Consider the following 115343-nt stretch of genomic DNA (forward strand, 5'->3'; position numbering starts at 1 on the left):
GCATCGCCTTCGAACGCCTGCTTCGCCGCGGGCTTCTGTCCCCGCACCTTCTCGACGATCAGGGCGGCAAAGCGCTCGACGTTCTTCATGAACGTCTCGTGCGACGCCGCTCCACGCGCGATCTCGTTCAGCCGCCGCTCCCACTGCCCGGTCATCTCCGGCGACGTCAGCAGCTCGACGCCTGCGCCGCGGATCAGCTCGACCGCCGTGCGGCCCTTCGGCGTAATCGCGATGCGCTTGCCCTGCATCACCACGTAGCCGACCTGCTTCAGCCGCTCGATGACCGATGCGCGCGTGGCCGGCGTACCGAGCCCGGAATCCTTCATCGCGTCGCGCAGCTCCTCGTCCTCGATCTGCTTGCCCGCGCTTTCCATCGCCTTCAGCAGCGTGCCTTCGGTGTACGCCTTCGGCGGCTGGGTCTCCTTCTCCTTCGCCGCGCTGTCCTTGCACAGCACATCCTGCGCCGGATCGAGCGCGAACGGAGCGTCGGTCTCCTCCTCGGCGACGGCATCCTCTTCCTGCTCACGGTCGGCTTTGGCCTTGCCCCGGGACGGCTTGTCCTTTTCCTTTTTCTGGTCGGCATAAATGACCTTCCAGCCCAGGGACAGCAGCTGCTTGACCGTGCTCTTGAACCGTTCGCCCTCAGCCCACGTCACGATCGTATGAAGCTTGTACATCGCCGCGGGATAAAAATGCGACAAAAACCGCCGTACGATCAAGTCGTACAGCTTTTGTTCGTCGGGCGCGAGCCCGTTTGGCATTTTGTGCGTCGGCAGAATCGCATGGTGATCTTCCACCTTCGCCGGATTGCAGACCGCTTTGTTGTTTTTGTGCACCAGCTTTTTGTCCGCCTGCTGGACAAGCGGCGCATAGCCCGTCTTGCCGAGCTGGTCGAGCGCCCGGTGCATCTCGGGAATGTTTTGCTCCGTCACATAGTTGGAGTTCGTCCGCGGGTAGCTGATCGCCTTATGCTTCTCGTAGAGCGCCTGGGCGAGATCGAGCGTTTTTTTGGCGGAAAATCCGAATTTCGCATTCGCTTCGCGCTGCAGTAAGGTCAGATCGTAGAGCTTGAACGGATACTCCTTCGTATCCTTCACGTCGTAGCTCTCGATCCGGCCGGTCTTCCCTTTGACCTTGGCAGCGAGCGCCGCCGCTTTCTCGCCGTCGGTCAGCTTGTCCCCCTGCCACAGCCCGCGGTATTTGGTCTCCCCTTGCGTAAACCATGCTTCGACTTCGTAGTACTTGCTCGACGTAAACGCCTCGATCTCCTTCTGCCGGTCGTACAGAAGCGCCAGCACCGGCGTCTGCACCCGCCCGACGGACAGCAGCTCGCGGTGCTTCGTCGTAAACGCGCGCGAGCCGTTCATCCCAATCAGCCAATCCGCCTCGCTCCGCGCCCGGGCCGCCCTCGTCAGCGGCTCGAATTCCGCGCCCTCGCGCAGCTCGGCGAAGCCTTTGCGGATCGTCTCCGGCGTCAGGTCGGAGATCCACAGCCGCTTGACCGGCTGGGACAGCTTCAGGTGCCGCTGGATGAGGGAAAAAATATGCTGCCCCTCCCGCCCGGCGTCGCAAGCGTTAATCAGCAGCGTGCTCCGTTTGGCCAGCTCGGCGATGACCTTAAGCTGGTCCTTCGTCTTCGGATTGGGCACCAGCTTGAACCGCTCCGGAATGATCGGCAAATCGTTGAAGTTCCATTTTTTGTATTTTTCATCATAGGCATCCGGTTCGGCGAGGCCGATCAGGTGCCCGATGGCCCAGGTGATAATATACTGTTCGCCTTCAATATGCGTGCGTTGATTTTTCGCCTTCGGCTCGATGGCGGCCGCAATATTGCGCCCCATGTCCGGCTTCTCGGCGATAACAAGCGTCTTCATCCGTCAACTTTCCTCTCCTATGCCGATGAAACTTGCAGCGTAAGGCACCGGCATTTGCAAGCCGTATTTCGAAAACGTGCTTCATCATATTATACCATAACCCCCTTCCCGTCGACCCGTTCCTTGGAAAAACACGCAAAAAAACGGCAGGCCGGTTGACCTGACCGACCTGCAGAGGCGCTAATCCTAAACAGTGATCAGCAGCTCTTTGATCCCGTAGGCGAACGAGCTTTCAAGCGGCTTTAAAGTAAAACCCGCGCTTAACCGGAAGTCGGGATACCGCCGGATCCATGCCTTTAAGGCGATCTCCGCTTCCATGCGCGCCAGCGGTGCCCCGAGACAAAAATGGATGCCCCGGCCAAAGGCCATGTGCGGATTCGGCTTGCGCGGCACCACGAACCGCTCCGAATCCTGAAAATGCTTTTCATCGCGATTGGCCGCGCCCATCCAGGCGATGACGTATTCCCCTGCGCGCAGCTTTTTCCCTCCCAGGGTGACGTCTTCCTTTACATAACGGAAAACCGATTGAACCGGCGAACGGAAGCGCAGCACTTCTTCAATGGCCGCAGGCACCAATTCGTCCGGCTGATTTTTGATTTGCCGGTACACCTCCGGGTATTCCAAAAACGTGTAGATCGCATTGGTAATCAAGTTGGTCGTAGTTTCGTTTCCGGCAATGAGCAGCAGTATGCAAAACCCGACGATTTCCTCCTCCGTCAAGCTCTCTCCGTTCACGCTGGCCTCAAGCAGCACGGAAATGATGTCGTCTGCGGGCTCCTGTTTTTTCAGCTCGATGATTTCCTTGAAATAAGCGTAAAGCTCCCCGACCACCTGCTGCTGCTTCCGGTGCTGCTCGTTGATGGCTTCTTCGCTGTTGTTGGCCGGCCCGGCAACGGCCTGGTCCGACCAATCCTTAAATTTCCGCTTGTCTTTCGCAGGAACTCCAAGCATGGCGGCGATCACCAGAACCGGAAGCGGGTAAGATAGTTGCTCGACAAGGTCGATTTCCCGTTCTCCTCCGGCAGCATCCAACAATTCGTCGGTAATTGCCTGAATCCGCGGTTCCCAATCCTTCATCGCCTTGGGAGTAAAAGCTCTGTTGACAATGTCGCGCATCTGCGTGTGCTTCGGCGGGTCAAGATTGAGAAGGCTGTTCTCGAACAGCGACTTCCCGTCGCGAAAAATACGGGACGAAAAGATCTCCTTCCGATCCAATACCGTTTTCACTTCCTCGTAGCTGAAAACATCCCACGTACGGCGCTCCTCATCCCAACGGACGGGGGACTCTTCTCTCATTTTGCGATACCATCGGAACGGGTTGAAACGCTCCTCCGGGGTGCTGAGCTCGCGGACTTGACCAAAATCGATAATCGCGGACTTTTCCATAAATACGCCTCCTCAAATGAACTTTGTGTTGATTAATGATCACACTGTCTATTATAGTGTTAATTGGAGACGATACCATGGACAGTCCGGCGGAAAATGTCTACTAAACAGCCCGAAATCAGCCTATATTTGACAACTTTTACACAATATATCGAGCGAAAGGATGGAAGGAAGTGTCCGAGAATACGAACGATCCCCGAATTGTCCGGACGATGCACATGCTGCGGGAGGCGCTGCTTGAGCTGATGGAGGAGCAAGGCTTCGAACGAATCACGGTGAAGGATATCACGTCAAAAGCGGGGCTGAACCGGGGTACCTTTTATTTGCATTATGCCGATAAATACGATCTTCTGGAGAAAACCACCGAAGACATGATGCAGGGGCTCCGACAGATCGCCCAAACGTTCGATCCGCTGGATCTGGTCCTGCACGAGTCCCCGGATACCCCCTTTCCGTTCACGGTCCGGCTGTTCGAATATTTCGGCAAGCATGTACGCTTTTTCAGCGTGATGCTGGGGCCGAAGGGGGACCCGGCCTTTTCATCGAAATTCCAAGAGTTCATGCGGGTTCATTTATTGGACAAGTTCAACGAATTTCACCACAGCGAAGACCATGTGCCGGTGCCGTGGGATTATTTGACGGCCTATTTAATCTCCGCGCATCTGGGCATCGTTCAATATTGGCTTGAACAGGGCTGTAAACATACGCCATGGGACATAGCCTTGATGTTCACGCGCATGACCCAACTCAGCCCTATACAATCCGCAGGCTTGAAAAAGTAAAAAGACAGCCCGCTTCAGGCTGTCTCTTCCCGTTTATTCTTTCGGATGAATCATTTCCTCCGGACGCACGATCGCCACGAATTGCTCCTCCGTCAAATAGCCGCTCCGGATCGCCGCTTCCTTGAGCGTTAGTCCTTCCTTGTGCGCCGATTTGGCGATTGCTGCCGCTTTCTCGTAGCCGATATGCGGGTTCAGCGCCGTAACCAGCATCAGCGATTCGTCCAAGTACCGCTGAATGACCTCGCGGTTCGGCTCGATGCCGACGGCGCAGTGCTCGTTGAACGAATCCATCGCGTCCGCGAGCAGACGGACGGACTGCAGGTAGTTGTGAATAATGACCGGCTTAAATACGTTCAATTCGAAATTTCCTTGACTGGCCGCAAAGCCGATCACCGCATCGTTGCCCATCACCTGGCAGGCGACCATCGTCATCGCTTCGCTCTGGGTCGGGTTCACCTTGCCCGGCATAATCGAGCTGCCCGGTTCGTTCTCCGGGATGCGCAGCTCGCCGATGCCGCAGCGCGGGCCGCTCGCCAGCCACCGGACATCGTTGGCGATCTTCATCAGATCGGCGGCTAGCGCTTTGATTGCGCCGTGGCTATATACGATTTGATCGTGGCTGGTCAGTCCGTGAAATTTATTCTCGGCCGAGACGAAGGTTTCTCCCGTATAGCGGGAAATTTCCTCGGCAACCGTCTCGCCGAATTTCGGATGGGCGTTCAATCCCGTTCCGACGGCCGTGCCGCCGATCGCCAGCTCCCGCATCGGCTCCAAGCTTTCGCGGATCATTCGCTCCGTTTTCTCCAGCATGGCCCACCAGCCGCTGATTTCCTGCCCGAGCGTCAGCGGTGTCGCATCCTGCAGATGCGTACGACCGATTTTGACGATATCCGCAAATTCCTTGGCTTTATTGCCGAGCGTTTCCTTGAGCCGTTGAAGGGAGGGCAGCAGCTGCTGCCGCACCGCCAGCACACCGGCGATATGCATCGCGGTCGGGAACGTATCGTTCGAGCTTTGCGAGCGGTTCACGTCGTCGTTCGGGTGAATCCGCAGCCCGTTTCCCTTCGCTTCGAGCAACTGCGACGCCCTTCTCGCGATAACTTCGTTCGCATTCATGTTGGACTGCGTGCCGCTGCCGGTCTGCCATACGACGAGCGGAAAATGGTCGTCCCATTGTCCGCTGCTGACTTCATCGGCCGCTTGGGCGATCGCTTCCGCCTTTTCCGGCTCCAGCTTGCCCAGCTTCAGGTTCGCTGCGGCAGCCCCCTTCTTCAGCAGCGCGAACGCCCGGACGATTTCCAGCGGCATCCGCTCCGTGCCGATCTTGAAATTCTCCTTGCTCCGCTGGGTTTGAGCGCCCCATAATTTGTCCGCAGGCACTTGAATTTCGCCCATCGTGTCTCTTTCGGTTCGGAATTCCATCGTTAGCACCCTCCTTGATATAAGTACATCTTAAGATTACCCATCTTGGAAAAAATTAAAAAGCCTTGGGCGCTCGCCGGATCGACCGGCAGCTTCCGCATATCGGGCCGCAGGCCGTGGAAAAAGATTGATTTTTTTGCGGCCTTTTGATTAAATCAACTTAACATACATAATAGTATACTATATTTCCAAAGAAAGGTCGAATCCGTCTTATGAATCCACGGTATGCCCCTTTGTTCGAACCGCTCGCGCTGCGAAGCGGCATCACGCTTGACAACCGGATCGTCGTAGCGCCGATGACCCACTATACGTCCCGTCCGGACGGAACCTTGACGGACGAGGAGCTGCATTTTATCGCCCGGCGTTCCAAAGGCGCCGGCATGGTCGTTACGGCCTGCGCCTACATCGCCCCGGGAGGAAAAGGCGTCGCCGGGGAGCCCGCGGCCGACCGCGACGAAATGATACCGGAGCTGAGACGGTGGGCCCGGGTTATTCAAGCGCAAGGCACGAAAGCGGTGCTGCAGCTTCATCATAGCGGGCGAAACGCGGCCCCCGGACTCGTTCCGAACAGCGACGTCGTCGGTCCGAGCGCGGTAAAGGATGAAGCCGGAGGGTTCGTCCTCCCCCGGGCTCTGACGCCGTATGAGATCGAGGAGCTGATCCGGCAGTTCGGAGACGCCGCGCGCCGCGCCGTTATCGCCGGATTCGACGGCGTCGAGATCCATGGCGCTTTCGGCTTGCTGCTCCAGCAGTTTTATTCGCCGCACGGGAACCGCCGCCAGGATCGATGGGGCGGGAGCGTCGAGAAGCGATTGACCTTTCCTCTCGCAGTCATCGACGAGGTGAAAAAAGCCGTGGCCACCCATGCTGATCGACCGTTCATCGTCGGGTACCGCTTTACTCCCGAGGAAGCGACAACGCCGGGGCTTACGATGGCCGACGCGCTGCGCTTGGCCGATGCGCTGGCGGAGCGGGAGCTGGATTACCTTCATGTGCTGACGAACGATTACCGCTCCCGGCCGCGCCGCGGGGCTGACAGTACCCGTACCCGCCTTGAGCTGATCAAGGAAGTTGTCGGAAGCCGTGCGCCGGTCATCGGCGGCGGCTCGATCTACACGGCGGATGAAGCGTTGGAAGCGTATGAAACCGGCGTAGACCTCATTTCGCTCGCCCGCGGGCTGGTGATCGATCCCGACTGGATCGAGAAGATCAAGCAAGGCCGCGAAACGGATATCGAAACGATGCTCCGGGCTGACGCGCAACAGCGTCTCGTGATCCCGGATCCGCTCTGGCAGATGATTTGGGGGGATCCCGGGTGGTTTCCGGGCACTTCTTGAAGAAGCTCTTGCAAAAAGCGGCAATCGGATGTTTAAAATCCCTTATTTGGTATAATCCGCCTTTTTCGTGTACACACTAACCTACGTTTCTCCTTTTAACGATTCGAATCGGAAGAGGTCTTTCTTATGTCAACGAAATGGGCTTGGTTTATGCTCGGTTCGTTTGCCGGGTCGCTTGCGGCCGTCGTTCTTTCCGGCATGCTCGCCCTACTGTGCTCGAGGAGCATCATCAAGTGGATCGTCGGGCGTTTTACGAAACGGCTGATGTCCAATCCTTACGAGTCCAATATCTGGGAAGTGGTCACGGCGATGACCCGGATCAGTCCCATTACTGTCGTTGAAAACAGCATCCGCGCCGCTTCCGGCGCTGTGATCGAGCGCCCGTTCGGAAGCCCGCGCAAGTTCCTCCATTTTGAGGGACTCGTGTTCTCTCCCGCACAATTATCCGTGCTTCCGACACAAGAAGACGTGGAAATCGATATGACAACCGTGATTGGCCCCAAGGCAAAAAAGCCGTTGGTGCTCGATATCCCGATCCTCGCCGCAGGAATGGGCTATGGCGTAGGCTTGAACGAAAAGGTAAAAATCGCCATCGCCAAAGGAACAGCCAACGTCGGAACAAGCACGAATACGGGCGAAGGCGGCTTTCTGCCTGAGGAGCGGCAAAACGCAAAATATTTGATCATTCAGTACAACTCCGGCCACTGGTCCAAATCGCCGGAAATTTTAAAGCAAGCCGATGCGATTGAAATCCGCTTCGGTCAGGGGGCGCTTGCCGGCACCGCAAGCGTTCTGCAAGCCGCAGATCTGGAGGGACGAGCCAGCGAGATTATGCAAGTGCAGGGCGAGGACATCACCGTCATTCCGAGCCGGCATAAAGATATTTCGAGCCCTGCGGAGCTGAAGCAAGTGGTGGAACGCCTCCGTCAGTTGACCGGCGGTGTTCCGATCGGCGTCAAAATTTGCGCGAGCGCGGTGATGGAGCAAGATCTGGAAATCGCGATTCAGGCCGGCGTCGACTTTATCAGCCTCGACGGCGGTCAAGCGGGGACGAAAGGCGGCGCGCCGATTCTGGAGGACGATTTCGGGCTGCCGACGATCTACGCCTTATCACGCGCAGTTCGTTACCTTCGCAAACGGGGCGCAAAGGATTCGATCAGCCTGCTGACCGGAGGCGCGTATTCGCAGCCTGGCGAATGCCTCAAAGCGATCGCCTTGGGAGCTACCGGCGTGTATATGGGCACCTCGCTGCTTTGGGCCATGACGCATGATCAAGTCAAGAAAGCGATGCCTTGGGAGCCTCCGACACAGCTTGCCTGGTATACCGGTTCTTTAAAGGAACGGTTTAACGAAGAAGAAGCCGCTGTTTATTTGGAAAACTTTTTAAACTCTTGCACGGACGAAATGAAACTTGCGATCAGCGCGCTCGGCAAACGCGCTTTGCGGGAAGTCAATTCCGACGATATGGTTGCCCTCGATGCGTGGACCAGTCATGTGACCAAAGTAAGATTGGCCTATGAGCCTTGGGACAAGCCGGGAACGAATCCCCATGGATGACGAGCTGCAGAAAGGGAGGTTCGAGTTGAATACGACGCAGCCCGCTTTTCGATGGACGATGAAGCAGACCTGGGAGCATTTCTTATTCGCCCATTGGCCCGTTCCGGTCGATGCGATCCGTTCCTTTGTGCCTGAGGCGCTGGGTATCGACACTTGGGATGGAAAGGCGTGGATCGGCATCCTCCCCTTCCGCATCGGCGGAATACGGTTAAAATACATGCCTTCCCTGCCCTGGATGCGCTCGTTTCCGGAGATTAACGTCCGTACGTATGTCCGGTCGGGCGGGGAATCCGCCATCTTTTTTTTGTCCATGGACGCTTCCCATCCCCTGCTTGTTCCTATCGCCAAGCAGTGGTACCGGCTTCCGTACCATCAAGCGAAGATGCGCTTCCGCGCGGACGGCCGCAGCATTGCGGTTCAAAGCCGGCGGCTGTCGGCCTCCCGGCCGGAAGAAGCCTTCCGCGCCGTATACCGCCCTGTCTCCACCCCGTTCGCCGCCCGGCAAGGAACGCTCGAATATTGGCTGATGGAGCGCTATATCTACTATTGCCGATGCGGACGCAGCGGCGGACTGTACCGGGGACAGGTCGTTCACGCCCCATGGGAGCTGCAAATGGCCGAAGCGGATTTCCGTTGCGGGACATTGACGCGCGGATTCGGATTGGACCTGGGGACCCCCGCTCTGCTCCATTACTCCCGGGGAACCCGCGCCCTTATCGGTCCATGCCGCAAGGCGCGGGAATAAACGGCGGCTCCGCCGTTATTTTATTTCGAATCTACGGACCGTAACCTGCCGTTACGGCTTTTTCTTGCTGCGAACCATATCGACGACAAGCAGCACCAGGGGAAAGATCAGCCCGGCGGTCGGACCGTACAACGTCCACGTTCGTTCATCCCACTGCAGCTGATAAGCGGAATTCGGATAAACCACCAGAGACATCACCACCATGATCAGCCCCAGTGGCAGCGCAAGCACACGCTCGGAGCGTACGCTAAACAATTGCGCGGCTCCCTTCAGCATCGCATAGAAGTAGATCGACGTCTTATAATAAAGCCCGATAATCCAGATGGTTGCTACGATAACCTCGATTCGCGTAATAAAATTGGCAACATTGATACGTTTGGCCAACGCATAGCTGGGGTAAAATTGCCGGGCTGTCGGTCCGGCCCCCAGCACGCCAACGCATGCCGCCGTAATGATCAACAGCAACGAGCCGCCGATGAGATTTCCGATCAGCAGCGCCTTCGCGGCTTTTGTTCCTCCCCGGACGGAAGAAGGGTAAATCATTAAATAAAAGACAACGGGAATCGACGTATAGCTGATATACAATAAAATGGCCTTGATGAACGGCTTGATTCCAAAATCGATAACCGGCAGGAAATGCTCGATTTGTATTTTGGGGGAAACGAACACAATGAGAACGAAAAAAAGCACGATTACGACCGGAAAAAGCACTTCCACCGCACGCGCAAGCGTATTCATTCCGAGCAGCAGTCCCATGACGACAATGCCGCTAAACATGATATTGATCGTATATTCCGGCGTATCGGGCATAATTTGCGTCGTAATAAAATTGCCCATGTAATAAACCAAGGTTGTCGCTCCGCCCATAAAAGCGGTTAAAATCCAATAGAGCGAAAAGGCTGTGCCTAACCATCTTCCAAGCAGCTGGTTGCTGATCTCGACAAAGGTCATGTCGGGGTAACGGCGAGCTAAGTTTAAGAATAAAAGAATAATCGGTACTCCTGTCACCATGCCAGCCAGGGTGGAAATCCACGCTCCTTGTTTCGTATATCCGGCGGCACCTGACGGGATGAACAAAATGGAGCTGCCGATCGAGAAAAGAATGACCATCATCAGAAATTGCCTGACGGTTATTTTTTTATCGTTGTCCATCTGACTCCCCCCTTTGTCGAATCAACGGTTTCGGATTCTCTTTTTGACGGCCCCAATCCCAAGCAGAAGCAAGGGGATGATCAATCCAGAGGTTCCGACATACAATGGCCATATCTTCGTATCCCATTCGTGCCGGTAAGCGGCGCTCGGATATAAAATGCGGGAGAGGGCAATGGCAATCACTCCTAACGGCAGCACCAGAGCGCGATTGTCGGGCATTTTGAACAATTGTGCCAATCCTCTCATCCCCGCGTAAAAATAAACGACCAGCTTAAAATAGAGCGCTATCAGCCATAAGGCCGCCATCAGCACTTCAATGCGCGTGAAAAAATTGGCGATATTGATTTTTTTGGCCAGCGTATAGCTGGGATAAGCCTGCCGGGCTGTTCCTTCCGCTCCAAGTACCGCTATGCAAACGACGGTGATGATCAGCAGAAACAGGCCGCCGATCAGAGTACCGAGCAGCAAAGCTTTCGAGGCCCTTTTCCCTTCCCTCACGCAAGAGGGATATATCATCAGGAAAAACACCGTAGGAAAAGCAGAGAAGGCGAAATAAGAGATGTTGGCCTTGATGTGCGGCTTGAGCCCCATTTCAAATACGGGCTGCAAATTATCCGTATCCATATTCGGCGACACGGTTAAGATCATGATGACAAAAAGCGCCGTGATGATTGGAAAAAGCGCTTCCGCGGCCTGGGCTATCGTTCGCAGTCCCAGCCGCAATCCGATGACGGCCGACAGCACGTAAAGAATATTGGCGGCGTATACAGGGGTATCGGGCATAATTTGCCGGCTCACGAACGTTCCAGCGAAGTCGACTAACGATACGGCGCCAATTACAAACGTGTTGACGATCAAAAAGATCGACACTGCCGTGCCCAACCACTTGCCAAGCAGCATTTGGCTTAGTTCCACTATGCTTAGCCCGGGATAACGATTCCCCACGGCGATATACAGATAAACCAGGAGAAGGTTTAGTCCGATTCCCGTAACGATGGAAATCCATGCATCTTGTTTGGTTGCTGCCGCAGTGACTGTAGGCACGAACAAGACAGAGCTTCCAATCGTAAAATAAATGACAAGCAGCCTAAATTGTCTTGTGCTGATTCGCTCATCCATGCCCGATCACCCGCTAATCCGACGATTCCAACAGCCCGAATACATAATCGCTGACCGGCTTGTAGAAATACGCGATCCATTCCAAGGGATTCGGGATTTCCAACCGCATGCTTTTGGCAATACTTAGCCCGAGGCCCAAGGTCAACAGGATGGAAAATACCCATAAATCCTTCTTTCTTTTGTTCTTCAGCAGATAGGGCACTTCCATCCAAACGATAACCGCTCCGAAAGCAAGAATGCCTGCAATCGCCAGCATGACCTACTGCTCCTTCTTCTTCTGGATATCGTTAATAAACGAATTGGACTGTGTTCCCGTCCGTCTGACTTTTACCTGGACGGAAATGGCGACGGGCATCGTTACGAACTCTTTCTTCCAATGCTTGCTCAGCTTTTTCCAAGCTTTCGGATTGGCGCGATGAATCGCGTTGCCAAATCCGAAAATGTCCGAGCCGTAGGTTTTCTGCGCTTTGCGGACCACCTGTTTCAAGGAGGCCTGCAATTTCTCCGCTAATTTTTTTTCCAGCGCTTGCAACGACTCCGGCTTATCTAAATTGATGGCGCAGTTCACTTCCGATACATCGGCCTCTATGAAAAGGTCCACCCTGCCCTGAGGCTTTCCTTTCACGACGTTGGCCTTGAGTTTGCTGTGGATCCGATTCACGCGCAGGTCTAAGGTGTCTTTCTTCGGGCAGGCAACCCTTTCCACCGCCCCCCGGATTTTCCCGGTAATATAGTTGTAGCTCCTGCTTTCGGATTCGTTCAACCAGCCGATCAGCTTGTCGTCTTTGAATACGCCAATGGATGTCATCTTGAAATGCGCATAGTCGGCGCTTTTTTGAACGTTTTTGATTTCCTCCGCCTGCCTCTTATCCCCTAAAATCTCGACACCCGACAGCACGGCCATTTTCCCCGCACTGGTTAAGTCGGCCAGCAGTTCGTCCAAAAACACGTTGGCCGTTTCCCCGGTTAATCTCCGGTTCCACTCCAGCGATTTAAACAGCTTGGTGGCCTGTGCTTTTTCAAGTCTCGTGACAACGCTCAAGATGTCTTCCGCGCGTTGACCTTTGGCAAGCAGGATGTAAAAGTCGGCGCGGAGCTCGCTGTCTCTTGAAAAGAAGTCCAGAATGTCTTGCACCCCTTCGCGGGCCACCTGCTCGCTAATCACCAGGACCCGCAGATGCGATAAGTAAAAGTATCTCGGGGAGGTTTTGACCATCTTCCGTATCGCTTCGACCATGGTAGGAGCCGTCGATTGAAGGATAGACGTCGAGACTCCTCCCCCCGTCCCCTGCTTCGACGCGACGGCTTCGGGAATGACGACTTGCGCGGACAGCAAATATTCGCCATCCTGCTTATCGATGCTAATGCCGACGACAATGGAAATGTCATTCAGCTCCCGCCGGCTCCAGCAGCCGGTGAGCATCGCTCCCATGATCAAACAACACAGGATCGATAATGCGATTCGCTGCAAGTACGTCCTCCCCCTACCTTTGAGTCTGATCTCCCCGGTTATGCTTGGTCTCATTGGCCGGAGCGGCTTCGTCCGAAAGGCGATGCTGATTCTGAGGATGGTAAGCATCGGGACGCGTATACATTTGCCACCAAGGAACCCGCACAATCGCATCCTTTTGATCGGATAGCCTGAACGGGGCTACGGGCGACAAGTACGGTACGCCGAAGGAGCTTAAGTGGCTCAAATGCAGAACCAGCACGACAAGTCCGACAATGATGCCGAAAATCCCGAAGGAGGCGCCCAGCCCCATAAACACAAAGCGAAGAACTCTCACCGAAATACCTAGTTCGAAGCTCGGAAATATAAAACCGGCAATTGCCGTAATCGATACGATAATGACCATCGCCGGAGAAACGAGGCCCGCGTCGACCGCGGCTTGTCCCAGCACCAGGGCGCCTACGATCGAGATCGAGGTTCCCACCGCTCTGGGCATGCGAATTCCGGCTTCGCGCAAAAGCTCGAACGTTACCTCCATCATCAGCGCTTCGATCAGAGCCGGGAAAGGAATCCCTTCCCGCTGTCCGGCAAGACTGATCAGAAGCGTCGTCGGAATCATCTCTTGATGAAAAGTGGTAATCGCGATATAGAGCGAGGGCGCCAGCAAGGAGATCATAAGCGCGATATATCGCAAAATGCGAATCAGCCCGTAATCGGACCGATGATAATAGTCTTCGGCCGCCTGCATAAACTGTGTAAACACCGCAGGCACAATCAGAACAAAGGGCGTTCCGTCTATCAGGATCGCTACGCGCCCCTCAAGCAAGGCAGCGGCGACCACATCCGGCCGCTCGGAATTGTTAACGGTTGGAAAAACGGAATATTTGCTATCCTGAAGGAATTCCTCGATATAGTTGCTCTCCAGGATGCCGTCGATATCAATTTGCCCGAGACGGTCGCGGACGCGCCGGAGAATTTCGTCATTTACAATGCCGTGAATATACATGAGGCAGACGTCCGTTTGTGTCACGCGTCCAACTTGCCTGGATTCCACCCTTACGTTCGGGCTTTTAATTTTCCGGCGGATCATGGCGATGTTCGTATGGACGGATTCGGTAAATCCTTCCTGCGGCCCGCGGACGACGGTTTGCGCTATGGGCTCGGAAACGCTTCGGTATTCCCCTCCGCTTGTGTTAACCGACAACGCTTGTCTGCACCTGTCAATCAAGAGGAGCGTGTGTCCCGTAAGCAAGGAGGAATATAAAGACTGGAGCCGGCTTTCGACGCGGATATCCCCGACGGTAACAGGCATATGCCGCAAAATCCAATCCATATTGCCCATCCCCTGATGGGAATCGGCCAACTCGTGCTTATCGGCATCAGAAAGAAACGAGTCAATGAAACGGAATACGGATTGGGAATCCACAAGACCTCCGATGTAGACAAATGCGCATTGGACCGCAGCACTCGGTCCGGCACAAATGATCCTGACAATAAGATCGGAGCTGTTCCCAAACTGGCTTTTGATCGCTTCCAGGTTATTCTGCAGCGCGCTATCCAACGGTTTCCCGCCGTCCGATGGATTGTTGCTTCTGTCCGACGGGTTGTTGCCGCCTTCCTGCTGACTGTTTTGCTGTGAGGCCGGCGAGCGGTTCATGCTTTTGTTGCTGCGGGTAAAATGCTGCATGGTTCCTCGACCTCAATCTTACGTTAATGCCACTAGTATTCATCGTTCGCAGTTACTTTATTCCATATCATGCGCATGATTGGACGTTCCTCCAAAATGTGGTTTACGGTAAATCTTCAACAACCCGCTTGAATATAAATGAAACGAACGGTGGGGACTTTGAACAAAGGAGTGGAGCCGCTGCATGAGATCGATAAGCTCGCTTACGGGTCGGATTGTGCTCCCCGGAAGTGCGGATTACGATGACGCCAGAATGAGCTACAATGCCCGGTTCTCGAAGTATCCGGCTGCCATCGTCTTTTGCGGGCATGTCCGCGATGTGGTGAATGCCGTCCGCTGGGCGCGGGAGAACGGCTATCCGCTCCGCGTACGCAGCGGGCGGCACTGCTACGAGGATTTCACCCTCGCAGACGGCGGAATCGTCATCGATGTCAGCCCGATGAACGGCGTACGGTTCGATCCGGTGAATCGGACCGCCGCCGTTCAAACCGGTGTCCGGCTGCTTCCGCTGTATGAGGCATTGTGGCGGCACGGCGTCACCATTCCGGGCGGAACTTGCCCGACCGTCGGAATTGCCGGGCTGACGCTGGGCGGCGGATACGGATTTCTCTCCCGCCTGCTCGGACTTTCCTGCGATCAACTGCTGGAGGTCGAAACGGTACTTGCCAGCGGCCAGGTGATCCGGGCCAACGACCGCGAGCATGCGGATTTGCTATGGGCTTCCCGCGGCGGCGGCGGCGGAAATTTCGGCATCGCCACTTCGTTTACGTTTCGGGTGCACCCGATATCATGCGTTGCCATCTACCGGATTGTCTGGCCTTGGCGGGATCTGCCGCTGCTGCTGAACGTATGGCAGCATTGGGCGCCCTCGGTCGACGAACGGCTGACGCCTTCACTCGTCCTGTCGGCCGGCTTCGGAGGCTATTGCACCTCCTCCGGTCTGTTTGTCGGACCCGAATGGCAGCTTCGCGAGCTGCTGGCCCCGCTGCTTGCGGCAGGAATGCCCGTCGAAACGGAGATCACGACCGTGCCTTATCTCGAGGCTTTGTACCGGTTCGGAGGGTTGAAGAAGGAAAGTGCGCAGTGGCAAATGACTCCCGAGCACCGGCACCGGTTCAAAAACAGCGGCGCCTTAGTGTACCGCCCTTTGCCGCCTCGGGCGATATCGACGATTGCCGCATTCCTTGATGCGGCCCCGAGTCCGATCTGCATGATCATCTTCGAGAGCCTTGGCGGCCGTCTGGGACGGATTCCTGCCCATGCCACCGCTTTCGTTCATCGCCAAGCAAGCTTCCATATGCAGTATATCACCCAGTGGACCGATCCGGCGGCGGACGAAGCCCATCTCCGCTGGGCCGAGAGCATTCGGAAGGCTTTGCTCCCTTATACGTTCGGCCAGTATGTCAATTACCCGAACGTCTTCGACGCCGATTGGGCGCAGGCGTATTACGGCTCCAATCTTAGCGCGCTGCGCCGGATCAAGCGGAAATACGATCCGGATAACGTGTTCCGGTTCGCACAAAGCATTCCGCCGCTGTAAGTCCTCCTTGTCATCCATGAGAACCCGCTGAACCGACCGGACCCCCCACAGGTTGACCTCTTGTGAAAAAAGCGTTTAAACGCTTGCAACGCCAAGCTCCGTTATGCTATAGTATTACTCCTGTCCATTTTTGGGAATTCATAACACGAACGGAGGTACGGACCCATGGAATCTAGTCTGCAAAGCGCTTACTTGGAGGAGAAAGAACGGCTGGAGCAAACGATTCAAGAAATGGAAAGGCATCTGGAAGCACTTCAGGCTATACCGCCCTATACGGGACACGACATGACGGAGCAGGTGCTGGAGTCGATCCGCGAAAACAAGCGGCGCAGCTTGGCGCACGCGCTGCCCGAGCCTTACTTCGGCAGACTGGATTTTCATGAAACGGGAAAGCCCGGTCCGGCCCCGCTCTATATAGGTAAATCCGGCGTGGAAAAGGCGGACTCTCCCGAGCTGATGGTTGTCGATTGGCGTGCTCCGGTAGCGAGCCTTTTTTATTCGTTCACGGGAGGCAGCGAAGCGGTCAGCTACGATTCGCCCGATGGCGTCGTGCAAGGGCTCGTCTACTTGAAGCGCAACCTTGTGATCCGCAAGCAGATTCTGCAGCGCGTGGTCGATACGTTCGACCGCGCATCGGACGCGATGGCGGTTACGGACGAGTTCCTGCTGTACCGGCTCGGCGAGAATAAAGACAATAAGCTGCGCGACATCGTCTCGACGATCCAAGCTGAGCAGGATGCGATCATTCGTGCCGGCAAAAACCATGCGCTCGTCATTCAAGGCGTCGCGGGAAGCGGGAAAACGACCGTGGCCCTGCATCGGCTTGCTTACCTGCTCTATCAATACCGGGATCAAGTCAAAGCGGAAAAAATGATCATTTTCGCGCCCTCCCGCATGTTTCTCGATTATATTTCCGGCGTTCTGCCGGAGCTCGGCGTCGGGCATATCCAGCAAACCACGTTCTCCGACTGGGCGCTGGAGCTGCTGGATCACGAGGTCAAGCTGGCCGACCCGGCACAAGCGCTGCGGCATTGGTTCGCCGTCGGCGCGGCGCGCCCGGTCATGGACGATACGGCCCCCGGCCGGTTTAAGGGCGCGCTCCGCTTTATGCAGTGGCTGGACGGGCTGTTGAACGCATACGAGCTGCAGGCGGTGCCGCAGACGGACTTTGTTCCGTGGGACGGCGCCAAGCTCCCGTACCGCACCATCCGCGACTGGTACGCGGTGGAATACAAGCACGAGCCGCTGATGAAGCGCCGCGAGCGGGTGCTGGCCCGAATCAAGCGATGGCTGGAGATGGAGCTCGATAAAGTATGGGAGGTCCACCTGAAGAAGGATTACAAGAAGCGAGGCTCCGCCCGGCTTCGCGATTATGGCAAGCAATGGACGGCCTATTCGCCTTTCGGCTTCTACAAGGAGCTGTTCCGCACGGCGGAGTCCGGCGCCCTGCCCTTCGTTTCCGAGGCGGATGAGCGGTTCATTCCCGAAGAGGTGCGGCAAGCCACGCTCACGGCAGCCAAGAAAAAGCTGGTGCAGCCGGAGGACCTCGCCCCGCTGCTCTTTATTCGCCAGCGCTTCGAAGGCATCCATGGCGATCTGCGCTTCGACCATACCGTTATCGACGAAGCGCAGGACTTCTCGCCATTCCAGGTGGCGCTGCTGGCACTGCACACAAAGAACGGTTCGTTCTCGATTCTCGGCGATTTGTCGCAAGGCATTCACGCCTACCAAGGCGTTCGGGATTGGCAAGAGCTGTTGTCGCTGTTCCCGGAAGAGAACCGCGCCTACTATACGCTGAACCGCAGCTACCGATCGACGATGGAAATTATTTACTTCGCGAACGAAGTGCTGAAGCGCGGACTTGCCGAGCCGCCGGCACTGGCCGTGCCGGTATTCCGCAGCGGCGAGCCGGTCGAGCTCGCGCAAGCGGACGGCCCGGCGCTGGCGCAGCGCCTCGCCGGAGCCGTGCAGGAACACCGGCAGCGCGAGGGCGCAGGCACGCTAGCCGTCCTCGCCCGCACGGAGGAGCGGTGCCGCGAGCTGCACGCGCAGCTGCTCGCCGCCGGATGCGACGGCGTGAACCTGATCGTCCCGGGCCAGCAGCAGTACGAGGGCGGCGTCTCCGTCGTTCCGGTGTACATGGCCAAAGGACTCGAGTTCGATTCCGTCCTGCTCGTGGACGTCGATCCGGTCCATTACGCGCAGACGCCGCAGGACGCGAAGCTGCTTTATGTCGGCTGCACCCGGGCTCTGCACGAGCTGAAGCTGTATTATTCGGGCGATCCTTCCCCGTTGATCGCCGGCGTTCAAGGCGATTTTGTGAAGGCGGCGCAGTAAAGCGAAAGGCCGGGGCGGAAGTCCGGCCTTTTTTACTTTTATTCGGTACTAACCTTGCGTCGTTTCGGAGCGCTCCGCCTGCCCCTTCTTGCCAGACTGCCGGATAAGCGGGACAAGCACCGCCAAGCCGGCCAAAAACAGCAGGGCCGCCATTTCATAAACGGCCACCAGCGATGTCGCCTGCTTGATCGCCCCTGCCAGGCTCATCGTGACAACCATGGAACCGCTCAGCAGCGGAGTGAGCAGTCCGTTCACCCGACCGATGAACGTCTCGTCCGCATTTTGCATGACTAACGTATTCGTTCCAATAAATATGCACGGCTGAACAAGCGCGATCAGGAAGGAAGCGCTTACTGTAAGCCAAAGCTGTGCGGACCATCCGGCCGCCGCGGTACCGACCGCGCTGACGAGCATCCCTAAGCTTAGCAGCTTTTGCGGAGCGGCTTTTCCCGCAAAACCGACTATAAGAAGACTGCTTATCACTTCTCCGAGCCCGTAAGCGGTCATCGTCCACCTTAATTGCTCCTCCGGCAGCCCAAGTCTTTCGGTAATAAGGAAAATGCCAAGCGGCTGAATCAACCCGACGGCAAGCCCGACCGCCAAATAGCATGCCCCTAATCGCCTGAGCACCGGATTCGATACGACATAACGGAACCCGTCGGCGATCTCCTGATACAGCCCCGTCTGTCTTTTTGCAGCCTCTTCCATGCCGTCCGGCGGCAAGCATGCAAGCACAACTGCCGAAAAAATAAAGGCGGCGCCGGTGATCCCTAGAGCGGTCTCCATCCCGAAGCTTTGATAGGCGAATGTTCCGATCGCCGGTCCGAGAACCATAAATAACGACATGACCGTTTGCAGTATGGACATGCCGGTCTGCATTTGTTCGGCAGGCACATGCTTCGCAAACAGCTTCATGCCGGACGGCTGCGCAAACTGCGACACGATTGCGGACATCAGGGTGGCAAAGAACACCGCCTTCCACGTGCTGAGAACCAAGGCAAGCAGCACGACAATGATCGAGAGCGCACTCAAAAGCTCGCACAGAACGAGGGTCCGCTTGGGACGCCACCGGTCAGCGAAGGCTCCGCCGATCAGCGAGAATACGAAGATCGGCCCGAACTCGGCAACCGAAATCAGCGAGACGGCGAACGGGTCCCCTCCCGATTGCTTCATGACAAATAATAAAACCGACAGATTGCGTACCCAGATGCCGAGCTGCGAGAACGCCATCGACAGCATAATGGCCTGTACGACCCGGTTGCGAAACAGCGATGATCCGGTAATATATCCTCATCCTTTCTTTAATAATAATGGCCGGGCTCCGCTTCCGGACTTCGTAACGGAAACCTGAATTTCGGTCCGTAATCCGGTGCCCGGTGTGTGTAATCTCCTTTGAATACGCGCGTATTTCGATTACACAATTAGCTTAATCCCTCCTGCTGCAGGAGAGTCAAGACACCGTACCGCAAAAAAATTTGTTAGCAGTCCATACAACGGAAAAAGGACGTCGTTCTCCACCGATAACGGAACTCAGATGTCTCCTCCCTGTTTAGCGAAAAAGAACCATTAAAAAAAGCCGCGCTCGGCGGCTTTCGGACTTGCTAATTCTTTTATAGAACCGGATCCGGCTACTTGTTTTCGAGCAGCTCCCGCAGCTCCGGTACAACATTCGGCGGGTGTCCCCCAGTCAAGGCGGCAACGAGATTGCGCGCGGCAAGCATCGCCATATCGAGCCTCGTCTTCGCTGTGGCCGAGCCGATATGCGGCAGCGTGACCACGTTCGGCATATGCAGCAGCGGATTGTCCGGGCCCGGCGGCTCCGGATCGAACACGTCAAGTCCCGCGCCCCGGATGAGTCCGGCTTGCAGGGCATGGATCAGTGCGGGCTCGTCCACCGTCTTCCCGCGGGAAGCGTTGATGAAGAACGCCGTCGGCTTCATCCTTTCGAAGTGCTCCTGGCGGATCATCCGTTCCGTCTCCGGTGTCAGCGGCGTCATCATTACGACGAAGTCCGACTCCCGCAGCAGCTCGTCCAAGCTGCAGTAGCGGGCGGCGAACCGTTCCTCCGTCTCCGGCTTCCGGCTGCGGTTATGATAAAGCAGGCTCATGCCGAAGCCGTCCACCGCGCGCTTGGCAATCGCTTCGCCGATCCGGCCCATCCCGATGATGCCGAGCGTCTGATGGTGCACGTCCATGCCGAAGAAATATTCGTCGGTCAGCCCTTTGCCCCGCTGCCAGCGGCCCTGCTTCACGAACGCATCCAGCTCGGGGATACGCCGTGCGGCGGACAGCATAAGCGAAAGCACCAGGTCCGCGACCGTCTCGTCCAGCACATGCGGCGTATGCGTCCCGATAACCCGGCGGGCCTTCATCGCTTCCAGATCGAAGTGATTGTACCCGACTGAAATGCTGCTTACCGCCCGCAGCTTAGGGGCATGGTCCAGCAGCTCCCGATTGATCGGACCTCCGGTCGTCAGCAGCCCTTCCACGTCGTGAAGCTCCGCAAGAAGCCCTTGCCTGGAAGGGACGCCTTGACCGTCCCACATCCGGCACTCGCAGTGCTCCTCCAGATAGGCGAACACCTGCTCGGGGATCGCTTTGGAAATGTAAATTTTCGGTTTGCTCATCGAATCGGCTCCTCTCCGAACTTACGCCTGCGCGGCCGCTTGAACCGACTGCTCCTGTGGCGCAAGCACTTCGTTCAAGCTGCCTGAACGGTACCCTTTCAAGTCCAGCGTCACGTAAGCGTAGCCGATCTCCTTCAGCTTCGCATGAACCGTCTCGGCGACGGCCAGCACGTCGGCCAGCTCCGATGCCGGCACCTCGATCCGCGCCAGCGTATCGTGCTGACGCACGCGCACCTGACGGAAACCGAGCTGAATCAGGAAATCTTCCGCCCGGTCGATCATGGACAGCTTCTCCGCCGTGATCGCTTCCCCGTACGGAATGCGCGAAGACAGACAAGCGAACGACGGCTTATCCCACGTGGCCAGCCCGAATTTGCGGGACAGATGGCGGATTTCCGATTTCTTGATGCCCGCTTCCAGCAGCGGCGCGCGAACGCCCCGTTCATGAGCGGCCTGCAGCCCGGGACGGTGCTCCCCGAGGTCGTCGGCGATGGCGCCGAACACGACATGCTCGTAGCCTCGCGCATGGGCGATCGGAATCAAATGATCGAACAGCGAGTTCTTGCAAAAATAGCACCGGTTCGTCGGATTTTCCGCATAGCCCGGAATATCGAGCTCGCTCGTGTGAATGACTTCATGCGGTGCGCCCAAGCTCCCGGCAAGCGCGATCGCCTCCAGCTTTTCCCGTTCGGGATACGTCTCCGAATCGGCCGTAATGGCAAGCACCCGGTCCTTGCCCATAAATTCAAGCGCCGCCTTGAGCAGAAATGCGCTGTCCACCCCGCCGGAGAACGCGACGACGACTTTGTTCATCGACTGCAAAATTTCCCCCAGCTTGGCGTATTTTTGATCTATAACTTGCTCTATGGTTGCCATAGGCCCAGCCTCCCTTTTGCGCAAGCCGCGGCTCAGTCGATCTGGTTGCACACGTTTGCAATCTTCGGTTATACCGTTTCATACCAGTTTATTATAGACCGTTTTCTTCTTCGGAAAAAGGGTGTATTTTTCGAAGCCCCGGCTTCTCCCCGCATGAACGGCAAAAACAGCCTGTCCCGCTACAGAACAGACTGCCCGACTCGCCGCTTTATTCGCTTAACAGCTTTTGAATATCTCCCTCGATGGCCGCAGGCTCCGTGCGCGCGGGGTACTGCTTGACAACCTTGCCTTGACGGTTGACCAGAAACTTCACGAAGTTCCATTCGATATCCCCGGTCCGGTAAGGCTCGGGCACGTGCGAGACCAAATATTGATAAAGCGGATGCGCGTGCTCGCCCTTGACATCGATTTTGGCAAACAGCGGGAACGTCACGTTATAGCGCGTTTCGCAGAACTGTGCGATCTCGGCCTCCGTCCCGGGCTCCTGGCCGGCAAATTGGTTGCACGGAAAGCCGAGCACGACCAGCCCTTGATCCTTATAGGTCTCGTATAGCTTCTGAAGTCCTTCGTAGTGAGGCGTCAAGCCGCAGGCGCTCGCCGTGTTGACGATCAGCAGCACGCTGCCCCGATAGTCCGACAGCGGCTTGTCCGCGCCTTGAATCGTGCTCGCCGAAAAATCGTAAACCGACATGTTCATCTCTCCTTTTTTCCATAAATGCCCTTGATCTTTATTGTAGCATGAAGCGGTTTGGAATGAAAAATCCATCCGAGCATTAGTAAAAGCGGGCTGCGGTCTGCTACAATATGAAAATGGATGTCGCAGGAAAACATAACGATCGAGGGAGGGAGCGTCTCCGTCCTATTTTCATTCAAGCCTGTTGGCTTCAACGTCCGGACGGGATGCGACGATGGATATGAACGAGCTGGAATCGATACGCCATAAACTGGAGCAAGCGATCGGGCATTTGGAAGCCCAGTTTCTCGAACGCGAAGAATTGATCCGGGTGCTGCTGCTCGGCCTGATGGCCGGCGAGAACGCCCTGCTGATCGGCCCGCCGGGCACCGCCAAATCGCAGCTTGCCCGCGCCCTCTCCCAATTGTTCGGAAGCGGCCGCTGGTTCGACTATTTGCTGACGCGCTTCACGACGCCGGACGAGATGTTCGGACCGGTATCGCTGCAGCGGCTCAAAGCCGATCAATACGTTCGGCAGACGGACGGCTATTTGCCTGCGGCGGATTTTGCTTTTCTCGACGAAATCTTCAAGGCGAACAGCGCCATCTTGAACGCGCTTTTATCCATCCTGAACGAACGGGTGTTTTTCAACGGACAGGAGAAGCAAAGCGTGCCGCTGCTGTTTCTGATCGCCGCCTCCAACGAGCTTCCGGAGGAAAACGAACAGCTCGCCGCGCTGTATGACCGCTTCCTGATCCGTTACGAGGTCGGGTACTTGAAGCAAATGTCGAGCTACGAGAAAATGTTCCAGCTTCCGGGCGAGCCGCTGCCCGCCCTGCTCTCGCTGCGGGATATCGAGACCGTGCGGCAGGCAAGCGCGGCTGTCGTCATTCCCGAAACGCTGATCTATATGCTTTACCAGCTCAAAACCGAGCTGGAAGCGAAGGAATTCGCCTTGTCCGACCGCCGCTGGCGCAAAATCGGGCAGGTGTGGAAAACGTCGGCTGCGCTGAACGGCCGCCGCGAGGTCAACGTGTGGGATACCGTCTATACCCCGCATATGCTGTGGGATCTGCCGGAGGATTACGGCACGCTGCATGAGATGTTTCAGAAGGTGTTTCAGGAGGCGCTCAAGCAGGAAACGGAAAAGGAGCTGCCCCTCCGCCGCTACGACCGGATCGCCAAGCACTGGCTCGAAGAAGAAGACGCGCTTCATGCGTTTCAGTTCAAAAAAGAAGTCGGCGGCCGGCTGAGCAAGGAAGAACAGGACAAGGCGAGAGCCAATCTGGAGGAATGCCGGCTGGAGCTGGAGGAGAAGGCTCGCGAGCTGCAAAGCAAGCTGCTCCAGTGGCTGCAGCGGGAAAAAGACTTGCCCGGTTACATCCGCAACCGCAATTTCCTGCTTCTGCAAACGGCGGAGTATGCGGTGAAATATACGCACCTGCGCATTCAGGGCGAGCGCATTTTGCAATCGATGCAGGGGCTGTACCGGACGCTGTTCGACCGCGAAATCCCGGGCGTTCAATACGACTACACACTCTAGAAGCCCGATGAATGAACATCCCGCATCCCAAGCGGATTATTCACCGGACTTCCTCGGCAGCGAGGTGATTCGGCATGATCATCCGGTCGGCAAAAATCGACCGCTACGTGTTTGACGGGTACGTCCACTCCTCCCGCACCGCGCAGGAGTGGATTCGCGAGGCTAAAGCGCAGACGCCGTGGTTTTCGGTAGAGCTGTTTGCCGATTTTTTCATGTGCTTCTATTTGGCCCGCCCCGAGATCGACCGCAGCCAGGAGGCGCCGCCGTTCCACCGCTGGCTCGTGGCGGAGCTGCAGAAGCAGTTCTTCTACCGCTCGATCCATCCGCGGACGACGGGCGAGGTTAACGTTTCGTTCAAAACGGCGCTGAAGGCGCTCATGTGGCTGACGCAAACGTTCGAGGACGAAGTGAAGCGGCGCAAGCAGGAGGAGCGGCAGCTTCGGACGATCGGCCTAAGCGAGAGCCGTCAAGGGCAAGGCGAGGACCAATCGCAGGTGCAAGAACGCTTGAACGAGAAACAGCTTGAGCAGCTCAAGCTCGTCGGCTACACGCTGCAGCGCGGCAAGCGCAGCGTCGAGGAGAAGCAGGCGGCGCTGGACAGCCGGCCGCTCGTGGAAGCGGAGATCGGCGCGCTGAAGGAACGCATCCGTTCGCTCCAGGAAGAGATGCGGACCGACTTCGTCCGGCGCGACAAGCTTCGGCAGAAGCTCCAGAAGGCCGAAGCCGAGCTTGCAGAGCGCGAGAAGCGGATCGAGCGGCTGGAGCGCCGCGACCGGGAGACGATGCGGGAGCTGGAAGCTCAGCTCGGCGGCTGGCTCAACCGGGCGCTGCAGGAATCGCTCGGCCGCGAAGACAGCGAAAGCTTGAGCCTGTTCGAGCTGCTGCAGGCGAGCCAGCGGATCGCCAACCGGCGCTGGGGCAGCGATCTCGGACGGCTGCACCGGCAGCAGTTCGCCAATTATCTGCAATGGGTCGAGAAGCTGAAGCGTCACCCCGAGCTGATCGCCTTCCTGCAGGAAATCGGCCGGAACGTGCAGCATTTGAAGGCGCAGCGCCGCAAGCTCCGGTCGCCGCGCATCCCGGAAAGCTACGACGACCTTCGGCAGTCCGGCGATATTACGCATATGCTGCCAAGCGAAGCGAGTCTGCTGGCCGACGAAGACTACGAAGCGTATTTTATGGTCAAGTGGCTGGAGCGCAAGCTGCTCACCTACAACGTCACGGGCTGGACCCGCGAGCCCCTGAAAGGGCCGGTCGTCTGCATGCTCGACACGTCCCATTCGATGCGCGGCAGCAAGCTGCGGCTCGCCCAGCTGTTCGTCGCCACGTTCGCCGCGTTCAGCCTGCTGGAGAAGCGCGACTTCCGGCTGCTGCTGTTCGGCGCCCGCGGCGAGCTGGTCGAGCATCCGCTCTACTGGCGCAAGCCCGACTGGCCGGCGTTCTACGCCTTGTCGCAGCTCGCCTTCGGCGGCGGCACTCACTTCGACGCCCCGCTGCGGCGCGGCATCGAGCTCGTGTCCGCCGAGCCGCGCTACCATGACGCCGATTTCGTCATGGTCACCGACGGCGTCGGCGCAGTGTCCCCGCCCGTACGCGAGGCGCTGGCCGAGCTCGGGCGCTCAAAGCAGGTGCGCCTGCACTCGCTGATCGTCGGCACGGCTCGCCAGCATCTCGCCCAGCGCTACGAGATTTTGGGCGTATCGCATCAAGTGCGCTTCGCCGCCACGTGGGAAGCGCAGCAAAGCGAAGAGCTGCTGCTGGACGTATTTAGCGCAAAAGGGTAGAGGGAAATTCCCCCTACCCCTTTATTCAAGTATGCGGTCCTTAACGAGCCGTTTCGGTAGCCTGCTTCGCCTTGCTTTGATCGATGGCGATATCTCCCTTCCAGCTCCCCTTTGTTTTGCCGATGCGGTCGATATCTACATTGAGCTTAATCGTTTGAGGCAATGAAGCGCCGCTCGTCACGAAGGCGATCACCCCTTCCGGCTTATCCTTGTCCGCAATGCCCGTATTGATTTCTTGGCCCGCAGCGTCGGTCAGGCGAAACGCCAAATGGTCTTTCCGTCCCGTACCGATAAAGCTCAGCCGGCTGAAGCCTTCCAACCCGGGCTCCTGGTAGGTCGGATTCTCCACCTGCTTGCCGTCTTTCTTCCCGTCGGAAATGATCTGCAGTCCGGTCGTATCGAATTCCCAAGGAACGAGCATGCCGTCCTGCTTCTCGATCCGGTAATGAATCAGAACCTTGGTTTCCTCGACATACACTTCTTTAAAATGTATCGTGATGCCTTGATCCGTTATTTTGTGGTCAACCGGCACCGACAGCCCTTCGGATACCGCGCGCTTTACCCCGCTGCCGACCAATCCGTTGATGTCCGCCTGATCCTTGGCAAAATAAGAGCTGCTGAGCGAATAAGCACCTGTCGGGATCAGTACGGCTGCCGCGATGCTGAGAGCGATGATCGTTTTTTTCATGTTTTTGTTCTCCTTTTTCTCATGAAATTGGTTGAAGGATTGCCTTACCCGCCGGTCGACTTCCTCCGGAACTTGCGTCTTGTCGAATTGCTCCGTCAGCGATTGTTTAATTTCGTCCGAGATTGACATGTTCGGAACAAGCCTCCTTGTTTGCTTGAGTATCCAACCATTGGCGCAGCTGCTTCAAGGCCAGATGATTTCTGGATTTGACCGTGCCGAGCGGAATTTGCAGCAGCTCCGCCACCTGCTCGTGCGAAAAATCATAATAAAACCGGTATATAATCACGATGCGCAGCTTGAAGGGCAGTTGATTGATCAGGCGCTGCATTTCTCTTTGCGATTCGTTCTCCAGCAGCGGTTCCTCCGGCCTTTCCACATGCGGCTCCACGCTCAAACGGTTTTTTTTCTCAAGCAAACGGAATCTTCTCCAAAGCTGCCGCCGCCATCTGTGGATTTGCCGTATGACGATCCCGTTTAACCAGAACAAAAAAGGACGCGTACGATCATAGCCCGGCAAGGCCCGCCACAGCTGATAATAAATCTCGCTCACAATGTCGTTGACATCGGCCGGATGAGTCACCAACGCGGCTACGGTCGCGTACACTTTATTCTTGGTCATGCCGTAAATCACTTCAAAAGCGTCCGGATCCCCGTCGATCAGCCGGTCGAGCCAGACGTTCAGTTGTTCGTTATCCATTGGAGGCCTCCCGAAATTGTATACACCATGTATTGGCTCCGTCGCTCCATAAGGTTCACTAGAAAAGAAGAAAAAATAGTTTCGCGTGAAAAAGTTTATTATACCGCAAATAACCGGCATCCGTTGCCCGGGTTAAGTTTGGGGATGGCAGCGTGGTCGGAAGTGCTTTTCCGTTTGAGTGGTTGAGGAGGCGAGCGAGGTTCGAAATGAACGACGTGGAGGAGAAAAAGACGTCGAGAACGCAAGTTCGCCTGCAACTCCGTAGTCCCTGGACAACGTACGGAGCACAGGCGAAAAGTTTGTTAAAACCTGGAAGTTCGACGGATTAAAAATCCAAATTGGCCAGCTCATAAATCGCTCTGGCATAAATGACGGTCGCTTGGAGCAGCTCGTCGATCTCGATATATTCGTCCGTCTGATGGGCGACGTTTTCTTTTCCCGGAAACAACGCGCCGAATGCGACGCCGTTATCCAAGAAGCTGGCATACGTGCCCCCGCCGGTCGTAAGCAATTCGGGCTCCAGCAAGGTTTCCTCCCGGTAGATGGCCTGAAGCGCTGCGATCATCGGATGTTCCTTGGCGACATGATGCGGCTTTTTCAGAATCGGCGGCTCCATCGCAAAACGGTATTTCCCGACCTTGTCGCGAATGGTCTCGACGTGCCGCAGCTCATCCGCCACAAGCGGAAACCTGATATTGAGGTAAGCAAACGAAGGCTCCGTACATTCCAAAGCCTCATACCGCATAATCCCCACATTCACCGTCAAAGGTCCCATAATTTCGTCTTCGCAAGCGATCCCGATGCGCCGCCCCGCAGGATCGTCATAAAAATAGTCGTCCAGACAGCCGATAAAATGCCGCGCATCGGGCTGAAAATCGTAATCCCTCAAAAAATGAACGAGCTTGAGCCCGGCGTTTACGCCTAATTGCGGCTCCATGCCGTGCGCCGCCTTCCCTTGCAAACTCAAGACGAGCGTCCCATCTTGAAGGGCCGCCGTGCCTTTCAGGTGATTTCCGCTGCAATAATCGTTGAATTGCCCCGCTATGGCCTTGAGGACCGAAAGCTCCCCGGTCACCGCCGCTTCCGCCGATGCGGGAACCATATTCGCCGCGCTCCCGGAATGAAAGAAAATTAATGCCATTTCCCCTTGTCCCGTCCCCACTTGCTCGCCGGCATCGCCGCTCTTTTGCAGGACGATCCTCGTATTGATTTGCCCCTTTTCCGCATGAATGATCGGAAATTCCGCATCCGGCGCGAACCCGGCCACCGGCATCTTCTCGATGCTGCGGTAATGCTCCATGCAGCTCATCGTATGCTCCTCGTCCGTGCCGAAGATGATCCGCACCCGATGCTTCATCGGAAGGCCGAGCTCCTTGACGATTTTCATCGCATAAAACGCAGCCATCGTCGGCCCTTTATCGTCGATCGCTCCGCGTGCGTACAATTTTCCGTCGCGGACCTCCGGTTCAAAGGGCGGAGACGTCCACGGCCCGGGTGCCGGGACAACGTCCAGATGACACAGCACGCCGATATAATCCGCGCTCTCGGACGGGCCGTATTCCGCATAGCCTGCATAGCCGTCCAAGTTGTGCGTGCGCCACTGTTCCCGCTCGGCAAGTCCCAGCATAAACGCCAACGCCCGGGCGATCTCCCGCCCCATCGGCTTGCCCGCTTCGCTGGTGCCTGCATCTTTGACGCTCGGGATTTTGAGCAGCCCGGCCAGATCGCCCAGCAGCGCTTCTTTCCTTGCCAGAACTTCCCCGGTCCAGTTGATTGATTTCACCCTTCTCTTTTCCCCTTTCATGGTCATGCGGCTTGCAAACCATTCATCGCGCAGCTCGCCCTATCACACCTTGCGGCGGCTGAATTCGCGGGGCTCTTTCGTCCAACAGCCAGCAGGCGGCTTGCTGGGTTTCCGTGACCGCCGTCGTTCTCGGCGGCAAAGCCCGGCATACTTCCATGACATAAGGACACCGGGCGGCAAAACCACAGCCGGCCGGCATATGGATCAGGTCCGGCGGCGTCCCGGGTATGCTCAGCAGCGCCTCCGTATGCTCATGGATTTTTGGCATGGAGGAAAGAAGGCCCCAAGTATACGGATGCTTCGGGGCAAAAAAGATTTCGTCCACCGTTCCGGTCTCGACAATTTGCCCGGCATACATGACGGCCACCCGGCGAGCGATGTTGGCAACGACTCCCAAATCATGCGTAATCAAAATGATGGACGTCCCCTTTTCCCGCTGCATTTCCTTCAATAAGTCCAGAATTTGCGCTTGAATCGTAACGTCCAGCGCCGTGGTCGGCTCATCCGCGATCAGCACCTTCGGGTTGCAGGCGAGCGCAATGGCGATCACCACACGCTGCCGCATGCCTCCGGAAAATTGGTGCGGGTACTGCTTCATCCGTACTTGCGGGTTGGGTACCCCGACCTGCTCCAGCAGCTCCAGCGCGATCTCCGCCGCTTCCGGCTTGCCTAACTTCCGGTGCTGCATTAAGCCTTCCATGAGCTGAGTTCCTATCGTCATCGTCGGGTTAAGAGACGTCATCGGGTCTTGGAAGATCATCGAAATTTCGGCCCCGCGAATCTCCCGCATTTGCTTATCCGAACGTTCCATCAAGTCTTCGCCCGCCAACAGAAGCTTCCCGTTCTTGATCTTCCCGAACGGAAGCGGCAGCAGCCGCATGATGCCTTTGGACGTGACCGACTTCCCCGAGCCCGATTCCCCGACGATGGCCAAGGTCTCCCCTTTTGCCAGCTCGAAGCTGACCCCGCGGACGGCTTGGATTTCCCCCTTGTAGCTTTGGAACGAAATTTCCAGGTCCTTGACTTCCAGAATTTTCTCCATCCTCGTATCGCTCCTTGTTCTCTCGTTCACAGCTCCATGTTGCTTCAAGCTATTTGCGCATTCTAGGGTCCAGAGCATCCCGCAATCCGTCGGCCAACATGTTAAAGGCCACCATAATCGCAATTATGATCAAAGCCGGAAACAACAGCAAATAGTAGTTTGTGTTCAGCGATTGATACCCCGTATTGATCAACACGCCTAGCGAAGCCATGGGCTCCTGCAGCCCCAGACCGATAAAGCTGAGGAACGCTTCCGTAAAAATCGCCGAAGGAATCGTAAACATCGTATGGATCACAATGACGCCGACCGTGTTCGGGACCAGATGCGTCAAGATCAGGCGCGAGTTGCTTGCCCCCAGCGTACGGGCGGCCAGCACGAATTCCTGCTCTTTTAGCTTCAAAATTTGCGCCCGAACCAATCGCGCCATGTTGACCCAGCCGGTAATGACCATCGCCACAATGATCGTAAACATGCCCGGCTTCATCGCCATCATCAGCAGAATGACGACAATGAGGCTTGGCACGCTGACCAAAATCTCAATGATCCGCTGCATGATCGTATCCGTTCTGCCGCCGAGCAGCGCCGAGACGGCCCCGTAGGCGACGCCGATGCACAGATCTAGTGCCGCCGCCAGCAGGGCGATAAACAGCGAGATGCGCGTGCCCTGCCAAATTCAGACCCACTGGTCGCGTCCGAATTTATCCGTGCCGAGCCAATGATCGGCGTTCGGCCCTTGATAAACGGCGCTGTAATTCGTATCGAAATACGTATAATGGCTCATCCAAGGACCGACCACCGCCAAGAGGCCGAGGAGAAGCAGCAGGTACAGGCTGACGACCGCCCCGCGATTTTGGCGCAGCCGCCGCCAGCTTTCCCGAAACGCGTTTAAGGGAGGGCCGGATACGCTCTCGCTTTCGTGTGGATCGACGGCGGCCGGGACGAACAAGCGGTCCAGCTCCCGCGATTCGTAGTTCAGCATGGTCACTTCTCCCCTCCTGCCAGACGGATTCTCGGGTCAATGACCCGGTACAGCAGATCGACGATCAGCACTATCAGCACAAAAAACGCGCTGTAAAATATCGTCACGCCCATAATCGTGGTGTAATCGTTCATTTTAATCGCATCGACAAACAAGCTGCCGATCCCCGGCACGCTAAATATGCTTTCAATGACCAGCGAGCCGGTCAGAATGTTCACGGTGATGGGACCCAGAATCGTAATGACGGGAATGAGCGCATTGCGGATCGCGTGCTTCCATACGATGGCGAACGGGCTGAGCCCTTTGGCTTTTGCCAGCACGATATAGTCCTGCTGCAGTACCTCCAGCATTTCATTGCGGACAAACCGGGCAATCAGTGCGATGACGATCAGTGATAGGGCAATGGAGGGCATGACGGAGCTGGAATAGCTTTTCCAGAAAGCAACCGGCAGCAGCCCCCACTTCATCCCGACATAATACTGCAGCAATGCGGCAAAGACGAAGTTGGGAATCGACACGCCGATCACCGCGAGGAACATCGTGACCGCATCCCACAGCGTATTATGGCGGAGCGCTGCGGCCACTCCGAGGATCAAACCGAGCGCGGCGCCGAGCACAATCGCCTGGACGCCGATGAGCGCGGACGGAACAAGACGATTCAAGATAATGTCCAGCACCGGCCGGCCCTTATAAAAAAAGGAAGTGCCCAAGTCGGCCCGCGCCAGACTCCCCATATAATGCAAATACTGCTTCCATACCGGTTGATCCAGGCTGTATTTGGCATAGATTTCCGCTTTCGCCGCAGCCGGCAGCAAAGCCAATTTTTCCTCGTCAAACGGCGATCCCGGGAGCTGCTTCATGAGAAAAAACGTCAGCGTCGCAATGATCCACAGCGTGAGCAAAATGTACACAGCCCGAAGGGCGATATATTTTTTCATTTCCGCACCTCTTTGTACCGTTCTTCAGACCATCCCGCGACGTCGGCAATACAGGAAGGGAGAGAAAGAACCCGCTTCCTCTCCCTTCCCTCATGAATTATTTTTTGGCCGCATATTTGAAATCCCACGATGCGCCATAGGGGTGATAAACAAGTCCCTCGATATTTTGTTTCCGGAGGAAGGCGTGGCCTTTATAAAATAACGGCGCAACCACGGCGTCCTCGACGACCAGCATTTTTTCCGCCTGCAGCAGCATGTCCACGCGCTTCGCTTCGTCGGCTTCCTTCTTGGCTTCCGCAATCAGGCGGTCGTACTTCGGATTATTGTAGTTCCCGCGATAAGGCGTGTGGTTGATCCAGAGATCCAGATACGTCATGGCATCGTCGTAATCGGCTCCCCATGCGGTGACGGCCATCTGGTAATTGCCGTCGTCCATCAGCTTGTTGCGGGCTTTCTTCGGCATCGACTCGATCTCGATCTCGGCGCCGAGATTTTTCTTGAATTCGCTTTGCAGGAACGTGCCGACATCTTTATTCACTGTGTCATCCAAGACGAGCAGCTTGATTTTCGGCGCATGGCCGAGCTCCTTCACCCCTTGAGCCCACAGCTCCTTGGCCTTGGCGGCGTCCGGCGCAAGCACCTTTCCCTGCATGTCGCGGAATGATTTGCCGCCCGCTCCGTTCATGAGATCGGGGATCAATCCCACGGCTCCCTTCGACCCGTTATTCAAAAGCTGCTCCAGCACCCTGCTGTCGTAAGCCCGTTGAAGCGCTTTCCGGATGTTCGGATTGGATATATCGCCCGCTTTCAAATTAAATTGCAGGTAGGTCGTCGCAAATTCGATGTCGGAACCGAATTCGGGACTCGTTTTGTTGGCGCTCACATCGGCGGACGACAGATTCACCCGGTCCAGCTCCCCGGCCTTATACAAGTTCAGAGCGGTGCTCATTTCTTTCACCACTTTAATATTGACTTGATCCAGCTTTACCGAGCCGTTGTCCCAGTAGTTCGGGTTTTTCTCCAGTACCGCGCCGCTGGCCGGATCGAATTGGGTGAGCACGAAAGGCCCGTTGTACAGCATATTTTCCGGTTTCAGCGCGAAGTCTTTTCCTTTGTCCTTCACGAATGTTTCGTTCAGCGGGTAATACGGAATAAAGGAGACCAAGCGGAGGAAAAAGGGCGTCGGATTTTTCAGCTTGACCATGAGCGTCTTGTCATCCTTCGCCACAATGCCGGAAACATCGGCCGCTTTGCCCTCGGCGTACTCCGCGCCGCCCTCAATATAATCCGTCAAAATAAAGGCGTACCCGCTAAGCGACGTTTCCGGCTTCATCGAACCGAGCCACGCAAATTTAAAATCCGCCGCCGTCACCGGGCTGCCGTTGCTCCATTTCACGCCGTCGCGCAGCGTAAAGGTGTACGTTAATCCGTCTTTGGAAATATCCACCCCTTTGGCCATCGCCGGCCACGGTTCGTTTTTCTGGTCCAAGCGATACAAGCCTTCGTTGACATTATTCAGGATGGCGAAGGAAACGTTGTCGGATGCGGAAAACTGATTTAAATCCGTAATCTCCGTTTCCACGGATAAGGTGATTGCGTTCCCGCCGGACGCTTGCTCCCCATCCTTCGGGGAGGTTTGGCCGCTTGGCGATTCCGCGCCTTGGGGGGCTTCGCCGGTAAAGTTGCAGCCGGACAAAATGACGCTGAACATTAACCATAAGCTGACGAAACAAAATGCCCATTTTTTCATGCAAAACGCCTCCGGATCGTTAAGGATTTAATAATTTTTCCTGATTGCGCTTTCAAATTTAAATTGCCGTAAACCTGCCCCTTCTCTTTATTTTCTCCACTGTCATTAATAAAGAGCTAGAAATAACGTGTATTTCAATAATCAAATCACATAAAATAAACAGTAAGCGATTACATTTTGTCGATTTATTACCGTCGTGTTAGTAATGAAAATATTACCATCGATTCCACCTTAAAGTCAATCGTTTTTCATGGTTCTGGACCGGCCTCATAAAAAAAAGCCGACGGCGGTTCGTGACCGCGTCAGCCCTGGCTCCTGCTTCTCTCTTCCCTTTTTGTCCAAATTATCGTTCTACGAATCACCCTGCGCCAAGCCCGTTCGCTTACGCATAAATCCCTTCGCGCTCTTCCTCCGCCGCTTTCCGCTTGAGCCGTTCCATCAGCGATTCCAGAGGCTCCGGGGCCAGCAGCTCCACCGGCGAAATCCCGCGGTCGAACTGCAAATCGCCCTCCAGCACGACGACATACCGGTCGCCGAGCTTGGCGATATGCAGCCGGTCGCCGAAATCGGCCAGCAAGGCGCGGACGGACATGTGGCCGAGCTTCAGCTTCATTTCGAGGTCGGGCTTTTGCTCGACCATGACGGACGTCGCTTCCATCACCTGCGTCTGATCCCATTTCTCCTGCAGCTCGCGCTGTTCGCTGCACGCCCACAGCTCCATCGCCTCAAGCTCCCGCTCTTTGGCCTCCGGCTGATCTTCGAATACCTCCTCGACATACTGCTGCACGAAGCCGAACACCTGCTCGTTCATCAGCTCGGGCACGGATTTTTCATATTCGACGTATTTCAAAAAATCCTCGAAATACCGTGCATGCGACGACTGGTGGATTTTCAGCTCCCATAGTTCCGTCATCCCCGGCTCCGGCATATAAGGGTACATGATCGACTTCATATTTTTGGCGTTGATCGCCATCTCGACTTTATTGAGCAGACTCCGCTCGTCCGTAATGCGCGCGATTTTTTGCTCGAAGTCGCATTTAAACACGAACAAGAACGGCTCGTCGGAATATTGACTGAGCCTTGCGCGCACGATAAACATGGCCCCGCCGCGAATCGCGCTGGCATCCATGTAGGTTGTGACAAGCTCGTCCGCATGGCCCTTGAAATGCTCAAGCGTCTCGGCGGCGCGCAATCTGGCGAACAAGTTGTAATTCGGGTTGCTGTCCAGGTCGTATCCGGGCTCGACCGCAAAACGCCCGATTTTGGTCGGCACCTGGTCGGCTTTGGCATGCCGCTCGGCTTTGCGCTTCGCCGTCTTGGCGAACTCGCCGTCCAGAAACCCGCTGAGCTCGCACGCCGCGTAGTCGTCACCGTCCATGGTAACATAGTGCTTGCTGCGTTTGCCCGGCGTTCCGTCTTCCCCGTCCACTTGAATGACAAAAAACGAAATATAGTCCACGTCAAATCTCATCTTGAGCGTCCCTTCTGTCGTATCTGGATCAAGCCGTAAAAAGGCCGAATTTTAGTATACTACAAGGGCGTCCCCCGTCATAGAGGCAAAAAGTTCGAACCTGCCTCTTCCCGCTTTACTACACCCTTGTCCCTGCACCGGCCGAGCGCGCTTGTTAAGATAATATTCAGCATGATTTAGGACTTTCTTCAGAAATTCCTTCGGGTTTTCTTTACCCCGAAGATCTACTATGATAAAAGGAATGCAGTGATGAGGAGAGGTAGAGATGAACCTGTTGCATGTCGTCCAGCAGTTATTTGAGCAGTACGGCTATTTCGTACTCCTGATCGGTCTGCCTTTGGATTTTATTGCGCTCCCGATTCCTCCCGGGAACAGCACCTTGGCCTATACCGGTTATTTATCCTTTAAAGGCGTTCTCGCCTGGCTCCCTGCCTTTGCTGCGGCGCTGACGGGAGCGTTCATCGGCGTGACCGTTACGTATTGGATCGGACACAAGCTCGGCATGCCGCTGATCGAGCGGTATGGCAAATGGCTGTCCTTGAAGCCGTCCCTGGTGGAGAAGACGCGCCGTTATTACGACAAGTACGGGGACAAGCTCCTGCTTATCGCCTTTTTCGTTCCCGGCGTCCGGCAGTTCCTCGGGTATTTTATCGGCATCATCCGCATCCCTTATCGCAAGGTGGTCATCTATGCGTATGCCGGCGCCGCACTGTGGGTTGCTTCGTTTTTTGCGGTAGGGTATGTCTTCGGAGAGCAGTGGGAGCGTATGTTTATGCTGATCGAACGAAATTTGAAGGTGTTCTTTATCGTCTTGGGCTGCGCTGTGGCAGGCTTTCTGCTGTTTCGGTGGTTTAGGCGCGCCCGATAAACCGGGAATGAAAAAAGAATCGACGGTACCAATGACCGCCGATTCGCCGATGCTTACCGGATCGCGCCGCAGCCGATGCGGCCGCCCGCATTGCCGGCAGGATCCGTCTTAAAATCGTCCGCCTTCTCGTGAATGACGAACGCCGTACCGCCCGGCTTGCGCAGCGAATTGGGCTGTCCCGGCTCCAGCGTCAGCTGTTTGGCAACAAAGTCCGCCTTAACCTTGCCTTGTTGATCCGCTTCAAGATTCGGCAGGTCGCCCGTATGAGGTCCTTCCGGATTGTTCAAGCCGTGCTTCCGGGCCTCGGGATTGAAATGCGCTCCGGCCGAAGCAAAGTCCGGCGCCTCGCATTTACCGGTCTCATGCACGTGAAAGCCGTGCGGCCCCGGCGGTAAGGAAGCCGCTTCCAGTTCGATCCGAACGCCGCCTTCCGGGCCGGCCGGCGTCAGCTTGGCCGTTCCGATCGCCGTTCCCTGCTTGCTTATAATATCCACCTGAACGGCTTCCTTCGCTTCCTTCGTCATCACCGCAGCACTGTCTTCCGTCTGCTCAGGCTCATGCCGGTGCTGCGGCTTCTCGGTCTGTCCGAACCAGGCCCGCAGGTCGTTTTGACAGCCGTTCAGCACAAGCAGCGACACAGCGAAAATCGCCGCGGTTTTCCATCGCGTTCCCAAAATTGCTCCCTCCTTTACGTTCCACAAGCTACATTAGACCATTGTTTACCAAAACCGGAGGCCATAAACGTCCGGAACAAGACCCTCTCCCGGGAGCAGCTTGACAGGAACGAAATAGTACTGTATAGTTCTAACCATGAACAACAACAAAACCACTACTCCGCCGTCAAACCGCGAGCATGTCATTGAAACGGCCGCCGGGCTGTTTCTTATGCGCGGCTACTCGTACACGAGTATGGACGACGTTATGCGGGAGAGCCAAGTATCCAAGTCAAATATTTATTACCATTTCAAAAGCAAGGAGGAACTGCTTCTCGCCGTCGTGAATTATTGGGCCGAGTCCTACGAGCGCTCTTTATTCGCCCTGCTCAGCCGGAGCGAACTGCCCGTGGAAGAGCGGATCATGACGTTCTTGGACGGTTTAACCGAAGGCATGGCCCGGCGGAACGGCCATGGCGGCTGCCCCTTCGTGACGCTCTATCTGCAATGCCCGGAAAATGCGATGCCGGTAAGGGAGCGGATTGCGCAATTTTTTACCGAGCTGCAGCCTATGCTTGTCAAGCTGTTCCGCCAAGGCGCCGCCAAAGGGGAATTCCGCAAGCAGCTCGATCCCGGGCAGGCCGCTTCGCTGTTTATCGCTTGTCTGGAAGGCTCGCTCGTACTGGCCGAGACGACAAAGGATTTGTCGATCATGACAAAAACGGTACGCAGCTTTTGCCAAATGCTTCACTAGCTCGCTAGCGGAAGCATCTTTTTTTGCCATCAGTTAGAACTGTATAGTACTAATCGTTAGATCATTAGGAGGAACAACTATGTCGAATTTCTTGATTACGGGCAGCACCGGATTTATCGGCAAGCAAGTGTTGAAGCAGTTGGCTCAGGGGGAGGAGCGGCTTCTGCTGTTGGTCCGTTCTCCGGAAAAAGCGGCGGCAGTCTTCAGCAAGCAAGGATTCGGCGGCAGCGAGGCGGCGAGGCGGATTCATTTCTTGAATGGCGATCTGTCCGAGCCGAACCTCGGGATGAAGCCTGCCGATTACGAGCGGGCGCTGCAGGCCGATGTCATCCTTCATGCGGGAGGCCCGATGAGCATTACGCTCGATAACGCCGAAGCGCAGCGCACGTTTCTCGAAGGCTCCCGTCATCTTGCGGAGTTGGCGGAGCGGATTCATAAAGCGCGCGGACTCCGCCATTTCATCCATGTCGTCGGCTACATGAGCCCGTTTCACGACGGGAACGTCGATCCGGAAGCGGACGTATTCCGCATGGATCATTTTATGAAAGACGAAGGCCCTTATGAACGTATGAAGTTTTTGGCCGATTTATTCATCCGCCAGCAGGCGCTGCGGCACGGTTATCCGCTGTCGGTCGTCAACCCGAGCACGGTCGTCGGGGCGAGCCCTACGGGCGCCACGGAGCAAACCGGCGGACTCGGCATCCTGGTCCATGCGGTTAGAAAGCGATTGATGCCGGTCGTGCCGGGCGGCGCTTCCCATTGGGTCCCGCTCGTGGCCAACGACGCTCTGGCCGGACTGCTCGTCCATTTGGCCCGTGAAGCCAATCCGGACGGCGGCACCTATAATGTGCTGGGACGAAAGGAAACCGGCCCGAATATGAAGGAGCTGCTCGCTCTCATTTCCCGCGAGCTTGCCGTCCCCGCTCCCCGGGGAGCGCTGCCGGTCTCTCTGCTCCACAGCGTCATGCGGACCGGGCTCGGCCGTCTGACTGGCATTCCCGCCGAATCGATGGCGTTCATCACGGAGCGGTCGTTCGATACGAAAGCGACGGAGGCGCTTATCGAACGGGTGGGAGCGAAGCCGCTGGAGGTTACGGGGCTGCTGCCGATGGTCGTGGCCGATCTGGACCACCGGCTTACGCATCCGGGCGCGGCGGACCCTGAGCATTGGACTCGCGAACGCAAAGGAGACCTTGCCGCGCTTGTGCGGGAAGGTCTGGGCGAGCCATGGGTGATCGTGCACGGGCTGCTGAGCGGCGCCGACGACTTCGTACCGCTCGCCGAGCACCTTCATGCCAGCACCGGAAACCCGGTGTGGCTGCTCGACCTGCCGGGCTTCGGCCGTTCGCCCTTGCTGCGGGAGGACCGCCACAGTCTGGAAAGCTACGTAAAAGCGGTAAGCGATGCGATTGCAGACTCCCCCGTTCCGGTCCGGCTGGTCGGGCACTCCTTCGGCGCGCGAATTGCCGCCGAAACGGCCAAGGAGGCCGCAGGGGCGAAGATCGAAACACTGACGCTGCTTCAGCCCGTTCTGCACCGCCCGAAGGCCAGAGCATGGCGCCGCGCGCTCAGCGGTCCCCGCGGAACAGCCTCGGCCCTGCTTCGGCTCCTGCCGGCCCAGGCACTGCGGAACGCGATGCTGCGGGAAGGTGTTTTTGCGGCTCCGGAGGAAATTCCGGACGGCTACGTCGAAACGATCGTCCGCAGCTTGACTTCCCCGCGCATCGCCGCGGCGAATGCGGATATGCTGCATACGCTGTACCGGAAGCTGTCTGCGGAGCCGTGGACGCCTGCCCTTTCGACCTTGCCCGATACGACGGTCGTTTGGGGGACCAAGGATCGCACCTATGCTTTGCCCGAAGCGTACCGGGACCGATCAGGCACGCAGCTCGTTCCGTACGGCCATCAGTTTCCGGTTTCGCACCCGGCCGTTACTGCGAAACTACTGGCGGAGCAGGCCTGAGCGGGACGGCGGGCGGTTGCAAAGCGCGCATCCCGCCAAAAATTCTAGAAGCCTTCCCGCTTCGCGGCGAGAAACGGGTTGCGCCATTCCATCAGCATCGCGTAATTCAAGGATTCTTCATCTTCCAAATAATCGGAAACCAACTTCACGGGCGTTCGGCCGCACCGCAGCAGAAACGTCAGCACCGGATCTTTCCGCTCCCCTTCCAGTACGCTGCACACGTAGTCTTCGGCGGTCATTTCGTCGGCTACCCGGTGATACCCGGGCAGCCGGCCGCCGCCGAGCAGCCGCTCCAGCTTCAGCTCGACGACCACCTCGTACATGGAAAGCATCATCCATTTGCCGAGGCCGAGCTTCCGGTAAGCCGGACGCGCGCATATGTCCACGATATACAGCGTGTTGCCGGCCGGGTTATGGTTGCGGATATACCCTCTGTCAGTAATCTCCTCCCACGTATGATCGGCATGCGCGGGATCGAAATCGACCCGCAGCCCCGTCACAGACGCTGCCAGCTCGCCGCCGATCTCCACGCAGAGCGCGCCCTGGGGAAACCGTTCGATGTGATTCCTGAGCTGCTCCTCGTTCCACCACAGCTCCGAAGGAAACGGCGGCGGGAAGCTTTCCTGCTGAATCCGAATCAAGCCGTCGAAGTCCCGTTCGGTATAAGAGCGAATCGTCGCCTTAACGGGACGGTCTCCGTCGAATACGTACATGTCTTTCCGGTACGAGCCCACAGCCGTTCCTCCCTTATTTCCAATCCGGATACAGATCGGTGCGCCGGTCTCTCCAGGTCGTAACGGAGCCCTTTTCCCGCACCTCGTACAGCAGCGCAAGGTCCAAATCTCCGGTAATGATCATATCGTCGTTGATCTCTCCTGCCGTCATCAAGCCGCCCGGCGGGAACGGCACATCGTTCGGCGTAATGATCGCAGCCTGCCCGAAATTGCCCCGCATAAAATCAACCGTCGGCAAAGAACCGACCGTACCGGTCGCTACGACATAAATTTGATTCTCGATCGTTCGGGCATGGCACGTATACCGTACCCGGTGGAAAGCGTGCCGATCATCCGTGCACGACGGGCAGAAAATAACGTCCGCTCCGCGCGCCCGGGCCATCCGGACAATCTCCGGAAACTCCATATCATAGCAAATGAGGATGGCGATCCGTCCTTTATCCGTGTCGAACACCTGCAGCGAATCGCCTGCCGCCATATTCCATCCTTTTACTTCCCACGGGGTAATATGCAGCTTGCGCTGTTCGGCCACCCGCCCGTCCGGATAGAACAAAAACGCCGTATTGTACAACCGGCCGTTTTCTTCAATGATGTGCGTTCCTCCGATCAGATGCATGCCCGTTTCGCGGGCCAAGCCTTGGAACAGCTCCTTATACTGCCGCGTAAATTGCGGCAGCTCGCCGATCTTGAGCGCTTCGCCGCTCCCGTCCCCCCGGCCTATGGACATAAGCTGGGTCGTGAACAGCTCCGGAAACAGCACGAAGTCCGATTCAAACTCCTCCGCCGTCCTCACATAACTCGTCACCTGGGCGGCAAATTGATCAAAGCTGCCGATCGTATGCAAATGGTATTGTACCGCCGAAACTCTTAGCTTCATCTAAGTCATCCTCCCGTTCCCTGTTTCGTCCGGTTCGCTGGTCCCCTCCGGCAATCGTTCCTCCGACTGCTCTTCAATCGGATCGAAAAATAAAATATGCGGCTTTTTCAAGCACCAGGTCGTCATGCACCGCAGGTTCTCCACGTTCACCGTCTTGAGCGGCTCCACCTGCAAAGCATGATGCTTTTCCGCCGTACGCCCCAGAAGCCCGGAATCGGCCAGAAACCGCTCGCTGCCGTCCGGCAGCACATACCGGCCGCCGCCAAGCGGACGCAGGCGGTCCTCCAGACCTTCGCCCGAAGCGAGACGCGCGAACAAAAGGCCTCCCGGCTTCAGCACCCTCCAAAGCTCCGATACCATCTGCTGAAAATGCGTTTCGCTTTCGGCAAAATGAAGCACCGCACAAGAGATAACGACGTCAAACGTATCGTTGGCGAAGCTCATTTTCTCCACCGGCTCCATGCGGAAGCGCTCCTCCCGCGGAATACCGTCCCTATCCGGCGCAAGCTCGCGAGCCAAAGCGCGGACCGCTTCCACCGCTTCGGCCGACCGGTCCACGGCCCACAGGTCATAGCCTTCCCGCAGAAAGTGGACCAGATTGCGCCCATTCCCGCAGCCTGCATCGAGCACCCGCATCCCGGGAGCAATTCTCCCTTTCAACAACTGGTCGAACAAATAAATATCGATATTTCCGAACTGCTCCCGCACGTTCATGCTTTGCGCTTCACTCGCTTCCAAATGGTGGCGTTTGTCCGCTCATTATATCACAATCTCACACCGGACTGCATCCGGTAGTGCGGATGGACGATCCGCTACGGCATATTCCGGTAAACAAAAGGAACCGGAACGTTACCGTTCCGGCCCAAGAAAAAAACGAATTAACCGGCGATTTTGTCCGCAACATACTGCACATCCGTGCCGTCGATCATGCCGTCATTGTTCAAATCGTACAGACTGTCGTACCCCGGCTGTCCGACACGCGTGCCGCTGTGCTGCGAGATCAGCACGAGATCGCTCAGTCCGATCCGGCCGTCCTGATCGAAGTCTACCGAACCAACCCGTACGGTCAGGGTGACGGGCCTGGGTAGCGTCCGAATCTCCCCTCGGCTGTTGGCAAGCTGCGAATCCGGCTGCAGCGTGAAGGTGCCGCTGCCCTGCTGGAGCACGGTGAACCGCAAGACAGCAAGACTTACGTTCCCGCTCCGCCCCGGCGTTTGCCCGAGTAAAGAACCGCTCACGTGTACCCGGTCCGGCACAGGCGCGCTGTAGCCTCTCACGGCGGTGGTTCCCTCTGTGCCGAATTCCGGGTGCAGCGAAGCTTGCAGCAGCTTGAATTTGGCCGGATCGTACTCTAGCTTCGCCAGAAAAGCGTACACGTCCTCCGCCCCATCCGCCCGCATTTGCAGTTCAAGCACGGAGCCGACGTTCAAGAAGCCCGGCCGGGCCTGCAAACGAACAGCCTCCTTCGTTCCTTGAGCCGCATTCGTTTTCACCGTTGTCGCCGGATTATTTTGGCTGACGTTGCCTGCCGCATCCACAGCTTCGACGGTAAACGTATACGTCGTATCCGGCTGCAACCCCGCTACGTCATAGGAATAGACGCTGCCGTAAACCGAGCCCGCGACGCTGCCGTCCCGGTAAATGCGGTATCCCGTCGCCCCTTGCGCCAGCGTCCAATTCAAGGTCAGCGACGACGACGTCACGTTCGACGCGCTTAGCGTGCTGCCCTCGGGCCAGACCGGCCCGCTCGGCGCAGCCGCTACGGTGAAGCTGGTTTTCAAGATGGCCAGGTTTCCAATTTTATCCCATGCCCGGATATCCAAATCATGCTTTCCGATAGACAAGCCGTGTGCCGGTGCCGATACCGTCACAACCTTTTCTCCTTCGTACGATTTGCTAAACAGCGATACGCTGGCGTCAAGCACCACGTTGATTCGCTCAATCCCTCTTCCTTTATCGCTAGCGACGAACGATATAACAGGATCCGGGGTATTTACCACCGCATTTTTTGCCGGCTGCAGGCTGCTAATCGCCGGCCCATCATTATCTCTGAACTCGGTCCTGACGGTAAGCTGCGGCCCGTTATCCGTCTCGGGCCCGCCCTCGTTGTATGCTTCCACCCTGTAGGTATAGAGAGTGTTCTCATCAAGACGCTCGGCATAATATGGACGATTGCCCGGCGTTCGTCCCCAACTCCTCCCGTTACGGTATATGGCATAATATTGGGCGTTCTCGGCCGGCGTCCAAGTCAATGTGTATGCGCCACCTACGTGTTCCTTGAGCTCCAGCCGACTGCCGGCCGGCCAAACCGGAACAGGGACGGAAGCCTTGTCATTAGTCGATTTCAATGAATTTGACGATTCGAGTTCTTCCGCCGATACGAGGGAAGCGAAAGCAATAAAAAAGATTACTAACAGTGCGCCGATCGACAGCCTTTTCATAAAATCCACCTCTCAAGTATTGGATTTTCCGCCCGAACCAAGAAGTGCATTTCAAGTTGTGCTAGCAGTTCGATTATTGAAATCAACCAAGGCATACCGGTAGCCGCCAAAAGTTTCATCCCGCCACTTTGTCCGCAACATACTGCACATCTGTGCTGTCGATGACTCCATCATTGTTCAAATCGTACAAGCTGTCATACCCCGGCTGACCTACACGCGCTCCGCTCCGCTTCGAGATGAGCACGAGATCGCTGAGCCCGATCCGGCCGTCCTGATCAAAATCTGCCGATCCGACCCGTACGGTCAAGGTGACGGGCCCGGGCAGCGTCCGAATCGCCCCTTGGCTGTTTGCAAGCTGCGAATCCGGCTGCAGCGTGAAGGTGCCGCTGCCCTGCTGAAGCACGGTGAACCGCAAGGCCGCAAGACCTATGTCTCCGCTCCGTCCCGGCGTTTGTCCGAGTAAAGATCCGCTCACGTGTACCCGGTCCGGCGCAGGCACGCTATAGCCTCTCACGGCGGTGGTTCCCTCCGTGCCGAATTCCGGGTGCAGCGAAGCCTGCAGCAGCTTGAATTTGGCGGGATCGTACTGCAGCTTCGCCAGAAAAGCGTATACGTCCTCCGCCCCATCCGCTCGCATTTGCAGTTCAAGCACGGAGCCGACGTTCAAGAAGCCCGGCCGGGCCTGCAAACGAACAGCCTCCGCCGTTCCTTGAGCCGCTTTCGTTTTCACCGTTGTCGCCGGGTTATTCTGACTGACATGGCCTGCCGCATCCACAGCTTCGACGGAAAATGAATACGTCGTATCCGGCTGCAGCCCCACTACGTTATAGGAATAGACGCTGCCGTAAACCGTTCCCGCGACACTGCCGTCCCGGTAAATCCGGTACCCCGTCGCTCCTTGCGCCAGGGTCCAGTTCAAGGTCAGCGACGAGGACGTCACGTTCGACGCGGTTAGCGTGGTGCCCTCAGGCCACACCGGCCCGCCAGGCGCAGCCGCTACGGTGAACTTAGTGATCGATACCTCTCTGTTATCCGCGTCATCCTTCGCAACAATGATCAATTTGTACTTGCCCGGCGTTAACCCGTTTGCTGGCGCAGTCACCATACCCGTCGCTTCGTCGTAGGTGTGTTCCAGCCAATCTTGAACTAATTTTTCATTTTCTATAATCACCGAGATGTCCTTCACTTTGCCTTGACTGTCGGTAATCTTAGCTGAAATGACGGGATTAGCGGTGGTTATGACCTCGTTGTCCCCCGGATCATGTTCGCTTACAACCGGCGGCGTTCGATCCTCGATCGGAGTTCTCACGGTAAGTGTAGGGCCGTTGTTCGTCTCTTTCATATCCTTGTTGAGGGCCTCCACTTTAAAGGTATACTCTGTGTCGTCCTCCAACTTATAATGAAAAAACGAGTATAAAGTCTGACTCCCCTTATTTTGGGAGATCTTTTCGTTGTTCGCATATATCGCGTAGTATTCCGCACCGACTGCCGGCGTCCAAGATAACTGGTAGTTGTCTTTGTAGAGCCGCTTGAACTCCAGGCGACTGCCTTCGGGCCAATAGGCCAACGGAATTTCCGGAGCCGGACCTTCTTTTAACGAAGTCTCACTTAGGATACCGGAGCCGTTTACCGCGAATACCTCATATTTATATTTCTGACCGGGGGACAGCAGCGTATCGGTGAAGCTTTCGGTGTCACTGTATGACCTCACAGGCGTCAGCAATTCTCCATTACGATACAGCAGGTAATAAACTCCCGCCCGAGGCCACGTCAATTTAACTTTGCCTTCCCCGTCAGGTGTAACTTTCAGAACGCTATAAGCAGGCCACACAGGAGCATCCGCTGGAGCCTCGAAGGGCGCCTCCGCCAAAGGAACATAATTCACCTGTACATCGCTGCCCAGTTTAAGCTTCGAAGCGACCTCCTGCTCGTCGGTCGTTCCCCAATAATTGTTTTGAAGAGGTATACTGTCCCAGCCATTATAACTGTTAATTACGCCGTTCAACCCGTTGCGCAGAATATTGCTTTCAGTCACGGGAATCGGTCCATCAAAGCCAACTGCGTTATCGGATAGTTCTCCACGCTTGAAACGGACCGTATTTTCTTGATCCCCTGTCGTACTGAGCAGGCCGATTTGATTGCCGCTGACTTTGGTATCATATAGATATATCGAAATCGTTCCGAACATGCCGTTAAAAACGCGGTCGACATAAGCGCCGTACGCATTCCCTGTAACCGTAGAATCGTATATGGCTCCCGAGCCTTTAAGTCCATACGAATGATTTCCTTCGATTCGGCTTTTGGCGACTAAATTATCCATATCCTTCCGCGCCTCGGAGTCCCCGAGGTCCGTCACCCCTCCTCCGTTGTTGCGGATGAGGCTGTCGTAGACAAATACCCGGCTGCCTCGAATCGCCGTGCCGTTATTTTCAAATACCGAAGAAGCTATGTTGAAGACCTTGATATCTCCGTAGAGTGCAGTTTGATTGTTTGCGAACCTGACATGATCGATAATCACCGGGTTCTTGTTCACGATGGGGTAGGTTCCGGCATCAATAGCCGAAGTGGCGCCGGTAAATTCGGCATGCTTGATTCTGACGGTATTCATATCGATATATTCCAAATCCAGGCCCTTCCAGCTTGGAACGGACTGCGCGGTTTCCGGGCCGAATAAGACCGGTTCGCTTTGCGTACCGTTCACGAGCAAGTTTCCACCTACCCGGAGTCCCGTTTCGTTACGGAACTTAATGACAACGCCCGGTTCGATCGATAGTGTAATATTTTGGTATATGTCAACAGTTGTTGTCACGATGTAGGGACTGCCGGCTTTGGTCCATACCGTATCTTGAGTGATATCGCTTGATATTTGCGTGCCGGTCCCGGATGAAGCTTGAGGCGGCTGCAGTTCTTCCGCCGATCCGGGGGAAGCAAAAGCAATAAATGCGAGGAATAACAAGAACAACGCGATGATCGATAGCTTTTTCATGAAGATCCTCCTCTTGGTATTGGATTTTCCGCCTGAACCAAGATGTGCGAATCAAGCTAACTCTGGCACCAGTAAACGATAAAAGTCCCCCGCCCCCCTTCACTTCACTGTTTCCTCAAATAATATCATCCATTTCTTCCAGAAATAAATAGAAATTAGCTAAAGAATTCTAAATATTTCAACAAAAGCCTCCGTAAAAAATAAGAGCACTCCGCCCCCGGCGAAAATGCTCTTCGTTATACGCAATCTATGTCGCAGTGAGACCGCTCGCCGACCTACCCGTGCTCCAGCCAGCTCAGCTCCTCCCGCGTTAAGCGGATGTCCGCCCCTTGCCGGCACGACTCCAGCTCCTCCGACGTCTGCGCCCCGATCAATGCGCAGGCGGGGAACGGCTGGTTCAGCACATAAGCAAGCGCGATCTGAATCGGGCTGGCGCCTTTTTGCTTGCCCAGCATCTCCGCCCGCCGCAGCCGGGCCCAGTTGTCGTCGCTGTAGAACACCCGTACCAAATCGGCGTTATCCGTCACCTCGGGCGAATAGCGTCCGGTGAAAAAGCCCCGGGCCTGCGACGACCAGGACAGCAGCGGGAACCGGTTCCGCTCGTGCCATGCGCAATCGTCGGCGTAAGCCGTTACGCAGCCGGCCCAGAACGGCTCTTTCGCTTTGGCCAGACTTAAATTCGGGCTGCTGAACGAGAACCCGGTTAAGCCGTTCGCCGCCGCATAGTCGTTCGCCTCCTGCAGCCGCTGCACGGACCAGTTGGAGGCGCCGATCGCCTTGATGCGGCCTGCCGCGATATGCCCGTTTAAGGCCTCGATGATCACGCCGACCGGTACCGACGGATCGTCCCGGTGCAGCGCGTACAAATCGACATAATCGGTGCCGAGCCGCTCCAGGCTTTCGCTCAAATCGCTCGCGATCGCTTCGGGCGTCACACGCGGACCGCTGCTGTCGTGATGAGCCCCTTTGGTCAGGAGTACGACATCGGACCGGTTCCCCCGGTCCTTCATCCATTGGCCGATCGTACGCTCGCTGTTCCCGCCGCCGTAGACATGAGCGGTATCGATCGTATTGCCTCCAATCCCAAAGAACGCGTCGAGCACGCCGCTGACCTTGTCGTAGATGTCCATGCTGAAATAATCCGAGCCTTGAATCAGGCACGATACCGGTTTTTCCAAGCCTTCGATGCGAATCGTTCTCACGTCTCGTTCCTCCCCAGAATTATAAATTCAGCTCTACGCGGCGGCGTTCCCGGGCCGATGTGAGACAAGCGTCGACGGCACGCATGTTGTTCACCGCGTCCGACGGTCCGAACGGCATCGGCTCGCCGTGCAGGACGTTCCGGCCGAACGCATCGGCTTGAAGCGTATATTGGTTCACGTAAGGAACCTCTACTTCGCGCTTTTCCCCTCCGGCAACAACATAAAAATGATCCTGCTCGTTTTCATGGACAACGTACGCGGACGGGACCTCGATCCGGCCCTCCGTTCCGAGGATCTCCAGCGTATTGCGTCCGGCCGCCCACATCCCGCAATCGAAGGTAAGTGCAACGCCCCCGGTAAATTCGAGCAGTCCCGAAGCCATCATATCGACGTGATCGTGCTCCGGCGAGAAGAAAGCATGCACCGCCGCCGCTTCCGGCTCCCGCTCCAGAATGAACCGCGCCGCGCTGATCGGATATACGCCGACGTCGTAGATCGATCCGCCGCCCATCCACTGCTTGAAGCGCACGTTATCCGCATCCTTCGCATTGTTGAAGGTGAAGGCGCCGTGAATGGCGCGGATCTCGCCGATCTCCCCGCTCCGGATCACCGCTTTTATTGCCGCATAGCGCGGATGATAGCGGTACATGAACGCTTCGGCGAACGCCACGCCCGCCCGGCGGCAAGCTTCCGCCATCTCTTCGGCTTCTGCCGCATCGATCGCGGCCGGCTTCTCGCACAGCACGTGCTTGCCCGCCTCCGCGGCACGGATCGTCCATTCCTTGTGCAGGTGGTTCGGCAGCGGAATATAAACGGCATCAATCTCGGAGTCGGCGAGCAGCTCCTCATAGCTTCCGTATGCTTTTGGGATATTCAGCCGTTCCGCCGTTTCCCTCGCTTTGTCCAGCCCACGGCTGGCAATAGCCGCTACGGTGCCGGTAACCGATTGTTGAATCCCCGGGATGACCGAGCGTACGGCGATACCCGCGCAGCCGATGACTCCCCAACGAACCTTGCTTTCCCTCATTCCCTCATCGCTCCTTCAGCTTTGTATGGATGAATATGCTAAGATATTGTCATTATATTGAACCTGGAATAAAATGAAAATAACATCTTATTGCATTCGAATAAAACAATATTGTCATCCGAAAGGAGAAGTAGAAATGCGGCGCCAAAGCTTTCTGCCGACGCTGACCGAGCACGAATATTTGCTGCTGCCCGAATCGGTCGGCTGGTACAAGGACCCTGAGCATGAGGTGATGCGCAAAGCGGGGGCTCTCAACAATTTCAGCATCCATCTGATCGTGGACGGCAAAGGCTACCTGGAAACCGACGGACAGCGGCATACGCTGCACCGGGGAGACGCCTTTCTCTACTTCCCTTTGCAATCGCAAAGGTATTACAGCAGCCAGGACGAACCTTGGGAAGTGCGTTGGGTGCATTTTTACGGAAAAACGCTGAAGGAGTTTTTGCTGGAACGGGGCATCGGGCCGAAGCCCTTGTGGAAAATACCTCAGTGGAAGCCGCTCGAACAGGCTTTGGCGGATTTGCTGGAGGAGTTGGAGCAGAACGGATTTTGGCAGCTGACCCGCATCTCGACGCTGACTTACGCGATCCTGGCGGAATTCGTTACGCAAGCGGTTCCTTGGTCTGAAGCCCGAAGCCCCGAGGCCGACAACCGGATCTCGGAGCTCTTGCCCGACATGCAGCGCGATGCCTGCCTGCCGTTCGATTTGCAGTATTGGGCAGACCGGGCCGGCGTCAGCAGCTATTATTTTTGCCGCCTGTTCAAGAAAGCGACTCATCTGACACCGATGACCTTTATTACGCTGTGCCGGCTGCAGAACAGCAAGCAGTGGCTGCTGGAGCAGCCGCAGCTGACGGTGAAGGAAATCGCCGAGCGTGCCGGCTATCCGAGCGTCAGCTACTATAACAAGCGGTTTCTGGAGCAGGAAGGCATGACGCCGACCGAGTACCGGCAGCTTTATTTGCGCCGTTAGCTCCGGCGTCCAGCGATTAGCTCCCCGGCTGATAGCTTTCGCTCCGGTTGCGTCCCTCTTGCTTGGCCCGGTACAGCGCCTTGTCCGCCATCCCGACCAATTCGAGCGGCGAGAGCCCCGCATACGGAATGGACGAAGCGGCGCCGACGCTGACCGTGACATACTCGGAAACCGACGATCCGATATGCCGGATACGAAGCGTTTCCACTTCCCGGCGGATGCTCTCCGCCACGCTCGCGGCCTGCAGCCTTCCGCATGCCGTCAGGACGACCACAAACTCCTCGCCGCCATAGCGGGCAGCGAGTCCGTCCATGCTGCCGACGACCCGCTGCAGAGCGCCTGCAACCTGTTTCAGACAAGCGTCTCCGCCTTGATGACCGTAGGTATCGTTATACGCTTTGAAGCAATCGATATCGAGCATAATAACGGATAGCGAATGCGAATACATCGCCGCTTTCGCCCATGCCGCATCGAGAAATTCGTCGAACGCCCGCCGGTTGGCCACCCCCGTCAGCCCGTCGCGGCGCGACAGCTGCTCCAGCATGCGGTTGGCCTGCATCATGGTCTCTTCAGCCCGCTTCGACTCCGTCCTGTCGACGATCATCGCCAAATAGCCAAGCAATCGGTCCTCCTGCTCCCTAACTTCACTGAGCATCAAGTGTATGTGAAACCGGTCTCCGTCACGCCGGACGAAGGTCCACTCCTGTTCATGGCCCTTTCCTTCGGACAAGCCCGCCACGAACACCTCCAGATCTTTTACCGGTCGTCCTAGCTGACGCTGAAGCTCTTCTTTTCTCAGCGCAAACTCCGCCGGGTCCACCATCGTTCCGGGAATCTGCCGTCCGATGGCTTCGTCGGCGCGAATTCCGAACATTCGTTCCGCCCCCGGATTGAACACTTTAGCGATGCCTGCCGGGTCCGTGAAAATAATCGCAACCCCTGTCGCCGAGCGGAAAATCGCCTCCTGCAGCGTATACGACCGCCGGTAGTTGGCTTCGCTTTCCTCCAATTGATAGACGAGACGGTTGGCATCGGACAAATAGCGAATCAGGTACGCGACGAACAGACCGCCGGACAAAATAATAGCGACAAAATAAAGATTCACCTTCCAGCTCTGCCATCCCAGCAGAAAAAACAAGCTTGAGGTGATGATCCCGATGCCCGCCGCGATGGAAAGCAGCCATTTTTTCCAATAATCCGTCACACGCGCGGCAATGATGCCGCTGATCAAGCCCAGAAGCATAGCGGTCGTGGCCGCCGTTAGCGAGGATTGGTTCACTCCGAACATCGCAATCCGGCCGGCGGCGATGATCAAGCCCGTCACCGCCGAAGCGTAAATTCCACCGAAATGCGCTGCCGCGATAATGGCGATCTGCCGAAAATCAAGAATGGTCGACCCGTCGATCCTGACGCTGAAGAACATCAGCAAAATGCCGAACAGCCCGTGCACCCCTCCGATAACGAGACGCAGTTTTACAGGCATCAACGGCTTCCGTTCGTAGTTGCGCAGGAGGCGGCTTGACAAAAACATAAATGCAGTTAATAATGCCAAATTAGCGGTAAATAATTGGAACATGGACCGCACCCCCTCTATCTCTCTGTGCTGTCGATCATATCAGACACGTATTAAAAAAGTGTTAGGACTTTCGTACTATTGTGTTAAATAAACGTACCGCGTGGAAAGGAGTCTGGCATGAAATCACTCGTATTGGCGGAAAAGCCGAGCGTCGCCAAGGAAATTGCGCGCGTCCTGGGCTGCCAGCAGAAACATAAGCATTATATGGAAGGTCCCGGTTATGTGGTGACTTGGGCATTGGGGCATTTGGTCACACTGGCCGAACCCGAGGAATACGATCCAAAATACAAAAACTGGAATTTGGACGATTTGCCTTTGCTGCCCTCACGGATGAAGCTGAAAATCATCCGCGAAACGACGCCGCAATTTAAGGCGATCGCGCAGCTTGCGAAGCGCGGCGATCTGGAGCAGCTCATCATTGCAACCGACGCCGGACGCGAGGGCGAGCTCGTGGCCCGCTGGATTATGGAAATGATTCATTGGAAAAAGCCGTTCAAGCGGCTCTGGATTTCTTCGCAAACGGACAAAGCGATCAGGGACGGCTTCGCCTCGCTGAAGCCGGGGCAAGCGTACGACCCCCTTTACCGTTCCGCCGTTTGCCGGGCGGAAGCGGATTGGCTGATCGGTCTTAACATTACGCGCGCCTTGACCTGCAAGCATAACGCCCAGCTGGCGGCCGGTCGCGTGCAGACGCCGACGCTTGCGGCGATGATGGACCGCGAGCGCGAGATCAAATCGTTTCAAGCAAAGGATTACTGGATGCTGCGGGCCCAGTTCGGCTCGTTTCAGGCCGTATGGCGGAGCCAGTCGCATCCGGACGGACGCCTGTTCGATAAAGCCGCGGCCGACGCGCTGCTCGAACGCTTGAATAAGGTGCGCTCGGCCAAGGTTGCGCAGCTTAAAGTCACGGAGAAGAGCGAGCCCCATCCGCTCGCCTACGACTTGACCGAGCTGCAGCGCGATGCCAACAAGCGGCTCGGCTTTACTGCGAAGCAAACGTCGAACGTGCTCCAACGGCTGTATGAGCAGCACAAGCTCGTCACGTATCCGCGCACCGATTCGCGGTACTTGTCCTCGGACATGGTCTCCACGCTTCCCGACCGGCTCAAGGCCTTGAACGTCCAGCCTTACGCGGCTTGGATCAAGCCGCTGCTTGCGAAGCCGCTCCCGGTGTCCAAGCGCGTCGTCGACGACAGCAAAGTGTCGGATCACCATGCAATCATTCCGACAGACGAACGCCCGCAACTGCACAATCTGACGGCCGACGAGCGCAAGCTGTACGACCTGATCGTGCGCCGTTTCATCGCGTTGTTCTCTCCGGCGTTCCGCTATGACGAGACGTCGGTGACGCTGGAGGTCGGAGGAGAGTCTTTCCACGCCAAAGGGCGTATCGTCAAAGATGCAGGCTGGAGAGCGCTGTATGAAGCGGGCGCATCGACCGGCACAGACGAGGACGACGATGCGGCCGAAGACGAACCGGCGTCCCGGCAAACGCTGCCCCCGCTTCAGCCCGGGATGGAGCTGAAGGAGTTCCGGATCAGCCAGCACAAGCAGACGACCAAGCCGCCGGGCCGCTACACGGAAGCGGCGCTGCTAGCGGTCATGGAAAAGCATAACCTCGGCACGCCGGCAACCCGCGCCGATATTATCGAGAAGCTGCTGCAAACCGATACGATCGAGCGCCGCATGAATACGCTCCAGCCGACCGGCAAAGGCGCCCAGTTGATCGAGCTCGTCGTGCCCGAGCTTCGCACCCCGGAGCTGACAGCCGCTTGGGAGCAGGAGCTGGAGCGCATCTCCAAAGGCAAAGGCGACGCCGGCAAGTTCATGGAAAGCATCCGCAAGCAAACCGAGGCCATTGTCCGGGAGGTCAAGACGAGCGAAGCCGAATACAAGCCGCACAACCTGACCCATTCCCGCTGCCCGGAGTGCGGCAAGCCGCTGCAGGAGATCAAGAGCAAGCGGGGCAAACTGCTCGTTTGCAGCGACCGGGAATGCGCGTATAAACGGGCCGCGGAGCCAATGCTTTCTAACAAGCGCTGTCCGCAGTGTCACAATCGGATGGAGATCCATACCGGCAAAGCGGGCAAATACGCGCAGTGCCGGCCATGCAACGTGATCGAAATGCTCGGCGAATCGGGCGGCGGACGCGCGGCGAAGCGTCAGCAAGCCCAGCTTGCCAAGCAATACAGCGATAACGTTTCGCTCGGGTCCAGCCTGGAAGAAGCGCTGAAGGCCGCGATGGCGAAGCACAAAAAAGATTGAAGCCGCAATTGGCTTCAATCTTTTTTTAGCTCATTTGTTCCACCGTCGGCCGGACTTCCCGTTCATAATACGTCCGCAGCTGCTCTTTTTCCTGCTCCGTGAACTGGTACTCGCAGTCTCTTCCTTCGTCCTGCGGGACGATCTCGACAATGTCGCCCCTGCGCGTACAGACGATGAGCGCTCCCAGTTCAACGATTCCGTCCGGCACCTTGCTGCCCTCCGCCAACTCCAGACTTACCTCCACATCGATCCACTGCTCGCCGCGCGCCTCTACCCGGGAACGAAACCGCTCGAACCGCAGCTCGCGGATGTCCGGATTGCCGTATTCGATCATCTCCCGTTCACCCCTTCTTGCCGGACCGCACCAGATTTTCCAGCGCATGATCGATCACCGAATATTTATAACGAAATCCAAGATCGGTGACGACTTTCGGAAATACTTGCTGACCCTTCAGCAGAAGCTCGGACATTTCGCCGAACAACGCTTTCAGCACGAACGCCGGAACCGGTAACCAATATGGCCGGCGAAGCGCCTTGGCCAGGCTGCGTCCGAACTGGTCGTTCGTCACCGGAATCGGCGCCGTCGCATTAACCGGCCCCTCGATCTCTTCGTGCTCGATGCAGAATTCAATCATCCGGCACAGGTCTTCGATATGAATCCACGACATGATTTGACGGCCGCTGCCGACCCGTCCGCCGATACCGAGCTTAAACGGCAAGCTCATTTTCGGGAAGGCGCCTCCGTCGTTGCCGAGCACAAGTCCGATCCGCAGCAGAACGACGCGCGTATCCGGGATATGCTCCGCTGCCATCTCCCATTGGTCGACAACGCCGGACAAAAAATCTTCCACGCGCAGCTCGCTTTCCTCCGTGAACGACTCGGTCTCCGACGTGCCGTAGATCGCCATGCCGGACGCATTCACCAGCACAGGCTTTTTCTCCAGCTGTTCGATAAGGGCTTGGACGCGATGAACCGCATCCAGACGCGACTCCAGGATCCGCTTCTTGGCCTCCTCCGTCCAGCGCTGGTTGATCGTTTCCCCGGCCAAATTGACGATTGCGTCGACACCCTCCAGCGGCTTAATATTATTTTCCAGTTCGTCCCAAGTCATATGACGGATCAACGGATGATCCGAACGTCGCTTTTTCCGTGAAATGAGGATTACCGTATCTTTTCTTTGTAAAAACAATTGGGTCAAATGTTTGCCGACAAAGCCGGTTCCCCCTGCAATAGCGACCTTCATGAATGCTCCTCCGCTTACAAATGATATCTTTTTGACATTCATTATATCGGAAATCGCTTCGCGAAGCCATGCTGCGCCGAAAATCTTTACTTCCCTTGCCGCAGCCGGTGCGGCAAGCGCTGGCAGCAAGCTTCTTCTAATGGCGGATACTGGGATTTATGGTTGCTTCCACACCTGCGAAAAAGTACAATAATATGAAACAAAGCAGTTTATCGGAGGGCATTCCATTGGCTTGGAACGTAAATGAAAAGTCGCTTGAGCCGATCGGCGAAAACGGCTTCACGATTCTTTACCGCGGCGAAGAGCTTCCTTCCGGCGAGAAAAGGCTCGTGAAAGTATTAAAAGACGAATATTCCCAGCCTTCGCAACCCGACTGGCTGCATCAAGAATATAAAATTGGCAAAACCATTCCATTGGAAGACATCCTCGTTCCGTGCGGGATGTCCTCGGTCGGCGGCGCTTCCGCGCTTGTCATGGAGTACACGGACGGTCACCCTCTTTCTTCCCTGCTGACTCCGCAGCCTATGGAGCTCGGCCTTTTTTTACAGTGGGCCATCGCGACGTCGGAACTGATCCGAAAGCTGCACCACTTGAAATTCGTCCACCTGGCGCTTTCGGCGTCTGCATTTTTTGTCGAATCCGATAGAAAAAAGATGAAACTTACCGATTTATATCGCGTAATGCCGGTAGCCGCGCTGCCGGACACCACCGCGGAACCGACTGTTTACGAAGCGGAAAGGCTGCTTTACTCGGCGCCGGAGCAGACCGGACGGATGAACCGGCGAACGGATACCCGGACGGATCTGTATGCGCTAGGCGTTTTGTTTTACCGGATGCTCACCGGAGTCTATCCGTTCGACAGCGAGGATACCTGCGAGCTTGTGCATCAGCATATGGCGAAGCAGCCCGTCCCGCCCGGCGAGCGGTCGTATAAGGTGCCGCAGCCCGTTTCCGGCATTGTCATGAGATGTTTGGCGAAGCAGCCTGAAGACCGGTATCAGAGCGCATTTGCGCTGCGGCGGGATTTGGAAAGCTGCTTGAAGCAGCTTCAGACGGAAGGCTGCATCGATGAATCGGCCGTGGGCGGCGCAGCCTTGTCGGACCAGTTCCACATCTCCGATGCGATCTACGGCCGCGAAGCGGAGCTCCAGCAGCTTCAGGGCGCTTACCGGCGAGCCCAGCTCGGCAGCCTCGAAATCGTGCTCGTCTCCGGCTTGTCCGGGATCGGCAAGTCGTATTTGATCCATGAATTTCAAAAGTCGGTGCAGAGCGGCGGAGGCTTGTTTGTTTCCGGCAAGTTCGACCAATTCAAGCGCGATACGCCGTACCATGCTGTCCGGCAAGCGGGACGGCAGCTGCTGCAGCATTTGCTCGCGCTTCCCGAGGAACGGTTCCAGGGGCTGAAACAGCGGATTCTGGAGGCCGTCGTACCTAACGGACAAATCCTGGTCGAGATGAATCCCGATATCGAGCGGATTCTCGGCAAGCAGCCCCCGCTTTCCAAGCTTCCGCCTGCCGAAACGCATAACCGGTTTATTTTAACCTTGCAAAAATTTTTGTCCGTCTTTATGTCCAAAGCGCAGCCCCTGGTTATCTTCCTGGACGATCTGCAGTGGGCGGACCCCTCTTCCATCCAAATCATCGAGGACATGGTGTTGGGCTCGGGGCTGCAGTACGGATTGTTCGTGGGAGCCTATAGAGACCGGGAATTTATCGAGCATCCCCCACTGGAGGCGTTCCTGGACAAAATGGAGCGCAGCAAAGTGCCGAATAGGATGAGGATCCGGCTCGAACCGCTCGGGGAAGAGCACGTCGAACGCATGCTGGAGGATTCGCTCCGGCCGGTCCGCCAGCCGGTGCATGAATTGGCGAGCCTGATCATGGATAAGACAAAAGGGAATCCTTTTTTTTCCAAGCATTTTTTCCGGACGCTGTACGATCATCAGCTGCTGCGTTTTAATTACGAAGCCTGCTGCTGGGAATGGGACTCCGGCAAAATCGGCGAGCTGCATATTACCGATAACGTCGTGGATTTCATGATTAACCAAATCCGCCGTCTCACCGTGCCTCTGCAGCAAGTATTGATGCACGCCGCCTGCGTCGGTCATCATTTTTATACCGAGACGCTGGCCCATGTGCTGGAGCGGCCTCCGGATACGATCGTCCCCCTGCTGCAAGAAGCGGTTAACGAAGGACTTCTGCTGCAGGCCGGTCTTGCGCGGCAAGCCCCGCCGGAAAAGCTCTCCTTCAAATTCATGCACGACCGGGTCTATCAAGCAGTCTACTCGCTTGTCCCGAAGGAGCGAAAAAAAGAGATCCATCTTCATATCGGAAGGCTGCTGCAAAAGCATTATCAAGGGGAAGCGCAGGAAGAGCGGTTGTTCGAAATGACGAACCAGCTCAATCTCGGCTCGGAACTTATGACGCTCCCCGAGGAAAAGGAGCAATTGGCGCAATTGAATTCGGCGGCGTGCCGAAAAGCGAAGACCAGCTCCGCTTACGACATCGCGCTGCGTTATGCGGCCCAAGGCATCGCATTGCTGGGGGAAGACGGCTGGAGGCGCCAGTACGAGCTGACCTTTTCCCTGCGGCTAGATCAAGCCGGGCTGGAGTACTTGTGCGGTCAGTTCGAAGAAGCGAAGCGTTCATTTCAGACGGTGCTGAAGCATGCGCGTTCGAAGCTGGAAAAAGCGGAAGCCTATAACCTGATGATGGTGCTTTTTACCAACATGGGCGAGCATGAAGAAGCGTTAAGGATCGGCTTGGAAGGATTGAAGCTGTTCGATCTCCCGATCATGCGTAATCCCGGCAAGCTGAGTATCGGCCGGGCGCTGGTGAAGACGCATTTGCTCGTTGGAACCCGGCATCCTCAAGAGCTGCTTGATCTGCCGGTCATGACGGACCCGAACCATAAAGCAGTCATGCGGCTCATGGTGAATTTGACGCCTCCGGCCTATTTTTTAAATTCGGAATTATACGTTTATCTTATGCTCCAAATGTTCAACTACTCGCTTGTCCATGGACATTCGGAAGGCTCGGCCCTCGCGTGCTCGACGTACGGGATCATTCTAAGCTCGCTGCTCGGACGACTGAAGGCCGGCATGGAATACGGTCGGCTTGGGGCTAAGCTTAGTGATACGTTTAACGATTTGTCCATGAAATGCAAAGTATACTTTGCCTACGGCTCCTTTGCGAGCAACGCTAAGGAGCATATCGAAGCAAATGTCCAATATTTGCGCCGGGCTTATCAATTCGGAATAGAATCGGGGGATTTCGTATACGCAGGCTATTCGATCGCGTTCAGCTTTTTTCTCCGGCTGTTTAAAGGCGATCCATTGCCGGACATTCTGAAGGAAACGGACCAGTATCATACGTTCATCCATCAAGCGAAAGACCGGGATACAATCTGGATTTATATCGTGCTTCAGCGGTACATGATGTTTTTGCAGGAAGATATTACGCCTGCCCCGGACGTCGAAGGCGGCTGCACACCCTTCATGGACGCGAACGAAACGAAGCAAATCATAGCTTCGACCAATCAGGCTATCGCCCATACGTATTACGTGCTTCAAGCGCAAACGTATTTGCTGCTGGACCGTCCGGACGAAGCCAAGGCCATTTGCGAGACTGCGGAAGCCGGAATCAAGTCGGTTTTCGGTCTGCCGCACGTGCACCAGCATCACTTTCATTATGCGTTGGCGCTTGCCGGTCTGTACGCCAAGGCGACGGCCAAGGAGCGGAAAGCCTACAAAGCCCGCATCCGCAAAAGCATCCGGTTTCTGGAACGATGGTCGGCATTCTCGCCGGACAATTTTCTGGCGATGAAGCTGTTGGTCGAGGCCGAATGGCATCGGATTTCCGGTAACCCGGTGCTGGCTGTGGAAAAATACGACGAAGCGATTCATCACGCCTCCAAATACGGCTTCGTGCCGATTGAAGCGATGGCCGGTGAATATGCCGCGAAGCATTACATGGAGGCCGGCAACCTCAAGGTGGCCCGCTCTTATTTAATGGAAGCCAGAAGCTTGTACGCAAGGTGGGGCGCCAACCGGAAAGTATCCGCTCTGGGCAACCGTTATCCGTCCTTACTCAGCCGGGTGCAAGCCGGCGAATCGACGATCGACCTCTCCTCCATGATGAAGGCGTCTCAAGCCATCTCGAACGAAGCCGTGTTTCAACACATGCTCGAAAGCATCATGACGATCCTGCTGGAGAACGCCGGTGCGGACAAAGGGCTCCTTGTGCTTGAACGGAACGGCCGGCTGTTCGTCGAAGCGGAAAAGGCGCTCCGCGTCCCGTTCGAGGCGCTCCATTCGGCCTCTTTGGACGATTGCCGCAGCGCGGCCGTCACGGTGATTCAATATGCGGCCCGGACCGGTGAAACGGTGCTTTTGCCCAATGCGGCAGCCTCGGACATCTTCGCCCGGGACGCTTACATTTTGGCGCAGCGGCCCAAAGCGATTCTTTGCGTGCCTATCCTTAAGCAATGCAAGCTGATCGGCGCGCTTTATTTGGAGAACAGCCTCGCCAGCCATGTATTTCAAGAGGATCGTCTCGACACGCTTAAGCTGCTTGCCGCGGAAGTCGCGGTGCTGATCGAGAATTCCAAGCTGTACGATCATCTGGAGTACAAGGATTACAAGCTGCAGCTCATGGAAGAGCGGGAGAAAAACATCCGTCTGCAGCTTGACGAGAAGGAACGATGGGTACAGTCGGCGGAAGCGACGATGCTGAATATACGCAAGGCCCAGCACGAGCTGATCAACAACGTGCAGACCGTTCATGCACTGCTGATGATGAACAAGTTCGATATGGCGAAAGAATATATCTCCGTCTGGTGCAAAGAGCTCGTACAGCAATCGGTCATCGGTTCGGTTGAATTTCCGGTGCTCGGCGTCGTTCTGAACAACCTGTCGCTCATCTGCATCTCGGAGAAAATCGACCTGCAGGTCGCCGGCAAGCTTGACTGCACGTTCGAAGAGTTGACGCTGCCCATCAGCTATTTTTCCAGCATCATGCACAATCTGTTGAAGAATGCCGTGGAAGCCATTCCGGCAGACGACTTGCTGCGCACCGTCCGCCTGAAGATTGAAGAATCCGAAGACCGTTACACGGTTTCCGTATTTAATTCCGGCTCCTATGTCAAGGAAGAGGAGCGGCTAAAAATATTCGAGAAAGGCTTCTCCACCAAATCCGACGTCACGAATTCCGGTCTCGGACTGCATATCGTGCAAAATTATCTGCAGCATTACGGCGGATGCGTCGAGTGCCATTCCGATCCGGGATCGGGAACAACGTTTACCGTGCACTTGCGCAAAAAAGGACCGGCAACGGGCCAAGCCGCGGGCGCTGCGGCTGCCGGATTGAATTAGCGCCCTCGGCGGTTTCTTGAACGTCCTCCCAGGCGCACAAAAGCCCGCCTGTCTCCAGCGATGAATTTCATCCACTGAAGACGGCGGGCTTTCGGCGGTATCCATTGTCAGACCGCCGGGCTGTGCTTGAGCGACGATTCGGCGAAACAGCGCTCGATGAACCGAAGCGCCTCCGGCAAATGCCCTCCGAAATAGTCCCAAGTATGATCCCCTTCGAATTCCATATACTCGTGCGGGTAACCAATCTGCTCCAGCAGCGCCTGATAGGCGGAGTTGAGCGGGAATAACGAGTCCGAGGTGCCGCAGTTGAAATGCAGCGCGGGCCGGGCTTCTTCCTTCACCCTCCGTGCAGCCAGCACGTGCAAATCCAGCTCTTGCGCATAAGGCCCGTGTACAGGTCCGATCATCCGGCACACATCCGTGCGAAGGAACGCTTCGGTCATGAGGCTGACCGACATGAGCGCGCCCGCGATACTGGCCGCCGCCCCGAAGAGGTGCGGATTGCGCAGCGCCAGCACGAACGAGCCGTAGCCGCCCATGGACAAGCCGCAGAGAGCTCTGTGGGAAGGAGCTGCCATCGTGCGGAACTCGCGGTCGACCGCAGGAATAAGATCGTAAAGGAAGTAATCCTCGAAGCGTCCCGAGCCGTCAAACCAGTTGACGTAAAAGGTGCCGTGACCGTAGCCTCCGTCGCTGACCATCACGACGATGCTCTCGCGAAGGTCTCCGGAAGCCATGAGCCGTTCGATCGTTTGCTCGGCGTTACCTTTCACGCTCCAGCTCGTTTCGTTCCCGTATAGCCCGTGAAGCAAATAAATAACCGGGTAGCGGGTGTCCTCAGACTCGTTATAGCTCGGGGGAAGATAGACGTAGCATAGCTTGCGCGCAAACAACGCGCCGGAAAAAAACGCAAATGGCGTCACTCCCATTGCGGCCATTCCCCTTTCCTTAGTCTCAGCTGACTGGCCTTAGTTCAAAACGGCAGTCATATGCTCTTCGGTAATCGCCCAATGCGACGTATTCCAGACCGTTTCTTTGTTCTTGATATATAAAATTTGCGGCGAAGCGTGCTTCACTCCCGTATCCTCGGCAATTTGGTTGGACACCGGACGGGACTCGATAACCTTGACCAAAATATATTTCACATCCGGGTTCGGCGTTTTTCCGAGATAGGCCTCGTATTCCTGCAGCGCATTGAAGCTGACCGGACATGCCGTGCTGTGCTTAAGCACAACGATCGGTTGTTCCGTCGTCGCCGCTAAAAGCTGTTCCCATTCTTCATTCGTTGTAATTTCTTTCCACTGTGCCATGTCGCTTCCTCCGTCTCCTGAATCAATTGGTTTTGTCAAAAAAATAATGGTCGGCTTCCACCCGGTCCCCGAGCTGCAGGATGCCGTAGGAATACCGGGGCTGCCGGCGCTTGTCGGTCGGCGATCCGGGATTGAACAGCAGCATGCCTCCGCGCTCTTCCTTGAACGGGATATGCGAGTGGCCGAACAGCACGATGTCCGCCGTCCCCTTTCCTTCCGCGTCGCGGAAAGATTCGTAAGCCGTATCGGGCGTAGAACGACCGCCGTGTCCGTGCACCATCCCGATGCGGTACCCGCCAAGCTCCAAAATCTTGCGCCGGCCGAAGCGTCTTACGATGTCCATGCCGTCGTTGTTGCCGGCGATCCCGTCAACGGGAGCCAGCGCTTCAAACAGATCGCACACGGCCTCATCCACCCAATCCCCCGCGTGCAGAATCAGATCGACTCCCTGCAAGCCTCGAACGAGCGGTTCCGGCAGCGTTCTGGCCCGGCTGAACATATGAGTATCGGATACGATTCCGATGCGCATGGCAGCTCCCGCCCTCCATTTACATTGATTTCTTCATTTTACCATACATCCAAGGAAAAGAAAAAAGCACCGCAAGGGTGCTCTCCCGTATCGAACCCAAAAACCCGTGAACAATAAAAGTCCACGGGTCGTTCGAACGGTCCGTCGGGTTAAGCTTGCGGAGTACCCGCCAAGTCAAGCGCTTGAGACGAAATGTTTTCTTTGAACTTGGACATGCAGTTGCACAAAAAGTCTTTGCGGCAAATCGGGCAAGGCTCCTTAAGCAGCCGGTTAATATGGGTTGGCGTGACGTTGCCTGCCGGGTCACGTTCGTAAATAAGACGGCAAACCGTCCGATCCTTCAGTTGTGCTACGATTTCGAACAATCCGTTTTTCGGATTGTGACTGACGATTTTGGCATCGATGACCTGTGGTTGGTACGCCATCTACAGCACCTCTTTCAACGATATAGTGAGCGGCAAAAAATAATCGTATTATCAATCATATCGTTTTTTAACGGTCGCCGTCAAGCAGATTCCCGAGACCGCCCAAAATGCTGCCTTCCTCCTTGCGCCCGCCGGTCCGCGCCGCGCTCATCACCCGGTCCGCCAACCGGCTGAACGGCAGCGATTGAATCCATACCCGGCCCGGTCCCCGCAGCGTGGCGAAGAAGAGCCCTTCGCCGCCGAAGATCGCCGTCTTGATGCCTTTGACGAATTCGATGTCGTAATCTACATCCTGCGTCATCGCAACCAGACATCCGGTATCCACGCGGATCATTTCGCCCGGACCCAGCACTTTCTCATGAATCGCTCCGCCCGCGTGAACGAACGCCAGACCGTCGCCTTCAATCTTCTGCATAATGAAGCCCTCGCCCCCGAAAAATCCGGCGCCCAGCTTGCGCTGAAACTCGATGCCGACCGAAACGCCCTTCGCGGCGCACAGAAACGCATCCTTTTGGCAGATCAGCTTGCCGTTCAGCTCCATCAGATCCATCGGCAAAATGCGGCCGGGATAAGGAGATGCAAAGCTGACGCATTCCTTGCCCGAGCCCCGGTTCGTAAACGCGGTCATGAACAAGCTCTCGCCCGTGAGCAGCCGCTTGCCAGCGCCGAACAGCTTTCCGACGAAGCCTTTGTTCTGCTCGCTCCCGTCGCCGAAAATCGTTTCCATCTGGATATTCTGGTCCATCATCATCATTGATCCGGCTTCGGCAAAAACGGTTTCTCCCGGGTCCAGCTCGACCTCGACAAACTGCATTTCCGAACCGACAATCCGGTAATCAACTTCATGTGCATTCATGGACTATCTCTCCTTTAGAGGGGTTATACCCGTTGTCAAAATGATGGACTGCTGAAATCCGGCGGGCAGGAGCCGCTGCGCAGGCGTTTCGTCCTTCCGTCCTGCTTGTCCCGATCCGTGACCCGCGGGATACGCCGACGCTCATGCGTATGCCTTCCGGTACGGCCGTGTACTCTATGAACCGTATGGGATGTTATACGCACATCCGGACGCTGCGGTTTCGCGGCCTCAGGCCTTGTCCGTCCCGTACTCGATACGCAGGTGCGAAGCGGCTTCCTTGGCCTGCTGGCGGGCAGCTTCCACCGTCTCCGCCGAGCTCAAAGCAACAGCCATGCGCCGGCCCGGCTTCGTCTCCGGCTTGCCGAACACGCGAACTTGGGAATTCGGGACCGCCAGCGCCTGTTCAAGCCCGCCTATGCGAAAATCCGACGTTTCCCGGTCCGCCTTCAGCGTGTAAGAGGCCGCAGGTGTCAGCAGCCGCACATTCGGGATCGGGAACCCAAGGATCGCCCGCACGTGCAAGGCAAATTCGGACAAATCCTGCGAGGCCATCGTCACCATTCCCGTATCGTGCGGACGAGGGCTCACCTCGCTGAAGTAGACCTTGTCCGGCGCAAGGAACAATTCCACCCCGTAAATGCCGGCGCCGCCAAGCGCTTCGGTGATCGCTCCCGCCACCCGCTGCGCCTCTGCGATTTGAGCGTCGCTCATCGCATGCGGCTGCCACGATTCGATGTAATCGCCGTCCTTTTGAATATGGCCGATCGGGGCGCAATACGTCGTTCCGGAGACGGATCGGACAGTAAGCAAGGTAATTTCCGAATCGAATCGGATGAATTCTTCCACGATGACGCGGGTCTTTTTGGCCCGGCCGCCTTCCATGGCGTAGTTCCAGCAAGCTTCCGCGTCTTCCGGCGTGCGGCAAACGCTCTGCCCTTTGCCCGATGAGCTCATAATCGGCTTGATGACGCACGGCGTCCCGATCGTCGCGACAGCCTCTTGCAGCTCCTCCAGGCTGTCGGCGAACGCGTACTTCGCCGTCGGTAAACCAAGCGTTTCCGCGGCCAGCCTGCGGATGCCTTCCCGGTCCATCGTCAGCCTCGCTGCGGTTGCCGTAGGCACGACACGGTAGCCTTCGCTTTCCAGCTCCACCAAGGTTGGCGTCGCAATCGCTTCGATCTCGGGCACGATAAGATCGGGGCGTTCGTTCTCAATGACTTGGCGCAGCTCCCCGCCGTCCAGCATGTTGACGACATAGGATCGGTGCGCTACCTGCATAGCGGGCGCATTGGCGTAACGGTCGACCGCGATCGTTTCCACGCCAAGACGCTGGGCTTCAAGAATGACCTCCTTGCCCAGCTCGCCTGCTCCCAGCAGCATCATTTTTTTCGCGTTCGTCGATAACGGTGCACCGTACATGGAAGGTTCCCCCTGAATGATGGTATGATTTTCATGAAAGTCCTATCGCTGTTATACTTTACTTTATTCGAATTTTCAACTCTAATCTGCGACGAAAAACGACAAAATTCGTTCGAAGCCAAGAAAAGCCCCGCAGCGTCTGGGACGAACGGAGCTGCTGCCAAAGCAAGCAAAAACGAAACAAAAAACTTACTTTTGTCAAGTAACTTATGCTAAAATGAACATTAAGAAGAGGTGAAAACGATGGCAGAACATCCGCATCATTTATGTCCCAAATTCGAAGCCGCCTTTGAAATTTTAGGCAAGCGCTGGACCGGTCTGATTATCCGGGCATTATTGGGAGGTCCGTGCCGCTTTAAAGATATCTCCGAGATGATTCCCGGAATGAGCGACCGCATGCTTGCCGAACGCTTCAAAGAGCTGGAGGCCGCCGGATTAATCAGCAGGCACGTCTACCCCGAGACGCCGGTCCGGATCGAATACGAATTGACAAGTAAGGGAAAAGCACTGGAACCAGTTATGAATGCCGTTCAAAAGTGGGGAGAAACGTGGGTCGAATGACCCCGTTTCTTGTCATGCCCTCCCATGCTACAATGGAAGAGGCGTTAATCGTGGTGGACAAGCTCGGTCGTCCAGGTGACCGGGGAATAGAACATACGGTGCCCGCACTGCGGGCATTTGATTTTCATGTCCAGCTCGTTCAAGCCGTTCATAAATAACGCAAGCGAAAAGGACGATTCATAGTCGACCGTCCGAAGCCATCTCGTTATGGGACATCACTGCAGCTCGAAGCATTGCAGCAAGCACGAACTTTGTAAGCGCTGCTCATGGAAAGGCGCATCCTTCCAAAAAAGTAACTATCCTTCTTTGGCATGGCCTCCTGTCGACGATTTTATACGGCGGTTTGCCTGGCCGACTGCGGCGGGCGCATGGCAAGCAAAATGAGCTCGTCGAGCTCCATGCTTTTATGTACGACTTCCGGATCGGTCAACAAGCAGCCTTGGCCGGTAACCAAAGCGTTCAACTCTTCGATACAGTTGCGAATTCGGCGTTCCAACTGTGCATGGATCAGCATCGGTATACCTCCTTGGCTTTGTTCGTGTAAACGAACGGCCGTCCGTTTCCGTGCCGGTTTCTTCGCTTCTTCAGGCTCTCTATGTCTTTGATTATGAAGGACTTTCATTAAAAAAGTAGCAGCCGCATATTTGATTTTTATTAGGTTTCTTAACATTTATCTAATACTTCATTTCGTCGAGGTGGCACGTCATGTCTAGAGTATTGCTGGTTGAGGATGATCAAAGTATTGCGGATATGATATCCATTTACTTGAGCGAAGAAAATTATACCGTGTATTGCGCAGCCGACGGCAAGCAGGGCAAAGAATTGTTCAGCCAGCATGAGCCGGATGTCGTTATTCTTGATTTGATGCTTCCCGATACGAACGGCATCGAGCTGTGCAAGCACTTTCGCACCGTCTCCAACGTACCGATCATGATCGTTTCCGCCAAAAGCGAGGTATCCGAACGCGTCAACGCGCTGATGATCGGTGCCGACGATTATTTGTGCAAGCCGTTCAGCATGCGGGAGCTGGCCGCGCGCACGAGTGCGCTTCTGCGCCGCTCCGCCTTAAACCAAACGTTCAAACCTGCGGCCGCGGACCCTGTGCCGACGGAAACGAAGGACATCGTCCTCGACTTGGAAAAGCGGGGCATCTACTTGCACGGTCAAGCGGTGGAAACGACCTATTCCGAATTTGAAATCATGAAAAATTTCTGGCTCCATCCGGGCAAAGTATTTTCAAGAGAAGAGCTGCTGAACAAAATTCGCGGCATTGATTCCTTCGTGACCGAACGTTCGGTAGACGTACACATTACCAATCTTCGCAAAAAAATCGAGGCGGATCCCAAAGAGCCCAAATATATCAAAACCGTATGGGGCGTCGGATATAAATTCGAAATGCCAACGAGGGCCAATTAACCAGGACCAACGGCTGAGCCGTCCTGAAACTTAGCATTTTGATCGACAAAAAAATCCGGCCGGGCACGCAACCTTGTCAAGCGTTGCGACCGGCCGGATTTTGCATCCGGCGAAACCGTTATTTGCGCGTATTGGCATCGTCCGGAAATACGTGCTGAGTCAAAGTGTTGAACTCGTTCACATAATTGCTCATGGTGCCGCGCTCCTGCTCTTCCTTCGCATAGAAGCGGACACGCTGGACGAAATTCGGGTTGGCCGATACGTATACCTGCTGAATATTGGTTGGCGCCATCGACATGACGAGCTTGCGGATTTCATCGGCCTTTCCGGTCGACAGCCCCCCGTTTTCCGTCCACGAATACCGGCTCGGCCCTTTATCCGTTCCTCCGAATATCCCGACCCCGCCTTTAGACGTCACCTGATACCCCAGCATGTCCGGCGACGCCTCGGCTTCGGGGCTATGCCCGTCCAAAACGACTGCCACATAGCCGTTCACTTCCGTCAGCAGCACTTGGGCCTCACGGACACCGGAGACGCCCTTCACCCGCTCGGCGATCTGCGGTGCGAATGCCATCGTTCCCGCCGAGTGCCGGTTCGTCATGTCGAGCTGCTTTCGTCCGCTGTATTCTATCCCTTGCCGGCTCTGCTGCTCGTCTACCCAACGCTGCTTCACTCCAAGCGACCCGTCTTCGTTATTGCGGGAATCGCGGTCATACAGGGCTTGCTGCCGGTAATCCTCCAGCCCGCCGCCGGGCCGGCTGGCCTGCGGCCTGTTCCCGCCGCACGCGCTTTGCAGCAGCAAGCAGCCGGCTGCAGCGAGCAGAAGCAGCCCCTTTCGGTTTATCGCGGTGTTCATCATCCTGTCGTGTCCCTCCTGTAGACCTGCCCTCGTAAGGCTCACGCTTAGGATGAATCACCCGCCGGAAAATATGCGCAGCGCTACTTCTTTTCGCTATTGTCCGGATTTAGCCGCTCCAGCAGCTCGCGGACTTTTTGTTCCGATACGTCTCCCGCTTGCTTGAAGCGCGCAAGCTGCTCCGCGATGTCGCGGCCGATCGCTTCGTGCTCGGCTTCTGCCGCCGCATAGCCAGGGTCGAACCATACATACTCGCCTTCAGGGCCGTTGCGCAGAAACGGCTTGCCCCAGTGGGCCGGATAATCGTAAGGCGCTTCTCCGAATAAAAAACCGAGCACCTCGTCGCTTTCCAGCGGCATCAAATGGTGGAACGATTCTTCCTGCGCGGCCTCCGGTCCCGCCGGGATCGCGGCTAAATTCCGGTGCAAGTAGGCGTAATGCAGGTAGTGCTCTCCCGTCGCCTTGTCTTTGGCGATCTCATACAGTTCAAGCGCATCTTCTTTCAACACGCGCACGGAGTCGAGCCGCTCCCCGATTTCTTCGCCCGGGATACGCTTCCGGCTGCTCCAGGACGCCTTCGGATCGTTTGCTTCCGACATTATGCTCTTAGCCTCCTCAGCTTTCTTTGAGCGGCCGTTCCTCGTCAAGCCGCAGCGTACGCCGCGGCAGCCGCCATTTGTACAGCACCGACAGCATCCGCAATATAACGATAATCGCAAATAGACCGAGCAGCGGCCACGAACCCTGGAACCAGCCGATCCCGATCAGAAATCCCGCCAGCATCCCCCAGACCGCATATATTTCGTCACGCAATACAAGCGGCTTCCGTCCGGCCAGCACATCGCGGATGATCCCGCCGCCGATCCCGGTCATCATCGCAGCGACGATGACCGCGCTCAGCGGAGCATGCATCTGTACCGCATACAGCGCGCCTTGAATGGAGAATGCCGACAAGCCGACAGCGTCGAACAAAGATTCCCACGTCTTCCAACGGCGAATCCAGATGACCGGAACGATAAAAACAAGAAACGCCGCTATAAGCGCCGTTTTCAGATAAAGTCCCTGCGTCCATAACGTGTTGACCGGAATGCCGATCAGCAAGTTCCGGACGACTCCGCCGCCGAACGCCGTCACAAAGGCCAGCACAAAAACGCCCAGAATATCGTACTCTTCTTCCATGGCAACGACCGCGCCGGAAATAGCGAACGCGATCGTGCCGATGATGCTGAATAATTGCAAATTCATCTGAAGCAGTTCATCCATAAGGGTTAATCCAAGCTCCAATCCAGCGTAACGAGTTGACCCGTACGGGACGACTCATAGATCGCTTCCAGCACTAAACTGTTCGTCAGCCCTGACATCGCAGACGTAAGCGGCTCGCGGTGGTCGCGGATACAATCGAGGAAATGGCGGCTCATCCGCTGACGAGGCCCTTCATCATTCGAATCCACCGTCAGCTCCACGTCGGCGGTCCGGTCGAACAGCTCGGTATGCAGCGTTCCGCTTCCTGCTCGCAGGGAAGCGCCTCCCTCGGAGCCCATCAGGTAAATATAAGGCCCATTATCGATAAAATCGGTATTGGCAGCCCAGCTTACATCAAGCGACAGCGTGCTGCCGTTATCCAGCTTGATAAGCGCGGTCGCCAGATCCTCCACGTCATAAAAGCCGTTCCAGTCCGGCTTGCCCCAAGTGCCGATGCCGCGCTTCTTCGGTCCGAATTCGGCATACGTCGTCCCGAAGACCGAGACCGGCTTCGGACTGCCCATCAAGTGCAGCGACAAATCCAGCATATGCACGCCGATATCGATCAGCGGTCCGCCGCCGGATTTATGCATTTGCGTAAACCAAGTGCCCCAGCCCGGAATTCCTTTACGGCGCAGCCAGCCGGTTTTTACGTTATAGATGCTGCCGAGCGCGCCCTTGTCGATTTGTTCCTTTACCTGCATATTAAGCGATTCCCAACGCATCTGATGCGACATCATCAGCACTTTGCCCGACTTCAGGTGCGCCTTGACGATTTCTTTGGCGGAAGCCGCATTGACAGCCATCGGCTTCTCGAGCAAAACGTGCTTGCCGGCTTGAAGCGCTTCGATGGCAATGGGGGCATGAGCATCGTTCGGGACGGCGACAATCACCGCATCCAGGCACGGGTCCTGCAGCAATTCCTGATAGGTTGCGTAAACGTTCGGAATGTTGTATTCCTTCGCCCGTGCGATCGCCATAGGCTGGTAGACGTCCGTTACGGCCGTGACGGCGGCATCCGCGATTTGTATAAATTCCTGAATATGTACGTTGCCGATGTTGCCGGCGCCGATGACGCCGATTTGTATTTTGTCGTTTGCGCTCATGCGTTAGGCTCCTTCGCTGACGGTTTTCTATGTTCTCAAACAGTTCCACTATACCACAAACTTCGTTCAAGGTGTAACGCAAAAAGCGGCGTCCTTCCGGTTTTTACGCCTGTGGCAGCCGCTTTTCGGGCAGCTTACAGAATGCCCATATCTTTTGCTTTTTGAGCCGCTTCCTTGCTGCTTTTCCCGCCCAATTTCTTCAAAATGTTCCCAACGTGCACTTTTATCGTCCGGATGGAGACAACGAATTTATCGGCGATTTGCGTTTGGGTGTGCCCTTTTTCGATCAGGTCGAGCACTTGAATTTCGGTCGGTGTCAGCAAATTTTTCAGCTCTCTCACCCGCACCTCATGCTCAAGCTGCTTCAACCGGCGGAATTCTTCCCGCATCTGTGCGGCGACGCTCGGGTGGATGGAACTCCGGTTGGCGTACGCACTGCGGATCGTCTGCGGAATCTCCGTGAAGTTGGACTTCACCATATAATCGACGGCGCCGGCCTTGAACGCTTCGAAAATGATTTCTTTTTCCTCCATCGAAGAAAGCATCACGACGCGGGCCCCGCTGCACTTGACGATCTCCGCCGCGGCCCATAGCCCCTCCGGACTGTCCGACATCATGACGTCCATCAGAACGACATCCGCTTCCGTCCTCTCCAGCAGCTCGACAGCCGCTTCGCCGGAAGAGGCTTGACCCACCACCTCGATATCCGGTTCCTTCTGCAAATAGCTGTGCAGGCCGCGCAGCCAGTCCGGATCGTCCTCGACGATGACGACGCGAATCGCAGGGTGCTCCATTTAAATTAACTCCCTTCCCGCCGGAAGACGCTTTTGCTTCGGAAACTGCATGAAAACGCTCGTTCCCTGGCCCGGCTTGCTGTGAATGTTCATGGTCCCTTTATGCTTTTGAACTATAGTATAACAATAAGACAGTCCCAAGCCGAAATTCATTTTTTTACCGCTTTTGGTCGTGTAGAACGGATCGAAGACGCGCTTGAGCTGCGACTTATCCATTCCTGCGCCCGTGTCCTTGACTTCCGCAACGACCTTGCGCTTCGTTTCGGTCAAGCGCACGGTCAGGACGCCTCCGTCTGGCATCGCTTCGATGGCATTCGTCAGCACGTTGGTCCACACCTCCGCCAGCTGCGCCCGGTCGGCGGCAATCCGCTCCTCCGTCAAATACTGCTCGCGAACCTCGACCTTATTCAGCTCCGGAGCCAGCGTACGAATGCACTCCCTCATCAGCTCGCGCGGGTCCAACTCCTCCAGATGAAGCTTTATCTCCTGGGTTTGCCCTTGAATGCGGTAGATCATATCGTAAATATGCTGCGAAGCGGCCAAAATGACTTCCATATCCTGCACCACTTGAGCCGGGTCCGTTTGTCCGGCCGCCGCTTCAGATTTGATTTTATCGCCGAACAGCCGGATTTTGCCGACATCGTTCTTGATTGCATGGTTCAGAATCGATGTTCCGGACGTAATCGCGCGCAGCGTATAATCGAGCTTCTGGTTCCGTATCGAGATTTGCAAACCCATGAACCCGTAGCGGAAGCTCGATCCGACAATAATCGCCAGGGTGAGTGCGATGAGCCATGTATTATAGCGCCACCATTCGTATAAGCCAAAAAAGGTGGGCAGCAAATAAAGCGTAAACAAAGCGAATACCAGTGTCGGCGCAGCCGCGGCCGTTGTCAGCATCCGGCTGCGCCGGAGAAACGAATTTTTCTCCTTCAGAAGCGCCATAAGCAGCAAGCCGGCCCCTGCCACAATATACGGCGCCGCCCAAGGAGTGACAAAGTAATACGGGATCGGCTCGCCGGGTTTCGGCTCGAGTACGAAGGAACAAGCAGGCAGTACCAGCAGCGCCCACGGAATCCATCGTTTCCACGGCCACACCGGATAATCCGGGTAGTAAACGATCGCGAACATCAAAAACGTATAAGGCAAGCCGTAGTAGCACATCAGCGAACTGGCGAGCTCGGCTTTGGCAAGCAGCACCGCAACAGGCATCGTCAACAGGCCGCGGTCAAACAAGTAAGGCACGAGATCGTCCGCGATCACCGCCGACAGTCCGCCGCAGCCGCCTGTAAAAGCGATGCTGCTGATCCATTGTGTCGTCGCCCGCTTCGGATCGGTGACGATCAGCAGCAGTCCGATCGTCCATAGGCCGATAAACACAAACAGCATGACAACCCGATCCCTTCCGTCTTAAGCGTACTCTCCTTCGAGCCGGTCCAGTTCTTCGAGACACCGCTCGGCCCAGCGAACCGTCCGCAGCAGCTGCTCGCGCTCCTGCGCCAAGGCCTGCCGCAGCGATTCGCGGTATTCCGGCACCGTCCCTTGGTACGGCCGGACCGTGTTCGGCGGCATAAGCGCTATCTCCTGATAGGCCAGCGCGCGCCGCTGATGGAAAAACGGCACATCCGGGTCCATCGGATTGTGCAAATCCCCTTGCGTCGGGTGTTTCACGACCGCGGCAATCTTGACGGCGACTTTACCGGAAGGCGACAGCTCGACCACCTCGCCGATGTAATCGCCTGTTTTGTAGGAAGCCCGGACCATCGTTCCGGGAGTTAACACGGATTCCAGCATCGTATAGATACGACTCCCTTCCTTGTTAGAGGTCAGAATGGGTTCTTGCCCCATTCGTAGTAACGTTCATCCAGCGGTGCAGCTCCTGCACATCGTCGAAGCGGTATTTTTTGTCCGTCGTCCCCCGCTGCCATCGCACCAGACACGGCACGCTTTCGATTTTCCAATTTCGCGCAAGCTGCGGTGAGAAATTAATATTGCAGCGGCCAATGACCGTCCGCGGATTCAAAGCCGCGACGACTTCCAACATCCTCTCCCCAACCTTACATGTCCCGCACAAAGGAGTATAAAAGAAAACGTACCGCGGTTCCGGAGAAGCCTTTTCTTCGTCCGTTTTCTCGGGGTGTTGGAGAGATTCCCGTTCGGCGGCTTCGGTCGGAGCGGCGGGCCATGCGAGCAGTTCTTTTTCGGACCATTCCTCCAGCGTCATGGATGCAATCTCTCCCGTCTCGTAATTGCTTGTTGCTTCCAATGGGACCTATCCAGTAGAATGGAACTATCCAGGGTATAGGGCAGGTGTTAAACGATGTCGGACACAACGAACCAAAATTCGAATGAGCAACCGCAATCCGCCGGCGAGCCTAAAAAAGTAAGCTTGGCAGATGCGATTAAAAACAAGCTCGCACAAAAAAAGCAAGCCCAGCACGACGCTAAAGCCAACGGCCAACTGCGTGCCGGAAACGCGTCCGTGATGAAAAGCCAAAACAACAAAAAGCCGAACAACCAACGCCGGCGTACCGGCGGAAGCTGACCGGCCGCGATTGGAAAAGAAGGATGAGCACAGCCTTTTCAGGCCTGCGGCTCATCCTTTTTTAAATTATTCGGAACAGTTGGCTCTGACAAACTCGGTATGGCCATTAAGCGTAGAGCAGATCGCGCTGCTTCTTAATCTCGTCGTTCTCCAAGTATTCGTCATAGGTGATGACCTTGTCGATCAGGCCGTTCGGCGTAATTTCGATAATCCGGTTTGCCACGGTTTGCACGAATTGATGGTCATGGGATACGAATAAAATCGTACCGTCGAAATCCATCAGTCCGTTGTTCAACGCCGTGATCGATTCCAGATCCAAGTGGTTGGTCGGCTCATCCAGAATGAGCACGTTGGCGCCGCTCATCATCATTTTGGACAGCATGCAGCGCACTTTTTCGCCCCCGGACAGCACGCTTGCTTTCTTAAGCGCTTCTTCGCCGGAGAACAGCATGCGGCCAAGGAAGCCGCGGATATAAGACTCGTCTTGATCCTTGGAATATTGGCGCAACCAGTCCACCAGGTTGATGTCCGTATCGAAATAAGCCGAGTTGTCTTTCGGGAAGTACGCCTGCGTTGTCGTCACGCCCCAGCTGTACTCGCCGGCATCGGCTTCAAGCTCGCCCATCAGCACTTGGAACAACGTCGATTTGGCGATCCCGTTCGGTCCGACGAAGGCAATTTTGTCGCCTTTGTTCACCGTAAAGCTGATATTGTTCAAAATCAACTGGCCGTCGATCGATTTGCTGATCCGGTCCACTTGAAGCAATTGCTTGCCTGCTTCCCGTTCCGGAGTAAATTTGATAAACGGGTACTTCCGGGTCGAAGGCTTGATATCCTCGAGCGTCAGCTTCTCCAGCAGCTTCTTACGCGAAGTCGCCTGCTTCGACTTGGAAGCATTCGCGCTAAAACGCTGAATGAACGTTTCGAGCTCTTTGCGCTTCTCCTCGACCTTCTTGTTGGCCTCGCGCTGCAGCTTCAAAGCGAGCTGGCTGGACTCGTACCAGAAGTCGTAGTTACCGACGTACAGCTGGATTTTGCCGAAGTCGATATCCGCAATGTGCGTGCACACCTGGTTCAGGAAGTGACGGTCATGGGATACGACAATGACGGTGCCTTCATATTTGGCAAGGAAATTTTCCAGCCAGTTGATCGATTCGATATTCAAATGGTTCGTAGGCTCGTCAAGCAGCAAAATGTTCGGGTTGCCGAACAGCGCCTGTGCCAGCAAGACGCGGACTTTTTGATTGCCGTCGAGCTCTTTCATTTTGAGATCGTGCAGCTCCTTGGAAATGCCAAGTCCGATCAACAGCTCCGCCGCATCCGATTCCGCCTGCCAGCCGTCCAGCTCTTGGAATTCGCCTTCCAGCTCGGCCGCACGCATGCCGTCCTCTTCGGAGAAATCCGGCTTTGCATACAAAGCGTCTTTTTCTTCCATGATTTGGAACAAACGCGCGTGTCCCATCATGACCGTTTTGAGCACGTCCACTTCGTCATATTCGAAATGATTCTGCTTCAGAACCGCCATACGCTCGCCCGGGGTGATGCTGACTTCGCCTTTATTCGGCTCCATTTCGCCGGACAAAATTTTCAGGAATGTCGATTTGCCCGCGCCGTTCGCGCCGATCAAACCGTAGCAGTTGCCGGGGGTAAACTTAATGTTTACATCCTCGAACAATGCGCGTTTACCGTATCTTAAGGTGACTCCTGTTACCGTAATCATCTGTTTAAAACCTACTTTCGCGATAGAATAAAGCGATCAGCCCATGTAAATCCGCTTCCGAACGTATATTATAGCATAAATTGGCGCGTCTTCCCACTGGATGTTATTTTTCGTGCCGCCCATATCGGCAAGATGCGCCGATGAAACGCTTCGTTACTTGTTTTGTGCGATACGCTCTACCAGCTCGGACAGCTCGGTCCAGCGCTCCATCGCTTCCTCCAGCCGCTGCGTCAGCACCTGCTCCTCCTGAAACAGCTCTTGCGCTTTCGTATAATCGCTACCCGCGTTCCCGATGTCCTGCTTGACCTGCGCCAAGCGATCCTCGAGTCCGGCGATTTTATCCTCGATTTCGTCCCATTCCTTCTGCTCCTTGTAGGAGAGCTTCCGTGGACGATTCGACTCGCGCTGCTGCGGCTGCTCCGTTTCGCCGGCCGCTTTGGTTTCGCGCCGCTCCTCGGCTGCCGCCTGCTTTTCTCTTCGGGACGCTTCCAAATATTCCGTATAATTGCCGAAAAACCTTCGGATGCGGCCATCCCCTTCGAACACGAACAGATGATCCGCCGTCCGATCGAGAAAATAGCGGTCATGGGAAACGGTAATGACCACGCCTGGGAAATCCTCCAAGTATTCCTCCAAGATGGTCAGCGTTTGGATATCGAGATCGTTCGTCGGCTCGTCCAGCAAAAGCACGTTCGGCTCGCCCATCAGCGTGCGCAGCAGGTACAGCCGACGCCGTTCGCCCCCGGACAGCTTGCCGATCGGCGTCCATTGCTGGGCAGGCGTAAACAGGAAGCGCTCGAACATTTGCGCCGCCGTAACCGATTCGCCGTTCGAGGTTCGCACCACCTCGGCAGCTTCCTTAATATAGTCGATCGCCCGCTGCTTCTCGTCCATTTCAACGCTTTCCTGCGTGTAGTAAGCCAGCTTCACGGTCGGTCCGGTTACGATGGAACCCGCATCCGGCTCCAGCCGGCCGGCCAACATGTTCAAAAACGTCGATTTGCCGGTCCCGTTCGGTCCGATAATGCCGATGCGATCTTCGGGCAAAACGATATAGCTGAAATGGTCGACGATTTTACGCTGCTCGAACGATTTGCTGACATCTTCCAGCTCCATGATCTTTTTGCCGAGCCGGCTCGCTCCGAGCGAAATGTCCAGCTGTGCGGCTGGTCCGTCCACCTTGCGGTCGCGCAGCTCGATGACACGGTCCACACGCGCTTTCTGTTTTGTCGTCCGGGCTTTGGCGCCCCGCCGAAGCCACGCCAGCTCCCTGCGCAGCAGGTTTTGCCGCTTGTCTTCCTCGGCCGCCTCGCGCTCCAGCCGCTCGGCCTTCTTCTCGAGAAATGCGGCATAATTGCCCTCATAGCTGTACAGCTTGCCGCGGTCCAGCTCGAAGATCCGGTTCGTCACCCGGTCGAGAAAATACCGGTCATGCGTCACGAGCAGCAGCGCGCCCCGCCACTTCGCAAGAAACTCTTCCAGCCACTGCACCGTTTCATGGTCGATATGGTTGGTCGGCTCGTCCAAGATGAGCAGATCCGCAGGGTGAATCAGCGCCCGTGCCATGGCGACCCGCTTGCGCTGCCCGCCGGAAAGCGTGCCGACCTTTTGGCCGAAATCGCGGATGCCGAGCCGGGTCAGTACGGTTTTTGCCGTCGTGGAGGCGTCCCAAGCGCCTGTCGCATCCATGCGCTGCTGCGCGGCAAACAGCTTCGCCTGCCGTTTCTCGTCCTCTGGGGCAAGCTGCAGCTCGGCAAGCGCCCATTCGTATTCCCGCAGCGCCTGCATCATCGGCGTATCGCCGTAAAACACCTGTTCAAGCACGGTCGAGTCGGGATCGAACGACGGATTTTGCGGCAAATACTCCACATGGAAATCGTTCGCATGAATGAGCTTTCCTCGCTCCGTCGATTCGAGTCCGGCCATAATTTTCAGCAAGGTCGATTTGCCCGTGCCGTTCACGCCGACAAGACCGATCCGTTCTTTTTCATTAATCTGAAAATGAATACCGTCAAATAAAACTTTTTCGCCGTAGCTTTTATATATATCTTCCACCGTGATGATGTTCAAGCGGATTCAAGCCTCCTCGCCGCTGCTTGCGGTTTATTGATTGCCGTAAGGTTCGGCGGGCTCCATAACATAAGCGGCAAGCAGTGAAGCCGTGTTTCGCACGGCATCCTTATGCGTCCGCTCCATCGCATGGGAAGCGTGAACGCCCGGGCCGATCAAAGCGGCGCGAATGTTGCTTCCGCCGCGAAGCGCGGCGGAAGCATCCGACATGTACTGCGGGTAAATATCGACCGCGTAGCTCAGTCCGTCGCGTTGCGCCAATTCGATCAGCTTCGATGTCATTGCGTAATCGTAAGGCCCGGACGAATCTTTGGCGCAGATCGAGACGTCGAATTCCGTACAATTCAAGTCTTCTCCCATTGCGCCCATGTCGACGGCGAGCACCTCGCTGATGTCCCCCGGGATCCAAGCCGAGCCGTGGCCAACCTCTTCATATACGCTGATCATAATCTTAAGCGTGCAGGAGGGGACGATAGCCTCGCGCTTAAGCAGCTCAAGCAATCCGAACAGCGCGGCAACGCCCGCTTTGTCATCCAAGTGGCGGGATTTGATAAAGCCGTTCTCTTTAAATTGGGTGCGCGGTTCAAAGGAAATGATATCTCCCGGAGCAATACCGAGCGCTTTGACATCGTCCGCCGTCTTAACCGGTTCGTCCAGACGCACCTCCATGACCGCTTCCTCCCGCTTCAAATCGCGCGCATCCGGAAAGACATGCACCGAGGGCTTGGTCGTCAAAATCGTACCGTCATAGATTCGTCCGTCACGGGTATGAACACGGCAATATTCGTTTTCGACGGAGCCCATCATGTAGCCGCCGATCAGTGTAAACCGTAGCGTGCCGTTGCTCTTAATGGAGCGCACCATCGCTCCCAGCGTATCGACGTGGCCGAACAAACCGATTACCCGGTTCTTCTGCCGGCCTTCGACCGTGATAATCCCGCAGCCCTTGGGCGTGATGCTGATCGGGTACCCCAGCTTCTCCGCTTCGGCGGCCAGCTTGCCCATAATCCCGCTGCAAAAACCGCTCGGACTCGGCGTAGAGAGCAGCATATCCAGCACCTGCATCATATAGGTTTCGTTTATATCCCATTTCATTAGGATTTGCCTCCGTTCGTTTGCTTCTCAAATCATTTTAAGGTAAGCTACGGAATGGATCTAATAACCAAGGAGGTACATATCAACATGTCTCAACCATTGCCGCCGAAAACCTGTAGTATCGACCGTCTGGTCACCGTTCAAGAGGATATCGAGAAAGTGCTCCGCGGAGAAAAAACGGCTACCCGCCGTAACGGGCGTTACGCCGATCCGGGCGAGATTATGGAGTTGAACGGCCGCCGCTTTGAGGTGACGAACGTCTATCAACAGTCGCTCGGAGAGCTGACCGACGAGCACGCAAAGACGGAAGGCTACGAGACGGTCGAGGCCTACAAAAATTATATTTTGTCCCTGCATGCAGGCATGCCGTGGCTACCGCACATGAAAGTGTGGGTCCACGAATTCCGCGCCGTGTAATACGGCAAAAACAGTGTAGCCTCGGTACTTGCCGCGGCCTCCCCGGTCAAGCCGGGTCCGCTTGCTGCAGGTGCCTTTGCTACACTGTTTTTTCTCTTACGATTTTCAGCTACCGCTTGGAGGTGTGTTGACCATGTATTCGTGGCTCGTATTCATTCATGCCGTCAGTGCCATGGTATCGATCGGGCCGTTCTTCGTACTGATACCGATGCTTCGCAGATTAAAAACCGCCGATGGCGATCTGTTGCACTCCTACCTCGATTCCTTCCGCTTCGTCGTTCGATTGTCCAAGCATGCCGGGCATGTGCTCGTCGCTTCCGGACTGCTGCTGATGTGGCTTGGCGGTTGGCCATGGACCACGCCGTGGATTTTTGGCACGTTCGTCGTCCTGTTCGCATCGCTCTTGTTCATGGCCCGCGCATTCTCCCCGACGATCCGCAAGCTGCGCGAACCGGAACACGACCGTCAGGCGCTTCTCCGCAAGCTTAGCCGGTCGCTTTATTTATATTTGTTCGTATTATTCGTCATGCTGTGGCTCATGATCATGAAGCCGATGTTATGGTGACACCTTATGGAAGCTATCCGGAATCAGCTTTGGAAATCGACGCAAATGCTGGTTCCGTCAAGCACCTGCTTCATGTGCGCCTTCACTTCTTCATGCACCGGGTGCGTATCGTACGTTTTCAAGTCTTCAAGGGAATCGAATTTCGTAACCAGTGCAATATCGTAGGAACGTTCCAAGTGAAGCACGTCCATTCCGACTTCCAGATGGCGAAGCACCGGGATTTTCCCTTCCATGTTCGCCAGAACGTCATACGTGCGCTTGACCGCTTGCGGGCTGCGGTCTTTTAATTTGAACAATACGATATGAGTAATCATCGATTCCAGTCCCCTTTTCAAAATCGAATTTATCGGCTGCTTCTGTCCTTACCTGCTTGCTTTGGCGGCGGACCATTCCTCGACATTCCATACTTTCGTTACCCAATCCTCGTAAAAATCGGGCTCGTGGCATACAAGTACGATCGTGCCTTTGTATTCCTTCAGCGCTCGCTTCAGCTCGTCTTTGGCCGCTACATCCAAATGGTTCGTCGGCTCGTCAAACGCAATCCAGTTGCTCTCGTGCATCAGCAGCTTGCACAGCCGAACCTTCGCCTGCTCGCCCCCGCTCAAGCTGCTCAGGGGCCGGGTAATATGCTCGTTCTTAAGCCCGCACCGGGCTAACGCAGCCCGAACCTCATGCTGATTCATATGGGAGAATTCATTCCACACATCGTCGATCGGCGTCAAATTCGGCGCTTTCACTTCCTGTTCGAAATAAGCAGGATACAGAAAATCGCCCAAAAACGTGGAGCCGCTGAACGCCGGGATTTTGCCCAAAATCGTCTTCAACAACGTAGACTTCCCGACTCCGTTGCATCCCACGACAGCGATTTTATCGCCGCGTTCAATCGTGACATTCATTTTAGGCAGCAGCGCATGCGTATAGCCGATTTCCAGATCCTTGCCTTCGAACACAATACGTCCGCTAGCCCGGGATTCCCTGAACACAAAGGTCGGTTTGACCGCCTCCTCGGGACGGTCGATCCGTTCGATGCGATCAAGCTGCTTTTGCCGGCTTTTGGCGCGTCCCGACGTCGAATAACGGGCTTTGTTACGCTGAATGAAATCTTCCTGCTTTTTAATAAACTCCTGCTGCTTCTCATACGCGTCGATATGCTGTTGTTTATTGATATCTGCCATCTGCAGAAATTTTTCGTAGTTGGCGGTGTAACGCGTCAGCTTGGCAAATTCCAAATGATAAATGACGTTTACAACCTTGTTCATAAACTCGGTATCATGGGATATGAGCATGAAGGCATACGGATAGTTTTGCAAATAGTCCGTCAGCCAATCGATATGCTCGACGTCCAGGTAGTTGGTCGGCTCGTCAAGCAGAAGCACCGTCGGCTGTTCCAGCAAGAGCTTGGCCAGCAGTACCTTCGTCCGCTGTCCTCCGCTAAGCTGAGCCACGTCGCGGTCCAATCCGATCGCATCAAGTCCCAAACCGTTCGCCATCTCCTCGACCTTCACGTCAAGCAGATAAAAGCCGCTGTTTTCCAACCGGTCTTGAATCTCGCCCATTTGCTCGAGCAGCAGCTCCAACTTGTCCGGGTCGGCGTCGGCCATCTGTTCGGTGATCCCATTGAGCTCCTGCTCCAGTTCAAATAAAGGCAGAAACGCGTCCTTGAGCACTTCGCGGACCGTTTTACCCGGTGTCAGCTTCGTATGTTGATCCAAATAGCCATAATTTACTTTGGGGGTCCATTCGACTTTCCCCGAATCCTTCAATAAATTGCCGGTCAAAATATTCATCAGCGTCGATTTTCCGACGCCGTTGGCACCTACTAACCCAACATGCTCCCCTGGAAGCAGGCGAAACGAAACATTTTTAAACAATACCCTGCCACCAAAGCTGTGGCTTAGTTCTTCCACCGTCAACAAGCTCATGTAATTTCGGAATCTCCTGTCTATGAAAATAATTCGCGCTCGACAATTCATTATAACATCAGTAGGCGCAAGTTATCCAGATGATAGACTTGACAGGAGCTTGCGGCCGCAGCGATAAAGCCGGCGAAGCCATAGTCCGCAGTATAATCGCAGCCGCTCTTTCGCATTCTTCTTCCCCGTCACAGGCTTGAGCAAAACAACGCTGATATTGTCGTCGGATTTTCGCTGCAGCGCCTTGGTCAGCAGCAAGTCGCACATTTCCTGCAGATCGCTGCCCTTGCCGTTCGCCGCACGCAGCAGCGCGGCAATGGATCCGGGGTGAAAGCGGTCGTGAAAACCGTCGCTGCTCAGCAAAAATAAAGTGCCCGGTGCGCAGTAGCCCGAGCGGATGTAGACGTCAGGCGGTTCCCCCATGCCGAGGGAGTGAAGCAGCACATTGCGCTTCGGATGACTTCGTGCGCGCCGTATGGACATTCGCCCGCGGCGGACTTGGGCGGATACCCACGTTTGGTCCCGGGTCAACCGCTTGCATCGGCCTGCCGGCGCTAGCCGGTAAATGCGGCAATCCCCGACATGTGCTATGAAGTAGACGGCATCCGTCAATAGCAGGAGCGTCAATGTCGTGCCGAGACGGCCGCCGCTGCTCCGCCCCGTTTCGACCAGCTCCCGGTGAACGGCAAAAAACCATGCTTCCGCCTCACATTCCAATCTTGCCAGACAATCTCCTGCGGAAAGCAACGCGGGGACCTTGGCGTCAAGCCATTCTTTCAACCGACGAATGGCCAATTCGCTGGCTTGCGCGCCGTCCTCCGAGCCGCCCATTCCGTCGGCGATCGCGGCAGCGGCATACGGAATGCCTTTCGCTGTCTGTCCCACCCGCAGCAGCGAGCGGTCTTCGTTGATTGTACGGAACCATCCCGTATGCGTAGCGGATCCATATTGAAAATGGACGGCAATCGTCGGTTTCACGCGTCAGAACCCCATTTTAAATGTAAATTCAATCGATACGATCTTAACTATATCACCTTCCTTCAACCGATGCACCCGATAAGGCACCAAAGATTCGCCATTAACGGTTGTTCCGTTGCGCGACCCTAAATCTTTGACGGCATAGCCTTCGTCATCCTTAACAAATTCGGCATGCAATCGGGATACTCCCGCTTCCTCGTGGGTCCAATCCGCACCCGCTCCGGCGCGTCCGATGACGAAGCTGTTTTTATGAAGCTGTATTTGCTCCCTGACGCCGTTGCGGCAAACTTCCAAGCATGCGCATGAACGTTCCGAAGGGCGTGACGCTTTGCCTAGAAAGACCGTTGCGTCCTGCGGCGCAAGCAGCGTTGTTCGCATTAACAGTTCCGAGGATTGGGGCGGCGTTTCGTATGACAGCGACTCCCCATACGGAAATTGGTTGTGTGGGGCCGCCGGAGAAGAAATAGGGTCCGGCTCCTTGGGACGTCCGACGTCCGGCATAACCGGATCTCCCGGAGCGGCAAAGCCAACCGGCGATGGCGACGCCAAACCGACGCGGCTCATAAAGCTTGCCTGGCCCCCGCTATCCGGCTCAGGCCATTTTTCGTTGTCGGACTCGAAGAACAATCCCGGTGCACCCTGTTTCGACACCTCGAATGAAGCCTTTGCCATTCTGAGAAACACCACCAATGCTCCCGCCGTAAAGATCAGCGTCAAACCGATACACATCCAGAGCATGGTATCGCCAGGATCGTCAAGATAAATTTTCCAAACAAGGCACGAAGCGAGCAAGGTAAGTAAAATAACGAACAATTGCTTCCTACGTAATTCAGGCCTCGCTTTGGGTACTGCTTCGGTCTTGGATATTCCAGGCTCCGTCGAAGGCTGAGGCGGGGACGATACCGGTACCTGTCCACCAATCGGCTCATACACCGAATACTCGTTGCGAACCGCTCTTGGGGTGTCGCTGAACGGCTGCTCCGGACTATGAAATAACGCAGACTCCGGATGGACGGAAGCTCTGAAATGCTGCGGCGGAGCCGTCCTCCCCGCCAGCTCTGATCCCGCAGGCGACGCATGCTGCAAAAGACCGATCTGCTTCAAGAGCAACTGCTTAAGCTCGGGCAAATTGAAAGCTTCCTCTTGAAAATAACGCATCAACTCTTGAAATCCGCTGCCCCGGAGCTCGATTACCCGATGAATCAAACGCGACGCCAGATGTTGGAGATCCGAAGAAACCGATTCCTTCCCCTCCAAATGTTCCTTAGGGATATAAGTTAAATACAAATCATGAAAACCGGCTCCGCAATATATGTACTCCTCCTTTAGGACGTATCTGCCGGGCTGAAGCATGTATACCTTGCTGTCGTCGAGCACTTCGACAATATGCAGCAGCAGCGCATAATATTGGCCCAGCGAAAGCTTCTCCATTCGCAGCCAGTGACTGAGCATTCTTTTCCCGGTAATGCCATAATACAAGCATACATCTCCGTTTCTTGCCTCTACCTGAACTTCTAGCAGCCGCGGAATCCGGTTAGCCGACAGCATATTGACTTGAAAATTCGAGAGGTCCTGCTGCTTCATCCCGGTCGATGAAGAAAGTACCATGAAATGACCGTTCCGGTTGTCGAAATCGACTTTCAGACCGTATAGCTGCTGGTCCAATGTCATTCTCCCTTCCTTTTATTTTCCGTTGATCAAGTTAAATGCCAAATGCTTCCCATTGCATGATCGTAATTACGACACCCGGCAGCACTGCCCACATGAATGGAAAACGGAGTCGGCCGTCGGATGCGGGATCGGACTTCAGTACAGACAGCTTGCGGAATGCAGCGAGCTGAATAAGCAAAAATCCTGCATGGGTCAGCCGTTGAACGCCGTCGCTGCGCCATAAAAGCACAAGCAGCGCAATCAGTCCGGCGCATATGAGTGAAGCTGCCATGGCATAGAGAGAGAACACCGCACCGGTAAAGGCTCCCAGCGCAGCAAACAGCTTTACGTCTCCAGCCCCTACCGCACGCAGCACATACAGGGCAAGCATCGGAGCGAAGCCGCAGGCTAGTCCCGCAGCGGAAAACGCCAGCCCGTTCCAACCGGTCGTAGCCAAATGAAAAATCAATCCGGAGATTGCTCCCGTCACGGTGAGCCAATTTGGAATTTTTTGTTTCGTGATGTCCGTAACGAACGCAACGGCCAGCATTACCGCAGCAAACCAAATACCGAGCATGCTTATCCCCCTATCCATGCGCGCTCCTGCGCTTTTTTTCGAAGTATGACGGTTTTCTTAAAAAAAGGTACTGCGAATGTATACTCATACTGCGCTTCGATAGCAACATAAGCCTTCTCCCGGTCGTCAAAGTTTGGAAAATGAAAAGAGGTAACTTTGAATTTTCGCCGATCAAGGCTTCCCATATCGGCAAACGATGCAATCATTGGCGTTGCCGCTTCGGCAACCTTTTGTTCCACCTTTTTCTTCGCCTCGTCCTTTGCCGAGCTGCCAAGCGCTTCCAGCTGTTCTCTTCGCTCTTTTTCCCAAGCGACCAAACGAACCACAGGCTCAGGAATCCACTTGCCGTAGTCCTCCACGAATTGTTCGGAATCAATAACCGTTTGTCTGGCCGTGTCCAGTTGAGTAACCACGTTACCCAGCCAAGCGCTGGCTTGGCTGTTCTGCCATCGCGTTTGCCCTTGTCGGTACAGCAGCTCGACCGGGTACATGTTTGCAGCAATGACTTTAGCCGATTCCGAGACGGCAGACTGCAGCGCCATCTCAGCCAAAGATACGCGAATAAACGCAATCAGCAGAAGAAGAAATGCCAGAAAAAAGGGCAGCACGAGCGCCGCTTCAAGAGTGATGCTTCCTCTCTGCTCTTTCGTCCATCGCAACATACTGGCCTCCTAATATGTAAAGTCTGCCGTTCTGGTCATCCGGCAGCGGTTACCGCTTACCTCGCAACCGGAGAACCCGCTTTTCCCCACCAGCTTCATGATAGCCGGTAAAAACCAGAGCCGGTACGAGGTTGAAACACCTCCCGAGACATACGTCGTCATTTGATAAAGCTTCTGTTTCGTGTTCAATTCGATCAGCGCCTGCAGCCGGGACAACAAAACGGACTCACGGCTATGAAGCAGCAGGAATAATCTCAAGTAATCTTTATATCCCAGCGTCATTACTCCGCTCAGTTTCTGGGACAGCGGGACCTGCTCGCCTTGAACGAGCTTCATCATGTCCGCTTGAGCCCGAATTGCGCCTTCCGTCACCGCAGCCAGCAAGACCAGAAGCGGCGATCCGGCGGCGAGCACTTCGTTGCGGGGCTCAAGCAGCGCTTCGGTCGTTCCAATCGCAAGCCGTACGGCGAACATTTCCGCATAAGCCGACGAATAATTGCCGCTGCAAGTATTCGAGCCGTAAATTAAATATTCGATTTCCTGATTGGTTAATTCATGGCCTGCGGGATTGGATAGCTCCTTGGACGTTTTGGGCCGGCCGAAGGCATCCTTTTCCAGACCAAGCGTCCGGTAGCTGAATTTGCTGACTGCAAATTCATCGATGTAAAACTCGTCCCGCACCTCCGTCAACAGACCTTCCAGTGCAGAGACCAGCTTCAACGAGCTGGACCCGGCCTGATCCGGTGTTTTCAAGTTAACAGTTGTCACAGGAGAAATTGCCCCGGCAGCTTGGTTCATTTCCAAATACGACTGATAGAAACCTTTACTGCCCGCCGTCTTCGGATCGCCCTGGAGCTTGCGGTAGCTTTCCTCATACGGATCGACATTCGATACAAGAGTGCAGCTGCCGATTGTCCGCCGAAACTCGTCCAGAATCGGCTGCGCTTTAGCCCTTTGCTCCCGCTTAGCCGCTGCCGTCGCTTTGTTTTTGTTCTGACGCTCGGTTTGCACCTTATTTTGTTTGGCGTGCCATTCATCCACAGCCGTTTTAAATCCGTTCAACGCCGTTGTTATCGTAGAGTATTTTTGCTTCGTAAACATGAGGTTGTCTTCAAGTTGAACCCGTACGCTGGAAAATTGGGCTACGGCCGTCCCTACTCCCGCTTCCCACTGTTCTAGTTCCACGCGGTCAATGAAATGCACGAAATTGAAGACATCCTCGGCCTTTAACGGCTGACCCGAACCGTTTTGCTGCCGAACCTTGCTGATTTCGGCATTCAAGTCATCGTTTGCTTTTTTAGCCAACTTCATCGCTTCCAAGAACGCATCCTTATGTTTGGAAAGCGCCGCATCGTCAAGCACAGCCTCGCCTTTCAATAATCCGAGCAGAGCGGCATATTTGGTAAAATCGTCCAAAAGCTGTTGAAGCTCCGCTACTTTTTGCGCCGCTTCCGTCGCTTGAAGCTGCAATTCGTTTTTCGTCTGATTCAGCTGCCGGATCGAATCGGCGGCACCTATGCCGCCTTGAATCAATGACATGATCGAACCGTCGATTTGCTTGATTTGGTCGTTTAGCGCCTTCAGCGTAGCTTGCGCCGACTGCAACGAGGCTCGTATATTGTCCAGCGTATGGATGCCGATTTTCTCACTTAGTGCGTTCAAATCGCGAAGCTGCGTATCGTAATGCGGATGCAGCACTTCAGATTTTTGGCGTATCGCTCGAAAGGCCTCCCAAGCTTCGTCCAGCCTATGATCACGTTCCTCTAGCAACTCTTCTACTTTGACTGCATTTTCGGCGAATTTCGAAGCTTGATTCAACTGAACATCCAGCCCTGTTTTTTTGAATTTGTCGGTCAGTTCAAGCGTATAAATCATCGGAGCCCGGTATTTCATCTCCTCCAATATCTGCTGCTTGAAGATCGTATGACTGGATAAGGCGTAAATCGGTGTTACCTTGACCGAATCCTCTTCCAAACGCTGATCTATAAAACGGAATTGACCAGGCTCCGCCTCGCCGGACAAATTGCCGGCCACCGTTTGCTTGAAAATCTCATCCCCCTTGGTGCCGGTCAGATCCGTACCAAACAAGCCATAGGCTGCCAGCTCCGGAGAAAAAGCGGAAAGCGTCGAGCGAACCCCGGATTTTACGGCATTCTCGGCCTCCTTATCCGCGGTCTTCCACCTTGCGACATCAATCAGCAGCCCGCACAGCAGAAACAGAGGAACAAGAATTAGGATCAGATAGATCGATACGGCACCGCTTTGCTCCTTCCATAGCTTTAGCAACCTCCTCAAAAATGCACCTCCGGATTTCCTCGATTCCGTTACTCGTGAAAGACGACAACAATTCCTTTTTGTTCCAGTTCGCGCTTTAACCCTTGGGACAGCTTCACTTTATCGTTCTTCGACAGCTTGAAAAAATGCCATACCACGCCTTTAATTTGAACGCCCTGCTTCAGCAGCTCCACGTCTTTTGCCATTTGCTCCCGCAAATTTTTTTCATTAAAGGTGTAATAGGCTTGATGCCCCACGCCGGAAGCGTCCAAGGCATCGACAACCCGGACGGTTTCCGGGGTAACATTAAATTTCTTACTTCCCCCGCCAACCAAACCACGTAAATGCTCCGCAGCTTCACTTTCGGAGGTGATTTTTACCGGTTCCTTGACCGAGGTCTTCGGGTCGACCATTGCTTTCAGCGCATCCTTCGGCTTGATTCGTCCTTGGATTTCACCAATAAAAGTTCGGGTCAGATCTGTCAGCCGGATCGTTTCGATCGGGTCAATGATATAGGATTGGGACGAAGTTTCCACATCAGCTTCTTTTCCCCACCATTTACGTGCCAAGGAAGGAACGTGAAACTTTTTTTCCAAGGCGACGCGAATGTAACGCAAAAAACCATGATTCGTATAATCAATCTCTCCTCGTAGCTGCTCCGGCAGGCTGCCTGCGGCCCGGGACAGCTTGCCTGCCGGACCGCTTTGACCTGTTACTGGGCCGGATGTCGGAAGCTGAACGGATACGGGAGCAATAGGGAGCAAAAAGCTGAACAAATTCATCACATGGTCGTTCGTCAGTCGCCAATACAAGCCATCCGTTTGTCCCAGCCCAACCGATCCGGTGACCGGATCTTTCCTGCTGTTGTCCCAAATATAAGCCGTCCGGTCCGCCGTCAATGCAGCCGTATAATGAACGGAAGCTTGCTGATAGGCAAACAGCGACAAGAAAATAAGCAGCAATGTCGCGATTAAAATGATAGGCAGCGTCAGGGACGCCTCAATCGTAAATTGACCGGAATGACCGTCGAAGAAACGGCGCACCGTTATAACGAACGGCCGTTTATAGATAAAGCTCATGAACTGTGTCATGTTGGCAGACCAAGGTTAGGGCGTGCCTAACTTGCTGTCATCGATATTTACATTTTTGGAATCCTTTATTTCTTTACTTGCATCGTTAAATAAGCTTTCCATCCACTTCGTGATCCACTTTCGGAAGGCAATCGCAATAATAAGAAGCACTGCAATGATTAACAAAATCTCAAGCGTACCGAGCCCGTCTTCTTCTTTCCAAAACCGATACCACGCCGTTTTCAAGACTTCCATTCCTTTTTCCTCCTCTATTGTCATAAGACGATATGTCTGTTTCTCGGTTAGTTCATCATCATTAGAGCAGGCGCCGCCACCATAACCATGACGACGAAAAATATCATGACCATTGGAAATACCAGCTTGGACGCCGCTTCCTCACCAAGCGTCTTGGCAAGCGCCTTACGCTTCTCCCACAGGTTGACGGACAGTTCCCTCAAGGCCAGTACCAGCTCGTCGCCACCCCGCTTATAGTTCAACAACAGTGTTGTCGTGAACAGCGAAACCTCCTGCATTGCGCACCGCTTGCTGAAGTCCTCCATCGCTTTGGAAAAAGACACGTTCACCTTAAGGGCGTGAACGGTTTCTTTCAATTCGGCCATTAACGGACTGCTGACAGCTTCTTTGCCATTGACAATTCGTACCAGAGCCTGCGGTACCGTTTCGCCCGCACCAACCAACAGCATCAGTTGGTTCAATACTTCCGGAAGCTCAATCAAGATGGACTGTTTCTTCCGTTTAAGCTCCGCGGCCGCTTGTTTGTACAGTAGAAACGGAACAAAAAGCATCAATGGCAGGCTATAAACAAGCATCTCGGCTTCTCCGGCAGCCAAACCCGCCAAGGTGCTAAAAATAAGCAGGCTGTATGCGATAATAAGCGTTTTGGCTGCAAACCATTTCGTTTCCGAGAGCGCCGGTTTCGCTCCGTGTAGTCCTATCATAATGCGATGCACCTTGCCGAGCGGCTCGGATAATCGATCGGCAAGCTTCGTCCGGTCCATGAACCATAAGCCTGCCGGGGCGAGCCAATAGAACGCATCCGAACGCGAAAGACCTCGATCGTCGCGCGCCCACGGAGCATACTTTGGAAATCCTGCCCAAGCTGCACCTGCAACGGCCGACAGCTCCAACAGCAATAGTGCGAGCATCCACAATTCGTTTCACACCTTTATATCCATAATTTTTTGTGCCAAGGCAAAGCAGCCGAACAATATCCCAAGAGCACCGGTCATGATGAGCAGGCCTCCGCCTTGATACAGCGGTTCCATATAATCCGGCGTCATCCAAGCGAGTGCTGCAATGAGAATGACGGGCGCAACCGTGAGCACTTTGGATTCGAATTTTTTTTGGGCCAGTGTCACCTGGATGTCCTGCTCGATATCCAATTTTTCTTGAATCATGACAGCCGTTCGCCGAACGACCTGAACCAGACTGCCGCCCGTCCTCTTGCATATCACGAATACGTCTGCAAACTGGCCGATCTCGTCGACATGAGCCCGACGGCTGAAGTCAAGTAGACATGCCTCCACAGTTTCACCGTTTTGCAGCCGCCAGATGATCAGTTCTAGCTCGCACACAATCATCGCACCGGCGTCGGGATACAGCAGCCGCAGGTCGTCAAGCGCCTCTGTAAAAGACGATTCGATCGAACGGCCGGCCCCCATGGAAGAGGCCAGTGAAGCAAGCATTTGTTTGAACTGCTGTTTAAGCTGTGCCTTCCTTTTTGCTATGATGGCCTTCCGCCGCATGACGGGGTAATAAAGCCCTGTTAAGGCAAACAGTCCGGCAATCAAAGGATTTTTGTAAAACACCATAGCTATCCCCGCCATGACGGCTGCGCCGCAAAAGATAGCGGTGGTCTTTTGTCCCCATGTCAGTTGATATTCGTTATAATCCGGAAGCTTTGCTTTGGAAGCCGCAGGCGCCGGTTTCGTGCCGAAAGACAACCCCGCAAAGGCGCGCAAACGGCCGAAAGCCGATTTGTTCATGTTTGATATCCTCCCCCTTTCATCCGTTAGATCAGGCCTGCCATCTCCAGCTTCCATGTCCCTGCCAGCTCATTCCCGGTCGGCTCAAGCTGCCCGATGACTTTGCCATCCGACGTTTCGCCCGTTTCCACGAACCGGTATAGCGGATTGAGCTTCACCTCCCCTTCGTCGACCCCTATTACCTCAGTAATTTCCGTCACCCGTCTGGAACGGTCGCGAAGACGGGTCAAATGGATCATGACATCGATTGCCGATGCGATTTGCTTGCGCGCAACTTCGACAGGCAGGCTGGCACCGCTTAAGACCATCGTCTCCAAGCGACTCAGCATATCCTGAACCGAATTCGCATGCCCCGTCGATAACGATCCCTCATGCCCAGTATTAAGAGCTGCCAGCATATCCAAAGCTTCCGCCCCCCGAACCTCCCCGACAATGATGCGGTTCGGCCGCATCCGCAGCGACGACCGGATCAAATCGCGAATCGTAATTCCTCCTTTTCCTTCCGTATTGGCATTGCGGGTTTCGAGGCTAACGAGGTTCGGCACGCCGCGAATTTGCAGCTCGGCCGAATCTTCGATCGTAATGACGCGCTCTTCCGGCGGAATATATTGTCCCAGCGCATTGAGAAATGTCGTTTTCCCCGAGCCCGTTCCCCCTCCGATAAACAAATTGTATTTCGCCTTGACAAAGCGGATAAGCTGATCCGCCGCTTCACGCGAGAGCGCCTGACGTGCAATCAGATCGTCCAGCGTCAGCGGGTGTTCCGGAAACTTCCGGATCGTCATCGCCGGACCTTTTAACGCAATCGGCGGAAGGACGACATTGACGCGGGAGCCGTCCGCAAGCCGGGCGTCGACGATCGGAGTCGACTCGTTAACAATCCGGTTGACCCGTCCGACGACCGCTTGAATCGTATCTTCCAGCTTCTCTCTGCTTTCAAAGCGGATATCCGTCTCCAGCACGCGGCCGTCTTTTTCAACGAAAATCTGATCATGGGAATTGATCATTATTTCAGTAATCGTCCGATCGTCGACGAGCGGCTGGAGCACGTCCAACCCGCGGAACGAATGAAACACCTCTTGCACCAACGTCTGCTTTTGTCCCGCAGTCAAAAATGATTCCCTGGAGTAAGCAAACACGATTTGCTCAATCTGCTCTATGAGCTGCTCGTCCGACAAGGCATTTCCATAATCCAAGCTGTCCTGAACACGCTGTTTGATCAACTGCTTTACGGTGACGTCCCTCATCTGTACCGCGAACCCTCCCCGCCGGCTCTAACCAAGCCGGAAGCAGCCAAGGCAAAGGCCGGCGACATCATATCCTCCACCCGCCCAACGCCTTTCCATTCGGGGACGAAAGGCAGTTCGCTGCTTTGTGCAAACCCATACGCTTCGAAGCGGTTCGCCGTCTGTCCGGCTTTTTTGTTATGTACGAAACGTACCCGATGCAGCCAGTCTGACGCTCGCTCCCTGGCAGTCCAGCTTCGGAGCAGTTCGGCGTTTTTGCTCAAATGTACGCAGTCGTCCAACAGCAGCCATAGAACAAGATCGGCCTCTTGAAGCGCCTCCCTTGTCGCCACATGCGGCGCCGAATCCAAATCGATTACGATACGGTCGTACATCCTCGTACCTTCAATCCCTTGCAAAATGTGCTTCAGATCGGACGCTTCCATCTCCGCCAGTTCTTTCAGATGCATCGACGGAGGAACATAGTCGAACTTGAAGTCGGGATGTTTCCTTTTGAGCCCTTCCAGCTTGGAAGAAATAAGCGTTGGGGTTGTCTTGGCATAGTATAAAAGCTGGGAAAACGATTCCGTTTCCTCAGCTCCTGCCTGGGCATACCAGGCCCTGGAAGGGAGGAGCTCAAGTCCCAAACAGAAGACGCGCTCTCCTTGCTGGGCGAGCTGGTACGCCAAATGAACGGCCGTTACCGTTTTTCCAGCCCCGCCGACAGCCGAATAAACGGCTACCGTTCTCGCTCCCCGGTTCCCCCGCAGCGGTTCTCCTGCACAAAATTCGTTGTAATGCGCGGTAATCGCCGATAACAGCCTATCCAACGGCTGGTACTTGAACATAACCGGATATTCGAGCAGCCCGCCCTCTCTTGCCGAATCGCTGATCATGACTGTACACCCCGGTTTAAGCCCGAATACGGCTTCAGGCAGCGGCATAAGCGATTCGTGCACCATCATGATCAGCGGTTCTTTGGTTTGTTCTACAAAGCGGACCCCATCGTCCATCGACGTAAATACACGTATACTAAACCGTTCCGCATATTCGGACGAGCGGACATAGGCGGAGAGCATCTCGCCAAAATAAGCATCCGCGTCCAACAGCACCAGCATAATTTGAGCCACCGGCGCTCCCCCTTCCTTCGCATCTGTGCATCAAGCTTATTGCCGCGGTATTTCCATTTACTTCGATACTTCTTCCCTGCGATTCATAGATCACATGCTTCCAATTCCCCCTTAGAAACACAAAAAAAGCACACACTGACAGGAAATCCATTCCTTGGTCAGCGGTGCTTCCGCTTTTGTAAATATGCAATTAACCGTATTATAGCATAAAAAATGGGAAGCGCAAGAGTCCCGGGCAAAAATTACGTTTCCGTTTTGACTGCCCCCTATCTATGCGTCTTGCCCCGTTGTAGCGCCGACTAACGAAAGCCGGGCTTGGTTGCTGCCAGCACCCAGACCACCTTCGGTTTGTCATAGCGATCCATCGTTTGCTCCTGTAAAAACGAGACTTGCCATTCCTGAAACAACTGTTCCAACTGCGGACGGTCGAAAAAACGCTTGTGCTTCCCGTCCAGCTCATAATAATTCGCCTCGACCAGCCTTCCTTGTCCGGCGCCATATTCGAAGTCCCTCGTCGAATTGACCCGGCACCAGAGCTGCCCGCCCGGCTCAAGCACCCGGGAAATTTCCGCGACAATTTTCCCGGTATCGCTCCAAGAGAAATAATGGAGGCTTAAATCCGAGACCACCGCCCGAGCCGAACCGTCCCGAAACGGCAGCGGCCGCAGCAGATCAAGCCGCTCCGTCTTGGCCTGCGGCACGAGCTTTTGCACCAGCATAAGCGCTTCGGCCGAACGGTCGCAAGCAATGACGGAGTAACCTTTTTCCGTTAAATACATCGTATCGTTCCCCGCGCCGCAGCCAAGATCCAAAATGGGGCCCGCCTCGGACGGATCAAGACGTCCTATGAACGGTTCCAGCCACCTATCGTATTTAACCTGCTCCGGCCTCAGCTTGGAAAACAAGTCGTTCCAATAAATCGCATCCGACATTCGCAGACTCCTCTCGGCACGCATTGTCAGAAAAACCGGTCACCCTTGTTTCATTAAAAACAGCGTAAGCTCCTCGCGGTTGTGAAAAAGCTGCTTCGCTTGCTGCAGCTCCAGCTCCGGTGCCAGATCGCTCACCACTTCGCGAATCGTTTGAAACGCCTTCTTATGCATCAGCTTCACCGTGATGATAGCCGTTCCACCCGGTTGCAGGGCACCCAACAGTCCCCGGACAAGCTTGGCCATTTGACGGTGACTCCAGCTCATGTCGCATACGAGCAGATCGAATGCGTTCGCCGCAAACGAAACCTCATCCGCCTTTTTCTGAAAATACGTAAGCTGCGGATGACGCAGCAAAGTCGCATCCAGCTTGGCCGGATCGACCGCGGTTACCCGAAGTCCGCGCTCCAGCAGCAGCGACGTCCACCCGCCCGGCGCCGCCCCGATATCGAGTGCCGCCCGGTACTGCGACAAATCCAAGCCGAAGGTGTGCTCCGCCTCCAACAGCTTGAACTTGGCTCGGGATACCTGTCCCTCCTCCTTGCGGAAGCGGATGGCGCCGCCGGACCAGTCGGACAAATTGTCCTGCGGCCGGGACAACCCGAAATATAGCTTAGCCTCCGTAAAATACAGCGAAAGGATCAGGTCCGCCTCGCGCGATACCGGATTCGCCTCGTATACCGTTGCCAGCATCTCGTCAATGGAAGAGCGCACCGACGGCAGAGATAGGTTCGCTAAAGCTTCCCCTTCTGCTTTTCTGGCTTGTACCGCTATGTCCATCTGCTTCAGCGACGTTCCCGCCGGGGCAAGCATCTCACGAATATGGTGAATCGTCTGATCAAAAGTACCGTCCCACGATTGCTCCGCGTCGACCGGCTGCATGTGCCGCAGAAACACGGGCTCCTGCGCCAAAATGCGGTCAATCGTATCGCCGCGCTCAAATTGGGATGTAAATGCGAACACTTCGCCCGGAGCCAGCCATTCGAATTTAACCGACGGCCCTAGCAGACGCCGAAGCTCTTCTTGCGCCTGCTGGGCGAATCCCCGGTTGGACGTGCCGATAAATGTCGAGTCGTTCATCATAGCACCTTAATCCAAGGCCGCTCTCCGGACCATTCGATCCGGATCGGCACTTGATACGCCTTTGCCAAATTTTCCTCGGTCAACACTTCCCGCTTCGCGCCGGAAGCAATAATGCGTCCCTGCTCGATCAGCACAACGTGCGTGAAAAGCGGTACGATCTCTTCGATGTGATGCGTAACATAAACGACAGTCATTTGCTGGCCGCCGAGCACGTTGACATTTTCAAGCAGCCGTTCACGTTCGTACAGGTCGAGGCCAGAACAAGGCTCGTCCATAATGAGAATGGACGGATCGGTCATTAAAGCGCGAGCCAGCATCACTTTTTTCCGCTCGCCTTGCGATAGCGTACCAAGCGGCTGATTGGCCAGATGGGCAAGCTTCACCCTGTCCAGCATGGCAATCGCCTTTTCGCGGGCCGCCTGCGGAATTTCTTCATAGAAACGCAAGTAACCGAATTCGCCGGTGGCAATCACTTCCCACACCGGGTCCCCGGCATTTAATTTCTCATAGAGCGATTGGCTGATGTAACCGATCTGCTTGCGTACTTCGCGGACGTCGCATTGCCCGTATGTATTTCCAAGCACCTGCACTCTGCCCCGGGTAGGGAACTCGTAGCCGTTCATCAGCTCCAGAACCGTCGTTTTTCCCGAGCCGTTCCGGCCGAGCACGACCCAATGCTCCCCTTGACGAATATCGATATTGACCCCGGACAAAATATGCCGGTCTTCGCGGATAAAATGAATATCTTGCAAGGATAAGACCATCGTCATGTTTAATTCACAACCTATTCTTGTACAGTTTCGGAAATTTCCGCAAGCAGCCCGGGAGGCATCGGACCGTTCGTCAGCCGGACGTGTTCCGGCTTGCTCGCATACAGCATTTGAAACATTTGCTGACGGCCCGCCTCGCTCGACGTATGTAAATAAATGCGCTGCGGAAATAAACCGGCGCTTGCCATCGTCCGGACCAAGTCCATCCCGTTGGGCTGTCCCCAGCCCAAGTCGTAGTCGAGCGAAAGCACGTCCACCTCGCATTCCTGCAGCAGCAGCAAGCATTCGTCCACGGTACGGGCAGGTACGAAGCCTTTCGGACAAGCGCGATAATCGTCCAAATAAACGTGGATCACCCTTCACTCAGCTCCTTGACATATCGAATCTCCGAAGCGTGCGTGCTCCCCCGCAGGACAGGCGTTTCAAGCACCGCCGGAAGGTCGGGCATCGACTTGAGCACAGTCGAACGCAGCAGCGAAGCGAATCCGGTTTCTCCGATTTCGCCCCGGCCGATCATGGCATGCCGGTCTTTATGCGCGCCCCGCGGATACACGGAATCGTTCAGATGAATGGCCCGGAGGTGCCGCAAGTAACCCGTCGCTACCGCATGCCGCTCCAGCTCCGGCCATCCGTCCCGAGAGGAGGGCCATAAGCCCGAGGCAAAAGCATGGCAGGTGTCGAGGCAAAAGCCCACAAGCCCCGGATAAGCGCAAAGATTCCGCACCTGCACGAGCTCTTCAAGCGTCGTCCCCATGGAGGTCCCTTCGCCCGCCTGGTTCTCAATCAGCAGCAGCGAACGGCCCGTATAGCCAGCAAGCGCTTCATTGATACATTGTATAATATTTTTATAGCCTTGTAACGGGTCTTCCCCTTTATATTTGCCAAAATGGACCACGACGCCGACCGAGCCGCACGCGTCCGCAATTTCAAGATCGTTGCGAAGCGAGGCGATCGTCGCCTGCCGAAGCTCGCCCGGGCCTACGGCAAGATTCGTCGGATAAGGAGTGTGAGCAATGCTGAGCAGGCCGCGCTCGCGGCAAAATCGGGCGCACTGCTCGGCGTCCTGGCGGTTGAACGACTTTACGGTCAGGCTTCGCGGATTTTTGGGAAAATATTGGAACGACTGGGCTCCAAGCTTTACCGCCGTCTTCGCCGCTTCCGCATAACCGCCCCGAATACTGATATGACAGCCGAAACGCATGGTCAACGCCCCCTCACCTCTGACAGACAAGACAGCAGAACGATTTTTTGGACGAGACGTCGCGTCTGGCAATCGGGTTGCCGCAGCGCAAGCACGGTTCTCCTTCGCGGCCGTAAACCCGGCAGCGGCTGTCGAAGCCGCCCGTAAGCAAGTCGCCAACGAATAGCGGCATTTCCATGTACCCGCCGCCCTGAGTCGCTTCCGTCAGCACTTCGCGCATCGAGCGATATAAGCGGTGAAGCTCTTCGTCGGACAGCGCGTTGGGACGCCGGGAGGGCAGGAGACCCGCTTGATAGCAGATTTCATCGCTATAGCAGTTGCCAATGCCCGCAAAGACGCTTTGATCGACAAGGTTGCTTTTGAGCGTACCAGCTTTTATGCGCAGACGCTTGGCGAAGCGGTCAGGCGTCAGCTCCGGATCGAACGGCTCGGGACCGAACTTATTCATCAGCTCATCGACTTCCAACGGATTATGAAGATGCAAATAACCGAGCCGCAGCCCGATAAAAAACAAGTGATAATCTCCGAAGCCGAGCCGCACTTGAACGGACCGGTCGGGCTTTTCCTCTCCCTTGCCGTAGAACATCATGCCTCCAAGCATTAAATGAAGCACCAGAACGTTGCCTGACGTTAGACGAAACAGCAGATGCTTCGCTCTCCTGTCAATGCTGGAAACAGACTGACCGATAAGCTCCTGTGCCCATCGCTCGGGCGTCACGTTAATCGATTTTTCTCGTGCGACCTCGGTATCCGTCACGGTCCGGCCTATAATTCGCTCGCTAAGCAGCCTACGGTAATTTTCCATTTCGGGTAGTTCAGGCATCGTCATTGCTCCTTTCGGATCATGATCTTACCATGTATTTCCACCCAGAAGCGAAAATATACTTACAGCGGCATAGAAAGCTGTTCCGCCTCAGACAGGCCGGACTTTCTTTTTCTTGTCGACTGAGGAACGCGGGCCATAACGGGCTCTGCCGCCTGAGCCGGAGCTGATGCCGGAACTGGACCAACCGACCCTGCGGATCGCTTTGCCCGCGACCGGGCGCTCGATTTCGTCGACAGCGAAGAATCGGACGATTCCCGCCCAATCGCACCCGTCGCATGCATTGCACTAGCGGCAGAAAACGCTTTTCGCCGCAGTCGTTCGATTCGCTTGCGCAGGCTGACGGCGTCGGAATCCTCCTCCCGCACCTCTTTTTCCCTTGCCCGGTTGCCGCCGTGTACGGACGCTTTACGCTCTCCGCTCCGTTTTAAGGCGTCACGCCGCCAGAGGTGGTCCAGCGCTTCCTGGGCATAGGCAAGAGCGCGCTCCCACTCCTTTTCCTTATGCTCGTAGTACATGGACAGCTCGATATAAGGCTCCAGCGAAGCTGTCGCCCGTCCGCCCTTCAGGGCGATATAACGGCTCCAGAGCGAACAGGCTTGCGTATAGCGTCCCCGGCGCTTGCAAAATTGCGCAAGCGGCAGCAGGCACGGCTCTTCGGAGGCAAGCTCGTCCGCAGCGAGAAGCTCTTCGGCGAGAGCGTTCATCACCGTGTCAGCCATGCCGCTTCGACCGATTTTATCGAGCCACAGGCCGAGCCGAAAGCACTCCTCTAACCCGAATATTCTGGCGCGGGACCAATCGTAGGAACCGTTCAGCAAGCAGGCAAAATGAACCGCTAAGCCTGCCAGCGACAGCACATCCAGCTCGTTGTGCACGAACACGCCTTCCAAAACGGAAGGATCGCGCTGCGCCAAATATTGAAAATAAAGCGTCGGCGCAAGCGAGCCCGGCACATCTTCCTCCCGCCTGACGCCAAGCCGTTCTTCCTCTACTTTCCCTAGTCGGCACGATGGGAGCGTATGCTTCCACAAGCTGCGGGACGGATGCAAAAAATCGATGTGCCCTGCAGGCTCGGCGGACAGCTCCAGCCGATTCATAATGTAGCGGTTTTTAACAATCGGCCAATCGAACGATTTGCCGTTATAGGAGATTAACACCGGATGCGCGGCAAGCTTTTGCTCCAAATAGGCCAACATCGCCGACTCTTCGCCGGGATGCCGGATCAGCATCTGCTCGATATGATATTGGTTGCCTTGGTAAAATCCGACTCCGACCATAAACGGCACGTTGCCTGCGCCATGTCCCAGACCAGTCGTCTCGGTATCCAGAAAGAGCAGCCGCTCATGGAACGGAGCGTCCGAACGATCCGCCGCGGCACTGCCGGCTGTCGGCTCCAATAGCGTAAGCAGCTCCTCCGCGCAGGACGATAAACGGCCAAGCTCATACTGCCCGTGAAGAAACCCCGCTTCGTACGTGCGGCGGCGAATAACGAATTCGCCCCACTCCGTCTGCTCCATAGCCGCGCCGACAACCGCCCATTCGTCAGACTCGACCGCGGACGCCTGCCCGCTTTCTCCAGCGATCTCCCGAGCCTCTTCGCTCGGCCCCGGCGGCTCCTCTCCCGCGGACGTTTGAATCTTGACTTCTTCCTCGCGTTCCTGCGTACCCGAAATCGACTTTTTGTGCCGCAGCAGCCTTTCCTTGAGCGAGCTCATCGCGAGGCCTCCAGCTGCTTCAGCAGCCCGAGCGACAGCTGCTTCCCGGTCAGCCCGACTTCTTCAATCGGCCCGACACAGGCCGGACAGCCGCTCAAGCAGCCGCACGACGAAATCAGGCGCTGCGCTTCGGCGAGCAGTTCTCCATGCACTTCGTACAGCCGCTCGCTGAGCCCTACGCCGCCCGGGTAACGGTCGTAGAAAAATATCGTAGGCTGCTTGTTATGCACCGCCTTCACCTGCGGAACAACCCGGATGTCATGCGGATCGCACATCAAGTAAAGCGGCGCGATGTGCACAAGCACGTTCGCCAGCCCCAGCAGCGCAAACTGCATATCGTTGACCGTCATGCCTGCGGCAATCTCGTCGTCGAACGTAAACCAGTAAGAGCTCGTATGCAGCTCCTCTTCCGGCAGATGGATCGGCCCCGATCCGATATTTTCGTGCGTCCGAAGCTTGATTTTTTTGAAAATCGTCGCCTTCGCATTCACGGTCACTTCGCCGAACTGCCGCTTGAGCCCCCGGTCAATCGCCTCCCGGTGCACATGCAGCACCTTTAACTGGACGGCCAAGCTGGCGTCCGTAAAATAATCGACGTCGACCTCGCGTATGTAAGCCTTCTTCTCCTCGTAATCGAGCTTTTCCACCTGATATTGCACGCCTTCGTGGATATAGATCGCTTCCTCGTGAATCATCGTCGGGGCGCTGAACCGGTCCACCTCGCCGATGACCCGGGCGCCATTCGTCATATCGATGATGATGAAATTTTCCTGCGCGGCCGAACGCAAGCTGATGTCATGCGCCGGAAACGACTGCTCCATCCAGTGCCACCTGTTTTTGACACGATGCAAAATGCGTTCCTCCGTCAAAAATTCCAAAATATCATGCAGGGATTCTCCGCCGAATTGCTCGTTTTCTTCGAACGGCAGCTCGTAGGCGGCGCACTTGACATGGTCGACCAGGATGATGAGGTTGTCCGGCTCGATCAGCGCCCGCTCCGGCGGACGCTCGAAAAAAAATCTGGGGTTCTGGATCATGTATTGATCCAGCGGATTGCTGCTCGCCACGAGGAACGTCACGGAGCTTTCCTGCCGTCTCCCGGCGCGGCCCGACTGCTGCCACGTGCTCGCGATCGTGCCGGGATAGCCGTTCAGCACGCAAGCCTGCAACTGCCCGATATCGATCCCGAGCTCGAGCGCATTGGTACTGACAACGCCGCGGATCTCCCCGCTGCGCAGCCCCCGCTCGATTTCGCGCCGCAGCTTGGGCAGATAGCCTCCGCGGTAGCCGCGAATCGATTTCGTGCCCAGCTCGTGAGCGACCAGCTCCTGCAAATAGGTAAGCAAAATTTCGACCCGCACGCGGCTTCGCGCGAAAACGATCGTTTGAATGCCTTGGCGCAGCAGCATCGCGGCGATTTTTCTCGTCTCCAGCACGCTGCTCCTGCGGATCCCAAGCTGTTGGTTGACGACGGGGGGATTGTAGAAGACAAAGTGCTTCTCTCCCGCGGGCGCACCGTTGTCGTTGACAAGCGATACGCGCTCCCCGATTAGCCGCTCCGTATGATCCTTCGGATTATCGATCGTCGCCGAAGCGCAAATAAACTGCGGATTCGAGCCGTAAAAACGGCAAATCCGCTTCAGCCTACGGATCACGTTCGCTACATGACTGCCGAACACGCCGCGGTAAGAGTGAACCTCGTCAATGACAATAAACTTTATATTCTCAAACAATTTTACCCATTTCGTGTGGTGCGGCAAAATCGCGGAGTGCAGCATATCCGGATTCGTAACGACGATATGCCCGGCATTGCGAATGGCCTGGCGAACGGTCGGCGGCGTATCCCCGTCGTACGTATGGGTCTTGATGTCCGCGCCCATGGCGTTCGCCAGCTCTTGAAGCTCGGCCACCTGGTCTTGAGCGAGTGCTTTGGTCGGAAACAAATAAAGCGCCCGAGCGCTCTCATCTTTCAAAATGCCCTCAAGTACCGGCAGGTTGTAGCACAGCGTCTTGCCCGACGCCGTCGGGGTCACGGCCACGACGTGGCGCCCCGCGCTTACTTCGCGGAACGATTGGGCTTGATGTGTATATAATTGTCCGATGCCCCGGGCGAGCAAGGCTTCCCGCAGCCCTGCGTGCAAGCCTTCCGGGAATGACTCGTACCGCCCTTCCCGCGGCGGAATCGTATGCCAGTAAGTCACCTGGGACATCAGCTCGGACGACGAGCGGATCAGATCGATCATTTCTTCGATGGAAGAAACCTTGCCAGTCAAACGGTTCATAACTGCAGCTCCTTTTGACGGTAACGTTCCTTCCATTATATCGAATGCATGTTCGCGTGACAATCTCTTTTCTTATCGGAGCAAAGTCGAACGGTATCGGAATGACGCGCCGGAGCGGTGTTGAAGCTTGAAGAAAGCATGTCGTATCCTGCGCTTTCCCGGGAAAAGCTTTTCGCAGCAAAGCTTTGCTTTAAAGGGAGCCATTCGATCTTGGGGGGGAGAGTGCGAGCATTTTAGGAAGGGGTTCATCTTAAGAGAAAATGCCAAGCGGCAGTCGAGTAGAAAAGCCTTTGCCTGCCGCCCATCGGACCGGCCGGTCCCAATCGCTCTAAACGCATCGATCAACTTAGAGCACGTCGGAGGAATCATCGTAGTCGAACCGGATGCCGTCATGCATGGACACCTTATGAATCGAAGCCGAGCTCATGGCCGCGTTTGCGCTCACCTGGAGCTTGCCCAGCACTTCCTGGAACGGCCGGGCTTTGGCGCCGCTTGATTGCGACCGAATGGCAAGCTGCAGCGCCTGCTCGATTACGGCGATATCCTGGCTTGTAAAATCCATTCCGTCAACCTCCCCATGCTTGGATGTTTACTGGAACTATTCTAACCCGATCGATTTTTATTCATACCTCGGGGCATAGCCGTATTGCCGATTATGGCTCGGGCAAATCACGCTTCGCAGCTTTGCGGACCTGAGGCCCGACCGTTTTCGTCACATTTCGACAATCCCCAGCAGGGTTTACACATACGGCGGGTCCCACGCTTTTTTCCTCCAGCCGAGCGTTTGACTAACGACCTTAAAATCCCGGTCGAGCGTTACGTCGACCCCGAAGGGGAGCTCGTGATTGTGCCAAAACCGCATATCCCGCCATCGGACCTCATAGCCGTCCTGCCTCTCGGTGCAAGTGACATGCACACGCTGCGCAAAATGCAAAAACGCCCGCACGCCATCAACCGCACGGGTCGCCTCTACAGCCATGCCGCCCTCGGTATGTTTGGCGTAAGTATCTTCGATCGTCAGCTCCTTGCCATGAACGGTTCCCGTATAAAAAGCATCGCTGCTCTCAAGCACAAACTGCCAGCGGAACCAGTGCAGACTCGGGACGACGTGGCATATCCCTTCCAGCCCAAGCCGCTTTCTTACGAAACGGACTACGCCCCGGTGATGAAGCAGGCGCCCTCCGATGTACATAAATGTAAACAAATAAATCCACAAAAACATCCATCCCGGATTAAACCCCGTCGCCAGCCATACGGCCAAACCTGCACCATGCGTCCCAAACAGCACCGGCTCGAACAACGGGAGCGCATCGAGGTGGTGCCAGCGCTGCGAGAACGGACGAAAGCACTGAACGCCGTAGGCGTTAAGCCAATCCAGAAACACGTGGAAAACGACGGCAGCCAACGTCCAGGCGAAAACAAGCGGCTCGTGCTCCCATACCCCGAATCCCCAAGCGATCGGTACAGAAATCGCCAGCGGCCATAAAAGCATCGCAGGAAGCGAGTGTGTCATTCCACGATGCAGCCGGATGTATGCGGCATAGCCCCCAATCCGGGCAATCGTATCGAAATCCGGCGCATGCGAACCGATCAACGTGGCCGCCAGCACCGCATGCAGCAGCGCCGGTTCTTGAGCCACTTCAGGCTGAAGCATAGCCAGACCTGCCAATGTAGCGCCAAACAACAGATGACTTCCGGTATCCATGCAGCTTTAGGCCTCCTTCGCTTGTCACGCCGTATGCGTCCTTCGCGGCTCTGTACGAGGCCCTGCCCCGCTTTGCTCGCTTTCCCAGCGCTGCTCGGCGTTAAACCAATAAAACCACTGTTCGGGCCGCTCCCGAATGACCCGTTCCATGAAGCGGTTCAGCACATTCGTCGCCTCGGCCCGCGTCGCCCGTGTGAACGAAGAGGAAAGGTACAGCGGGGCTTCAAACCGCATCCGGTGTACCCATCCGCGCTCGCGCCACCCGCTGAACGGAATGATAGGCACGCGCTGCTCGATCGACAGCGTCGAAGCGCCCTCGGGCGTACGCGTCATCCGGCCGAAGAAACGGGCGGGCGGAAACGTCGGACGCCAGAAATCTCCAAGCAAAAAGACGACGCCCCCCGCCTGCAAATGCTTCCGCAGCTTACGAAGCAGCTCCAGCGGCGGCGTATTATCATAATCGAGCCCCGGACAGCCCATGTCCAGAAACTTCAAATACAGCGGCCGCAGTTCTGGGCTGCCACCGGTGGCCACGGTCAGACACGAGTACTTCTGGCATAAATACCAGTAGTAGTAAAAAAAGTTACCCGCATGCGGCGTATAGACAATCGCACCGCGGCCTAGTCGCAGCGCTTCTTCCAGGTGCGCTTCCCCTTCCGTGCGGAACCGCCATTTCTCGCTGCCCGGCAGCCTGTGCGACTCCAGCAAAATTTCATAAAGCGCAAATATGACATTTTCGGTATAGCGAAGCCCTGCCTTCCTGATCTGCTGAGCCGACCGCTCCGGCAAAAGCTCCTTCATATTGCCCTGCACCTTGCGTCTCAAGCCCGGACCCGCGCAACTGTACAGGAGGAGAGCCACCAGTCGGCACAGCGCAGCCATTACGCTTCGCGGCAGCAGACCGCACCTCCGCGCCCAACGCTCGCATGCTTGCCGGTCCGCGGTCACTTTGGCAATCCATTCGTACAAGCTCCCACCCCCTGGCCTTTTAAGAAATGCTTCTTATATCTGCGGGTGATCCGGTCCTTTTCCAGCACGATAAAAAAGTCTATCGTATCGAACAGGCTGTCGTACGCCGGATCGCCGCCAATCTCCGCCCCAAGCCATTGATAGCCCTTCATCAGCGGCGGCAGCAAGCGGAAAATTTCTTTCTCGGTCAGCTCAGATTCGACCGTTCGCAGCCCCCGAATCCGGTGCGTTTCCAACGGACGGACGCCGTACCGCTCCGTGATGACCTGCTTGCTGCGAAGCATCGTGTAGATCAGATTCAGTTCCTCCAAGTTCGGAAGACGCACACTCGCGCAGCCGATCAAATAGCGATAGCCCAGCTCGGTCATATACGCGGCAATACCTTCCCATAGCATCTGGATCGCTCTGCTTCCGCGGTAAGCCGGTGCGATACAGCTTCTCCCCAGCTCCAGCGTCTGTCGCTTCAGCGAATCGAACGCGTGCAGGTCGAATTCGGTCTCCGAGTAGAATCCGATGCCCGAGCTCGCCCGCTCTCCCGGCAGCAGCCGGTACGTGCCGACAACTTCTCCAGTGGTTAAATCTTTGACGATCAGATGATCGCAATAATCATCGTAGCTATCCCGCTCCAATCCGTTCTCGGTTCGCATCCGCATGTTTTTCTCTTCTTCCACAAAAACCTGGTACCTTAAACGCAGTGCCTGCTCCACTTCCAAGTCGGTATCCGCCAGCTTTACGGTTAAGATGGACGGCTCGCTTGCGGCTTGACTTGCTGCTAGTCGGATCATCGTCAACACGCCTTTCTCCAAGTAAAGGTTGATGGGATGAAAGTTACAGCTTTAGGTAGCAGACGATTATTAGGATAGCGTTTTCGCGGTGTAAAGCTTTTGTAAGGCTTCGCCCGGCTTGTCCGGCTTTCCGGCGCAAAAAAGAACCGTTCGGCAGAACGGCTCCAATAAAATTTTGCTTTGAACATTACCGCAACCATAAATACAGCGGAATAAACAGCAGCGACGTCAAAATCGCCGCAGCGCCCATCGCGAAGCCGCTGACGCTGCCCGCCAGCTCCGAATCGCGAATGATCCGCGCCGTGCCGATGCCATGTGACGAGGTGCCGATGGCAGTACCGATCGAGATATCGTCACGCACGCCGGCCAACCGCAGCAGCCCCGGTCCGAACATGCTTCCGATCAAGCCTGTCAGAACGGTCAGCACGGCGGTCAACTCGGGAATCCCTCCCGCTTGACGCGAAATCTCAAGCGCAATCGGCGAAGTGACCGATTTGGGCATCATGGTCACAAGCAGCTCGCGGCTGCCTCCGAGCACCCATACGAGTCCTGCGGACAGCAGCAATGCGCTGATGGAACCGACGGTAATGCCTGCAGCGATCGGCAATAGGGCATTGCGGATTCGCTGCGCGTTTTTATACAGCGGGATGCCGAGCGCTACTGTCGCAGGACCGAGCAGGAACACAATATAGTCTCCGCCTTTTCGGTAGGCTTCGTAAGGCACGTTCATGGCCAACAGGAAAACGATTACAAGCGCCGAGCACGTCAGCAGAGGATGAAGCGCTTTCCAGCGCTGCTGAAGCGCGAGCGCAACCGCATAGGCCAGCACCGTCAAGGCGATGCCGAACAGCGGCTGCTCCGTCCATTCACGGAACGTCATGACGACGATCCCCCTCCTTCCGTGCGCGTCCGCCGCCAAGGAGCTTGGCCGTCCATCCCGTCACGAGCAGCACTCCGAACGTGCTGGCAAACAAGCTGACCAGAATGGTACATGCCTGCTCCCCGATCCAAGAAAAAAACACCATCGTCCCGACGACAATCGGCGCAAAGAGCAGCAGCATATGCTTGATCAAGAAGCTCCCGGCCTCCTCGACCCATTCCACCTTGACCCACTTTAGAAACAGACTGGCCGTAAACAAAATCAAACCGATAACATTCGCCGGAAGCGGAAGCTGCAAGCCCAGCTGCAAAATCGTTCCCAGCAAATAAAAACCGAGCAAGATGGCAAAACCGCGCATCAGGAGCCGCCTCCCTTCTCCCCAAAAATATCAGCCCGTTCCGCAGGATACCAAATACGATGCGTTCATGCATATTCCGGCAGGGACAGTGGCACCGTAAAGATGGTGCGCTATCCAAGCGCCATACTTTTACAATAAAGGAGTTGGATGGGACTATGGCTAAACCGGACAACCGTGCCGACAACGTGGATCATCTGCAAAAAAACATCAACCACACCATTGAAAACCTGAATGAAGCCGAAGATTATTTGAGCGAGCATGCCGATGAAATCAGCCCGCAGGAACGGGAGCAAATCGCGTCTAAAAACGAACGCCGCCGCGAAAGCTTGGACGCCTTCCGCTCGGAAATTAAAGACGAGGCAGAAAATCAACAATAGTTGCAGGCCGTCAACAGGGTAGGATACAAAAACCTCCGGTTCCTTGCAGACCTATGTAAGGAACGGAGGTTTTTGTCATACCGGCGATGCTATGCGGTTCATTTCCTACAGCGGAGCCGTTCCACCGACAGCCGGCGAAGGTTTTCGCATAGGGATGTCCAAACGAAAATGATCGTGCGCAAGATAAGTTTCATCATGAACCGTTCGCGCTTCTTCCCGCAGCCGCTCGACCTCCGCGTCCTGATACCGGGAGCTGATATGGGTCAAAACCAGCATTTTGGCCCCCGCTTCCCGGGCAGTGCGTGCCGCATCCATCGCCGTGGAATGATCATACTGTATGGCAAGCTCCTTGCGGTCCTCCGCAAAGGTCGCTTCGTGCACCAGCACATCTGCCTGGCGTGCAAGCGTGACGGCATGCTCGCAAGGCTGGGTATCGCCAAGAATGGTCACGATCCGGCCGGGAACGGGAGGGCCGATAAAGCGGCTGGCTTCCAGCACCGTGCCGTCCTCCAGAGTAACGGTCTCGCCTTTCTTGATTTTTCCATATAGCGGTCCCGAAGCGACGCCGAGCTCCTTCAGTTTCGCCGCGTCGAGCTTCCCCTTCTGCGGCTTTTCTTCAATGCGATAGCCGTAGCTGTCAACCCGATGAACCAGAGGAGCCGCCTTTACGATGAATTGCTCATCCTCGTACACCACGAATTCCGTCTTTTCTTGAAACTCCACAATGTCCGTCTGGTACCCAAGATGGGAATCGCTGACCCGCAGCGACGTTTCTACAAACTCCCGGATGCCTGTCGGCCCGTAAATGGTGAACGGCGTATCCCCGCCTTGATACGAGCGGCTCGACATGAGCCCTGGAAGACCGTAAATATGATCGCCGTGCAGATGGGTAACGAACAGCTTTTCCAGCTTGCTGATTTTGACCGGCGCCCGTAATATTTGGTGCTGCGTCCCTTCCCCGCAGTCGAACATCCAATAGACGTTTCGTTCCGCAAGCAGATTCAGCATGACGGAGGTGACATTCCGCTCTTTGGAGGGCATACCGGCGCCCGTCCCGAGAAAATACAGCTCCAAGCTCCATCGACCCCATTTCTATCGTTCCGATTGGTAAGAAAGCTTACATATGTTCACGCTTCTGCGAAGCCAGGCTTTCTTTGTGTTTAAACAAAAGAGTGGAGCGACCAAGGCCCCACCCCATTTATAGCATACCCAAAAAACGGCTATGCGTTGAAATAACGAGCCTGCGGATGCGCAAACACGATCGCCGAGACGGACGCCTCCGGTTCCATCATGCTGCCTTCCGTCAAATGTACGCCGATATCCTCCGGCTTCATCAAAGCAAACAGCTGCTGTTGGTCATCGAGGTTCGGACACGCCGGATAGCCGAACGAGAACCGCTGGCCGCGGTATTTGGCTCCGAAGCGCTCCTGCATCGTCATTTCGGCCGGGTCCGGGAAGCCCCATACGTCGCGCATCATTTGGTGTATGCGTTCGGCGAACCCTTCGGCGGTTTCGAGTGCCGCCGCTTGAAGCGCATGAGACCGCAGGTAGTCGCCTTTACTCCGCCACTCGGCCGCCAGATCGCTGACGCCATGACCGGCTGTCACGACAAGGAAGCCGACGTAATCCATGATCCCGCTATCTACCGGCTTAAGGTAGTCGGCCAAGCACAAGTACGGCTCTTTCTCCTGCCGCGGGAACGTAAACTTCTGAAGCACCTTCGTATGATCCTCGGGGTCGTAGACGAGCACATCGTTGCCGTCCGACTGCGCCGGGAAGAAACGGTACATGCCGTGCGCTTGAAGAATGCCGTTTTTCTGTGCCTCCGCGAGCAGCTCATCAACGGTTTCTTTGAGCTGCAGCGCCTTCGGATCTTTCTCGGCCAGCAGTTGGTCGACCTTCCCCTTCAAGCCAAGATGATGTCCTAGCAGCATCTGCATGTTGATATACGGGATCAGATGGCTTATCGGATAGTCGCGCAGCACGCGGCGCTCCAAGCTCGGCGGCACCTGCACCGGAACGTCCCGGTCCACCGACGACGTCCTGACGCGGGTCAAGACCGGCATTTGCTCTTCTTTGCGGCCGGATTCCTTCACGTCGGATTCCATGCTGTCCCGAAGCTCCCGGACAAGCTGCTGCCGCTGCTCGGGGTCGCTCAGCTTGTTCGCAATATCCAGCCCGTCCATCGCGTCTTTGGCATACAGAACCAAACCGTCATACTCCGGTGCAATGCGTGTCTTGGTGAACTTCCGGGTCAGCGCCGCGCCGCCCACCAGAATCGGCACGTCGATGCCGGCCGTCTTCAAGTCCTGCGCCGTGACGATCATTTGCTGCGCCGATTTGACGAGCAGCCCGGACAGCCCGATCGCATCCGGCCGCTCCTTCCGGTAAGCGTCGATCAACTGCTCCGGCGGTACTTTAATACCCAGGTTGATGATCTGGTACCCGTTGTTGGACAGAATAATTTCGACCAAGTTTTTGCCGATATCGTGGACATCGCCTTTGACTGTGGCCAAAATGATTTTTCCTTTCACGGCGCTTTCCGACTTCTCCATGAACGGCTCCAAATAAGCAACGGACGCCTTCATGACCTCGGCACTTTGCAGCACCTCCGCCACGATCAGCTCATTATTGTTAAACAGCCGGCCAACTTCCTCCATGCCTTTCATCAGCGGGCCGTTGATAATATCAAGCGGCTTGTATTTTTGCAGCGCTGCGTCCAAATCCGCGATCAGCCCGTCCTTCGTGCCTTCGACAACGTAAGAGGCCAGCCGCTCTTCCAGCGTTAAGTTTGAAATTTTCTCCTTCTTCTCGACCTTCTTCGTACGGAAGTGCGCTACGAATTCGGCCAGCGTTTCGTCGTTTGTATCGTAGATCAGGCTTTCGGCAAGCCGGCGCTCTTCTTCGGGTATGGACGCATAGCGCTCCAGCTTTTCCGTATTGACGATCGCATAGTCCAGCCCGGCTTTCGTACAATGATACAAGAAGACGGCGTTCAACACCTCGCGGCCCGCTTCCGGCAAGCCGAACGATACGTTGCTCAGACCAAGAATCGTCTCGGTGTCAGGCATCGCCTCTTTGATTAACCGGATTCCTTCGATCGTCTCCTTGGCCGAACCGATATACTGCTGGTCGCCCGTTCCGACCGGGAAAACAAGCGGGTCAAAAATAATATCGTTCGGGTGCATGCCGTACTTGTTCACCAGCAAATCATAGGAGCGCTGTGCCACTTCAAGCTTGTCTTTGGCTGTAATGGCTTGCCCCCGTTCGTCAATCGTGCCGACGACAGCGGCCGCGCCGTATTTATGAATAAGCGGCACGACCTTCTCGAACTTCTCTTCCCCGTCTTCGAGGTTGATCGAGTTGATGATGGCTTTCCCTTGCGAATATTTGAGGCCCAGCTCGATTACCCGATAATCCGTGGAATCGAGCATAAGCGGCACTTTCACTTTTTTAACGACTAGCTCCAAAAACTTCTGCATATCGCTCATTTCGTCGCGGTCCGGGTCCTGCAGACAGACGTCGATCACATGCGCGCCACCTTTCACCTGCGCCCGGGCAATCTCGGATGCTTCCTCATACTTGCCTTCGGCAATCAGCCGCTTAAACTTCCGCGATCCGAGAACGTTCGTCCGCTCCCCAACCATGTAAGGGCGGTTCGCATCTTCAATGTAGACCGTCTCGATGCCGGATACCGCGGGCGGATGCTCTCCCCGGTGACTGCGCGGCTGGTACTGGCTAAGCGTTTCGGCCATCGCGCGGATATGATCCGGGGTCGTTCCGCAGCAGCCGCCGGCAATGTTCAGCCAGCCCTGCTCGGCAAAGCCTGCCAGCTTCTTGGCGAGCGATTCCGGCGATTCGTGGTACTGCCCGTTCTCGTCCGGCAGACCGGCGTTCGGATAGCAGCTTACCGCCGTCCCTGCAATATCGGCCAGCGTCCGAATATGATCGCGCATGAACTCCGGTCCGGTAGCGCAGTTCAGCCCGACGGAAATCGGGTTAAGGTGCTCAAGCGAAATATAGAACGATTCGATATTTTGGCCGGCCAGCGTCGTGCCCATAGGCTCGATCGTACCGGATATCATGATCGGCAGCTTGCGGCCTTCCGTCTCAAACGCTTTTCGGATGCCGATGCTGCCGGCTTTGACGTTCAACGTGTCCTGCGACGTTTCAAGCAGCAGCGCGTCCACACCTGCCTCCATCAACGCAAGCGCTTGTTCGTAGTAGCTGTCCACGAGTTCGTCGAAGGTGACTCCGCCGGTTACGGAAAGCGTCTTCGTCGTCGGGCCCATCGCACCGATAACGTATCTGGGCCATTCCGGGGTACTGTATTTTTCAGCCGCTTCGATTGCCAGCTTGGCCGCTGCCAGATTAAGCTCCCGCGCGCGGTCCTGCAAATCGTATTCCGCCAGTACGACGCTTGTTGCGCCGAACGTATTTGTCTCTACCATATCGGCACCGGCCGCAAAATACGCTTCATGAATTTTACGAATCACGTCAGGCCGCGTGACCGCCAAAATTTCGTTGCAGCCATCCAACTCGTCGCCGCCAAAATCGGCAGCGGTTAAATTCTCCTGTTGGATCATCGTTCCCATGGCGCCGTCTAAAATCATAATTTTTTTCTGTAATTGCTCCTGCAATAAAGGCTTGCTCATCCGTGATCCCCTTTCACCCTGCCGCCCCGCTCCGTTCTGTATTGGGGTCGGATACTCCTGCAGCCGATCTATGATCTCGCACCGTACTGCGCATGATACTCACAAATTATGTAACCTTAAGTGTATCAGAAACGATGCCTATTGAAAAGCAATTGTGACAAAAATCAGCACTTATCTAATGAATCCTATCGGATTTATATACATTATACATCGACAGATGCTCCCCCTTCCACTATAATAAAAAGCAGAAGTTACGAATTCAAGAAGGAAGAGGGAGAAACATGGCAGAAATTCGCATTCGCAACACCAACGAGCGCATCTCGGGCGAAGCCAACGTGAAGGCTTTTTTGGATAAGCAAGAGGTGCTTTATGAGCATTGGAACGCCGCTAAACTGCCCGCAGAGCTTCAAGGGAAATTCTCGTTGACAGACGAGGAAAAATCGCAGATTTTGGCTACCTACGATGAAGAAATCCGCGATCTGGCCAGCCGCCGCGGCTACCGGACTTGGGACATCGTCGCGCTGTCCGACGCCACCCCGAATTTGGATGAGCTGCTCAAAAAATTCGAACAAGTGCACACGCATACGGAAGACGAAGTTCGCGCCATCACGGCCGGCAAAGGGATTTTCATCATTAAAGGGACAGACGATGTCGGTTATTTCGACGTTGAGTTGGAAGCCGGCGACGTGATCTCGGTTCCGGAGCACAAGCCGCATTTCTTCACTCTGATGGAAAACCGTCAAATCGTAGCTGTCCGTCTGTTCATCGAAACCGAGGGTTGGATCGCACATCCGTTCGAAGACCCGACTTTCCAAAAAGCATAAGGGCGACTTCGGTATAAAAAGCAAGCGATTAGCGCTTGATCAGTTGTTGAAAAAATCAATATTTAAGCAAACAAGCCCCTTGTTGTCAAAGGCGGCTTGTTTTATTTTTAGCGCAACAAAAAGCCCGCCACATGGAATTGGCGGGCTCAAATTGTCAGCGGACATGTCCCGAAGACAAAGGTTTAGGTTCTAAGCTTACAAGGAATCAATGATCTTCTGAATGTCCCGAAGGCTCGTAATTTCGTGCGCCGGAGTAATTTCGTCCGTCAATGGAAGCCCGTGGCGGTTAATCCACATATTCCGCATCCCGATCGAGTTGGAGCCCAAAATGTCCGTCGTCAGCTTGTCGCCAATCATGACGCCTTCTTCAGCCGAAATGCCTAGCAGCCGCATCGCGTGCTCGAAAATCGATACCGCCGGTTTTCCCTCGCCAAATTCGCCGGAAATGACGATATGATCGAAGTAAGGAGCAAGCTGCGGGACGCCCGCCAGCTTCTCTTTTTGCAGATCAGGCGAACCGTTCGTAAGCAGAAGCAGCTTGTACTTTCCTTTTAGTTGATCCAATACCTCGAACGTCTCTTCATAAACAATTGGACGGTTTCTTCGCTCGGCCGGAAACATCTCCGCCAGCTTAAGCCCGAGCGCGGCATCTTCTATTCCCAGAGCCTTTAGGCCGCGTGTCCACGAATCTCGCTGATAAGACGGGGCCAACGATCGAAGCTTGCGGAACTCTTCCTGTTCTCCTTCGACAAACCGAGCCCACAGTCCTTCAAACGGATTAATTCCGATTTTCTTGGTGAACGGGAACGTCTCGAACGATTCGTATAATGCCCGCGCTTCGCGTCTTACGGCTTCCTCAAGCTGGACAGGATCGATCTCGTAATGCTTGGCGGCCTCGCTGCAAGTCGCCTGAAACGCTTCTTTTACACTGCGCTCGTCCCAGAGCAGCGTATCGTCCAAATCAAAAAGCACTGCCTTGATTGCCATAAGCCGGATTCCTCTTTCTCCCCTGTGATGTCGGTTTTATCTTTAAGATTCTTGCTTGAATGCCACTTGATTTTTTTGAGCAAATTCCTGAAGCTTTTCCTTCGCCGCATCCACGGGGAATTGATGATAGAATTTCGTGTATCCCCAACGAGCTCCCTTCGGCTTTAACGTAATTAAGATCGAATCCTTCGTCACGGAAATTTCGTCGATCATATCCGCACTCATGGTCCGGTCTCCGCCGAAGCGGCGGGAGGTAAGCGAATCCGGGCCTATTTTTAACAGCGGCCGACGGACCCAATAAATCAATAGCGCAAGAACAATGTAGCTCGCGCCTGTGAACCAGTACATCTGATCCTGTCCTGCTTGACCGCGGAATATGATGAAGCAGAAGATCCCGGTGGCGACCAGTATCATCGGCAGAAACCAGCTTCGTCCTTTGAAGGTAACTGAGTTATCGGAGGCGCTTGACTGCGAAATCGCTTCCTTGCCGCTTTTTTTGCGCTGAATGTTGGTTACTTTCGTATTCTTGCGAACCATGCGTTCCCATTTCCGTGACATAGCTGAACCCCTTTATCCATTCTTTCTACACTTCCCGTTAACTCGTGGATCCCGAGCGATTTCGTCGACCGAGACGCCCAAATACGCCAAAAAGTTGGAGCATCCAAGTGTACCGCGTACTTTTCCAGCGGCAACTAGATCGTCCAACGAATAATGCGTATCTCAAGTAGATGTAACTTAATCCGGACCTGAACTCTGAAACAGACGATGTGTTCCTAGACGCCAGGAAACGCTGTATCCGTTAAGCCAGCCCTCTTCTCCTTACTTTTTCTCGTCCTCATCCACAAATTTAATGTTGTCCAGTTGAGAACGCAAGGAGGATTTAAAAGAATCGATATACTTTTTCCTTAGTGCGTTGCGCTCATCCATTTCTTCTTCCGTTAATCCTTCGGCTTTCGCCTTGCGGGCCAACTCATTGATCCGCTTAACGGTTACGTCGTGCTCCGATTCAATCATGCTTGTCCTCCCGGTAATGTTAGGTCTCCGTTCGTGAATCCGCGAACGATAAGAGTTTCATATCAAATTATACTTTGACATTACCGGATTTGAAAGTCAAGAGATAGAGCCGAAGCCCTGCGGAAGAAATTCAGAAAATTAAAACAGCCAGCTATATATTTATGGAAGCAGCAGCTTTTGCCCTTCATGAATCGTGACGTTCTTCAAGTTGTTCAACCGTTTTATCTGAAAGACATACTCTCTCACGTCTTGTCCTTTGGCCGCGTGCGACGAAGCAATGCTCCACAAGGTATCGCCTTGGCTTACAACTACATAACTTTGAGCGGGTGCTGCGCCTTTGGCATAAGCGTCATCGTTCCCTACCCATGCGGATACCGTGCCTCCGACAAAGAGCAGCAGCGTTACCGAGATAACAAAAATCATAACCCGCACATATGTTCGGTTTTTTTTCAATTTGGAAGCGGGATCTATGGAGACGGCAGCCGAACTGCGATTGTATTGAGCTAGCATTTGACTGTTCTGATACATAAACATCATCCCCCAAACATTTGTTCTGTTCTGAATTTAACACGAACAAACGTTTGTGTCAATCCATTTTTTCGAACTTATGTTTGTACGAACTCCGGTTCTGTGTTATACTCCTAAGTAATGATTACCAAAAATGGAGTGATTCATATGGGCAAGATATCCACTCGCCAGCAGGCTATTCTGGAGTTCATCAAGAACGAGGTCAAAGATAAAGGGTATCCTCCGTCCGTTCGGGAAATCGGCGAAGCGGTCGGTCTTGCTTCCAGCTCGACGGTACACGGTCATTTGGAACGGCTGGAAAAGAAAGGGCTGATCCGGCGCGATCCTACGAAGCCCAGAGCCATTGAGATTTTGGACGGTACGGCTGGCGACGGCGCATTCGCAGTTTCGGTTTCCCGCGTCCCGCTGATCGGGCGGGTTACGGCCGGTGTTCCGATTACCGCGACAGAGAACATTGAAGACTACTTCCCGCTTCCGAGCCACTTTGTCGGAGATCATAACGTCTTCATGTTGAGCGTCATCGGCGAGAGTATGATCGACGCCGGCATTCGCAACGGAGACTATGTCATCGTTCGCCAGCAGCAAACGGCTAATAACGGCGACATCGTGGTCGCTATGACCGAAGAAGACGAAGCGACGGTCAAGACATTTTATAAAGAAAAGGATCACGTCCGTCTTCAACCGGAAAACCCGACGATGGAGCCGCTCCGTCTGAAGAACGTATCGATCCTCGGCAAAGTCATTGGCGTATTCCGCAATATTCATTAATTCCATTCCCATGCAGCCAAAATCAAGACTCCTGAACAAGGAGTCTTTTTTGCGTCTGCCGGGCCCTCGGTGTCGCTTTC

The 115343-nt window shown here is 55.5% G+C and carries 104 protein-coding genes and 1 pseudogene; 23 read left to right on the forward strand and 82 right to left on the reverse strand.

What is annotated here, in order from left to right:
* Positions 1 to 1874, reverse strand: a 1874-nt coding sequence (locus PEH01S_RS08730; protein WP_127484892.1) for a DNA topoisomerase 3, incomplete at its 3' end; no start/stop codon positions are given.
* A 186-nt stretch (positions 1875 to 2060) separates the two neighbouring features.
* The gene (locus PEH01S_RS08735; protein ID WP_127484894.1) at positions 2061 to 3260 is read right to left on the reverse strand and encodes a cytochrome P450; all 1200 of its coding nucleotides are present in this window, start codon (positions 3258 to 3260) and stop codon (positions 2061 to 2063) included.
* Positions 3261 to 3433: 173 nt separating this feature from the next.
* Here PEH01S_RS08735 and PEH01S_RS08740 point away from each other — a divergent pair, with 173 nt between their 5' ends.
* The gene (locus PEH01S_RS08740; RefSeq protein WP_127484896.1) at positions 3434 to 4042 is read left to right on the forward strand and encodes a TetR/AcrR family transcriptional regulator; all 609 of its coding nucleotides are present in this window, start codon (positions 3434 to 3436) and stop codon (positions 4040 to 4042) included.
* A gap of 33 nt (positions 4043 to 4075) precedes the next feature.
* Here the strand turns inward: PEH01S_RS08740 and fumC are convergent, their stop codons facing one another.
* On the reverse strand, positions 4076 to 5464 hold the full coding sequence (fumC, locus tag PEH01S_RS08745; protein ID WP_025844498.1) for a class II fumarate hydratase: 1389 nt from the start codon (positions 5462 to 5464) through the stop codon (positions 4076 to 4078).
* 212 nt (positions 5465 to 5676) lie between these two features.
* Between fumC and PEH01S_RS08750 the strand changes: the two genes are divergently transcribed.
* The 3 genes from PEH01S_RS08750 (at position 5677) to PEH01S_RS08760 (ending at position 9103) form a co-directional block, all read left to right on the forward strand.
* Positions 5677 to 6801 carry an NADH-dependent flavin oxidoreductase gene (locus tag PEH01S_RS08750; RefSeq protein WP_127484899.1) on the forward strand — a complete coding sequence of 375 codons (1125 nt, stop codon included), beginning with the start codon at positions 5677 to 5679 and terminating at the stop codon, positions 6799 to 6801.
* Positions 6802 to 6927: 126 nt separating this feature from the next.
* Complete coding sequence (locus tag PEH01S_RS08755; protein ID WP_025844494.1) at positions 6928 to 8358, forward strand: FMN-binding glutamate synthase family protein; 1431 nt, start codon at positions 6928 to 6930, stop codon at positions 8356 to 8358.
* The gene (locus PEH01S_RS08760; RefSeq protein ID WP_025844492.1) at positions 8351 to 9103 is read left to right on the forward strand and encodes a YqjF family protein; all 753 of its coding nucleotides are present in this window, start codon (positions 8351 to 8353) and stop codon (positions 9101 to 9103) included. The genes PEH01S_RS08755 and PEH01S_RS08760 overlap by 8 nt, the downstream gene beginning before the upstream one ends.
* 51 nt (positions 9104 to 9154) lie before the next feature.
* Here the strand turns inward: PEH01S_RS08760 and PEH01S_RS08765 are convergent, their stop codons facing one another.
* From PEH01S_RS08765 to PEH01S_RS08785, 5 genes are read right to left on the reverse strand one after another with little or no spacing between them, the layout of a single operon-like run.
* Positions 9155 to 10255, reverse strand: a complete 1101-nt coding sequence (locus PEH01S_RS08765) for a GerAB/ArcD/ProY family transporter (protein ID WP_127484901.1) — start codon at positions 10253 to 10255, stop codon at positions 9155 to 9157.
* 21 nt (positions 10256 to 10276) lie between these two features.
* The gene (locus PEH01S_RS08770) at positions 10277 to 11374 is read right to left on the reverse strand and encodes a GerAB/ArcD/ProY family transporter (protein WP_127484903.1); all 1098 of its coding nucleotides are present in this window, start codon (positions 11372 to 11374) and stop codon (positions 10277 to 10279) included.
* 13 nt (positions 11375 to 11387) lie between these two features.
* Complete coding sequence (locus PEH01S_RS08775; RefSeq protein WP_025844487.1) at positions 11388 to 11630, reverse strand: hypothetical protein; 243 nt, start codon at positions 11628 to 11630, stop codon at positions 11388 to 11390.
* 3 nt (positions 11631 to 11633) lie between these two features.
* Positions 11634 to 12845 (reverse strand): Ger(x)C family spore germination protein, encoded by a 1212-nt coding sequence (locus PEH01S_RS08780; RefSeq protein ID WP_164827744.1) that lies wholly within the window; start codon positions 12843 to 12845, stop codon positions 11634 to 11636.
* A gap of 13 nt (positions 12846 to 12858) precedes the next feature.
* Positions 12859 to 14511 (reverse strand): spore germination protein, encoded by a 1653-nt coding sequence (locus tag PEH01S_RS08785; protein ID WP_127484907.1) that lies wholly within the window; start codon positions 14509 to 14511, stop codon positions 12859 to 12861.
* Between the two features lie 184 nt (positions 14512 to 14695).
* Between PEH01S_RS08785 and PEH01S_RS08790 the strand changes: the two genes are divergently transcribed.
* Both PEH01S_RS08790 and PEH01S_RS08795 read left to right on the forward strand, forming a co-directional pair.
* Positions 14696 to 16051 (forward strand): FAD-binding oxidoreductase, encoded by a 1356-nt coding sequence (locus PEH01S_RS08790; RefSeq protein WP_127484909.1) that lies wholly within the window; start codon positions 14696 to 14698, stop codon positions 16049 to 16051.
* A 165-nt stretch (positions 16052 to 16216) separates the two neighbouring features.
* A complete protein-coding gene (locus PEH01S_RS08795) occupies positions 16217 to 18388 on the forward strand; it encodes a HelD family protein (protein WP_127484911.1) in 2172 nt (723 codons plus the stop codon).
* Between the two features lie 48 nt (positions 18389 to 18436).
* Here the strand turns inward: PEH01S_RS08795 and PEH01S_RS08800 are convergent, their stop codons facing one another.
* The 4 genes from PEH01S_RS08800 to PEH01S_RS08815 all read right to left on the reverse strand — a co-directional run bounded on the left by PEH01S_RS08800 (position 18437) and on the right by PEH01S_RS08815 (position 22582).
* On the reverse strand, positions 18437 to 19672 hold the full coding sequence (locus tag PEH01S_RS08800) for an MFS transporter (protein ID WP_281281439.1): 1236 nt from the start codon (positions 19670 to 19672) through the stop codon (positions 18437 to 18439).
* Positions 19673 to 20016: 344 nt separating this feature from the next.
* Positions 20017 to 21015 (reverse strand): 2-hydroxyacid dehydrogenase, encoded by a 999-nt coding sequence (locus PEH01S_RS08805; protein WP_025844476.1) that lies wholly within the window; start codon positions 21013 to 21015, stop codon positions 20017 to 20019.
* A 21-nt stretch (positions 21016 to 21036) separates the two neighbouring features.
* Positions 21037 to 21891, reverse strand: coding sequence for an ATP-dependent sacrificial sulfur transferase LarE (gene larE, locus PEH01S_RS08810; protein ID WP_025844475.1), 855 nt, complete (start codon positions 21889 to 21891; stop codon positions 21037 to 21039).
* Positions 21892 to 22099: 208 nt separating this feature from the next.
* Positions 22100 to 22582, reverse strand: a complete 483-nt coding sequence (locus PEH01S_RS08815) for a glutathione peroxidase (protein WP_025844473.1) — start codon at positions 22580 to 22582, stop codon at positions 22100 to 22102.
* A 217-nt stretch (positions 22583 to 22799) separates the two neighbouring features.
* Here PEH01S_RS08815 and PEH01S_RS08820 point away from each other — a divergent pair, with 217 nt between their 5' ends.
* Both PEH01S_RS08820 and PEH01S_RS08825 read left to right on the forward strand, forming a co-directional pair.
* The gene (locus PEH01S_RS08820; protein WP_407669427.1) at positions 22800 to 24107 is read left to right on the forward strand and encodes an AAA family ATPase; all 1308 of its coding nucleotides are present in this window, start codon (positions 22800 to 22802) and stop codon (positions 24105 to 24107) included.
* Between the two features lie 74 nt (positions 24108 to 24181).
* On the forward strand, positions 24182 to 25891 hold the full coding sequence (locus PEH01S_RS08825) for a vWA domain-containing protein (protein WP_127484915.1): 1710 nt from the start codon (positions 24182 to 24184) through the stop codon (positions 25889 to 25891).
* A 40-nt stretch (positions 25892 to 25931) separates the two neighbouring features.
* Here PEH01S_RS08825 and PEH01S_RS08830 read toward each other — a convergent pair whose 3' ends face one another.
* The 8 genes and pseudogenes from PEH01S_RS08830 to PEH01S_RS08865 all read right to left on the reverse strand — a co-directional run bounded on the left by PEH01S_RS08830 (position 25932) and on the right by PEH01S_RS08865 (position 35260).
* Positions 25932 to 26708, reverse strand: a complete 777-nt coding sequence (locus PEH01S_RS08830) for a DUF4179 domain-containing protein (RefSeq protein WP_127484917.1) — start codon at positions 26706 to 26708, stop codon at positions 25932 to 25934.
* The gene (locus tag PEH01S_RS08835) at positions 26686 to 27276 is read right to left on the reverse strand and encodes a sigma-70 family RNA polymerase sigma factor (RefSeq protein ID WP_127484919.1); all 591 of its coding nucleotides are present in this window, start codon (positions 27274 to 27276) and stop codon (positions 26686 to 26688) included. The genes PEH01S_RS08830 and PEH01S_RS08835 overlap by 23 nt, the downstream gene beginning before the upstream one ends.
* A 325-nt stretch (positions 27277 to 27601) precedes the next feature.
* Complete coding sequence (pepV, locus tag PEH01S_RS08840; RefSeq protein WP_127484921.1) at positions 27602 to 29059, reverse strand: dipeptidase PepV; 1458 nt, start codon at positions 29057 to 29059, stop codon at positions 27602 to 27604.
* Positions 29060 to 29102: 43 nt separating this feature from the next.
* Positions 29103 to 30122, reverse strand: coding sequence for an ABC transporter ATP-binding protein (locus PEH01S_RS08845; protein ID WP_127484923.1), 1020 nt, complete (start codon positions 30120 to 30122; stop codon positions 29103 to 29105).
* 49 nt (positions 30123 to 30171) lie between these two features.
* Positions 30172 to 31101 (reverse strand): annotated as a pseudogene (locus tag PEH01S_RS08850) (ABC transporter permease).
* 2 nt (positions 31102 to 31103) lie between these two features.
* Positions 31104 to 32039: an ABC transporter permease gene (locus PEH01S_RS08855; RefSeq protein WP_025844458.1), complete on the reverse strand. Its 936-nt coding sequence runs from the start codon at positions 32037 to 32039 to the stop codon at positions 31104 to 31106.
* Positions 32040 to 32136: 97 nt separating this feature from the next.
* The gene (locus PEH01S_RS08860) at positions 32137 to 33789 is read right to left on the reverse strand and encodes a peptide ABC transporter substrate-binding protein (RefSeq protein WP_127484925.1); all 1653 of its coding nucleotides are present in this window, start codon (positions 33787 to 33789) and stop codon (positions 32137 to 32139) included.
* Positions 33790 to 34171: 382 nt separating this feature from the next.
* The gene (locus tag PEH01S_RS08865) at positions 34172 to 35260 is read right to left on the reverse strand and encodes a DUF3900 domain-containing protein (RefSeq protein ID WP_025844455.1); all 1089 of its coding nucleotides are present in this window, start codon (positions 35258 to 35260) and stop codon (positions 34172 to 34174) included.
* 265 nt (positions 35261 to 35525) lie between these two features.
* Between PEH01S_RS08865 and PEH01S_RS08870 the strand changes: the two genes are divergently transcribed.
* Positions 35526 to 36128: a DedA family protein gene (locus PEH01S_RS08870; protein ID WP_025844453.1), complete on the forward strand. Its 603-nt coding sequence runs from the start codon at positions 35526 to 35528 to the stop codon at positions 36126 to 36128.
* Positions 36129 to 36181: 53 nt separating this feature from the next.
* Here PEH01S_RS08870 and PEH01S_RS08875 read toward each other — a convergent pair whose 3' ends face one another.
* The gene (locus tag PEH01S_RS08875; protein ID WP_127484927.1) at positions 36182 to 36802 is read right to left on the reverse strand and encodes a superoxide dismutase family protein; all 621 of its coding nucleotides are present in this window, start codon (positions 36800 to 36802) and stop codon (positions 36182 to 36184) included.
* A 136-nt stretch (positions 36803 to 36938) separates the two neighbouring features.
* Here PEH01S_RS08875 and PEH01S_RS08880 point away from each other — a divergent pair, with 136 nt between their 5' ends.
* Together PEH01S_RS08880 and PEH01S_RS08885 are read left to right on the forward strand one after the other, a co-directional pair.
* Positions 36939 to 37535 (forward strand): TetR/AcrR family transcriptional regulator, encoded by a 597-nt coding sequence (locus tag PEH01S_RS08880; protein WP_025844450.1) that lies wholly within the window; start codon positions 36939 to 36941, stop codon positions 37533 to 37535.
* 79 nt (positions 37536 to 37614) lie between these two features.
* Positions 37615 to 39498 (forward strand): alpha/beta fold hydrolase, encoded by a 1884-nt coding sequence (locus tag PEH01S_RS08885; RefSeq protein ID WP_127484929.1) that lies wholly within the window; start codon positions 37615 to 37617, stop codon positions 39496 to 39498.
* Positions 39499 to 39542: 44 nt separating this feature from the next.
* On the opposite strand, the gene PEH01S_RS08890 is transcribed toward PEH01S_RS08885, so the two are convergent.
* The 7 genes from PEH01S_RS08890 to PEH01S_RS08920 form a co-directional block, all read right to left on the reverse strand.
* Positions 39543 to 40211 carry a GNAT family N-acetyltransferase gene (locus tag PEH01S_RS08890; protein ID WP_036712146.1) on the reverse strand — a complete coding sequence of 223 codons (669 nt, stop codon included), beginning with the start codon at positions 40209 to 40211 and terminating at the stop codon, positions 39543 to 39545.
* Positions 40212 to 40245: 34 nt separating this feature from the next.
* Positions 40246 to 41109, reverse strand: coding sequence for a carbon-nitrogen hydrolase family protein (locus tag PEH01S_RS08895; RefSeq protein WP_025844445.1), 864 nt, complete (start codon positions 41107 to 41109; stop codon positions 40246 to 40248).
* Positions 41110 to 41847, reverse strand: a complete 738-nt coding sequence (locus PEH01S_RS08900; protein ID WP_246062845.1) for a class I SAM-dependent methyltransferase — start codon at positions 41845 to 41847, stop codon at positions 41110 to 41112.
* 140 nt (positions 41848 to 41987) lie between these two features.
* Positions 41988 to 43550, reverse strand: a complete 1563-nt coding sequence (locus PEH01S_RS08905; protein WP_127484931.1) for a fibronectin type III domain-containing protein — start codon at positions 43548 to 43550, stop codon at positions 41988 to 41990.
* 115 nt (positions 43551 to 43665) lie between these two features.
* Positions 43666 to 46536 (reverse strand): fibronectin type III domain-containing protein, encoded by a 2871-nt coding sequence (locus PEH01S_RS08910; protein ID WP_127484933.1) that lies wholly within the window; start codon positions 46534 to 46536, stop codon positions 43666 to 43668.
* Between the two features lie 275 nt (positions 46537 to 46811).
* Positions 46812 to 47738 (reverse strand): aldo/keto reductase, encoded by a 927-nt coding sequence (locus PEH01S_RS08915; protein WP_127484935.1) that lies wholly within the window; start codon positions 47736 to 47738, stop codon positions 46812 to 46814.
* 19 nt (positions 47739 to 47757) lie between these two features.
* Positions 47758 to 48765, reverse strand: coding sequence for a Gfo/Idh/MocA family protein (locus tag PEH01S_RS08920; protein WP_127484937.1), 1008 nt, complete (start codon positions 48763 to 48765; stop codon positions 47758 to 47760).
* A gap of 136 nt (positions 48766 to 48901) precedes the next feature.
* Here PEH01S_RS08920 and PEH01S_RS08925 point away from each other — a divergent pair, with 136 nt between their 5' ends.
* Complete coding sequence (locus PEH01S_RS08925) at positions 48902 to 49738, forward strand: AraC family transcriptional regulator (protein ID WP_025844434.1); 837 nt, start codon at positions 48902 to 48904, stop codon at positions 49736 to 49738.
* A 16-nt stretch (positions 49739 to 49754) separates the two neighbouring features.
* On the opposite strand, the gene PEH01S_RS08930 is transcribed toward PEH01S_RS08925, so the two are convergent.
* The gene (locus PEH01S_RS08930) at positions 49755 to 51314 is read right to left on the reverse strand and encodes a diguanylate cyclase domain-containing protein (protein WP_127484939.1); all 1560 of its coding nucleotides are present in this window, start codon (positions 51312 to 51314) and stop codon (positions 49755 to 49757) included.
* A 117-nt stretch (positions 51315 to 51431) separates the two neighbouring features.
* On the opposite strand from PEH01S_RS08930, the gene PEH01S_RS08935 reads away from it, so the two are divergent.
* The gene (locus PEH01S_RS08935) at positions 51432 to 53579 is read left to right on the forward strand and encodes a DNA topoisomerase III (RefSeq protein WP_127484941.1); all 2148 of its coding nucleotides are present in this window, start codon (positions 51432 to 51434) and stop codon (positions 53577 to 53579) included.
* A gap of 25 nt (positions 53580 to 53604) precedes the next feature.
* Here the strand turns inward: PEH01S_RS08935 and PEH01S_RS08940 are convergent, their stop codons facing one another.
* Positions 53605 to 53961, reverse strand: coding sequence for a hypothetical protein (locus PEH01S_RS08940; RefSeq protein WP_246062846.1), 357 nt, complete (start codon positions 53959 to 53961; stop codon positions 53605 to 53607).
* Positions 53921 to 54823 carry a TIGR01777 family oxidoreductase gene (locus PEH01S_RS08945; protein WP_127484943.1) on the reverse strand — a complete coding sequence of 301 codons (903 nt, stop codon included), beginning with the start codon at positions 54821 to 54823 and terminating at the stop codon, positions 53921 to 53923. The genes PEH01S_RS08940 and PEH01S_RS08945 overlap by 41 nt, the downstream gene beginning before the upstream one ends.
* Positions 54824 to 55050: 227 nt before the next feature.
* Here PEH01S_RS08945 and PEH01S_RS08950 point away from each other — a divergent pair, with 227 nt between their 5' ends.
* A complete protein-coding gene (locus tag PEH01S_RS08950) occupies positions 55051 to 60195 on the forward strand; it encodes an AAA family ATPase (protein WP_246062847.1) in 5145 nt (1714 codons plus the stop codon).
* Positions 60196 to 60302: 107 nt separating this feature from the next.
* Here PEH01S_RS08950 and PEH01S_RS08955 read toward each other — a convergent pair whose 3' ends face one another.
* The 6 genes from PEH01S_RS08955 to purT all read right to left on the reverse strand — a co-directional run bounded on the left by PEH01S_RS08955 (position 60303) and on the right by purT (position 64734).
* Positions 60303 to 61124, reverse strand: a complete 822-nt coding sequence (locus PEH01S_RS08955) for an alpha/beta hydrolase (RefSeq protein ID WP_127484947.1) — start codon at positions 61122 to 61124, stop codon at positions 60303 to 60305.
* Between the two features lie 39 nt (positions 61125 to 61163).
* A complete protein-coding gene (gene ytxJ, locus PEH01S_RS08960; RefSeq protein WP_025844422.1) occupies positions 61164 to 61505 on the reverse strand; it encodes a bacillithiol system redox-active protein YtxJ in 342 nt (113 codons plus the stop codon).
* A 22-nt stretch (positions 61506 to 61527) separates the two neighbouring features.
* On the reverse strand, positions 61528 to 62034 hold the full coding sequence (locus tag PEH01S_RS08965; protein WP_025844421.1) for a metallophosphoesterase family protein: 507 nt from the start codon (positions 62032 to 62034) through the stop codon (positions 61528 to 61530).
* A 149-nt stretch (positions 62035 to 62183) separates the two neighbouring features.
* Positions 62184 to 62459, reverse strand: coding sequence for a hypothetical protein (locus PEH01S_RS08970; RefSeq protein ID WP_025844419.1), 276 nt, complete (start codon positions 62457 to 62459; stop codon positions 62184 to 62186).
* 67 nt (positions 62460 to 62526) lie between these two features.
* Positions 62527 to 63315: a TIGR00266 family protein gene (locus tag PEH01S_RS08975; RefSeq protein ID WP_025844418.1), complete on the reverse strand. Its 789-nt coding sequence runs from the start codon at positions 63313 to 63315 to the stop codon at positions 62527 to 62529.
* A 228-nt stretch (positions 63316 to 63543) separates the two neighbouring features.
* Positions 63544 to 64734 carry a formate-dependent phosphoribosylglycinamide formyltransferase gene (purT, locus tag PEH01S_RS08980; RefSeq protein WP_025844416.1) on the reverse strand — a complete coding sequence of 397 codons (1191 nt, stop codon included), beginning with the start codon at positions 64732 to 64734 and terminating at the stop codon, positions 63544 to 63546.
* A gap of 243 nt (positions 64735 to 64977) precedes the next feature.
* On the opposite strand from purT, the gene PEH01S_RS08985 reads away from it, so the two are divergent.
* Together PEH01S_RS08985 and PEH01S_RS34520 are read left to right on the forward strand one after the other, a co-directional pair.
* Positions 64978 to 65295 (forward strand): winged helix-turn-helix transcriptional regulator, encoded by a 318-nt coding sequence (locus PEH01S_RS08985; RefSeq protein ID WP_025844414.1) that lies wholly within the window; start codon positions 64978 to 64980, stop codon positions 65293 to 65295.
* The gene (locus tag PEH01S_RS34520) at positions 65292 to 65453 is read left to right on the forward strand and encodes a hypothetical protein (protein WP_164827746.1); all 162 of its coding nucleotides are present in this window, start codon (positions 65292 to 65294) and stop codon (positions 65451 to 65453) included. The genes PEH01S_RS08985 and PEH01S_RS34520 overlap by 4 nt, the downstream gene beginning before the upstream one ends.
* A 173-nt stretch (positions 65454 to 65626) precedes the next feature.
* Here the strand turns inward: PEH01S_RS34520 and PEH01S_RS08990 are convergent, their stop codons facing one another.
* Positions 65627 to 65809, reverse strand: a complete 183-nt coding sequence (locus PEH01S_RS08990) for an aspartyl-phosphate phosphatase Spo0E family protein (protein WP_127484949.1) — start codon at positions 65807 to 65809, stop codon at positions 65627 to 65629.
* A 191-nt stretch (positions 65810 to 66000) separates the two neighbouring features.
* Between PEH01S_RS08990 and PEH01S_RS08995 the strand changes: the two genes are divergently transcribed.
* Positions 66001 to 66711: a response regulator transcription factor gene (locus PEH01S_RS08995; protein WP_025844411.1), complete on the forward strand. Its 711-nt coding sequence runs from the start codon at positions 66001 to 66003 to the stop codon at positions 66709 to 66711.
* Between the two features lie 118 nt (positions 66712 to 66829).
* Here the strand turns inward: PEH01S_RS08995 and PEH01S_RS09000 are convergent, their stop codons facing one another.
* The 8 genes from PEH01S_RS09000 to PEH01S_RS09035 form a co-directional block, all read right to left on the reverse strand.
* Entirely contained in the window at positions 66830 to 67570 is a 741-nt protein-coding gene (locus PEH01S_RS09000; RefSeq protein WP_164827748.1) for a YhcN/YlaJ family sporulation lipoprotein, read from the reverse strand.
* 80 nt (positions 67571 to 67650) lie between these two features.
* Positions 67651 to 68166, reverse strand: coding sequence for a hypothetical protein (locus PEH01S_RS09005; protein WP_036712126.1), 516 nt, complete (start codon positions 68164 to 68166; stop codon positions 67651 to 67653).
* A gap of 16 nt (positions 68167 to 68182) precedes the next feature.
* Positions 68183 to 68830, reverse strand: coding sequence for a trimeric intracellular cation channel family protein (locus tag PEH01S_RS09010; protein ID WP_025844408.1), 648 nt, complete (start codon positions 68828 to 68830; stop codon positions 68183 to 68185).
* A gap of 5 nt (positions 68831 to 68835) precedes the next feature.
* Positions 68836 to 69915 carry a Gfo/Idh/MocA family protein gene (locus PEH01S_RS09015; protein WP_127484951.1) on the reverse strand — a complete coding sequence of 360 codons (1080 nt, stop codon included), beginning with the start codon at positions 69913 to 69915 and terminating at the stop codon, positions 68836 to 68838.
* Positions 69916 to 70049: 134 nt separating this feature from the next.
* Positions 70050 to 70709: a response regulator transcription factor gene (locus PEH01S_RS09020; protein ID WP_025844404.1), complete on the reverse strand. Its 660-nt coding sequence runs from the start codon at positions 70707 to 70709 to the stop codon at positions 70050 to 70052.
* On the reverse strand, positions 70710 to 72098 hold the full coding sequence (locus tag PEH01S_RS09025; protein WP_127484953.1) for a sensor histidine kinase: 1389 nt from the start codon (positions 72096 to 72098) through the stop codon (positions 70710 to 70712).
* A 21-nt stretch (positions 72099 to 72119) separates the two neighbouring features.
* Positions 72120 to 72503, reverse strand: coding sequence for a kinase-associated lipoprotein B (locus PEH01S_RS09030; RefSeq protein ID WP_127484955.1), 384 nt, complete (start codon positions 72501 to 72503; stop codon positions 72120 to 72122).
* A gap of 25 nt (positions 72504 to 72528) precedes the next feature.
* Positions 72529 to 72975: a thioredoxin family protein gene (locus PEH01S_RS09035; RefSeq protein WP_246062849.1), complete on the reverse strand. Its 447-nt coding sequence runs from the start codon at positions 72973 to 72975 to the stop codon at positions 72529 to 72531.
* A 54-nt stretch (positions 72976 to 73029) separates the two neighbouring features.
* Between PEH01S_RS09035 and PEH01S_RS09040 the strand changes: the two genes are divergently transcribed.
* Entirely contained in the window at positions 73030 to 73254 is a 225-nt protein-coding gene (locus PEH01S_RS09040; protein WP_025844395.1) for a hypothetical protein, read from the forward strand.
* A 106-nt stretch (positions 73255 to 73360) separates the two neighbouring features.
* Here PEH01S_RS09040 and PEH01S_RS09045 read toward each other — a convergent pair whose 3' ends face one another.
* From PEH01S_RS09045 to PEH01S_RS09055, 3 genes are all read right to left on the reverse strand, one after another.
* A complete protein-coding gene (locus PEH01S_RS09045; protein ID WP_025844393.1) occupies positions 73361 to 74974 on the reverse strand; it encodes an ABC-F family ATP-binding cassette domain-containing protein in 1614 nt (537 codons plus the stop codon).
* Positions 74975 to 75127: 153 nt separating this feature from the next.
* Entirely contained in the window at positions 75128 to 77044 is a 1917-nt protein-coding gene (locus tag PEH01S_RS09050) for an ABC-F family ATP-binding cassette domain-containing protein (protein ID WP_127484957.1), read from the reverse strand.
* A gap of 33 nt (positions 77045 to 77077) precedes the next feature.
* The gene (locus tag PEH01S_RS09055) at positions 77078 to 78139 is read right to left on the reverse strand and encodes a M42 family metallopeptidase (RefSeq protein WP_127484959.1); all 1062 of its coding nucleotides are present in this window, start codon (positions 78137 to 78139) and stop codon (positions 77078 to 77080) included.
* An 87-nt stretch (positions 78140 to 78226) separates the two neighbouring features.
* On the opposite strand from PEH01S_RS09055, the gene PEH01S_RS09060 reads away from it, so the two are divergent.
* Together PEH01S_RS09060 and PEH01S_RS09065 are read left to right on the forward strand one after the other, a co-directional pair.
* Positions 78227 to 78556: an ASCH domain-containing protein gene (locus PEH01S_RS09060; protein WP_025844389.1), complete on the forward strand. Its 330-nt coding sequence runs from the start codon at positions 78227 to 78229 to the stop codon at positions 78554 to 78556.
* A 133-nt stretch (positions 78557 to 78689) separates the two neighbouring features.
* Positions 78690 to 79121 carry a DUF2269 family protein gene (locus PEH01S_RS09065; RefSeq protein WP_025844388.1) on the forward strand — a complete coding sequence of 144 codons (432 nt, stop codon included), beginning with the start codon at positions 78690 to 78692 and terminating at the stop codon, positions 79119 to 79121.
* A 23-nt stretch (positions 79122 to 79144) separates the two neighbouring features.
* Here the strand turns inward: PEH01S_RS09065 and PEH01S_RS09070 are convergent, their stop codons facing one another.
* From PEH01S_RS09070 to PEH01S_RS09200, 27 genes are all read right to left on the reverse strand, one after another.
* The gene (locus PEH01S_RS09070; protein ID WP_127484961.1) at positions 79145 to 79435 is read right to left on the reverse strand and encodes a Dabb family protein; all 291 of its coding nucleotides are present in this window, start codon (positions 79433 to 79435) and stop codon (positions 79145 to 79147) included.
* Between the two features lie 48 nt (positions 79436 to 79483).
* Positions 79484 to 81043 carry an ABC-F family ATP-binding cassette domain-containing protein gene (locus PEH01S_RS09075; protein WP_025844384.1) on the reverse strand — a complete coding sequence of 520 codons (1560 nt, stop codon included), beginning with the start codon at positions 81041 to 81043 and terminating at the stop codon, positions 79484 to 79486.
* Between the two features lie 72 nt (positions 81044 to 81115).
* Positions 81116 to 82012 (reverse strand): PP2C family protein-serine/threonine phosphatase, encoded by an 897-nt coding sequence (locus PEH01S_RS09080; RefSeq protein ID WP_025844382.1) that lies wholly within the window; start codon positions 82010 to 82012, stop codon positions 81116 to 81118.
* Between the two features lie 3 nt (positions 82013 to 82015).
* Positions 82016 to 83683 (reverse strand): DUF6382 domain-containing protein, encoded by a 1668-nt coding sequence (locus PEH01S_RS09085; RefSeq protein ID WP_127484964.1) that lies wholly within the window; start codon positions 83681 to 83683, stop codon positions 82016 to 82018.
* Positions 83684 to 83714: 31 nt separating this feature from the next.
* Positions 83715 to 84239: an A24 family peptidase gene (locus PEH01S_RS09090; RefSeq protein ID WP_025844380.1), complete on the reverse strand. Its 525-nt coding sequence runs from the start codon at positions 84237 to 84239 to the stop codon at positions 83715 to 83717.
* 2 nt (positions 84240 to 84241) lie between these two features.
* Positions 84242 to 84901 carry a TadE/TadG family type IV pilus assembly protein gene (locus tag PEH01S_RS09095; protein WP_127484966.1) on the reverse strand — a complete coding sequence of 220 codons (660 nt, stop codon included), beginning with the start codon at positions 84899 to 84901 and terminating at the stop codon, positions 84242 to 84244.
* Between the two features lie 9 nt (positions 84902 to 84910).
* Complete coding sequence (locus PEH01S_RS09100; RefSeq protein ID WP_246062853.1) at positions 84911 to 87196, reverse strand: hypothetical protein; 2286 nt, start codon at positions 87194 to 87196, stop codon at positions 84911 to 84913.
* 29 nt (positions 87197 to 87225) lie between these two features.
* On the reverse strand, positions 87226 to 88254 hold the full coding sequence (locus tag PEH01S_RS09105; RefSeq protein ID WP_174807115.1) for a hypothetical protein: 1029 nt from the start codon (positions 88252 to 88254) through the stop codon (positions 87226 to 87228).
* A gap of 27 nt (positions 88255 to 88281) precedes the next feature.
* Complete coding sequence (locus PEH01S_RS09110; RefSeq protein WP_127484968.1) at positions 88282 to 88500, reverse strand: Flp1 family type IVb pilin; 219 nt, start codon at positions 88498 to 88500, stop codon at positions 88282 to 88284.
* Between the two features lie 47 nt (positions 88501 to 88547).
* On the reverse strand, positions 88548 to 89411 hold the full coding sequence (locus PEH01S_RS09115; RefSeq protein WP_127485025.1) for a type II secretion system F family protein: 864 nt from the start codon (positions 89409 to 89411) through the stop codon (positions 88548 to 88550).
* Positions 89412 to 89423: 12 nt separating this feature from the next.
* Positions 89424 to 90251: a type II secretion system F family protein gene (locus tag PEH01S_RS09120; RefSeq protein ID WP_127484970.1), complete on the reverse strand. Its 828-nt coding sequence runs from the start codon at positions 90249 to 90251 to the stop codon at positions 89424 to 89426.
* A 26-nt stretch (positions 90252 to 90277) separates the two neighbouring features.
* Positions 90278 to 91498: a CpaF family protein gene (locus tag PEH01S_RS09125; RefSeq protein ID WP_025844371.1), complete on the reverse strand. Its 1221-nt coding sequence runs from the start codon at positions 91496 to 91498 to the stop codon at positions 90278 to 90280.
* Positions 91495 to 92607, reverse strand: coding sequence for an AAA family ATPase (locus PEH01S_RS09130; protein ID WP_025844369.1), 1113 nt, complete (start codon positions 92605 to 92607; stop codon positions 91495 to 91497). The genes PEH01S_RS09125 and PEH01S_RS09130 overlap by 4 nt, the downstream gene beginning before the upstream one ends.
* A 299-nt stretch (positions 92608 to 92906) precedes the next feature.
* Positions 92907 to 93539, reverse strand: coding sequence for a class I SAM-dependent methyltransferase (locus tag PEH01S_RS09135; protein ID WP_025844367.1), 633 nt, complete (start codon positions 93537 to 93539; stop codon positions 92907 to 92909).
* Between the two features lie 39 nt (positions 93540 to 93578).
* Complete coding sequence (locus PEH01S_RS09140; protein WP_025844365.1) at positions 93579 to 94616, reverse strand: SAM-dependent methyltransferase; 1038 nt, start codon at positions 94614 to 94616, stop codon at positions 93579 to 93581.
* The gene (locus PEH01S_RS09145) at positions 94616 to 95389 is read right to left on the reverse strand and encodes an ABC transporter ATP-binding protein (RefSeq protein ID WP_025844363.1); all 774 of its coding nucleotides are present in this window, start codon (positions 95387 to 95389) and stop codon (positions 94616 to 94618) included. The genes PEH01S_RS09140 and PEH01S_RS09145 overlap by 1 nt, the downstream gene beginning before the upstream one ends.
* Before the next feature lie 14 nt (positions 95390 to 95403).
* Complete coding sequence (locus PEH01S_RS09150) at positions 95404 to 95745, reverse strand: cyclic-phosphate processing receiver domain-containing protein (RefSeq protein WP_025844361.1); 342 nt, start codon at positions 95743 to 95745, stop codon at positions 95404 to 95406.
* Positions 95742 to 96590: a deoxyribonuclease IV gene (locus PEH01S_RS09155; RefSeq protein ID WP_025844359.1), complete on the reverse strand. Its 849-nt coding sequence runs from the start codon at positions 96588 to 96590 to the stop codon at positions 95742 to 95744. The genes PEH01S_RS09150 and PEH01S_RS09155 overlap by 4 nt, the downstream gene beginning before the upstream one ends.
* A gap of 13 nt (positions 96591 to 96603) precedes the next feature.
* Positions 96604 to 97413 (reverse strand): Fpg/Nei family DNA glycosylase, encoded by an 810-nt coding sequence (locus PEH01S_RS09160; protein ID WP_025844357.1) that lies wholly within the window; start codon positions 97411 to 97413, stop codon positions 96604 to 96606.
* A 62-nt stretch (positions 97414 to 97475) separates the two neighbouring features.
* On the reverse strand, positions 97476 to 99131 hold the full coding sequence (locus PEH01S_RS09165) for a ribonuclease H-like domain-containing protein (RefSeq protein ID WP_127484972.1): 1656 nt from the start codon (positions 99129 to 99131) through the stop codon (positions 97476 to 97478).
* Positions 99128 to 101413 carry a DEAD/DEAH box helicase gene (locus PEH01S_RS09170; RefSeq protein WP_127484974.1) on the reverse strand — a complete coding sequence of 762 codons (2286 nt, stop codon included), beginning with the start codon at positions 101411 to 101413 and terminating at the stop codon, positions 99128 to 99130. The genes PEH01S_RS09165 and PEH01S_RS09170 overlap by 4 nt, the downstream gene beginning before the upstream one ends.
* A gap of 346 nt (positions 101414 to 101759) precedes the next feature.
* Entirely contained in the window at positions 101760 to 101975 is a 216-nt protein-coding gene (locus tag PEH01S_RS09175; RefSeq protein WP_025844353.1) for a hypothetical protein, read from the reverse strand.
* A 177-nt stretch (positions 101976 to 102152) separates the two neighbouring features.
* The gene (locus PEH01S_RS09180; RefSeq protein ID WP_127484976.1) at positions 102153 to 103118 is read right to left on the reverse strand and encodes a metal-dependent hydrolase; all 966 of its coding nucleotides are present in this window, start codon (positions 103116 to 103118) and stop codon (positions 102153 to 102155) included.
* Between the two features lie 24 nt (positions 103119 to 103142).
* Complete coding sequence (locus PEH01S_RS09185) at positions 103143 to 104087, reverse strand: lysophospholipid acyltransferase family protein (protein ID WP_127484978.1); 945 nt, start codon at positions 104085 to 104087, stop codon at positions 103143 to 103145.
* A complete protein-coding gene (locus PEH01S_RS09190) occupies positions 104063 to 104872 on the reverse strand; it encodes a GNAT family N-acetyltransferase (protein WP_127484980.1) in 810 nt (269 codons plus the stop codon). Before PEH01S_RS09190 ends, PEH01S_RS09185 begins: the two co-directional genes overlap by 25 nt.
* 187 nt (positions 104873 to 105059) lie before the next feature.
* On the reverse strand, positions 105060 to 105752 hold the full coding sequence (locus PEH01S_RS09195; RefSeq protein ID WP_025844345.1) for an LrgB family protein: 693 nt from the start codon (positions 105750 to 105752) through the stop codon (positions 105060 to 105062).
* Positions 105739 to 106110, reverse strand: coding sequence for a CidA/LrgA family protein (locus tag PEH01S_RS09200; RefSeq protein ID WP_127484982.1), 372 nt, complete (start codon positions 106108 to 106110; stop codon positions 105739 to 105741). The genes PEH01S_RS09195 and PEH01S_RS09200 overlap by 14 nt, the downstream gene beginning before the upstream one ends.
* 155 nt (positions 106111 to 106265) lie before the next feature.
* Between PEH01S_RS09200 and tlp the strand changes: the two genes are divergently transcribed.
* Positions 106266 to 106487, forward strand: coding sequence for a small acid-soluble spore protein Tlp (gene tlp / locus PEH01S_RS09205; protein WP_025844342.1), 222 nt, complete (start codon positions 106266 to 106268; stop codon positions 106485 to 106487).
* Positions 106488 to 106592: 105 nt separating this feature from the next.
* Here the strand turns inward: tlp and rnz are convergent, their stop codons facing one another.
* Both rnz and metH read right to left on the reverse strand, forming a co-directional pair.
* Positions 106593 to 107561, reverse strand: a complete 969-nt coding sequence (gene rnz / locus PEH01S_RS09210) for a ribonuclease Z (RefSeq protein WP_127484984.1) — start codon at positions 107559 to 107561, stop codon at positions 106593 to 106595.
* A 146-nt stretch (positions 107562 to 107707) separates the two neighbouring features.
* Positions 107708 to 111142 (reverse strand): methionine synthase, encoded by a 3435-nt coding sequence (gene metH, locus PEH01S_RS09215; RefSeq protein ID WP_127484986.1) that lies wholly within the window; start codon positions 111140 to 111142, stop codon positions 107708 to 107710.
* 281 nt (positions 111143 to 111423) lie between these two features.
* Here metH and PEH01S_RS09220 point away from each other — a divergent pair, with 281 nt between their 5' ends.
* On the forward strand, positions 111424 to 111966 hold the full coding sequence (locus tag PEH01S_RS09220) for a 1,2-dihydroxy-3-keto-5-methylthiopentene dioxygenase (protein ID WP_025844337.1): 543 nt from the start codon (positions 111424 to 111426) through the stop codon (positions 111964 to 111966).
* A 195-nt stretch (positions 111967 to 112161) separates the two neighbouring features.
* On the opposite strand, the gene PEH01S_RS09225 is transcribed toward PEH01S_RS09220, so the two are convergent.
* From PEH01S_RS09225 to PEH01S_RS09240, 4 genes are all read right to left on the reverse strand, one after another.
* Positions 112162 to 112953: an HAD family hydrolase gene (locus PEH01S_RS09225; RefSeq protein WP_127484988.1), complete on the reverse strand. Its 792-nt coding sequence runs from the start codon at positions 112951 to 112953 to the stop codon at positions 112162 to 112164.
* Positions 112954 to 112995: 42 nt separating this feature from the next.
* Positions 112996 to 113511 carry a hypothetical protein gene (locus tag PEH01S_RS09230; RefSeq protein ID WP_174807116.1) on the reverse strand — a complete coding sequence of 172 codons (516 nt, stop codon included), beginning with the start codon at positions 113509 to 113511 and terminating at the stop codon, positions 112996 to 112998.
* Positions 113512 to 113772: 261 nt separating this feature from the next.
* On the reverse strand, positions 113773 to 113967 hold the full coding sequence (locus PEH01S_RS09235) for a DUF896 domain-containing protein (protein WP_025844334.1): 195 nt from the start codon (positions 113965 to 113967) through the stop codon (positions 113773 to 113775).
* Between the two features lie 159 nt (positions 113968 to 114126).
* Positions 114127 to 114495, reverse strand: coding sequence for a LysM peptidoglycan-binding domain-containing protein (locus PEH01S_RS09240; RefSeq protein WP_025844333.1), 369 nt, complete (start codon positions 114493 to 114495; stop codon positions 114127 to 114129).
* 147 nt (positions 114496 to 114642) lie between these two features.
* Between PEH01S_RS09240 and lexA the strand changes: the two genes are divergently transcribed.
* Positions 114643 to 115263, forward strand: coding sequence for a transcriptional repressor LexA (gene lexA / locus PEH01S_RS09245; RefSeq protein WP_025844332.1), 621 nt, complete (start codon positions 114643 to 114645; stop codon positions 115261 to 115263).
* Positions 115264 to 115343: the final 80 nt, after the last annotated feature.

The sequence above is a fragment of the Paenibacillus ehimensis NBRC 15659 genome (assembly GCF_004000785.1).
GTDB classification, from domain to species: domain Bacteria; phylum Bacillota; class Bacilli; order Paenibacillales; family NBRC-103111; genus Paenibacillus_G; species Paenibacillus_G ehimensis.

What these genes read in the sequence shown, in the direction of transcription:
- PEH01S_RS08880 (WP_025844450.1), top strand. Translation starts at nt 36,939, where the DNA reads ATGAACAACAACAAAACCACTACTCCGCCGTCAAACCGCGAGCATGTC.
- PEH01S_RS08945 (WP_127484943.1), bottom strand. Translation starts at nt 54,823, where the DNA reads ATGAAGGTCGCTATTGCAGGGGGAACCGGCTTTGTCGGCAAACATTTG.
- PEH01S_RS08910 (WP_127484933.1), bottom strand. Translation starts at nt 46,536, where the DNA reads ATGAAAAAGCTATCGATCATCGCGTTGTTCTTGTTATTCCTCGCATTT.
- purT (WP_025844416.1), bottom strand. Translation starts at nt 64,734, where the DNA reads ATGTACGGTGCACCGTTATCGACGAACGCGAAAAAAATGATGCTGCTG.
- PEH01S_RS09025 (WP_127484953.1), bottom strand. Translation starts at nt 72,098, where the DNA reads ATGCTGTTTGTGTTTATCGGCCTATGGACGATCGGACTGCTGCTGATC.
- PEH01S_RS08770 (WP_127484903.1), bottom strand. Translation starts at nt 11,374, where the DNA reads ATGGATGAGCGAATCAGCACAAGACAATTTAGGCTGCTTGTCATTTAT.
- PEH01S_RS08805 (WP_025844476.1), bottom strand. Translation starts at nt 21,015, where the DNA reads ATGAGCAAACCGAAAATTTACATTTCCAAAGCGATCCCCGAGCAGGTG.
- PEH01S_RS08885 (WP_127484929.1), top strand. Translation starts at nt 37,615, where the DNA reads ATGTCGAATTTCTTGATTACGGGCAGCACCGGATTTATCGGCAAGCAA.
- PEH01S_RS09110 (WP_127484968.1), bottom strand. Translation starts at nt 88,500, where the DNA reads ATGGAAGTCTTGAAAACGGCGTGGTATCGGTTTTGGAAAGAAGAAGAC.
- PEH01S_RS08815 (WP_025844473.1), bottom strand. Translation starts at nt 22,582, where the DNA reads ATGTCGGTTTACGATTTTTCGGCGAGCACGATTCAAGGCGCGGACAAG.
- PEH01S_RS08765 (WP_127484901.1), bottom strand. Translation starts at nt 10,255, where the DNA reads ATGGACAACGATAAAAAAATAACCGTCAGGCAATTTCTGATGATGGTC.
- PEH01S_RS09045 (WP_025844393.1), bottom strand. Translation starts at nt 74,974, where the DNA reads ATGATTACGGTAACAGGAGTCACCTTAAGATACGGTAAACGCGCATTG.
- PEH01S_RS34520 (WP_164827746.1), top strand. Translation starts at nt 65,292, where the DNA reads ATGACCCCGTTTCTTGTCATGCCCTCCCATGCTACAATGGAAGAGGCG.
- PEH01S_RS09220 (WP_025844337.1), top strand. Translation starts at nt 111,424, where the DNA reads ATGGCAGAAATTCGCATTCGCAACACCAACGAGCGCATCTCGGGCGAA.
- PEH01S_RS08975 (WP_025844418.1), bottom strand. Translation starts at nt 63,315, where the DNA reads ATGAATGCACATGAAGTTGATTACCGGATTGTCGGTTCGGAAATGCAG.
- PEH01S_RS08795 (WP_127484911.1), top strand. Translation starts at nt 16,217, where the DNA reads ATGGAATCTAGTCTGCAAAGCGCTTACTTGGAGGAGAAAGAACGGCTG.
- PEH01S_RS09195 (WP_025844345.1), bottom strand. Translation starts at nt 105,752, where the DNA reads ATGACGTTCCGTGAATGGACGGAGCAGCCGCTGTTCGGCATCGCCTTG.
- PEH01S_RS08890 (WP_036712146.1), bottom strand. Translation starts at nt 40,211, where the DNA reads ATGTACGTATTCGACGGAGACCGTCCCGTTAAGGCGACGATTCGCTCT.
- PEH01S_RS08855 (WP_025844458.1), bottom strand. Translation starts at nt 32,039, where the DNA reads ATGAAAAAATATATCGCCCTTCGGGCTGTGTACATTTTGCTCACGCTG.
- PEH01S_RS08940 (WP_246062846.1), bottom strand. Translation starts at nt 53,961, where the DNA reads ATGCGCTGGAAAATCTGGTGCGGTCCGGCAAGAAGGGGTGAACGGGAG.
- PEH01S_RS09070 (WP_127484961.1), bottom strand. Translation starts at nt 79,435, where the DNA reads ATGATTACTCATATCGTATTGTTCAAATTAAAAGACCGCAGCCCGCAA.
- PEH01S_RS09010 (WP_025844408.1), bottom strand. Translation starts at nt 68,830, where the DNA reads ATGGATGAACTGCTTCAGATGAATTTGCAATTATTCAGCATCATCGGC.
- PEH01S_RS09105 (WP_174807115.1), bottom strand. Translation starts at nt 88,254, where the DNA reads ATGAGCTTTATCTATAAACGGCCGTTCGTTATAACGGTGCGCCGTTTC.
- PEH01S_RS08990 (WP_127484949.1), bottom strand. Translation starts at nt 65,809, where the DNA reads ATGCTGATCCATGCACAGTTGGAACGCCGAATTCGCAACTGTATCGAA.
- PEH01S_RS08790 (WP_127484909.1), top strand. Translation starts at nt 14,696, where the DNA reads ATGAGATCGATAAGCTCGCTTACGGGTCGGATTGTGCTCCCCGGAAGT.
- PEH01S_RS09030 (WP_127484955.1), bottom strand. Translation starts at nt 72,503, where the DNA reads ATGCTGGAATCCGTGTTAACTCCCGGAACGATGGTCCGGGCTTCCTAC.
- PEH01S_RS09145 (WP_025844363.1), bottom strand. Translation starts at nt 95,389, where the DNA reads ATGACGATGGTCTTATCCTTGCAAGATATTCATTTTATCCGCGAAGAC.
- PEH01S_RS08870 (WP_025844453.1), top strand. Translation starts at nt 35,526, where the DNA reads ATGAACCTGTTGCATGTCGTCCAGCAGTTATTTGAGCAGTACGGCTAT.
- PEH01S_RS09200 (WP_127484982.1), bottom strand. Translation starts at nt 106,110, where the DNA reads ATGCGCGGTTTTGCCATCTTGCTCGGTTTTTATTTGCTGGGAACGATT.
- PEH01S_RS08985 (WP_025844414.1), top strand. Translation starts at nt 64,978, where the DNA reads ATGGCAGAACATCCGCATCATTTATGTCCCAAATTCGAAGCCGCCTTT.
- PEH01S_RS08995 (WP_025844411.1), top strand. Translation starts at nt 66,001, where the DNA reads ATGTCTAGAGTATTGCTGGTTGAGGATGATCAAAGTATTGCGGATATG.
- PEH01S_RS08935 (WP_127484941.1), top strand. Translation starts at nt 51,432, where the DNA reads ATGAAATCACTCGTATTGGCGGAAAAGCCGAGCGTCGCCAAGGAAATT.
- PEH01S_RS08825 (WP_127484915.1), top strand. Translation starts at nt 24,182, where the DNA reads ATGATCATCCGGTCGGCAAAAATCGACCGCTACGTGTTTGACGGGTAC.
- PEH01S_RS08895 (WP_025844445.1), bottom strand. Translation starts at nt 41,109, where the DNA reads ATGAAGCTAAGAGTTTCGGCGGTACAATACCATTTGCATACGATCGGC.
- PEH01S_RS09075 (WP_025844384.1), bottom strand. Translation starts at nt 81,043, where the DNA reads ATGAGCTTGTTGACGGTGGAAGAACTAAGCCACAGCTTTGGTGGCAGG.
- PEH01S_RS09055 (WP_127484959.1), bottom strand. Translation starts at nt 78,139, where the DNA reads ATGAAATGGGATATAAACGAAACCTATATGATGCAGGTGCTGGATATG.
- PEH01S_RS08760 (WP_025844492.1), top strand. Translation starts at nt 8,351, where the DNA reads ATGGATGACGAGCTGCAGAAAGGGAGGTTCGAGTTGAATACGACGCAG.
- PEH01S_RS08930 (WP_127484939.1), bottom strand. Translation starts at nt 51,314, where the DNA reads ATGTTCCAATTATTTACCGCTAATTTGGCATTATTAACTGCATTTATG.
- PEH01S_RS08865 (WP_025844455.1), bottom strand. Translation starts at nt 35,260, where the DNA reads ATGAGATTTGACGTGGACTATATTTCGTTTTTTGTCATTCAAGTGGAC.
- PEH01S_RS09085 (WP_127484964.1), bottom strand. Translation starts at nt 83,683, where the DNA reads ATGACATTGGACCAGCAGCTATACGGTCTGAAAGTCGATTTCGACAAC.
- PEH01S_RS09120 (WP_127484970.1), bottom strand. Translation starts at nt 90,251, where the DNA reads ATGAACAAATCGGCTTTCGGCCGTTTGCGCGCCTTTGCGGGGTTGTCT.
- tlp (WP_025844342.1), top strand. Translation starts at nt 106,266, where the DNA reads ATGGCTAAACCGGACAACCGTGCCGACAACGTGGATCATCTGCAAAAA.
- PEH01S_RS08735 (WP_127484894.1), bottom strand. Translation starts at nt 3,260, where the DNA reads ATGGAAAAGTCCGCGATTATCGATTTTGGTCAAGTCCGCGAGCTCAGC.
- PEH01S_RS09015 (WP_127484951.1), bottom strand. Translation starts at nt 69,915, where the DNA reads ATGAGCGCAAACGACAAAATACAAATCGGCGTCATCGGCGCCGGCAAC.
- PEH01S_RS09225 (WP_127484988.1), bottom strand. Translation starts at nt 112,953, where the DNA reads ATGGCAATCAAGGCAGTGCTTTTTGATTTGGACGATACGCTGCTCTGG.
- PEH01S_RS09005 (WP_036712126.1), bottom strand. Translation starts at nt 68,166, where the DNA reads ATGTCGGAAGCAAACGATCCGAAGGCGTCCTGGAGCAGCCGGAAGCGT.
- PEH01S_RS08750 (WP_127484899.1), top strand. Translation starts at nt 5,677, where the DNA reads ATGAATCCACGGTATGCCCCTTTGTTCGAACCGCTCGCGCTGCGAAGC.
- PEH01S_RS08845 (WP_127484923.1), bottom strand. Translation starts at nt 30,122, where the DNA reads ATGGAGAAAATTCTGGAAGTCAAGGACCTGGAAATTTCGTTCCAAAGC.
- PEH01S_RS09190 (WP_127484980.1), bottom strand. Translation starts at nt 104,872, where the DNA reads ATGATCCGACTAGCAGCAAGTCAAGCCGCAAGCGAGCCGTCCATCTTA.
- PEH01S_RS09000 (WP_164827748.1), bottom strand. Translation starts at nt 67,570, where the DNA reads ATGATGAACACCGCGATAAACCGAAAGGGGCTGCTTCTGCTCGCTGCA.
- PEH01S_RS08955 (WP_127484947.1), bottom strand. Translation starts at nt 61,124, where the DNA reads ATGGGAGTGACGCCATTTGCGTTTTTTTCCGGCGCGTTGTTTGCGCGC.
- PEH01S_RS08835 (WP_127484919.1), bottom strand. Translation starts at nt 27,276, where the DNA reads ATGGATAACGAACAACTGAACGTCTGGCTCGACCGGCTGATCGACGGG.
- PEH01S_RS09165 (WP_127484972.1), bottom strand. Translation starts at nt 99,131, where the DNA reads ATGAGCTCGCTCAAGGAAAGGCTGCTGCGGCACAAAAAGTCGATTTCG.
- PEH01S_RS09235 (WP_025844334.1), bottom strand. Translation starts at nt 113,967, where the DNA reads ATGATTGAATCGGAGCACGACGTAACCGTTAAGCGGATCAATGAGTTG.
- PEH01S_RS09095 (WP_127484966.1), bottom strand. Translation starts at nt 84,901, where the DNA reads ATGTTGCGATGGACGAAAGAGCAGAGAGGAAGCATCACTCTTGAAGCG.
- PEH01S_RS08830 (WP_127484917.1), bottom strand. Translation starts at nt 26,708, where the DNA reads ATGTCAATCTCGGACGAAATTAAACAATCGCTGACGGAGCAATTCGAC.
- PEH01S_RS09230 (WP_174807116.1), bottom strand. Translation starts at nt 113,511, where the DNA reads ATGTCACGGAAATGGGAACGCATGGTTCGCAAGAATACGAAAGTAACC.
- PEH01S_RS09240 (WP_025844333.1), bottom strand. Translation starts at nt 114,495, where the DNA reads ATGTATCAGAACAGTCAAATGCTAGCTCAATACAATCGCAGTTCGGCT.
- PEH01S_RS08820 (WP_407669427.1), top strand. Translation starts at nt 22,800, where the DNA reads ATGGATATGAACGAGCTGGAATCGATACGCCATAAACTGGAGCAAGCG.
- larE (WP_025844475.1), bottom strand. Translation starts at nt 21,891, where the DNA reads ATGGCAACCATAGAGCAAGTTATAGATCAAAAATACGCCAAGCTGGGG.
- PEH01S_RS09135 (WP_025844367.1), bottom strand. Translation starts at nt 93,539, where the DNA reads ATGTCGGATGCGATTTATTGGAACGACTTGTTTTCCAAGCTGAGGCCG.
- lexA (WP_025844332.1), top strand. Translation starts at nt 114,643, where the DNA reads ATGGGCAAGATATCCACTCGCCAGCAGGCTATTCTGGAGTTCATCAAG.
- metH (WP_127484986.1), bottom strand. Translation starts at nt 111,142, where the DNA reads ATGAGCAAGCCTTTATTGCAGGAGCAATTACAGAAAAAAATTATGATT.
- PEH01S_RS08755 (WP_025844494.1), top strand. Translation starts at nt 6,928, where the DNA reads ATGTCAACGAAATGGGCTTGGTTTATGCTCGGTTCGTTTGCCGGGTCG.
- PEH01S_RS09175 (WP_025844353.1), bottom strand. Translation starts at nt 101,975, where the DNA reads ATGGATTTTACAAGCCAGGATATCGCCGTAATCGAGCAGGCGCTGCAG.
- PEH01S_RS09060 (WP_025844389.1), top strand. Translation starts at nt 78,227, where the DNA reads ATGTCTCAACCATTGCCGCCGAAAACCTGTAGTATCGACCGTCTGGTC.
- PEH01S_RS08970 (WP_025844419.1), bottom strand. Translation starts at nt 62,459, where the DNA reads ATGGCGTACCAACCACAGGTCATCGATGCCAAAATCGTCAGTCACAAT.
- ytxJ (WP_025844422.1), bottom strand. Translation starts at nt 61,505, where the DNA reads ATGGCACAGTGGAAAGAAATTACAACGAATGAAGAATGGGAACAGCTT.
- PEH01S_RS09065 (WP_025844388.1), top strand. Translation starts at nt 78,690, where the DNA reads ATGTATTCGTGGCTCGTATTCATTCATGCCGTCAGTGCCATGGTATCG.
- PEH01S_RS09125 (WP_025844371.1), bottom strand. Translation starts at nt 91,498, where the DNA reads ATGAGGGACGTCACCGTAAAGCAGTTGATCAAACAGCGTGTTCAGGAC.
- PEH01S_RS08965 (WP_025844421.1), bottom strand. Translation starts at nt 62,034, where the DNA reads ATGCGCATCGGAATCGTATCCGATACTCATATGTTCAGCCGGGCCAGA.
- PEH01S_RS08905 (WP_127484931.1), bottom strand. Translation starts at nt 43,550, where the DNA reads ATGAAAAGGCTGTCGATCGGCGCACTGTTAGTAATCTTTTTTATTGCT.
- PEH01S_RS08785 (WP_127484907.1), bottom strand. Translation starts at nt 14,511, where the DNA reads ATGCAGCATTTTACCCGCAGCAACAAAAGCATGAACCGCTCGCCGGCC.
- PEH01S_RS09170 (WP_127484974.1), bottom strand. Translation starts at nt 101,413, where the DNA reads ATGAACCGTTTGACTGGCAAGGTTTCTTCCATCGAAGAAATGATCGAT.
- PEH01S_RS08920 (WP_127484937.1), bottom strand. Translation starts at nt 48,765, where the DNA reads ATGAGGGAAAGCAAGGTTCGTTGGGGAGTCATCGGCTGCGCGGGTATC.
- PEH01S_RS09140 (WP_025844365.1), bottom strand. Translation starts at nt 94,616, where the DNA reads ATGAACGACTCGACATTTATCGGCACGTCCAACCGGGGATTCGCCCAG.
- PEH01S_RS09155 (WP_025844359.1), bottom strand. Translation starts at nt 96,590, where the DNA reads ATGCGTTTCGGCTGTCATATCAGTATTCGGGGCGGTTATGCGGAAGCG.
- PEH01S_RS09090 (WP_025844380.1), bottom strand. Translation starts at nt 84,239, where the DNA reads ATGCTCGGTATTTGGTTTGCTGCGGTAATGCTGGCCGTTGCGTTCGTT.
- PEH01S_RS09180 (WP_127484976.1), bottom strand. Translation starts at nt 103,118, where the DNA reads ATGGATACCGGAAGTCATCTGTTGTTTGGCGCTACATTGGCAGGTCTG.
- PEH01S_RS09160 (WP_025844357.1), bottom strand. Translation starts at nt 97,413, where the DNA reads ATGCCTGAACTACCCGAAATGGAAAATTACCGTAGGCTGCTTAGCGAG.
- PEH01S_RS08775 (WP_025844487.1), bottom strand. Translation starts at nt 11,630, where the DNA reads ATGCTGGCGATTGCAGGCATTCTTGCTTTCGGAGCGGTTATCGTTTGG.
- fumC (WP_025844498.1), bottom strand. Translation starts at nt 5,464, where the DNA reads ATGGAATTCCGAACCGAAAGAGACACGATGGGCGAAATTCAAGTGCCT.
- PEH01S_RS09020 (WP_025844404.1), bottom strand. Translation starts at nt 70,709, where the DNA reads ATGGAGCACCCTGCGATTCGCGTCGTCATCGTCGAGGACGATCCGGAC.
- PEH01S_RS08860 (WP_127484925.1), bottom strand. Translation starts at nt 33,789, where the DNA reads ATGAAAAAATGGGCATTTTGTTTCGTCAGCTTATGGTTAATGTTCAGC.
- PEH01S_RS08925 (WP_025844434.1), top strand. Translation starts at nt 48,902, where the DNA reads ATGCGGCGCCAAAGCTTTCTGCCGACGCTGACCGAGCACGAATATTTG.
- PEH01S_RS09115 (WP_127485025.1), bottom strand. Translation starts at nt 89,411, where the DNA reads ATGCTCGCACTATTGCTGTTGGAGCTGTCGGCCGTTGCAGGTGCAGCT.
- PEH01S_RS09040 (WP_025844395.1), top strand. Translation starts at nt 73,030, where the DNA reads ATGTCGGACACAACGAACCAAAATTCGAATGAGCAACCGCAATCCGCC.